Below are 81,951 nucleotides of genomic sequence, written 5' to 3' on the forward strand. Positions count from 1 at the left end.
AGGACTGGCGACGCGTCGCAACTCGATACGACAGGTGCCCGAAGGTGTTTCTGTCAGCCATCGCACTCGCCGCCACCGTGATCTATTGGCTGTGAGTCCTGACCCTAGGCTCGGTGTTGCTCACTGTGCCTTTTTGGCGACGTCGCGAGCGGCGGCGGCTCGGGCTGCTTTCACCAGTGGGTTTTCGTCGCGGGCCTTGCGCAGCGCTTCCATCTCCGGGCTGTCGGGGTCGACTGTTTCGGTCCAGTGTGGTGTGCGTGCGCGCTCTTCGGCCACGCGTTCGAGGTCAGCGCGGTCCCTGACCATGCGCGCGCTTTTGACAGCTTCGAAGTGCTTGGGCGTGTAGCCAGCGCGGGCGCAGATGGCATCGGCTTCTTCGGGCGTCAGCTTGGCGCGGCGGCGCTCGGCCTCCTGCTCTTCCAGCCGGGCCGCTTCCTTTTTGCGGTGGGCAATCTCGTCCTTGATCGGGCGCAAGGCACGCTCTGCCAAGATCACGATTTCAGCCGGGCTCGGGCGGCGCGGATGGGCGCGCATCCAATCGTGGAATGCGTTTTCCACGGCCCATGATGGCATATCCCGAAGGGCTAAGCGAAACTCGTTGTACATGTCGGCCCATTCTTCCTCCGTCCAATCTGGGATGAACCCGACGTTGCAGGCGACCTTTGCCAGCTTGAGGATCAATGTGTCGATTTCGGCCTTGTCAGTCTCCGAACGGACTGCGGCGGCCAGATCCAAGTTTGATCTCTCCCGATTCAATACGACGGAGTGTTTCTCGGAAAGCTGCGTCACTTCGGTGGTGCTGATCTCGTCTCGCATTTCGGCCTCCTGTGGGCGCTGGGGGTGTGTCGCTGGGCTGCAATGGGCCACGCGCCTTGAGCGCGGCGAACCGTTGCATCGGCTTGGTGAAGTATTTGAAAACTGTTGGTGGCTCGGCGCCGTTGCGGGATGCAGTGACCTCGGCAATGACGCCGATCACCTCGTCCCATGTCAGTCCAAGATCATCGCGCCATGCCCGGTACTCGGCCACGTCGGACATTCTGCCGAGCATCTGGCCGTTGGCGGTAATTGCGACGCCGCCCTCGGGCTTGAAGCCCATGGCCTCGAGTAGCATTTCGCGTTCGGTCAGATCGGTTTGCGGTGGTGGCGACCACGGCTCTGCCGGTGGTGTCGCGTCCGGTTTTTCGTCCATCCCATCGGCGGGATTTTCAGCCTCGCGTGCGTGCGCGCTACCACCACCACCCTCTTTACTTGGCCTCTTGGTTTCTTGGGTAGGATGTTCCGGGGTGGTATCCGCCGATGTATCCCCGGTTAAGGGTGGCTTCTTTTTTTTCAGTGGCTTATGGGAATTAACCTCCGATTCTATGTCGCCCGTTTGCGCGCCACCATGGCGCGTGAAAGCCTCGTTTTTTTTGATCAGGCCCGGCCCGCCGGTCACTTTGGGCCTTCAAAAACTTCTCCGTCTTGACGGCCTCACGACGCAATCTGACGCTCATCCATATCCCGCCTTCGATCACGAAGAAGGCTGCAAGTGACGGTCGCACACGGCGCCTCCACGTCTGTGGCGTCACGCGGGCGACGCGAGCCAGCTTCGGCGTCACGCGGGCGACGCGAGCCAGCTTCCTGTCGTCGTCTGGCAGATCGCAGGATTCGCGCGACCACATGGCCCACAAGAGCAGGTTAAAGGCCCCGACTTCATCGGCTGACAGGTCCAAGGTGTCGCGGACGAAGGCATCCCCCCACAACGGCAGCGCATATTTGGTTCGCGCTTTCGCGGCGTTGAATGTCATATCAGCACTCCCTGCCCTGCGCTGGCCCCGGCCTCGCGGTAGAGGCGACGCAGCACGGTTTCGCCCTGCCACTCGCGGTCCCAGACCAGCCAGGCGTTGCGCTGGGGCGGCGATCCACCCCCACGAAAGTCGATCTTCCATGTGCAGACGTAGGCGCGGCTGACCGGGAAGCGTTCGTGAATGGCGTCCATCCCGTTGATGCGGGCGGCGATCCAATCCCAATTCAGCAGCATCGCGGCATAGGTGATGCCCAAGGCCTCAATATGCTTGAGCCAGCGGCCATGCCCGGCGTGGGTCCTGGCCTCATTGTAGGGCTGGTTTTCCCTCATCTTGCGGAGCCACACCGCATCCACGGCTGCACCGACTCGCGGAAAAGTGCTGCGACGACAGTGATAGAGCGCTCCCACACAATCTTGATTCATGCTGGGGGAGGTTTTCACGGCTCGACGCCCTCGGCGGCTTGAACCGGCTCCGCACTGACCGTCTCTGTCCAGATGCTCAGTGGTACTCCGGCGCCGGTGCTAGACTCGATCCGCATCATCACGGCAAGCGACGGGATCCGGTTCTCGACAACAAGCTGATTGAAGAAGGTGCGGCTGATGCCAAACTCATCCACCCAAGGTTGCTGTGAACCTCTCGTCTGATGTTCAACATTTTCGGTCAGCCTCATTTTTAAGCCCCCGTTGCTTCGGTGGTACTTTGTTAGCTACCTGTTGCACGACCCGTCAACACAAAAAAGGCATTCTTTTCGTTCACAATGGCGATCTGCGGTGATATAGAGTTGCTCTAAGTAGCAAGGGGGCCACCATGCGCGTTCGCATAAAAGAGATCCGGCTTGAAAAAGGTATCAGTCAAAAAGAGCTCGCAGAAAGACTTCAAATAGCCCGCCCATATCTATCGCAACTGGAGCGCGGGGATCGGTCGCTGAACAGCGCCATCAAAGAGCGGATAGCCGACGCACTGGGTGTTGATCCTGATGAACTGATAGATCATGGCGCTCATGGGCTCAGCTCCGAAGAGACTTTAATTGAAGCATTTCGATCCATGAACGTCAGCCAACAGGACGTCTGGATGGATATGGCTCGGGCTGCATTGCGCCGCAGATAGCGCCCAACCCCTTAGGCTTACATTTCAAACCAAGACTTTAACCGCCTCTGAAGGCGGCCTTTCTACATATCACGCGCGACATTTAGCTACCTATTGCAATATATTTCACTTTGCAAAAGGTAGCTATATTGAGCAAGGATCTGTGTGTTTCCTGTTAAAGGAGTCAAAATGGCCAAGACATCAGCCACTTGGTTAAGAAGGCCAGCGCCCGAGGCTGATCCCACATCAAAGGCAAGGTGCGTTGCCCATCATGCGAAGAGGGCTCGAAAGCCATGAACACTACCACCGCGACGAAGCAAGAGCCCGCGCAGAAGAAATGCGAAGGCACCCGCGAGCCCACACGCGCGCAGCGCCGTGAAATCTCGCCGCGCTCGAATCTGTCTATGACGTGGATAACGAGCGCTACAGCGGCAACTATACCGATCGCGTGGTGGCCGAGGAAATCGGCGGCGGTGTCATGCCCGGCTGGGTCGCCAAGATCCGCGACGATGCCGACAGGCCCGCAGGCCGCAACGAGGAAACCGGCGCGCTCATGGACCAGCTCTCCAAGTTCAGCACCCAGGTCGATGTGGTGCTGAAAGGCGCAAAGGCGCAGATGCAGTCCGAGGTTGCCCGCGCGATCAAGGAGTACGAGCAGACCGTCGAGAAGAAGATGGCCGAGGTTTCGGCCCTGCGCGCCCGCATCGAGCGTGTCGAACAGACCTATGACATGAGGATGAAGTGATGGCCCGCTCGAAAATCTACGTTCGCATAGCCGAGATTCCGGCGCTCTACAGCATAGGGCGCGCGAAGGTCTATCGTCTGGCCAAGGCCTGGCGGCTGACAATCCACCGCCTGGACGGCGCGTCGCTGGTAAAGGCGGCTGACCTCGAAGCGCTGATCGAGGGGCGCGCATAGCGACGCCACACTTGGGGGGCTAATTGGGGGGCTACGAAAGCGGCCTCCTTTTTCGCGCCATTTAAATATGGCGTTTTAAGTTGGTTTGTGGTGCGGGTGAAGGGACTCGAACCCCCACGCCAAAGGCGCCAGAACCTAAATCTGGTGCGTCTACCAGTTCCGCCACACCCGCACAGGCGCCAAGCCCTCGAAAGGCGCAGCGCCAACCCCGTCTAGCGCAGCGCGCGGGGCGGCGCGAGGGGGAAAATCGCCACGCCGCGATAGTAGGCACAAAAAAGAGGACATTTACCGGATCTTGAGATATGCTGTGCGTAATAATGAGCAGATAAAAACACGGACATACGCCATGACGCCGAAAACGGCCGGGCGCGATCACGGGCAAATGACCCTTGAGGCCCCTTTGGAGCCTGCTGGAGTGCTATCCGGCAGTATAATTCTGACACTCGACGGGGAAATCCCGGTCGAGCATCTTTTGCCGGGTGACCGGATCATCACAAGGGACAGCGGCACGGCGGTGCTGACATCCGTGCACCGGCATGTGATGCGGGTGCGCGCCGTGCGGATCATGGCCGGATCGCTGGGCGACACGCGCCCTGACCGCGACGTGGTGCTGCCCGAGGGCCAGCAGGTGCTTGTGCGCGATTGGCGGGCGCAGGCTCTCTTTGGCCTGCGGCAGGCGGTGGCGCCGGCTCGTGCGCTGATCGACGGTGAGTTCATTGTCTCGGAGGGCCTCCAGACCATGACGCTGTTCGAACTGCGCTTCGACACACCCCATGTCTTTTACGCCGATGGGCTGGAATTGGCCTCACCTGCGATCACGTCGCGCCAGGACGCAAAGGCGCAGGGCGCGGCCTGAGCCGGGCCATGCGGTCAGACATCCAGCGCCGACAGGACCCCCGGCAGCGCATCGGGCAGATCCTCGGCAATCAGGCCGGGGCCGATCCGGCGCGCCGCCTCGACGTGCAGCCAAGCGGCCGTTTCGGCTGCGGCAAGCGGGCTCTGTCCTCGCGCCATCAGCCCCGTAATCAACCCGGCCAGCACATCGCCCGCCCCTGCGGTGGCAAGCCATGGCGCGGCCCGCGCACCGGTTGCCGTGTGGATGCTGCAACCGCCATCGGGCGCGGCGATCAGCGTCTCGGCCCCCTTGAGCAAGACGGTGCACCCCGCCCGCGCGGCCGCCGCGCGGACCATCGCGGCACGCGCCGACACATCGCCATGCGCCTGCAAACCCTCTGCCAGATCCGGGAACACACGGGCAAACTCGCCCATATGCGGCGTCAGTATGCAGCCGCCATGCAACCCACTCATCAGCGCAGGATCCTCGGCAAGGGCGGTCAGAGCATCCGCATCCAGCACCACCCCCTTTGCGGGCGCGCCCAAGGCCGCCCGCAAATGCGCCCCGGCCCGCGCCACGCCGAATCCGGGGCCAAGGCACAACGTGGTGAGCCTGGCATCTCGCAGCGCCGCCTCCAGCGCCTCGGCATCAGGGATACGCTTCAGCATGACCGCCGTTTCATGCGCCGCCACCTCAAGCTGCGCGGCCGGGGGCACACCCAGCGTGACCAGCCCCGCACCGATTCTAAGCGCGGCCCGCGCAGCCAGTCGGGCAGCGCCCGTGGCACCGGGCCCGCCCGACAGAACAAGCGCATGACCATAATCGTATTTGTGCGCGGCGCCTGACTTGCGCAGGCTTTGCACGCGCGCAGGGCTCATCGTGATGGTGCGGGGCGTGCGCTCCATTGGCAGTCTCCAGACGTAGGCGGGCGCACTCAGGGTGCCGTGCGCAACCAGTTCGTGCAAGCGATGCTGGCGACTCAATTCTGCCCACTAATTAGACATACCGCCTAATATTTCAGCAATCCATCAAAGATTTCTCACCCGCAATCCCCAGCCATAGCCCGCCCATTGAGCCCCCCGGCGCCACGTGGTTTCTCTGCACGGAACTTGCGACTTTGGAAGGAGCCGGGTGATGAAAAAGATCGAAGCGATCATCAAGCCGTTCAAGCTGGACGAAGTGAAGGAAGCCCTGCAAGACGCGGGCATCCAAGGCCTGAGTGTGATCGAGGTCAAGGGCTTCGGTCGCCAGAAAGGCCATACCGAGCTCTATCGCGGCGCAGAATATGTCGTCGATTTCCTGCCCAAGGTCAAAATCGACGTGGTGCTGGATGATGACCAGGTCGACGCCGCCATCGAGGCGATCATCGAGGCGGCCAAGACTGACAAGATTGGCGACGGCAAGATCTTTGTCAGCCCCGTCGAGCAAGCCGTTCGCATCCGCACCGGCGAAACAGGCTCGGACGCACTCTGAGCGCGAGCCAGCAAGCATACCCAAATGGAGGATCAAAACATGAGCGCATCTGATCTGCTCAAGACCATCAAGGACGAGGACGTCGAATATGTCGACATCCGCTTTACCGACACGCGCGGCCGCCTGCAGCACGTGACCATCGTTGCCGATCTGGTCGACGAGGATTTCATCGAAGAGGGCTTCATGTTCGATGGCTCGTCCATCGCGGGCTGGAAATCGATCGAAGCGTCGGACATGAAACTGATGATGGATACCGACACGGCCTACATCGACCCGTTCTACGCGGAAAAGACGATCTGCGTGCATTGCTCGATCGTCGAGCCTGACACGGGTGAGCCTTATGACCGCGACCCGCGCGGCACCGCCGAAAAGGCCGAGGCCTATCTGAAGTCGTCCGGCATCGGCGATTCTGCCTTCATGGGGCCCGAGGCCGAGTTTTTCCTCTTTGACAACGTGCGTTACTCGAACACCGTCAACAAGGTGTCCTATGAGGTCGACGCGCAGGACGGGTCGTGGAACACCGACACCGAATACGAGATGGGCAACATGGGCCACCGTCCGGGGCTGAAGGGCGGGTATTTCCCGACCAACCCGACCGATGACGCGCATGACATCCGCGCCGAAATGCTGAGCACGATGAAGCGTCTCGGCATGAAGGTGGACAAGCATCACCACGAAGTCGCGTCCTGCCAGCACGAGCTGGGCCTGATCTTTGGCACGCTGACCACGCAGGCCGACGAGTTGCAGAAATACAAATACGTGATCCACAACGTCGCGCAGGCCTATGGCAAGTCGGCAACCTTCATGCCCAAGCCGATCTATGGCGACAACGGCAGCGGCATGCACGTCAACATGTCGATCTGGAAGGACGGAAAGCCGCTGTTCGCAGGCGACAAATACGCAGATCTCAGCCAGGAAGCGCTGTGGTACATCGGCGGCATCCTCAAGCATGCCAAATCGCTCAACGCGTTCACAAACCCGACGACCAACAGCTACAAGCGTCTGGTGCCCGGCTTCGAGGCACCCGTGCTGCGCGCCTATTCCGCGCGCAACCGCTCGGGCTGCGTTCGTATCCCCTGGACCGAAAGCCCCAAGGCCAAGCGCGTCGAGGCTCGCTTTCCCGATCCGGCGGCGAACCCTTATCTGGCGTTTGCAGCCTTGCTCATGGCCGGTCTCGACGGGATCAAGAACAAGATCGACCCCGGCGAGGCGATGGACAAGAACCTCTACGATCTGCCCGCCGAAGAGCTGGAAGGCATCCCCACCGTCTGCGGCAGCCTGCGCGAAGCAGTGACCGAGTTGCAGGGTGATATGGACTACCTGCTCGCCGGTGACGTGTTTACCAAAGACCAGATCGAGGGTTACATCGAACTGAAGATGGAGGAAGTCCTGAAGTACGAAATGACGCCTCACCCGGTCGAATTTGGCCTGTATTACAGCTGCTAAGCCCTAATTCGGGTAGCAATCGGCGGCAGCGGCGCAGGAATGCGTCGCTGCCGTTTTCGTTTCAAACCTGCATACCTTTATTTTGACACAATCTCTCCACATTACCCTCTAGGTTGCACCGTCCTCTGGTGGCTGAAACAACAACAGGAACAGGTGTAACCATGCCAACGCGCCACTCTGGAACTGCGATCGTTTTGGAATTCTCCAGCCGCCCCGCGCTTGATTTTGGACAGATCGTGCGGGCCTTCGACACTACGATGCATCCATGCGGACCCGGCCCAAGGCAGATCACATGGGATGGCAATGATCTTGCCATCCTTTACAGGGGGCCTTTGCGGATCGCTCTTGGTTGGGTGAAACCATGCGATCGCAAGCCGTGCTGGTATCTGGTCATCGCAGCTGGCTCCTCGAAGGATGGCGACACCATGGAAACCGAGAGCGCCGCGTGGGATGCACTCGGGGACCGTATCGTCGCGCAGGTCGAGCGCATCATGCGGTTCGACAATGTGTTTCGCGGCCAGATCAGCCAGCCGATAGATGCCGACCTGATCGACCTGCTTACCGAACTCGTCCTGAGCACTCCGGCAGAAGATACCGCTGCCAAGCCCACCGATATCGACGAGGATGATCCCCAGTCATACGCATTCTGGTCTGCCCATGCCCTGCGGTCTCGCGCCGCGCCCGAGGTCAATGCCCCGCTCGACGGCACATGCGCCGAGCAGGATCGCATCCGTCAACTGCGCGAGATCATGGTTGCGCCGGACGACGAGGCGATCGGTATGTCGACGCATCTGATCATCTACTCGCTCTGCCTCGCATTGTTCCTGCAAGTGCCCAAAATCGGCGACGGGCTCTCCTTGAATGGCGTTTTCCAGAGCATGATGAGCGTGATCTGATCCCCGCGCCAGCTTCGGACTGCATGGGCGCCCCCGCCTCTTTTGCTGCCGAACTGTGGCGCAACCCTGTCTATCCGTGTTGGCTATAGGCACAGTGGTGCGCCGCCGTTAGACTGGTGGCATCTTTCAGTCACCTCCGGGATCATCATGCGCCTCATCGCCCTATCGTTTTTCGCAGCCCTCATCGCCGCCCCAGCGGCCAGCCAGTGCATCACATCCAAGGGTGCATTTGCGCAGTACAAACAGTCGTTGGCACAAACGGCGGCGGCGCAGGGCGTGGGACAGCGTGGGCAGCAGGCCCTGGCGCAAGCGGGGCTATCCAGCATCACCTGGCGATTCGAATCGCAGCCCTCCAGCCAGACGGGAACGTTGCAGGGCGATCCGGCGCAGTTTCTGGCCAAGCGGTCAGGCACCTCTGCCGCTGATTTCATCGCGCGCGTTCAGAACCGCATTGCGCGCAACCCCAATACATTTTCCGCGATCGAGCAGCGTTATGGGGTGCCGGCCAGTATTCTGGCCACGATCTGGGGCCTCGAAACCAGCTGGGGCGGCTATATGGGGAGCACCCCGATTGTCAGCGGCGCCGTGACACTAGCGTCCTATTGCCGCCGTTATCCGCGCTTTGTGCCGCATGCAGTTGCAGCGCTGCAACTGGTGGACAGAGGGGTCATCACGTCCAGCACCGGTGGTGGCCCGTCGGGCGAGCTGGGCCATATGCAATTCCTCGCGGGCAACTGGGCGCAATATGCGGTGGATGCAGATGGCAATGGCCGCGCTGATCCTTACGCGGCTGCCGATGCGCTTGCGACGGCCGCCAATATGCTGCGCGCGAACGGCTGGCGCGCCGGGCAACCCTTCGGCGAGGGCACTGCCAATTTCCGCGTCCTCGCGGCATGGAACGATTCCGGCAATTATCAACGCGCCATCGCCTACGCCGCCGAGCGTGTCCGCCGCTGATTGGGCGCGTGTTTGGAGCGACTTCACAGCAAGCCCCAAGCGCAAGGCTGGAACGGCGATGACCCGTCCCATGTCGCAGGGATTGGCTGGAGCGCTCCCTTTTAGCGTGTATACCGCATCATAGACACAATTTGATCCAAATCCCGTCCTGATTGCGCAGTTAACTGATTCCGTGGACAATCAACCGGATCAGGAAACATTATGCGCACGCTCTACTCAGGCACTGCTGCCGCCTTGCAGTTCTCTATCCCATTGCAGACAGGTTTCGACGACATCGTATGCGCTTTTCGCACAAGGCTTGCGGGCGGAGGGTGCGGACAGGTGCATATCACGCACGATTGCGAGGATGTCGCGATCCTCGATTGTGGTCCCATCCGTGTTGCTCTTGGTTGGGTCGAGCCCGGCCCGCGCCAGAGTGATTGGTATCTCGTGATCGCGGTAAGCCGCTCGCTTGGCGGCTACGGTTACATTGATGATCCTGCGCTAACCTCAATCGCCGAGAGCATCATCGACCAAGCCGGGGAGCACCTCGGAGCTGACAATGTGTTCAGGTGCAAGGTCGATCGCAAGGTCGATACCGATTTCATCGACTTCGTGACCGAGATGGTCCTCAACACAAGAGACGAGAGCGCCAAGCCGTCGTCAAATCATGATGAGGATCTGTCAAAACATCATGCCAGCTGGTCGCCCTATCTGTTGCAGGGCCACAGCATCGAGAAAGAACCGCCGCAACCGGCAGTCGAGGAAGAAGACACCGAGGAAGGCCGGCTGAAGCAGTTGCGCAAGGTGCTGACGGAAGTCGATCAGGAAAAGGCCATCAGCCTGCCCATGCATCTGACTCTCTACACCTTCAGCCTGTCGATGATGTTGCAGGTCCCCAGCGTCGGCGCCGCCCTTCTGGTCTATAATATCCTGAGGGAGGATTCCCTTCCCTTCCTGTGATGTCCACTCTTCCGGTAGGAATGACTGGCGGGGAAGGCCCCGCCCACTGTCGGTAGATCTAGCGACGAACCCGTAAAGGCGTGGGCAAGCCAAGCGGCAGGGCCGCCAAGCCAGCCAACGCAGCCTTTACACGGCCATGGCGCCCGTATGCCTGATCTCACCTTGCCGTGACAAGTGATCGGTTGGGGGTGCAAGCGGGGCCGCTGATGGCTACTCTCTAGGCAACACGCCAAGAGGATCCGCGCCGATGCCGACGACACGCCTTACATTTACCGGCCACGATGGCGCCGATTTGTCCGCACGGCTGGACCTGCCCGAGGGGCCGCATCTGGCCACGGCGCTCTTTGCGCATTGCTTTACCTGCTCCAAGGATATTCTCGCTGCGCGCCGCATCGCCGCGCGGCTGGCTGGCGCGGGCATTGGCGTGCTGCGTTTTGATTTCACCGGGCTGGGCCATTCGGAAGGCGAGTTCGAGAACACCACATTCACCTCCAACGTCGATGATCTGGTCTTGGCTGCCGGCGCGCTGGAGGCGCGCGGGATGGCGCCCAGCCTGTTGATCGGGCACTCCTTGGGCGGGGCGGCCGTGCTGCGGGTCGCGCGGCGCCTGCCCTCGGTCAAGGCGGTCACGACCATCGGCGCGCCCTTCGATCCGGGCCATGTCACCCATAATTTCGCAGGCGCACTCGACCGGATCGCCGCCGACGGCAGCGCCGAGGTGGACCTTGGCGGGCGCCCCATCCGCATTGGACACGCCTTTGTCGAGGATGTCAGCGCCGCCGCGCTTGCTCCCGATATTGCCCAGCTGGGCAAGGCCCTGTTGATCCTGCACGCCCCTCTTGATGCGGTGGTCGGCATCGACAACGCCGCCGAGATTTTCCGCGCCGCGCGCCATCCCAAGAGCTTTGTGACCCTTGGCACGGCCGATCACCTGATCACCGGCCCCAAGGATGCCGAATACGCCGCCGGGGTGATCGCCGCCTGGAGCGCGCGCTATCTCGACCTGCGGGCACCGGCCCCGCCGCCCGGCGCGCCCGAGGGGATCGTGCGCGTCAGCGAGGCGGACAGGGAAGGGTTTTTGCAAGACATCAATTCCGGCCCGCATCATCACGCCGTCGCGGACGAACCGCTGGCCTATGGTGGCACCGACCGGGGCATGTCGCCCTACGGCTTCTTGTCCGCGGGCCTTGGCGCCTGCACTTCGATGACGATCCGCATGTATGCGCGGCGCAAGGAATGGCCGCTGGCCCATGTGCGCGTCGATGTCAGCCACGAGAAGGTCCATGCGCAGGATGCGGGCGGCGTCACACCCGAGAAGATCGACCGCTTTATCCGCACCGTCTTCCTTGAAGGCGATCTGGACGCCGAGCAGCGCGCGCGCCTGCTGGAGATTGCCGATAAATGCCCGGTGCACCGGACCCTTGAGGCAACATCGCAGATCGTGACGCAGGCGGGGTAGGCCCCTGCCCTGCCTTGGCATCGAGGCGCGCGCGGGCTAAACCCCGCGCAACCGCCACCCAAACCCGAGGCCTGCCCCATGATTCCCCGCTATTCCCGCCCCGAAATGGTCGCCATCTGGTCGCCCGAGACGAAATTCCGCATCTGGTACGAGATCGAGGCGCATGCCTGCGACGCGATGGCCGATCTGGGCGTCATCCCCCGCGCCAATGCCGAGGCGGTATGGAAAGCCAAGGACGTGGAATTCGACGTGGCCCGCATCGATGAGATCGAGGCCGTGACCAAGCATGACGTCATCGCCTTTCTGACGCATCTGGCAGAGCATGTGGGCAGTGACGAGGCGCGCTTTGTCCATCAGGGCATGACGTCCTCGGACGTTCTGGACACCTGCTTCAACGTGCAGCTGGTGCGCGCCAGCGACATTCTGATCGATGATATGAAGGCGCTTCTGGCCGCGCTCAAGCGCCGCGCCCACGAGCATAAGGACACCGTCCGCATCGGCCGCAGCCACGGCATCCATGCCGAGCCGACAACCATGGGCCTGACCTTCGCGCGCTTTTACGCCGAGATGGACCGCAACCTGAACCGGCTGGAAAAGGCCCGCTCCGAAATCGCCACCGGCGCGATTTCCGGTGCTGTCGGCACCTTCGCCAACATCGACCCCGCCGTTGAAGAGCATGTCTGCAAGCAGTTGGGCCTCGAGCCCGAGCCGATCAGCACGCAGGTCATCCCGCGCGACCGTCACGCCGCGTTCTTTGCCGCGCTGGGTGTGGTCGCCAGCAGCATCGAGAACATCGCGATCGAGATCCGCCACATGCAACGTACCGAGGTTCTGGAGGCCGAGGAGTTCTTCAGCGCCGGCCAAAAAGGCAGCAGCGCGATGCCGCACAAGCGCAACCCGGTGCTGAGCGAAAACCTGACTGGCCTTGCCCGCCTCGTCCGCATGGCAGTCGTGCCAGCGATGGAGAACGTGGCACTCTGGCACGAGCGCGACATCTCGCACTCCTCGGTCGAGCGCAACATCGGCCCCGACGCCACGATCACGCTCGATTTCGCGCTGGCGCGCCTGACTGGACTGGTCGACAAGCTGGTGATCTATCCCGACAACATGCTGGCCAACATGCATAAATTCCGCGGCCTCGTGATGTCGCAGCGCGTTCTTCTGGCCCTGACGCAGGTCGGCGTCAGCCGCGAGGACGCCTACAAGCTGGTCCAGCGCAACGCCATGAAGGTCTGGGAAGAAGGCAAGGATTTCAAGACCGAGCTTTTGGGCGACGCCGATGTGCTCAAGGTGCTGACCGCCGCGCAGATCGAAGAGAAATTCGATCTGGACTACCATACCAAGCATGTCGACACGATCTTTGCGCGCGTTTTCAAGGACTGAAACCCGAAAGACCTGAGACCAAGCGCCGCACCTGCGAAAAAGTGATTAGGTGGCGTGGGGGAATTGCAGTTACCCTTACGTCATTCATTAAACAGGAGGCACTTGATATGAAGACTTTCGGAGTAGCACTTGTTCTGACACTGGCACCCACGTTGTCGATGGCCATGGATTGCAAACACAGCAAGAGCACGCAGGCCATGTCATGCGCCGAAGGCAGCACCTATGACGCAGATGCCAAGGCATGCCTGCCCGTCAGCAGCTGATCCACTGATCTTGCGGCTCGCCCGGCAGGGCGGGCCGTGGTCAGACGCATTGGGCCGGTATTTCCGGTTCCGTTTTTATGCGCTGTAGCGTTTGCGTTTTAGACATTTCTTCACTCTTGGCAGTCTAGCATCGTGTCAATGCCCGCATGGGCCCGCACGAGGACCGACATGAGCCAACCCACCCCGCTTGCCCGCATCGCGCCACCATCCCAGCCGCGCGCGGTTACCGCTGCGCGTCTGACACGGCGTCAGAAGGCGGCTATCATTGTGCGTTTTCTGCTCAATGAGGGGGCAGATGTGCGGCTTTCGGACTTGCCCGACGCATTGCAAGGCACGCTGACCGCGCAGATGGGATCCATGCGCTACGTCGACCGCACGACGCTCATTTCAGTCGTGACCGAATTCGCGGCCGAGCTTGAGGCGATGGGCCTCACCTTTCCCCACGGCATGGCCGGTGCGCTGACGGCGCTTGATGGGCGCATCAGCCCGCAAACGGCGGCGCGCCTGCGCAAGGAGGCGGGCGTGCGCCAGTTCGGTGACCCATGGGAGCAGGTGCGCGCCGCCGATGTCGATGATCTGGTGCCCATCGTGCAGGCCGAAGGAACCGATGGTCTGTCGCATGGCGTTGCATGGCGTCCAAACTTTGCACTACAACTCAACGCAGTAAGGGGAGAGCTGTCGCATGGTGCCACATGCTGCCCCTGGGAAGCGCACCCCCGCCTGGGGGAGCAGCTGGGGGAGCAGGATGAAGCTGACTGCGGTAGGGATACGGAAGGCGCCAGACGGCAAGCTCGAGGATGGGGCCGGTTTGAGGCTCGTCAAGCGCGGCGCCGGCGGGTATTGGGTTTATCGCTTCTCGATCTTCGGGAGGCGCAAGGAAATGGGCCTCGGCGCCTGGCCAGCCGTCAGCCTGGCCGATGCGCGCAAGGCCCGCGACCAATGGGCAGCCGAAGTGCGCGCGGGACGCGATCCGCTCCAGGTGCGCGAGGAACAAGCCAAAGCCGCAGCGATAAATGCCCAGCGCGTCGATCCGACCTTTGCGGATATGGTGGCTGCGGTATTCGAGGCGCGAAAAGCGACGCTGCGCGGCGACGGGACGCGCGGCCGGTGGCTCAGCCCGCTCGCTACGCACATCATCCCCAAGATCGGCGCCAAGCCAATCTCCAAGATCACGATCCGCGACGTCCAGGAAGCGATGGCACCGATCTGGCACACCAAACCGGCCGTCGCAGAAAAGGCCTATTCTCGCACGCGCCTGGTGTTCACCAAAGCCCGGCTCATGGGATACGACTGCGAGCCCTTCACAGTGGAAGCGGCGAAGGAACTGCTCGGCGAGGTGGATTATACGCCGACGCCCCTGGCCGCGACCCCTTGGCAGGAAATCCCAGCCCTTTACGAGCGCCTCAATACGAGAGGCGACGTGGCGCAATGCCTGCGCTGGATCATTCTGACGCTGGTGCGATCGGACAGCGCGTGCGGCGCCAGGTTCAGCGAAGTGGACGGAGCCGTGTGGACCGTGCCGAAGGAACGCATCAAGGGGATGCGCCGAAAGGTTACGGAGTTTCGCGTGCCCCTATCGGAACCGGCGATCGCGTTGCTAGAACAGCAAGCGCAGATCCGCGACGATCTGATCTTTGCCGCGAGGCGCGGCAACTCCGTCACTTCGCGCGGGTTGGAGAAACACCTCGATGCGCTGGGCGAGATTGGGCGGCCGCATGGTTTCCGGACCAGCTTTCGCACATGGGTGCAGGACACCGATGCCTGCAGCTACGAGGTGGCCGAAACGGTGCTGAACCACACGATCCACTCCAAGGTGGCCAAATCCTACGCCCGATCGGACCTCCTCGATCGCAGAGCGATCGTCATGGAGAAATGGGCCCGGTTTGTCACCGGCCAGGCATCCGCCACAGTGACCAAGCTCCACAAGTAGGCCCAGCGCACGGATCGGCCCTCCAGAACAGGAGCGCCGCATGAAACGCAAGACGCTGCACCTCCCGGTCAAAGCCGAATACTTCTATCAGATCCAGAGTGGCGCCAAGACCGAGGAATTCCGTCTGGTCACGCCCTACTGGACCAAGCGCATCGAAGGCAAAGACTTTGACCAGATCGAGATCATTCTCGGCTATCCGGCCAAGGCCGACACCGAACGCCGGATGAAACGGCCCTGGCGGGGCTATCGCAGGACCACAATCACGCATCCCGAATTCGGACCCGAGCTCGTCGAGGTCTACGCGATCCGCATAGACCAGGGGGAGCCGCAATGAACACGCTGGACAAGCTCTCCACCTATCTCGAGGCGATCGCGCGAGCCGAGACGCTCGAGGACGCCCAGCGCGACGCGCGTATGGCGCTGCAAGTTTACAAGAAGTCACCGGAAGCCAACAGAAAGGTATTGATCAGGAAATGACCCAGACGCCCAGGAAATCGGGCCACACTGTCGAAGGCAAGTGGTCCGTTGACGAAGATGACGAGCTCACACGCCGTTATTTTGCCGGCGAGAAATGGCAGGAAATCGCGGGTGCGATGAATAGAACCATCTCCTCATGCCTCGGCAGGGCGACGACCCTGAGCCTCGCCAGAAAAAAACGCTCCATGCACAGAAGAAAGGTAAGATCAGAATGAACCAGCCGCCCATTCACCAGATGCGCCCGCCGAAAAACCCGCGCGACCGCAAGGCGAATATCTCGCGCATTGTCGGATACACAAATACGGCCCGCAAAGGCACAGTGCCGCTGACACTGCCGCCCCCCCCTTGGGAAAAACCGCAAGGTACGTCCGACAACTAAGACTGGAAGAAGGATACCACAGGTGATGATGCAGGCCAGCTTCTTCCCCGCCTTCGATTCTCACCCTCAGCGCCCGCTAAAGGTGCTGATCGGCTGCGAGCAATCTGGCGTCGTCCGCGATGCCTTCAACGGCCTCGGCCACAACGCATGGTCCTGCGATCTTCTGCCCGCTGAGCGACCGAGCAACCGCCATATCGTCGGTGATGTGCGCGACGTGATGATGATGGACGATTGGGATATTCTCGCCGTCATGCACCCGCCCTGCACGCGCCTGTGCAACAGTGGCGTCCGCTGGCTGGACAAGCCCGCAAAAAACCCTATCGCTGACCTGAGCGCCGCTGAACGGCTGGAATGGCCCGGCATGAGCGACGCGGAAAAGCTGGCCCTGACATGGAAAAAGCTGGAGGCAGGCGTCGCGCTCTTCTCGGACGTGTGGAACGTCGAGCATATCCCCATGGTCGCCGTCGAAAACCCTGTCATGCACCGCCACGCGAAAGAGCGAATCACCAACTTTCAGCCCCATGCGCAGACCGTGCAGCCTTGGCATTTCGGGACTGACGAGGATGGACCAGACAATGAACGCAAGCGCACATGCCTGTGGCTGCGCAATTTACCGACCCTGACGCGCACCGGCACGCTTGACGGCACCACAGCGCGCGACAGCGTTCACAAAGCCAGCCCCAGCCCTAACCGCTGGAAAGAGCGCAGCCGGTTCTTTCCCGGCCTGGCTCAGGCAATGGCCTTGCAATGGGGTGGTGCGGCGCAAGCCCGCCAGATAGCCGCCTAATCCGCGACAACGCCGCCGCACCGGCAGAATGGTGCGCTGAAGGGGGTGACTTACGCTCTGCTTGTTGAAAAGGTTTCTAGATATTAGAATCAGTGAGAAAAGGTGAACGTCGCCAACAAACAGTCCCGAGGGAAGTTTTTAGCGGCGTTTATAATGGCATGTCTTCACGCTATTGGATCATCACAGTTGCGCTTGGATTGACACTTAATGCCGGATCAGGTTACGCCCAAGAGCAGACAGGCAGCTCCGATGGCCAACCTGACCAACAGCAAGCTCCAATGTATCCGGACATTCCTTCACCTTTCCTTGTTGAGATCGTCGAGGATGAGACCACCGCTGATGCCCTCAAGCGTAGCGCAGAAGAAGCTCGCCAAAGAGAAATAGAAGGCCTCGCGGCCCAGAAAGCAATGAATGTTGCCACTCAATCCATTGAGGAGGCGACTGTTGATATGAGAAACTACGCGCTGGCCTCAACAATCTCTGTGTGGATTGGTACTTTCCTGCTGATCGTCACTCTTATTCTTACTTGGATGGCGAACCGTGCTGCTCAAGCAGCTGTAAGGGTAACTCGGGAAACCGGAAGAGATCAGGCTAGGGCCTATGTAGAAGTGGACGCTGTAAAGTTCTACTGGGGGACGAAAGCTGGACAAAAGCCCGAGTTCAAAATATCTCTTCGAAATCACGGCGCGACTCCCGCTAAGTGGCTCCAAGTTAGACAAGACTATAGGCTCTACACGCATAAAGAAAACGAAAGCGTTCCCACTAATTTTCAAAATCTTCGATTACCTACCGAATACGATGAAAGATGGAACGGCTTAGCATCAAGTGAAAACGAGCAGCTTACTTCCGGCCCGCCAATTAGAGACGCTCAAGAAATGGCTAAATGCCGCTATGATCTACCTCGGGCTGGATACACACCCGCTCTCAATACTCATGGAGTAATTGTGTTTGGCGAAGTTAGATACTGCACAATTTTTAACGAAATTTATACATCACAGTTTTATTTTGGAGCAGCATCGCTAGAGGCGTTTCAAGCCAACGAACCTGAAATAATAGATAAACGGCAAGGACAAAACGAAATCGAGTTGGTTAGACTGATCCGTGAGATACCTCAGTCACTTTCTAGGTTTCCTGTCAAATTAGATTTGTACCAAAAGCATGACACTAAATAAAGAAGCCATCTGAAAGGTTTTAAATAATCCGTCCGCCAGCTACGGGCGGACGGTGCCAGAGGAAGGTGTATCAAAAAAAAAGTATAGATAGCTGGTAGTGCGCGTTGCTTTAATCGCCTTGCACTAGCCCTCCCAAGCGCGATGCCCGTTAACAGCCTGAAGGCACTCGCTGTAAGTGTCGAGCAACCATTTTCGGTCCACGTTTGCGCGGGCAAGGTTCATGTCCTTACCTTCTGCTACTGCAATTATCGTGGTCAGCCTGAAAGCCACCTGCTCGGGCGAGTTTTCGCCGATGTGAACTACAGAATTATCAGCCATTTTCTAAACTCCTTAAATTAGGTTCCGAGCCTGTCGCCAAGACTACAGTTTGTCAAATGCCGAATTATTAAATTATTCGGGAGGCTCCGCGACCACCGCGCAGCGATAGCCCGAGCCGTCTATCGAATGCTCAACGCGCGTCACAAGCCATGCGCCGTCCAAGTAGGACCGAAAGCCAGATAGATTAACCAAGCCCTCGGCAACTAGGTCTGGATTTCCCGTCAAAGTGACCGATACCGCGCGGCCGGCGCGCGACGCCCGAGCGAACTCCGCGTCCGCCGCGCGCTGTGCGGCCTCCCGAGTAGGGTAACGGTCCTTCAGGCGCATTACCGGCTTGCCAGACCCTGCAACGCACTCGACAGGCACGCCAGCGCCCAGATCATGCCAAATGGCGACCACCTGCCCGACCGTTTCCCGCAGCGACCGGCTCGAGCGCCAAGATGACACGTCGCCCAGCGCGATCGGGACCGTAGGCATGGCCTCGCCAGCGACCGAAAGGCTCTCGCCGCGCTTTGCCATGATCAGCTTGCCGTCGCCCGGCTTGGCGATCGCGTCCAGATCCCGCGCCAGGCGCGAAAGCAGGTTGATGTCGCTCTCGTCCACCTGATCGATATGGGGCAAGGCGATATCGGCCAGCGACGTCGAAACAGCACCCTCCATGCCGTTGTCGCGCGCAACCCGCTGGACCAGATCGCCAAGCCGCGTCCCGACCGGCCACGACCGCGACCGCTGCTCCGTGATCGCGGTTTTGCCCGTAGGCGTTTCACCGTGAGGCGAGGCGACCGCCTCGATGTTCATGACGTCCGGTGGCCCCGAGATTTCGACCCGATCAGCAATGAACAGTCCCATGTATTTGAGGCGCACGCCATACCCGAGCCAGACCTTGATCTCGGCGCCGACGCTGGGCTCCTTGAGCCGATCGAACAGCGAGGCGTCCGAAAGCCCGATCGACAGGCGATCCGACTGGACGCCGGCGGCATCCGACACCCGCAAAGAGATCAGCCGCTTGACCAGAATGCCGGTGATGTCCTCGCCGTCCACCTCAACGCGAAACGCCGGTTTAAAATCCATCAACCCCAAAGCCGAACCGCCTCCTCGGCTTTGGGCTGCGCCTCCACCGGCAGGTTAACCCGCGTGCCAAGCGGCAGTATCGGCCCCAGAGCCGCAACCCCTCGATTAGCCTCGAGAACGCGCTGAACCAGCCCGGCGTCCTGCCGACCGTAATGCTTCCACACCACCCGATCGACAGTGTCGCCATCCTCAGAAAGGTAGAAGGGAACGGAGCCCGCCATCGTAACGCCTCATTTTTATGTCGAACTCTTGCCGAAGCGGAGCGCCGCCCCGCTCGAAAATGCGCTGGCCCTCGCGAACCGCCTCCACAACCCAGATCCCGATCACCCGGCCGCCCATCGAAACCAGAGGCAACGGGATGCCGAGCGACGCCTGGGCGCGCATCTTGGTCAGCTGGTCCAGGCCGCCCCGGTAGTGGGGATAGATCACCCCGCGCAGCTCGAGCGTTTCCCCAGGCGTGCCGGTGAACTGCAGCGCGTCGTTTGTGCCGACACGCTGCTGCGCAGCCCAGCGATACTCGGCGCCGCGCGACAATTCGTCGTAGGCGGCCGTCGAGATCGAGAACTGGTAGACGCCCAGCTGCAGCATCGGCTCGCTCATGAGACACCCCCATACTGGCCGTAGCCACGCGCGCCATCGTAGAGCGCGCCAGCGTTCGCGTTTGCCAGGCGCCGCTCGAGCTCGTCCAGGATCGCCGAAGCCGACATCCCGGCCGCGTTGATCTGAATGTGATTGGTCACCGGCCCAGAGCCGCCGCCAGACATGCCTGCAACGGCCGCCGCGACATTGGAGCGCGCGCTCGATGCCAGCGCCGCGATCCGCTCCGTCGCGCGATTGTTGGCGATGAAACCGGAGCGGTTTTCAAAGCGAAGCTCGCGACCGCCCTCACCGACAAGCAATGGCCCGGCGCGGAACGAACCGCCCGTCGCGCGCGCCTGCGGTTTGTGCATGGGATGGCCGGGAGGGTATGGATTGTCAGCAGACCCCGGCGCCGGACCCGAGGGACCGCCGATGCCCAGCGCGCCCATCGCGTCGCCGGCCTTACTGCCCACCCACCGCAACGCGTCGACCACCGGCTTGATCTTCTCGAGAACCCAATCGAACTTCGCCCCGATCCACTCGAGGATGCCACCAAGCGTCTCTTTCAAAGAGCGCCAGCCGGCCTCGATGTTTTCTGTCACGCCCATCGCGTCCGTCACCGGCTTGATGACATTGTTATAGGTCCACCGCGCCCCGTCGCCCATCGCTTCGAAAAGGCCCGTATACCAGCCAACCACGCCGCCCCATGCCGTTTTGAGCCCATCGACTGCGCGGCCCATGTCTCCGGTGAACACGCCACCCACCAGATCACTCAGCCCGGTGAACACGTCGCCAACATTGCCGAGCCGCTCCTTAAACCAGGGGCCCACGTCCTCCCAATTTTTATAGATCAGGTAGGCGCCGCCAGCGATGGCCGCGACCGCCAGGCCGATGGGGTTCGCCACCAACGCGGCACCGATCGCCTTAACCCCGCCCGCGACCAGGGGCATCGCAGGAACCAGCGACCACATGGCCCAGCCCAGGCGTCCGACACTCCACGCAAACGAGCCGATCGAGGCAATGGCCTTGCTGGTCAAAACGGCCCCGAGGATCACGCCTAAGTTGTCCCAGCCGCCCACCATATCGGCGACCTTAGCCGCAACACGGCCGACCGTGCCCGCGACCTCGCCCATACCGGACGCCACCGAGCCCACGATCGGGATCACACGCTCAAGGCTCAGGACCGCTTGCTCCGCGAATGACTTGATGTCCTCGCGATTGGTCTTTGCCCAGGCGGTGAAGGTTTCCATTGAGCGCTGCACGACCGGCATGAACTCAGAGCCGATTACGTTCTTAAGACCTTTGACGGTCAGCTGCGCATCGAGCAGACGATCCTGGAAAGTTTCAGCGGCCTTTGTGGTTTCTTCGGAAAGCATATAACCCGTGTCTCGAGCCGCCTGAAACAGCTCCTCAAGGCCTTCTTTGCCTCCCATCAGCATATTGATCATGCCAAGGCCTGCACGCGAGAACAGATCGGATGCGATCGCTGCGCGCTCCGCCGGGTTTTTCACGTCCTTCATTTTACCGGCGACTTCGGCCAGTGCATCCTCTGGTTTCATTTTCAACAAATCGCCGACGTTGAGCCCAAGCTCCGCGAGCGCATCGGCGGCCGGGCCGGTGCCGCCTTTCGCTTCGCCCAGCCGCTTGACGAATGCCGCCATTGAAGAGTCGAAAGTGGAAACTTCGATCCCCGACCGCTCCGCCGCGTACCGCAGCTCCTGAAACGCCTCGACACCAATGCCCAGCTTCCTAGCCTGCTTCGCGACATCGTCGCCCAGCTTGGCGGTCGAACTTGCGAGCCCGAAGATCGCCGTGCCGACCAGGCCAACCGCGACCGAAGCGTTCCGCGCGACCCGCGAGATGTTGCCTGTCATACGGCGAAAGTCATGGCCAACCCGCTGCGATGCCTGCGCCGCGCGCGTCCACCGTTCCTGCTTTCGCTTTAGCGTGTCCAGCTGGCGCCCGAGCTGCTCATATTCCCGATCGAGATCAGCGACCGAGCGGCCCTGCTTTTCCAGAACCTTGCGCTGTTTGGAAAGCTCCTTTTGGCGGCCGGTGATCGTTTTGATTTCGTCGCCAACGCCCTCAAGACCCGAGCGAATGATGCCGATGTTTTTCTTAACCGACCGCTCCAGGACCGAGCCGATCTGGACGGTGGCGTTAAGCCGTTGGTTTGCCATCGCTCAGACCCTCAATCCACCAATTGAACCGCGATGTAGGCATCGCCATGATTTCCGCATGGCCCCATCCGGTATGTGATGCGAGAGCCAAGACGCCCTGCCGGATCACGCTCGCCTCAAGGCTCAATCGTAAAAAAAACCCAGCGCCTCCTGCAGCCGGATGAAATCGCGCATCTTGACCCCGCGCAGCTCCTCCGGAGCCACCTCGGCCAGGTTAGCGATCAGCGCCACCTCGGCCTCGGCATTGTTGCCGATCTTTTGCGACACCAGCTGGTCGTCAAGAGAAGGCTCGCGCAGCTTTATGCTGGTCACGTGAGCCCCCGCGATGTCCACGCCGCGCGAGAGCTCGACAGTCAGGGAGCAGTCAGCCCCCTCTTTGATATACGCCGGATAACCCGGCGCCTTGTTGTCCGACATGGAATGCCCCCCCCCCCTTAAATTCCGAGCGCAGCGCGACGCGCCGCCAGCTGATCAACGCCGTTGATCACGCGCTTCATGTTCGGTACGTCGATCTCATGGATCATCCGGCCGTCGAGCTCCTCGGAGAAGAAATCGAGGCGCAACGTGAAAGTAAGCGGAGCCTGCTGCCCAGGCGTCCAGGTGCCGCGCTCGACCCGCGTGATTTTGCCGCGAAGGCGATGAATGGAAGGCTTGACCGACCCATCATAACTCTCGAGCGCGCCGCGCGCCGTGAGATTGATGTTTTCGCGCTCGATCACCCCGTAGAGCTCCAGCACATCGCTATCGTAGGCCGAAAGCACGAAGGTGGCCTCGAGCGCCTCCATCCCCATGTCGAGCGCGATCGGAGCGTCCATGCCCCCCGCCCGAAAATCCTCGGTCTGGACCGCCAGAGCGGGAGGCGAATATTCGGAGACGTTGCCGGCATAGCCGCGACCGTCCACGAACAGGTTAAAATTGCGAAGAATATCACGAGCAGCCATTACGACAGCACCTCCGAAATATAGGTATCAACCAGGTGGGAGCGGAACGTGATGTGCTCCGCAGGATAAGGAGGCGTGAACTCCAGATTAAAATACACCTTGCCATCCGCAATGGAAGCCGGCGTGTTCAGATCCGGATCAGGGAAACACCGGCCGCCCAGAAGCGCGCCCTCCGCGACAAGACCAGCGATAAAGCCGTTCACGCTGTCAGCGACGTCCTCGAGATAAGTCTTGGTGATGTTTCGATCGACCGCCCAGAGATGCGCGCGCTGCAGGCTTTCGTGCAGGATATCCGCCGTGCGCCGCACCGAAATGAATTGCCATTTTGGATCAGCGGTGGGCACCCGATTTCCCCAGAGGCGAAAGCCGTCCTGCCGGATGATGGTGGCCACGTTGTTCTCGTTCAAAAGGTTCGCGCGGGACGCGGCATCGCCCAGCTTGAAATCCACCGGCCGCGCCGTGCCGATGATGCCAAAAATGCCCTTGTTCGAAGGCGACCACCAGAAGCCCCGATCGTTATCGGTGCGCGCGATGACACCCGCGACCCGAGCCGATGCAGGCTTCACCGCGACGTCGCCATTTGCATCAAAGACCTTCACCCACGGATCGATCACATAGACCCGGCCCGAGGTGCCCCAATCGGCCGCGTAAGTCTGCGCATCCGCGTCGGTGGTGTTCGGCCCGTCCGCGACGATGACCGCGCGCAGGCGATCGGCGATGCCTTCCATTTCAGATACGACAGGATTTGCAGTCGGAGGATTGATGCCATCATCGATGCGCTGGTGCGTCCAGCCTGGCGCGCAAAGGATGCGCGGCGTGAAGCCGACAACCGGCTCAGCCGCCGCCAACGCATGCACGCCCTCATAAGCGCCGGTGCCCGCATCGACCCCGCCGATCACATTCGCCAACGTCGCGTCCTCATCGATGCCCTCATCGACCCGAACCACAATCACCACTGCGCCGATCTGGTCGAAGATCCCATCGAGCGCCGCAGGCAAGGAGCCAAGGCCGGTGCCGATCGTGTCCAGCTTGGCAGCCTCTAGGCGATTTCCCGCAACCAAAACCGGAGTATTAAGGGGAAACGCCAGCGGATCAGCATCAGGCGCCGTGCCCACGATGCCAATAACACCCGATCGCACCGTGCGGATCGGCCGAGCGCCGGTGTCCACCTCGATGACTTCAACGCCGTGTAGAAATGCCATTTGATCCGCCTCGATGATTGCCGCTGTTCGGCACAATCATCGGGGCGAGGCAGCCTGCTTTCCTCTGGCGGTTTCCCCGCCTACTGAAAGCGCCAGAGCGCAACCGCGCCGAACATGGCCAAACGCGCCCAGCGCCCGACCCCATCAGCGCGCAAAGCCTCGTGGAATTCAGCGGCAGCGGTGACACGAGCCCAGCCCGTCATCAGCATTTCATCATGGAGAGCGGCAGCTTTCAGGAAACGCGGATCATGCGGATCGAAGATCCAGCGCAGCGCACGAGGGATAGAGACGTCGAATACCCGCCCAGCAGGGACTACGAACACAAAGCCCGAGCGCGGATGGCCAACCGCCCATTTCAGGTCGCGCCTCGACCGATACCGGATGCCGCCAATGGGCTCGCACCAGCCAACGATCGAGGTGTAGTCACTCACCGCCCAGCGCCCAAGCTTACTGCATGGTGCCCGAGAGGATTTCAGCGATACGCGTATCGGCATCCGCCGAAGCGACGGTGCCCGCCGTCACCAACTCCTGCACCGCATAGCCCACGCCCTGCTGCGTCGAGCTTAGAGACAGGCGGATTTGCGTCGCGCGCGGATCGTCCACGATTGACCAGAAGTCATCAAGGATCGGATCGGTCGCGCGCAACTCTTTCAGCTTCACACGCTCCGCACTGGTAAAGAGCAACTTGAATTCGACTGGCGAAACGGCTGGGCGCTCCGGCTCAGGCTCGGTGGGAACAGGGTCGGCGGGCGCAAACCATGTGCCGTCCGCCGCGCGGAGCCAGCCACGTTTGACCCCTTCGGGAACCTTGACAAACTCAGCCGCCAGATCGGGGTGAAATTGCGAAGCAGGATCGGTTGAAATATCAACCGCCTGATCGTTTACAATTCGAGCATAATTCATTTTCTTACCACTCCACTATTACGAGACCGTCGCCGCCGTCGCCGGCTTGGCATCCACCAGTACCGCCACCGGCACCACCGCCAGCCCCCAAGCCTCCGGAACCAGCGGTAGAACCGCTGGTATTGTTAAGGGAAGCACCTCCGCCGCCGCCGATACCGCCGTCTCCGCCGCGATTTCCAGAACCGTAACCTCCTCCTCCTCCGGGGCCTCCAGTTGGATAGTTGGAGCTGCTTTGCGCTCCACTTCCTGTAAAACCATCAAAAGGAAAACGGATAACCGCGTTCAATCGGTTAACAAAACCTTGTTCGTTGCTGGCTTGAATTCCGGCAAGGCAATCCTCGCCCGTTTGTGAAAAAGCGGACGCACCCCCATTACCGCTCGCTCCGTTCGCAATACCCGAACCACCTTTGGCATTAAGCTCACCGGTGCCCCCGCTGCCAAGCTGAGACCCTGCGCCCCCGCCCCCCGTGCTGGCCACACTATTGGTAGGCCCTCCGCGACCACCACTGGCCTGAAAATCTCCACCTGTTCCTTGACCGGGGTCGCCCCCGAGGTTGGTTGCTGCCCCCGATGTTATACCCCCTGAACCCCCCGTCGCGCTGATAAGCGACCCGAATGAGGTCGAACCACCTGCGGTTCCGCTGTTAGGCCCCGAGACTCCGCCTGCACCGCCTGCGCCAACAGTAATTGCGTAAGAAGTTCCGGGGGTGACCGTAAACTCCCCGTGTGCGTATCCCCCTCCACTCCCGCCGGTTGCTTTAGTGCTGCCACCCGAAGTCCAAGTCGTCGCGCCACCTCCGCCAGCCCCCACGACCCGCACACGGATTTTCTCCACACCGGCGGGAATGGTAAAGCTGTTCGATCCCGGAAGGGAAAATGCTTTCCATGCTCCGTTTCCGAATTGGCCAAGATAGCCCGGCGGAACAACTCTAGTTGCAGTGATTCCACCGCCTGCCTCTACCTCTGCCACCGCCGCGCTTACGCTCAAAGTCCTGCCCATTTAAACCTCCTGCTCAAAACCGTGAACGCGCGCCGTCACATCGCCAGTGCTCGCGCGCACAAAAACCTTCTCGCCTGCGCCGAGAACCAGCGCAGACCGTTCCAAGACCCCATTGGGGGGCAAGGTCACATCATATTCGATGAAATCCGCCGAGACAGGCGCCGCCGCCTGCGTGCTGATCGCCACGCGGATCAACGCCTCCGCCGCCGCTCGATTGCATAACGAAACAACCACCGTCGCGACTTTCGAAGCCGGAACCGTGTAAAGGATCGCGTCCGTATCAGCGGTCAGATCGACTGCCCCAAGTGTTCCGCTCATTTTCTCACCTCACTGCCTACAATTGCGCCATGAAAAATGCGCGCGCATCGTGGTTTGTGTTAACTTTGACCTCTAGCACCGCGACGCCCGTTTCCAGCGTATCCAGCCGCGCCTCAAAATCATTGCCGAGCAGCGCGTCCACTTCCAACTGCGCCGCAGCAACGTCAGCCCGGATGGCGTCCAACTCAGGAGTGATGCTTTCGCCAATGACTGTCAGCGTCCGCGCGTTCAGACCGTTGATCGCCGCGTCAGCTTCAGCGATTACGTCGCGGTAGGGCTGGAGCGCCTGCCACATGCCGCCAAGGATTGCGTTCAGATTGGCGAGCGATAGCGGGTAATCTATCGTGGCGACATAGCCGTTACTCGGGTTCGGCAGATCGGACATTTGCGCCCCCTTCCAAAAGTTTTGTCAGGACCGCGCCAGTGATACGATGCCGATGGCGCGGCATGAGCTGAACATCAGTGCCAGGGATGGCAACCGGGCCGCCAAACCGCACCAGATAAACCGCCTTCGCCTCGTATTTTTCATCCATGATAGAGCTCCTTAAAACGCGAACATTGCGACGTTTTCCGCGAAACATTGATCGATGATCGACGTGCTCGCGATTTCCAGGCGATACCTTGCGGTCGTGGTCGCAGGCACGGTGAAGCTCGCGCGCAGCTTGACCCGCTCGGGCTCCGGATAATCGTCGTCAATCTCGGTGACCGTATCGGCCGCATATTCCGTAGCGCCCACGATCAGCTTGGGCACCGGCGTCTGCACCAGCGGATCATAATCATCGAGAACGGTCTCGGTGATGATGGTGGTGGTGGACAACCCGAAATCATGCGGTTCGCTGATCGCGACCAGCGAGGCGCCGCGCTTGAACGCCCGGTGCCGCGCCGAACTATCCAGGACGATCGCAGGCATCAGATCAGTCGTGCCCTCGAACACCGCGCGGATGCGGCAAGTCTCGGGCACATCGCGCAGCGGCGAATTATCGTCCGTCGAAAACGGATGCCACACATCCGGCAGACCAACCCGCTTCGGCGCATATTCCCAAGGCAGGCGCGTGCCGCCCGGCTCCCAACCGCCGTAGGTAAACCGAAACTCCGTCATGCCACCGCTCAGAGACAGAGGCGCGAACTCGACCACAAGGCGCGTCGTGGAAAACTTGGCCACATTCAAACGGAACGCAAAATCTTCGGTCGGGCTGCCTTGCGACCAGATCCCGTCCGTCGACCAGAAAAGCGAGCCCTGGGCAAACTTATTGCCGGTCACGGTGCGCAGCGCATGGTTGCCGGTGGTGACCGTAAACCAGGCGTAGCGCTTGCCCGACACCAGCAGTGTCGGCCGGAATTCGCATTTCACCCAGCCGGTCGACAGCGACGCATAAGGTACCAGACCCTTGACAATCGAGGTGTCGAAGTCCGGCGTGCCGCTTTCATTGACCTCGCAGAGAAAAACATGGATGTCGCCATCGCTGCCGACGCGCGACACATCGAACTCCAGGGAGGTGGCGATCCGCTCCTGCGAGTTGAGGAAGGTCTGGCCATAGACCGATCCGTTGACGCCATAGTTGGTGATTTTGGTGCTGGTATAGGTTTGATCCCATGTCCGCTTGATCACCTGGCGCGCGCGGAACTCGGAGTGCCCGATAGCCTCCTCCTTGTCGTTCCAAGGGTTATCTGTTTTCCCGAGAGACTGGAACGTCTCACCAGCATCCGTCCGGAAATTTTCGAGATAGGCCGCGCCCGCGACGTTCGCATACTCCTTGGTGTTTTCGCAGATTTTGACCGTCGGGCCATATTCAATACTCGAGCGCGAGATGGTGCGCGTCTGGCTGGTGCGAACCGTATGCACCTGCTGCGAGATATCCTTAGTGGCGCCAGAACCCGAGACGTCGATCAGACGCTCCTCGGTCCACGCTGGAAGCAACACCCCATCCTTGATGCGGATAGCCGGGCTGGCATCATCCAAAAGCGCCATCTGGTTGTCGGTAGTGGCAACCTTGGGGAATTTGACGCCCTCGCCAATTTCCGCCGACCAGCCGGCGTAGCTTTCGTCCCACGCCTCGGTGGTCAGCGCCGGATCGAAAAACCGGGAAACATAATTGACCGGAGCGCCGAGCAGCTGCTCGACCCGCGCCAACCCGCCCTGCAGCTGGATGATGATCTCGGGCCGGATGATGCGCGGGATCGCGCCGCGCAGCACGGCAACATCCGTCTCCAGACCCGCAACGCGCTGAAAGAGCGCGTCGACACGCACCTCGAGTGCCATCAGTCGCCCATCAACATCGTAGAGGGATTTCACCTTATCAGAGACGGCCGGCTCGATAGCTTGCGCGCCGGCACCCGAGAGCAGAATGAACACCACCGCACAAGAGCTCTCCGGAACGGTGGGCTTCACCGCACTCCCCGGCGCCGCCTGCGTCCCCTGCTGCACGACAAATTCGACCAGCCGCACCTCTTCGCCGACCACGTCCTGCTGCGCAGGCTGCGGGTTTTCCGGATCAGTGCCGGTGCGAACTTTCGCCGAGCGATTGCGCGTCGACTGCACGGCAGGCTGCGCCAGGATCGCGATCCATTTCTCGTTTCCCACCGGAGGCAGGTAATCGAGGATGCCGATATCAACCGCTTCCTCGAGGGAATAGATCGCATCGCTTTTCCAGAGCTCGCCCGGCGCGATGGTGATCGATTGGCCGCCTCCAGCGATCGTCACCGTGAACCGCGACCAGTGCGAAGGGAAGGCGATCGCCCCGCCCGTCAACGCGTCCGCGTGTTCCCGCGCAGCCCGGCCGATGCCCGAAAACACGGCGCCTGTTGCATACTCTTTGTCAGCGATTAGGACGTTGCGCGTCATGCCGAAAGCTCCAATCTGTCTATAAATTGCCCGGTGGACAGGACATCCGCCGTCGACGGCGCATCCCCCGTTGTGACTGGTCGCCGCGCATCGAAGTGGCAAGCAACCGCGATCGCCGGCCCTTTTGCGGCACGCGCCGACGCTAAAGCTCGATCTATTGGCTCGGGATCGGGCGGCGCCACGGCCGCGTCACCAATCGCGTCGCCGCCAACCGCCATCGCCTCGGCATTTTCGACCAGCACGACCAGCGTGAGATAGTCGGCCGTGAACGCGTGTTGATTTACCCGGCGCGATCCAGCCGCCGTATCGCCCACGATGAACGGCGCTGGATAGGCCAGCGCATGCACCAGCGAGGCGTCGACATAGGAAAGATACCGCTCCAGCCCGAGCCGCGTGCCGACAAGGTCCCCGAGCCGCTCGCCAGGATAAACAGGATGCAACCCGGCATGGTGCGCGATGATTGCGCGCTTGCGCGTCTCGGCCCAATCATCGAACCAGAGCCGCACCCCATGATGCGCCGCCAGCCAAGGCAAAACATCGGCAGCCGCCGAATAGGGATCACGCTGAACGCGAAGCGGAACACCAGGCTGCCGCGAGAGCACATCCGCAAGAGCGCGCTCAAAATCCGATGCGTTGGGAGGCAGGAGATCAGCCGCGCTCATTTTACGCGACCTCCACAGTCAGCGTGCGCAGGATCGGCGCCGAGTAGGGCTCGGCAGCAAGCGCCACCGGAGCCAGATCCTCGACCGAAACAATCGAAACACCATCGCCATAAGCCGCGCCCTGAAGGAGCGCAGGCGGAACCGCCGCACCGATGCGCTGTCGCGCGACGCAGACCGATCGGACCCGCCGCTCGGCCTCGATGCGCGCCAGCTCGCGCGATGGCCCATCCGTCGCCGCAGGCGTCACACGAAGATGCACGTCATACTCGACCCGATCGGCCCGCACGACAAAACCGCCAAGCCCGTCAGGATACGCGCCGCCACCAAAAGCAGCGTCGCGGATCGCGTCGATCGCTGCGCCCAGCGCGTCCTCATAGCCCGCGCCCAAAACGACAAGATCGACGTCGCCATCCCGGCCGTGAACGCTTGGCCCGATCACTGCGGCATCCGTCAAATCCGGCGCGGCCGAATAGGCCCAGAAAGCCAGCGCGCCCCGGCTTCCTGCGCTATAGCGCGAGAACGACAGAAGATAGCGATTGAGCAGCTGCGCATCCGTCTCCAGCACAGCCGGATCGACGCCCTGCGCCGCCTTCACGACCGCGCGCACGATACCCTGCCCTGCCGCCAGCGCGTCCAGATCGGAACCGACAGCCGTCGATGCAAAAAGCGCCTGGGCGCTATCATTCACCCGCTGACGCAGCAGGAGCTCGCGATAAGCGACCGCCTCCATCAGCTTGAGAACCGGCTCGCTCTCCAAGGCGGCCGAGAAATCCGGATAGCGAGCCTGGAAATCCGCTTGGATGGCAGCCAAGATCACCTCGTAGTCGAGGCTCTCAACAACGCCAGGCACCGGCAGACCAGCGACATCCGCCGTCAGCCGCTTGTCGAAAAAGGCCGCAGGATTGGTCATCAGATCACAATTCCCTCTAGCGAGATCACCCGACCATCCGGAACATAGAAAGCGCGCAGAAGCAGCTCCAAGCGGCCCGGCTCCGCGCTGGTGATTTCCACCTGCTCGAGCTGAACGCGAGGTTCCCACCGATCGAGCGCCTCGGCCGTCGCGGTATAAACCTCCAGGACCGTCGAGCGATTGATCGGATCGTCAACCAGATCATACAGCCGACTGCCATAGTCGCGCCGCATCACCCGACTGCCAATCGGAGTGGTCAGAATGTCGGTGATGGACTGGCGCAGATGGCCAAGCCCGTCCAGCACCGTCCCGTTTGATGCGTTCATGCCAATCATGGCCCGATCATCGGCGCGCGCCCGGCTGCTTTCCTCTGGCGGTTTCCCCCGCCGAGCCTTAGATGGGCTCGCCGGTGTTGCCGCCCCCAGGCTGCACGCCAGAATGCAGATGATCGTCGCCGATATTGCTCTGATTATGGGTAACCGACCCGCCCTCAACAGACAGACCAGACGCGGAGACTGTCACCGACACGCCCCCAACGCGCAGAACGATGCTCTCAGGCTCAATGATGAAGCTGGCCTCGCCAAGATGCACCTCGACCGCCTCCCCTGCCCCAGAAGGCGCCGGAATGTCGTCCTGAAACGCAGCACCAAGGATCACGCCCTGCGCGGTCTCGCCGCTCTCGGCCAGAACCCAAACCTGCTCGCCAACAGTAGGCGGCGCCCAGATCCGCGCAGCGCCAGCGCGCATCGCCATAAATGGCAAATCCGCGCTTTCCGTTTCGGCCCCGAATGTGACCTTTGCCCGCGCAGCGCCAGGATCGACAGAAACGATCCGGCCCACGCGAACCATGCTGGCCGAGCGCCGCGCGCTTTCCCCCGCCTGAAAACTCACGGATCGACCTCGGGCGCAACTTGAGAATACTCGCCCACATTTTCCGGCCCAGTCTCAGGCTCCCACCCGAGATAGACGGTGGTCGGCACCGACAAGGGACAATCCCAGACGGACGGCCCGAGATGCACAACCTGCTCCCACTCGACCACCCAGACCTCATACTGATCAAGGTCCGGATCGAACGGATCAGGCCCGATGATCGTCACGCGCGACGGGCCCACCGGCATCCCCCATCGATTGAGATGCACCAGGTGGCCCAACTGCCCAGCGCCCTTGCGAACTTGCCGGTGAACATCCGCTGATCGAAAGCCGAGTATCAGCCGCGCGCGCCAACGCGTGAGAACCGCCAACTGCTCGGTGCCAGGGTCGCGCTCCGAAGCCGCCTCCATGTCCTCCAGGTCCACCAGGATCGCAGGCAGATCGAGCGCCGTCCGCTCAACGGGATACGCCTGCACCGAAGCGACGGCAGGCATGCCGGCGGCGATGCCAGCGATCACCGCATCATGCAGAGCGTCCAGATCAATCTCGGTTTGCGCGTTCATGCCCCACCCACATCATAGATCGTCCGCGCGCGGATTTCGGCGCGGAAATTGCGGAAAAAGACGTCCTCGATTTCATCAAAGACCTCGTCCTCGATAAAAGTCTGGGCTTCATCCTCGATATCGAGCCGCGCCTCCGCGATCGGGTAGCGCGACTTTCCGACCCGGCGCATCACGGTGCGCTGGCCCTTTGTGTTCTTGGCGACAAAACCGCCAGACACCGATCGGCCCGCGACAGTGGCCCCTTTGGCCGTCTCGCGCGGCCGCCCCTTGAATGCCGAGGCCCGCAGATCGTTAAGACCGAACCACATCCGGACCCCGCCCAGATCGGACCCGCTGCCGCGCTTGAACTTGAAGCCCTCCATGCGCTTTCTGAGCTCCGATGCCGAGCGCAACCCCAGACGAGTGCGCAGCCCCTTGCGCGCCTGGGTTTTCATGTTGGACGCTGTGCGGCGAAGAGCCCGAGAATACGCGTAGCGCAGCTGCTTTTCCGTCGCGCCAAATTCGTCGGCGATCCGCTGCATTTCAGAGCCGTCGAAATCAAAATGCAGCACCGCCCGCCTCCTGCTTCACCAGCTCGAGAGTAGCCATGCCCGTGCCGTCCGACTTTGGCCCGCCCAGCGCGATATACTCGACACCATCGATCGTGACGCCGTCGCCCCGCTTGATGCCCGAAAGCGCCTGCTCAGTGGATTGGAAGCGCGGCGCAGAGGTGTCCAAGCGATATTCGCCCAGCTGCGCGTCGAGGAACGGATCATCGAAGATCCCGACGATCGAACGCGAAACGCCCTCCGCAGGAGTGACGATCGCGGTAACCGCAAATTCATCAAGCTGCAGGAAGGCGTCCAGGTTTTCCCAGGATGGCGACGGCACGGCCGTCAGCCCTTCGCGGTTTTCGCGTCAGCTGCCTCTTTCGCCTTGGCGTCGGCTTCCGCTTTCGCCTTGGCGTCAGCTTCGGCCTTGATTTCGGCTTTCGACTTCTGGTCGTCGGCAGGGTCCTCCTTCGACAACACAACCTTGCCCGCCTCAAGAAGCGGTTTTGCCTCAGCTTCAGAAAGAGTGAGCGACTTGCCAGGCACGCGAATTTTGCCGCCGTGGACAAACGCCTTCGTGACTTTACACACGTGAGTTTTAGCCATTTTTCAGGTCTCCAGTTTCCGGATTTAAGCGCCCGGCCGCCCGAAGGCGACCAGGCTACCCCAGGGAGGTGGGATTAGGTGGCGTCCGAGCCGTAGCAGAAGCTCTCGACACGGCGCAGGAGGATATCAACGTCCTGCATGGTGACGATCCGCAGACGGCCCTTCTTCGAATTCGAGTAAGGATCGACGGTGATGTCGAGACCGCCCCACATGCCGACAATCACGTCCGACCAGTTACCGAAGAACAGATCACCAGGCACAATCTGGTTCGTGACCTCGGCGCCGTAGCCGTTGACCGTGTTGCCCTGCTCCCAGATCGGCGCACCGTTGGAACCGCCAAACTTCTCGGTAGTTTTCATATGGCCGCGCATGGCAGAACCCATCGCGTATTTCATCGAATTAACGTCCGCGTTGTCGGCGGAAATCGCGCTCTCCATCGCGACCACCTCAGCATAGGTGGGCAGGCTATTGCCTGGTCCACCCGCATCGGCGGCGCCAGCGCCACCAAAGTCGACAGCGTTGATGCCGGAGTAGTTTGTGATACCCTTGGGCTGATCGCCAGTGCCGCTGCCATAGAAACCTGCGGTATCGATGGTCAGCGCCAGAGCGGTAGCAAGATCGCGACGAACCAAGCTCTCCATGTCCATCGACGCCTGCTTAAGCAGCTTGCGTGTGATCTCGGAAAACGCAGCAACGGTTTTCGGCGACATGGAAAGCTGGCCGAGCTCGAGGTTATCCTCTGGCGCATCAGCATCCTCACCGATCCAGTAGCCCGAGGCACCCGACGCCTGAAGCGGGATATCCACATTGCCGACCAGACCGTTAAGCGGAGTGGCCAAGCGCATGAGGATCGCCTTATTGCGCAGCATTTCGATAAACGACTGCGAAAGCAGATTGGTGGCGATCGCGTTCCCGCCGGTATCACCAGCCGCCACGCCGCCAGTGCCGGTATTGACCGCACGCGTCAGCACATCAGGCGGAACCATGATGCCCTCGGCCGACCGGCCCATCGCCTTTGCAGCAGCCTCGGAGGCTTCGAATTCAAAGGCCGCGGCTTCCTGCGCGCGGCGATTGGTGGGATCGGACAGCGCGCGGATAGCGCGGATGAACGAAAACTGGTCCTTTTCCTGATCGGTCAGGCCAATGTTGCCCTCGTCACCGAGCGGCCCCTTGGACCTCTTACCGCCATCGATGTGATCGAGCAGCGCACGCTGGAACTCGTCTGCGCCTTTACCCTCCTTCACAAAATCCCGCGCCAGATCATCGGCGCCATATTTCTCGCCCATTTCCATGATTGTGCGAACACGCGTGCGCTCGGCCGTCGAACCGGTGGCGTGCGCCTGGCGCGTGCCCTCTCCCGCCTCCTCGATGGTTTCCAGAACCTCGGTGATTTTGCCATCACCATCCACCATTGCGCGGACGAGATTGCCCGCGCTGTCCCGCAAAATCTTTTCCATAGCTTCACTCCGTTTTTGAGACTGCGCGGCACCAGCGCCGCTCGCTTTTGTGGCCTCAGTATCCGAGCCAAGATCGGCCGCATCCTCTGGCGGTTTCCCCTCGTCCATTTCGCGGCCGACCCCGACCGAGGGGTCAGCAGCAACAGCGACGATCGAAACCTCGAAAGGCTCCCAATCCTTGACGGTGACCAGATCGGCCTGCCCCGCGCGCTCCTCGACCTCGATCTTGTGGACCAGATACCCGACCGACACATGCCGCCGGATGCCGTCGATCACGTCGCGGAAGATTTCCTCAGCGCGAACCCCGCGCCCGAATTTCACCAAGGCCCGGCCGCGCTTGTCAGCATCGATGCGCGCGCTCTCGACAACGCCGATCTGGTCGTCCCAATCATGGTTGACCAAGAGCGCCGCGCCACCCTCCATCCGCGCCATACGAACCGAAGCCGGATCGTGCGAAAGCACCTCAATACCGAAGAACCGCTCGACCTCGATCTCCGAGGAAAAGGCGAGCTCGACGGTGCGCGCGTCCTCGTCAATCTCCCGCACCTCGGCCAGCCGCGACAGACCGCGCCGCCCGCTTTCGCCCGCCGCGTTGATCTGTTCGACGGTAACCGCCCGAGTGAGAGAGCGCCCGATCAGATCAGCTGCCGTCCGCACCCGAGCCCCCGTCGCCTTGATTTCCGGCACCTTGACCGGCTGCGTTTCCTGAGCCATTGGACCCCTCCGAATTTTGAAGCACGACCGTGTTGATGATGTCCTCGGGAATGCCGGCCGCGCGCATGTCCGCGATATCCCGAGCGATGTCGCGCCAGACCGTTTGCGGATCTTGGCCGCGATCACGGATGATCTGAGACGGCGACATCAAAAGGTTATTTTTCGCCAGGACGGCCGCTTTCACGTCCGCATTGGGATCGATCCAATCCCAGCGCCGAGGCTGCCAGGTGACCTCCGAGAACTTGTCGACCTTGGCGGCCGGCAGAGGCGAGCCGTTCGCCTTGATCTGACCGGCCGCAAGCGACCGCTTGATCCAGCGCGCGAAGATCTCCGAAAGCAGGCTTTCGACCACCCACTCCTGGAGATCCTTCCAATGCTCGCGTTCATCGAGCGTGCCCTGGCGGATCGAGGAATAATTCACACCCTCAAGATCGCTGGCCAGATTGTTGTAGGCGACCCCGAGCCCGGCAGAGATGCCGCGCAGCTGGTGTTTGGAAAAGCCCGCGAACTCACCCGAGGGATAGTTGGGATCGTGCGACTTGAACCGCGCGCCCGCCGGCAGCTCATGATAGACACCGGCCTCGCTTTCGATTTCGAGCTCTACCGCGTTGCCTTCATCATCAACGGCATCGGGCCCGTAGCCTTCCTCCCATTCGAAAAAACCGGTCTTGTTCGCGCCCTCGCGCGCATTGACCAGCGCCGCGTTTTCAAGCTGGTTTAGCTGCTGCATGCGCCAGAGCGCCGTGGCCGTCCAAGGCAAGCCACGCTTCTGGCCGACCAGGTCCGTGATAAACGAATGGATGATCTCGCCGGCAGGCACGCGCACGAACGAGCGGCCGCCGTATGTGTAATCGCTCTCCTCCGCTTTCAGCGTCGAAAAGTAATAGCCCGTAGGCCGGCCGAACTTATTAAACTCGATCCCGTGCCGGATAAATCGCCCATTCGGCAGGCTGACCTCGTCCATATCGACAGGGCACCGCTGCGGATCAATCACATTCAGCGCGAAACCCCAGGGACCAGCATCCCGGCCGGTAACGATCTGCACAAAGAACTCGCCGTCACGCGCCGCCGTGACAACCGCCAAACCTTGGATTTGCCGCAAAGGCAGGCGCCCGGTCACGTCGCAATTTGCCGCTTTCGACCATTCAGCCCAGGCGCGCTCTATTGCATCGTTCGCAGAGCGATCGAGCGTGCCGCTTGGGTCTTTCGCCTGCGCCTGCAGCTGCACACCGCGCGGCCCGATGATATTCTGCCGGGCCATGCGAAGGAACGCCTTGGCATGGTCGTTATTCGCCGCCTGCTCGCGCGACCGCGCTACCAAAACGCGCTGATTGCGGCGCACCACATCGTCGGCGGTCAAAGGTGTTGTCGACCAATTGCCAGTCAGACGATCCGAAGCGCCGGCATCAAAAAGCCGCTTAGCCGTCCCGCCGCTACGCCCGAGCTTCCCGCCGCTCTTTTTCGTGACCTTCGGCACGCTGCTCTCGACCAAGACCGGCTCCGAGCGCGTCTGCGCTTTGCGTTTTCCGAACAAACCCATCAGCTGAACCTCACGCGATGGATGCGGCCCAGGATTTTACCCGCCCTCGCCGCAGCCGCAGAATTGACCTCGGCCCGATACCGATCGCGCAATTTCAATAGGTCCGCGATAGGCGTCCGCGAGAGCGAGCGATTGTTGATCGAATAGCTTTCTTGATCGACCGAAGCCCGGCCCTCGATCACCGCCTCGATAGCCTCGAGCACCCGCTGCGCGTGCGACCGGCCGTCATAGGCGCCCGTGACCGCCGCGATATCCGCCAGGATTTTTGTTTGACCCTCGCCCAGGAGCACAACATCACCCCCGCCGCTGGCGCGGATTTGCCACCAATAGGAACCAGGCGCCCAAGCGCCTGTCGCTGCGGCCTGCGCCAGAAAGGTATGATCATCACCCACGCCCGTGGCGATCAGATCGATCACAGTCGGCCCGCGCAGCACCAAAGACAGCTCCCAATCCGGAGCCGGATATTCGGCGAAAGACAAAGGCACGCGGAACGTGATGCCCGCCGCGATTTCAGATGGTATCAAACCGACCACAGCCCACCGTTTCCCTATTTACGGCGGCGCTTCTTCGATTTGCCACGCCAGACCCGCTTTGCACCAGCATCGGTGTCAGCCGCGTCGGCTTCCTCTGGCGGTTTCCCCGCGAACCGCACGGATGCGGCATCCTCAACCGGATCGCCCCCGGCCTCCTCGTCCTTTGGCACCAGCCCGCGCACCAGGCGCGGCACGTTGGGATTGATCAATTTCAGGGCCGCATAGGCATAGACCCGGCAATCGAGCGCCTCGTTACGATCCCGCGTCTTGTGCCATTCCCGCACCTGGAAGCCCCGCGACAGCCGCGTGCGCAGCGCCTCGGCCGTGGCCTGCGCGAACCATTCCGGCGCGCGACTGTCAGGCACATGGCAAAAGCCCGGCCCAGGCTCGGCGATGCCGAACCGGCGCGCGACGATCAGCTTTGCCTCGTCCACACCCACCGAGAACAGCTGGATCATGCGCGCGCGGCGCGATCGGACCCGGCTGGGCGCGGAAACAACCGGACGGCCCCAGCCGCCTACACCTTTCACGGCAAAGAGGCGCCGCCCCGTCTTGCCCCGCGCGTATTCATACGCCGACTGCGTCAGACCCTCGCCACCGCCCGTGTCGAGGCAAGCCCCGGCGATCGACAACTGCGCGCCCGAGGCGTGCTCGAAAGTTTCCCCGAGCACCGCGTCGAGCTCCTCCCAGACTTCCGGCCGCATCGGATCGCCATAGATCACGCGATAATCGACAGACCAGCTTTCCTCCCCGAGCCCCCAGCCGACCACCTCGATCTCCAGGCGATCCTGCTGCATGTCGATACCGGCCGTCAGCACGCCAACGCCGAGAGGCACCGGCGCGGCGAAGGGATGCGACCGCGCGATCAGGTCCGCGCTTTCAACCTGGTCGCCTTCTTCCTCCCAGGTTTCGGCGAGCGACACGTTCACGAAAGTCTGCAGATCCCCGGCCGCCTTCTTTTCGAGGAAAGACTGCACCACGTCCTCGAGGCGCCGAAAGCACGAATACAGCTCATTGAGATGAAAAGAGGCATGCCCGCGAAATGGCTTTTCAGCGATCCAGCCGGCGCCAAGGCTCTCAGCTGCACGGATCGCGGCAACCCGCTCGCCATCCGTCCAGACCACCCCGCACCCCTCACAGACATATCCCGCCGTTTCCGGCAGGTGATCGCCCTCGTCCGACTTCGACCATGTCACTTGAGCCCATTTCAGGTGCTGCAGCGCCTCGCAATGAGGACAGACGACATGGAAGCGGCGCATATCGCCCGCCTCGAATGCGCCCTCGATGTATGACGCGCCCTTGACCGTAGGCGTCGAGATTTCGAGCAGGAGGCGCTGATCGCCGAAGGTGGCCGCGCGCTGCCAGAGCAGAGACACCGGATGCCCCTCATGCGTCCGATCGTAGCCGTCCGTTTCATCGCAGACGATAAACGGCGCCGATCGGCCCCGCATTGTCTTAGGCGAGCCCGACCAGGAGAACATCAGGAAGCCGCCTGGGTAGCTTTTCATGCTCTGATTGTTGACGCCATCGCGGCCGCGCGGTTTGGCAAGGCGGTTTTGCAGCGCCTCGTTCGCCTCGACCATCGGGTTAAACTTCGTCTCGAGCCAAGTGTGCAGATCACCTTGCGAAGGCTGCAGCATGATCTGGCTCATCGGGTTTTCAGCGATCCGGAACGCCTGTGCGCAGAGCGCAGTCTGCGTTTTGCCCACCTGAGCACCCCACATCAGCGAGATCCGCGACACCAAAGGATCGACAGTCAGATCGAGCGGCAACCGCTGATATGGCGCGTTATCAAACCGCATCATGCCAGGAATTGCGTTGCCCACCGGGATATAGATCGCCCGCTCGGCCCAGACCGATGGCGCAACATCCGGAGGCGGCGCAAATGTCAGCAACGCCTCAGAGGCAATCCGCGTAGCGACGGCACCGATCGGCACAGGATCACTCACCAGAAAACAGCTCCTCGACATCAGTCTGCGCCGCCGCCGTCATGGCCAGCGCGATCTCGTCACGGATCACCCGTTTGATCGCCGCCTCGTCCGTCAGCCCGTTGATCCGCGACGCGATCCGCGCCGGTGTGTTGCCCAGAAGATTTGCGCGAACTTCGCCCAGGATCAGCTGCCATGCCCGCTTGACCTCGGACGCGTCGATCGCGTCGCCTGCGCGCTTCGCCGCCTCCATTTCAGCGATATCCGCCTCGGCTTTGGTCTTGCGCGCCTTTTCGACATGGTAATCGATCGAACCGCTGTCCGCAGGATTGCCCGCCGCTCGCGCCTGCAGATACCGGATATACCCCTGCACGGCCGCCGCCAGCTCATACCGGCCGCGCTCAGCCTTGGGCACGACGCCCTCCTTCGCCAGCTGCTGGACCCGCCGCTCGGTCAGCATCAACAGCTTGGCGATGATTTTCGCCGGATATGTGGGACTACCCGCCGAGCTCATGTGCCAGGCACCCCATCATCATCATCGATCAAAACCGGATCAAGAAAAAGACCGGACAAATCATCATCCGTATCAACAGCTTGGCGCCGGGAGCGAGGCTCCACAGGTGGCAAAGCCAAGAACCGATCAAAAACCGCCTGAATTATGGCCTGGTTATCGCGCGTGCGACCGCTTTCCTCCCAGAGCGCATCGAACCACTCGATGAAGAACGCACCGATCTCGGGCCCGACATCGATATCGAACTGCTCCGTGCGCAGGTTTTTGTTCAGGTTCATGGACGAGCGCATAACGGCCGTGCCGCGCTCGCCCTCCACGATGATGACCTTCGCGTGAACCGACAGGCACCGAAACGCATCCACGCCCAGAACCTGAATGAGCGGCCCGGCGAACTTTGGCGATTTTTCAAACGTGCCCCGATCGAGCAGAACCCGGCAATCCGTGATCCGGCCATCCATCTCGATTTCGCGCGCCCGCTCGACATCGTAGATCCCGGTGGTCCAGGTGGACAGCCGCACCCGCGCCGGCCCGAGCTCGTTAACCATGTGCTCCATCGCGTCGATCGCAGAGAACTGCCCAGCCGTCAGCCCGGTGACAGCGACGCCATCCGACAACGGCCCGATCGTATCGGCCGCCGTGCCAGTGCGATGGGCGACAAAGCGCACCTTGCGCGACGAAGTGCGCAGCGCGCGAGGCGGCCCTTTCTTCCGCTTTGGGTTTTTGTCAGTCACAGCCGCCCCACCAATTGAACAACCGGCGCAGGCAATAAGACCGGATCACACTGATAAGGGAAAACACCGCACCGATCGCGGCATGCTGGCCGAGGCTAGGGTAAAAGCCGAACAGAGGGAGCACGATCGCGTTTGCAGCGACCGCGAGCGAATAGCCAACCGCCAGGTTGACCAGAGCCTCGAGGAACGAACCGCGCCGCGACTGCACTAGGCATCCTCCACAACTTTCTGCCGCTTCGCCGCAACCGCGTCGAACAACTCGCCTGTTTCGGCCAGCTTGGCCTTCAGCCCAGAGAACTCCTGCCACCGGCGCACGATCACGTCCGCATATTTCGGATCGAACTCCATCAACCGCGCGCGGCGCCCGACTTTCTGGCAGGCAATGAGCGTCGAGCCCGATCCGCCAAACAGATCCAGAACCGTATCGCCGCGCCGGCTGCTGTTTTTCAGCATGCCCAGGATCAAGCCAACCGGCTTCATGGTGGGATGCTCGGCGGATTTCTTAGGCTTCTCGGCGCGGATCACCGAACCGACAAGCTCCTCCACATGCAGATCGGCCCCCGAGATGCGCAGCGTGCTCTCGCCAATCTCGATCTGGACGGCCGCGCCGTCACCTTCGACCAGGAAAGGCATGTCCTCGGCATCGACCACCGTCGTGTTTTTCCGCCCGCCATGCCACGAATGCGCAGCGCCCTCTTTCCACCCGTAGAGGATCGGCTCGTGCCGCCACTGGTAGTCAGATCGGCCCAAGACAAGCGCCGGCTTGACCCAGATCAAACAGCCCGAGAGTTTGAACCCCGCCTCGAGGAACGCCCCGCGAAAGTTGAAGCCCTCGGTGTCCGCATGCGCCACGTAGATCGGAGCACCCGCCCGCATGACAGCGAACGCCGAGACAAAGGCGTCGCGCAGGAACTCACGAAACGCGCCGTCGCCCATGTGGTCGTTCTGGATTTTCCCGGCCTTGCTCTCATAATTCACGTTATAAGGCGGATCGGTCCAGCAGCAGTCCACCGGGTCGTCACCGCACAGCTTCTCGACATGGGACAGCAAGGTGCTATCCCCGCACATCACACGGTGATCGCCAAGCACCCAAACATCGCCGAGCTGCGAGACAAACGAACCGCCGAGCCCCGGCGCATCATCATCGCCGGTCAAGCCCTCCTCCTCGAGGTTTTCCTCGTCCAGGAACAACGCGTCGATTTCCGAGGCATCGAAGCCGGTCAGGCGCAGATCGAAACCGCCGTCGCGCAGCTCGCCGAGCTCCAGCTTTAGCAGCTCCTCGTCCCAACCGGCATTCAGCGCCAGCTTGTTGTCGGCTATGATATAGGCACGGCGCTGCTCATCCGACAGGTGCGCCAGACGAAAGCAAGGCACCGTTGCCATGCCCATCGCTTTAGCCGCCATCACCCGGCCGTGCCCGGCGATGATGGTGTTATCGGCCGCGATCAGCACCGGATTTGTGAACCCGAACTCCTCGATCGATTGCGAAATCTGAGCGATTTGGGTTTCGCTATGCGTGCGCGCGTTCGCGGCATACGGGATCAGATCGGAAACCGCGATAAATTCCAACTGGTTAGGCATATCGGCCGCCTTGGAAGACTTAGGCATCACGACCCCCAAACGAAACGAAATGGCTTTTCAGAGCCACCCACAAATAAATTTTCGCGCGTAAACACACCCTCACTAGGCACCCCCCGCAGAAGGACCCAAAGTTTCTGGAGGCGCGAGCCGGAAGGTGATCGCGTAGCCAGGGCAGGCCGCCTCGAACAAAGCATAGGCCGCACCGATCTCCGCACGCGTGCGATCCGTGTCCGACCGCGACCGCGACGGCAGAGCCGCTCCCCATTCCTCGCACAAGGCTCGCTCAGTCTCGGTAGCCTCGCTCGTCGGATTGCGCGTCGCGCAGGCTGCCGCGAGCAACATCAACCCGCCTGCGCAGATCCGCAGCGCGGCCCTCGTCATATTCACGCCCATCGTCCTCGGCCTCCCTTTGCCCCGCTTTGCGGCCGCGCCCAAAGGCACGCGCCAAAGCAGCGACCAGGGCAAGAGCCCCAGCCGCCGCCGCCAATAGCCATAGCTTGACCCGGCCAATCATTCCGCACGCGTCCGCAGCATGCGCCAAAGGACGATGCCCAAGCCCAAAACCGCCAAAGCCGTAAAGCCGTAGGTAACGAGGTAGTCAGGAAGGACAGGCGCCGCCTCGTTGACGACCCTCTCTGCCGCGACCGCGATCGCCGCGACCGACGTGCCCTCCTTGGCCGCCTGGGTCTTGCGCGCAGGCTCGGGCTCGGGCGCAAATCGCGTCTCCCGAAGCGGGAACTTCTTCCCCCAAGACCGCGCCGGGCCGGTGTCGATATGCATAAAGCCCAAATGCGGATAATAGCCAAAGCCAGTGAAGCCGACCTCGCGCGCCGCTTCTTCGAACTCGGCGGGATCATGATTGTCCATGCGAATATCAAACGCCTGGCCGCGCATGTGATAGCTGCCCTTGGCGCCGCCAACGGATCGATTGTGCGCCGGATCGCGGTACGCCGAAGTGACCAGCATGGGCGCGTCAAGTTTAACCCGAAGCCGCTCGAGACGCTCGATCGCGTCGACCTCCAATTTAAGGCTGCCGTTGCCTTTCGAGGCGAGCTCGGCAGGCGTGAAATGCGCGTAAGGCCAATCCGTGGCCTCGCTCCAATGCGACAGTTTGATCATTTGTTTAGACATTGCGCCCTCCTTGGCTGCGGCGCCCTTTGCGCCCTCTAGGCTTTCGGCGCAGGAAACCGACTATGCCCGAGAAAATGTTGTGATCTGGATAAAAGGCAGCCGACCAAACCGACCAATCGCCGCGCTCCCGCAACGGGATCAGCAGCCACAGCAAGACCAGAAAATGATAAAGCCCGCGCAGGAACACCAAGCTGAAAAGCACATTCACGGCCGTGCCCGTCCAGCCAAACCAAAGCGGCCAAAGCCCAGGGAAAAAGCCGCGCATGACAGAAGGCGTGATCTCCCAATAGAACGATCGCGCCAGGTAAGCGATCACGACCAGAGTGATCCCGGCCGACAGCCGAAAGGTGGTGCTTTGCCCGCGCTCGACGGAATGAGGAGTAAAACCGCGCACAACCATCAATCCGCCAACGAGCGACGCCAAGAACAAAAACCACAAAATCACAACAGCGCCATCACTCCACATCCGCTCGATCCCGCTCCCGCTTCAAGTCCTCGATCAACGCCTCAAGGCGCGACGCGCGAACCTTTACCTCGTTGACACGCGCGCGGCGCTGGACCGCCAGCACATGCACTGTTTCATCCCTGGCATTAGGGGCAGGCGTTCGCCCGGTTAGCATTGCCCAGACTTCAGAGATCACGGCCGGACCCCCGCTCCAAAATTCGAGTGAGCGCGTCGATCGACTGATTGGCCGCGTCCGCGACCTCCCTGATTTCCTTGGAGCTGGCCTGCGCGTCGTCCACGCGCCGGTTTTGCACATCGACATAGGCCCTCCACAGATGCACCACCGCGAAAGACAGCCCCAAGATCACCGCACCAGGGATGCCATAGGTCTCGATGAACGCCGCTGTGTCCATTTTCGTCGCCCGCCGTAGGTTTTCCGAACCGCATCACGCGACCCTTCTGGTTGAATTTACCTTTTCACCGCGCCGGCGGGCCTCTGGCGGTTTCCCCCGCAGGATTTCGCGAACCCGGTAGACGGATAACCCTTCAAACTCCGCAATCTCGGGCACATCCATCCGAGCGACAGCCTCGTTAAGCAAAAACCCGAGCGACCGATTTCGCCAATCGCGCTCGATCGTTCGCAAATTGGATGTCTGCAGGATTTCCCCGCCGAACGCCTTGGACAAGAGCCGCGCCTTGTGCCACCCGAGAATGTCTACAAGATCGTGATCCATCGGCAGCGCCTTGGGCACATAGAAACAAACGCGCCAAGACCGACCGGTGGTACCGCGCATATTATTGATCAACCGGATCACAGCCCTTCGACCGATCACCTCCTCGAGCTCGCCCGCGACACCCGGTAAAGGCGGCAAGGGCTCCTCGCACATTTCCGAGGTTTGCAATTCAGCCAAGCGGCACCTCCTCCATTTTCAGGAGGATCGCGCCCTCGGCAGCGATAATCGCCTGGCGCATATGTGGATGATGATTGGCGGTGTAGAAGCGTAGCCCAGCCTGCAGATCATCGAGACCGGCATAGTTGGCTACCACCTCGCCGGTTTCGCTGTGCCAGATTTCCACATTTGCCAGCAGGACATCGCAGCGCATCGTCACGCTTTGGAACACCTGCTCGAAAAAATCGCAGCCGTCGCGCATCACACCGAAATCCCCCGCGCCCGAAGCTGGTCCGGAGTGACCAAGCCCAGCTCGACCATCCGCGTCGCGATTGCGGCAGGGAAACAACCCGGCGAAACGAACTTGCCCTCGTTGATCGAGCTCGCCCAGAATTTAGCCCGTTCATCGATCGAAGCCGGGCCCGGCCGTTCCGGATAAGCACTGGCCTCGCGCCAAGCGCCGTCTCTCAGCCAATTCTGTGCCTTTTTCGGGAAACCGCGTTGAACCTCTGGCGATGCCGCGTAGCGATTGGCCAGGACCACAAGCCGCGCCGGATTGGCCCCGAGCGCCAGCGCTTCGTGCCATTCCCGCCAGATGACATCACGTTCCACCGCGTGAGGATGCCCCTTGCAAAACAAATCGAATTTTTCATCAACACCCAGCGCCGGTGCGCTTTCGCGCGCCTGCGCCTTACTGGTTCTTCTTAAAGGTTCTCTTACAAGGTTAGTCTCCAAATTTTGGAGACTGCTTTGCCCGTTTTTTGGAGACGGCTTTTCGTCAGATTTGGAGACAGCCCCGTCTCCAATTTTTGGAGACAGCTTTTCTTCATCTGGTGAAAAGCCATCCTCAAACCCCAAAATGTAGAAGGTGGACATTTGCCGCTTTTTGCCATCATCGAAGCGCCGCTCGCGACGGATCAGCCCAGCGCCCTCCAGATTTTTAAGCTGGTTGTTCAGCGACGACACCGAGATATTGGCATCCGCCGCCAGCCGATCCTGCGATGGCCAGCAGCCGCCGCGATCAGGGTTGTGTCGATCCGCCAGACAGAGAAGGACCAGCTTCTCGGCAGGCTTTAACCCGCGCTGGGCGAAAGCCCAATTCGTCGCGACATGGCTCATAGGGACCACCCCTTTATGAGAGTTTTGAAACCGTGCTTCGCCAGCGCGCGCAGCGCATCATCGAGCGAGCGCACCAGCTCGTAGACAAAGCCCTGCGCCTCGACCGCCGCCTGAAAGGCGCGTTGATCGTCCGACTGGCGGCCGGTTTGAGATTTTACCTCGAGGAACAAAACGCGGCCCTCGGAGATCAACAGCAGATCCGAGAAACCGGGCCAAACGCCCATGCCGCGCAGGATCGACTGAGTGCGACGGGCTGCCTCGCCTCCGGCCGTGACCTCGTTGGCAGAATGGTGCAGCACCGCGCCAGCCGGCAGGATTGCGCGCAGACCGTTGACAATCTGCCGCTGGATATCCGCCTCGGGATGGCCGCGCCGCTTCATGTTAGTCTCCCGCGCGAAGGTTCTCGGCCGAAGCAGCCGCTGTGTTCACGCACTGCCGTGTTTCCATAGGGCCAACCCGAAGCCCCGGACGGGCCACGACCCGCATACGTAATTGGACTTTTACGGTAGACCCACGATAGCCAGCCTAAGAAATGCCCGCCCAATGAAAGCAGCGCCGGAGCGCCGCCGACTTCAATAACCGGACTTATCCAACGCCGCGCAAATCTGCTGCTGTGCAGCATGGCATAGGGTGTAAGTCCGGGTGCAAATCCGGGTTTAAGTCCCGAACTGGCAAAAAAAAGGGAGAAGCACACCACCTAACTGGCCTCCCCGAACAGCATCTGAAACGCCCGGTCACCATGCTCGCGCATTGCCACGGCCACATAGCCGCCGTTAGGCCCAAATTGGCCATTCCACCAGTTTCTGGCGGTTCTTTCAGAGACTTGGAACACACGCGCCACGTGGGCGATGTTGCGATAGTTTCCGGTGATGTAGGTGCACCAGCGCTCGCGGAACTCGCGGTGAACTTGGTAGGCATCATAGCCCACAGACGGCACGGAGGTAGGTCCGGTCGCCTCGACCGCGCTGATCGTGACAGGATCACCGCATGACGAGCCATTCACATAGATCACAACTGGAGAGCCGGGAGGGAGAGCGTTCATGCGGCAGCTCTGCGCTTTCGGTTCTTGTAGTTTTCGGGAGGGCCTTCAGCCATGTGAGCGCGAACCCGATCGACCACAGCCATGGTCGGGCTCGACTGGTTTGCTTTCCAAGCGGCCCACTGACCCCAGCCAGCCCCCACTGCATCGCGCAAGAGCTTTTGCGGCTTGATGCCCGCACTGGCGCAGTATGCCTCAATTTCCAAAATCAGTTTTTCCATGGCCCGTTTTATGGGAAAGTTTTCCGCTTTAGTAAAGGGATTTCTTTCCTATCGCCAACACCCCCGCCATGCGGCAGGAGATAGAGCATGGAAGATGACGCTTTTGTCATGGGTTTGCGGCGGGTTTTCGAAGAGAACCAGGACCGCCTAAAGCCAGCCAGGGTGTCCGCTGACGCCGGGCTGGACAAGTCCACGATTCGAAAGCTGCTGTCTGGTGGAGCTACTTCTCCGAAGACTTCGACAGCGTACCAGATTGCCCGCGCCCTAAATATGACGGTCGAGGAAATCATCGCTTATGGGTCAGGCAGCAAGCTGTCCTTTCCTACCGTCAGTATTGCCGGACGGGTAGGAGCAGGAGCACAAGTGCCTGTCTTCGATGCGTATGAAAAAGGGGATGGCCCCCAAGTTGTCTGCCCGCCGGGCCTAAGCCCGCATGACATTGTCGCCGTCGAGATCGAGGGTGAAAGCATGGAGCCGGTATATTCCGCTGGCGATGTGCTGTTCTACACCCGTCAGACACATGAAGGCGTCCCAGCGGAGGCTCTGGGCCGACGCTGCGTTTGCGAGGATGCGGACGGCGACGGATGGGTGAAGGTGGTTCGCGAAGGCCGCAATCCCGGCACTTTTGATCTGCATAGTTTCAACGACACGACCGCTCCGATGTACGGTGTGCACCTTAGGTGGGCCACGCCAGTGCGCTTACACTGGCCAGCGGATTTGGTGAGGCGGGTATGAATTTTCGGTTTATAGTAATAGGAGCTGCTTTGTGGTAGACAAAAAGAGACCTTCGAAGTCGTCAGACGTGAAAAAGCCGACGCCCCGTGATATTTCAAAAAATTCTGAGAAGGGCGGCGCCCGCAGCAATTCTTTTAACGTGTCGCCGACCAGACCAGCGCCGCGGCGCGTGACTGATAAAGGAGAGGAGTCCAGCGAGTGAATATCGAAGATCAGTGGCACGAGATATCGTGTCACCTGCAACGATCAGTTCGGTACCACCGCGCACGGGAGCGCTTTTTCGAGAGCTGGTCGAACGGCATCTCGGTTCTTTCGCTCCTTGCAGGATCTTCCGTTGTTGTCTCCATTCTTGCTGAATGTCCGCAATGGATTGCATTGGCCTCTGGGGGTATTGTTGCTGCGCTGCAAGCATTTGATCAAGTTTTCAGGCTTGGAGCGAAGGCGCGTGACCACAACAGTCTCGCAGGGGAATTTTTGGCGCTGGAGCGTATTCTAGTGATGAAAGACGCGCCAAGTCTTGATGACATCCGCGAGTTGCGCGCGGAGATTTTAACCATTGAAGCACGCGAACCACCTGTGCGTCGCTATCTGGATCTCATCTGCCATAATCAAGTAGCTCGTGCCATGGGCTCGGATGATATCGAGCAGCTTAGTTGGTCCCAGCGTACATTTGCACAGTTCCTTTCCGGAGATACGGCGTTGCAACATCGCTCCAAGACTTGATGCTCCAGCGCCTGAAGCTGTTAAATCTATTAGAACGTCGCCGCTTCTACATGCCGCGCGCAACTGCAGTCTAGCACTGTGATTCTATTTGATCACCTCAAATAAAGGAAAACTTTCCCTTTACGCTTGACGTAGGAATGTTTTCCCCCAATAGTCACTCCATCAACACGCGATGGAGGCAGTCATGGCCACACAATCGATCTCTTATGGATCTGGCGGAAAACAATCGCCGCTTACGACCTATCAGGCCACTCTGGGCTTAGCTAAGTCGCGAGATCGCCACAGCGCCAACAATGGCGAGGACGAGAAAGACTGTCAGTCCAGGATTGCTGTAGAGGATGGTGAGCATCAACCGCACCTCCTTAAAAGGTTTCATTCCGCATTTTCCTTGTTCTTGCGGGATGAACTAGGTGGCGGTGTTTACAGCGCCGTCACCTTCCCCGCGGGCAAATTGTGCATGCACAGTTGCTCGTGGGGTCAAAGACTTCCTCTGGCGGTTTCCCCCACCAGTCGTACCGCTGATGCGCGCCATGTGCCGATCAGCAGAGCAATCGACAAGAGGCCGCTGACCACCTACCAGGCAGCCGCCGCCCAGCGCGACGCCCGGCCAGGGCGCATCCGCCGCGCCCTGCTGATCGCCGCTGCCATCGCGGCCACCATCCCTGCCGCTCAGATGGTCGAGCACGTCGCGCGCAAGACATCAGCGACGGTCGAGCTTGCCGAGCGCTGCCGAGGCATTCCGGCGTGTAACCCGCTCGAGATGGTAGCGCGCCATGACTGACCTCCGCGAATTGAAAAGGGAGCATGAGCGAGCGCACCGGATCATCGATGTAGTGACGATCGCCGGCATAGCCATTGGCATTGTGCTCGGCCTCGCGCTGGGCATGGGCGCCGTTCACATGATCGAAACTGCGCCCAGCGCCCAATCGGAGCGAAAGCAATGAATGCAAGGCACCGGACCGAGTGGCTACAGCAACCCGATCGATGACGAAATCCCCTTCTAGCGAATTGGAGAACCAAGTGAGCGAAGCCGAAGAAGCGACATACCGCGTGACCGCCGATGAACTGCGCCAGTTTGTCGAGCGCATCGAGCGCCTCGATGCCGAGAAAAAAGACCTCGCCGAGCAGCAGAAGGAAGTCATGGCCTTGGCCAAGGCTCGCGGATACGACACCAAAGTCCTGCGCAAGGTGATCACGATGCGCAAGCGCGACAAGGATGACATCGCCGAAGAAGAAGCCGTGCTGGAGATGTATCGCGAAGCGCTGGGAATGTGAGCATGCACGATACCACAAACCAGACACAGCGCATCCTGGCGCACCTGAAGGCGGGCAAGTCCATCGATCCGATGGAGGCGCTGCGCGAATTCGGATGCTTCCGCCTCGGCGCGAGGATCTACTATTTGAAGCAAGACGGGCACCGGATCGAGAGCGAACGCGTGCCCACCGATAGTGGCAAGCTGGTCGCGCAATATCGGTTGATCAAACAAGCGGAGGCACGCCCCAAATGAGCAACCTGAAAACAGCCAATCCCGAACGCCTCCGCGCCCTCGGCCTTTTCCGCCTTCTCGGCGAACGGCCCATGCCGGCGCCAGGCGTCGAAACAATGGCAGGCGCCCCAATCCCCATCGACGCCCGACTGACGATGCCAGACGGCACGACACTGACGCGCATCTTTGCAATCTCGCCCAGAACGGCCGCGTGCGACATCCGCAGCCAAGTGCGCGCCGCCATGAACCTGGACCCTGACATGCAGCGCGCCCGCATCGACAGGATCACCATCAGGCCACCGCGCAATGGCTGACAAGTTTCTGCACGGCAACGGGATCGAATGCCCGTCATGCGCGCCGCGCTGCGGCAAAGTCCACTGCCGCTGGTGCCAAAGCACCGGCCGAGTGCCCATCGATCCGGAGCAGATAATCGCGAACACGATCCGCGAGGCCCAACGCGACGGCCATACTTCAAACAGGAGCGTCTAGCATGACCGATCGCCCCATCATTTTTAGCGCGCCGATGATCCGCGCGCTTATCGACGGTCGCAAAACGCAGACGCGCAGACTGATCAAGGATCGTGGCTTCCCGCCCGAATACTGCGGTGGCCGCTACGATGACAGGAACGATCCAGAAGCATGGGGCTGGGAAGATCACGACCGGGGCGAGTGGATCACCCTTGATAAATTCCGCCACTATCGCTTTGTGCCCTACGCCCCCGGCGACCGCCTCTGGGTGCGCGAGGCGTTCTGGGAATGTGACGACTGCTCACACATAAACCATGTCGAGGGCGCTAATAGCGCTGGCATCGGTGACAGGAAGTGCTGCGCGTCTTGCGATGCGATGCTGCCGAAACCCAAGAAAAGCCCGATCCACATGCCACGCCGCGTCTCGCGCCTGACGCTTACCGTCACGGACGTGCGCGTGCAGCGGGTGCAGGACATTAGCCGTGGCGATGCGATGGATGAAGGCTGCCCATTCGCCAACATGGCCGATGGCCCAAGCCCGCGTGATTGGTTTCGCCACCTCTGGAACAGCATCCACGGACCCGACGCATGGGACCGCAACGATTGGGTTGCCGCCTACACCTTCACCGTTCACCGCCAGAACATCGACCAGATGGGCGGCGACGCGCCCGAGCCAATCCAATGAATGACGCCGACCGCGAAAACCAACGCGTGCTGCGCGCAGCCAAGGAGATCGTAGAGGATCGCGATCCGCGCGCGGATCTCGGCGAAGTGATGGTCACGCTGGAAGGCACAATCGCCTGCGTCCTTTTGGTAGTGATGGACGCCGATCACGAAAAGGCAGCCGGAATGCTGAACTTGGGCCTGGTCGAAGGCGTCGAAGCCCGGCTCGCACACCACGCCGAAAAATTGAACCACCGAAAGGCAGATAAATGAGCACCCCGACCGCAAAACAGTATGCCGAAGCCCTGACGCCCAGCGCAGAGACAAAAGCCGCCTATATGGGCGAATTCACCATGCCCTTCCCGATGGTCGAGGATGACGGCGAAGAATACGTCCGCATGGTCAACGTGCCGTGGACGACGATCAAAAAGATTATGGCGGAGATAAAGACACGCGCCGAAACCCACCCCCAAGGCGATCCCGTTGAAGAGGCGGCGAAAGTGCTGCTCGAGTGCTGGGATGCCGCAATGGCGGGAGAAAGACCGGACGCCCACATCAATCTAGCGATAGGCGCCGCATTCGGAGCGGCAGCGTATGACCACGCCGACAATCACGATCAGGGAGCCGCCGCCATGATCCGCGCGCTTCTGCTGGGCATCACTGACCCATTCCACTCCGATCTGGACTACCTGCGAGCCAATGCCATCACCGCGATCAGCAAACCGTAACCCAAGGAGAACACCGTGAGCACAACCCACCCAGATCCCATCATGGTCCGCGTCTCCAACGCAAAAGCCGCCTTCGGTGTTCACCGCGCGACGCTTTATCGCTGGGCCGCCGACAATCACATCACGATCCACAAGCGCGGCACGATGTCCTTTGTGGACCCGGTCCAGGTGAGAAACTTTATCATGGGCCTGGGGGAGCGAATGGGGGAGCAGAAAACCCTTCGCCCGAAATGAGCAGCAAAATAAGGAGAAATTGGTGCTGGCCGAAAGCACCGAAGTCGCCGCCGTCATGCTGTCCAAGCTGGACGTGACGCGCGCCGCCGATCTGCTTAGCCGCCTGCCCGGCGACGTTGCGCGCCGCGTGACCTTCGCGGTATCGCAGACCGACGCGGTGACACCCGGCGCGGTGGATCGGATCGGCCTTGCACTGGCTGCGCAGCTCAATGACATGCCCGAAACAGCGTTCAACGAGGGCCCGGCCAGCCGCATTGGCGCCATCCTCAATTCCACCTCCTCGACGCTGCGCGACGACGTGCTGACTGGCCTCGACGCCGAGGATCAGGCATTCGCCGAGCAGGTCAGGCGCGCGATCTTCACCTTTGCCAACATTCCGGCGCGCGTCGCGGCCACGGATATGCCCAAGGTGACGCGCGAGGTGGATCAATCGGTGCTCGTCGTGGCCCTTTCCGCCGCCTCGGCGGGCGATCTCGCCGAGGTCGCGGAATATATCCTCAGCAACATTTCGCGCCGCCTCGCCGACGCCATTCGCGAGGAAATGGAGGAAATGGGCCGCGTCAAGACCAAGGAGGGGGAGGAGGCGATGACGCAGGTCGTCAACGCCGTTCGCCGCCTACAGGCAGCGGGCGAGATCACGTTGGTGCAAGCCGACAGTGAGGAGGAGTGAGACCCTCATACACCGTGCATGGCCGAGCGCCTTGTGCCTGCGCCTTGTGATCATGCGGGGGGCGCTTTATGTCTGCCGGACCCGATCCCAGCGGCGAGGCCCCTGATGAGCACTGACAAAGATCCCGCCAAAGACCCGCTGATGCAGCGCGCAAGCGAGTATACCGTCAATCTGGCGCTGCGTGCGCTGATCGGGCTGGCTGGCCTCATGCCTTATCGCTGGCGAATTCCGGCGCTGGGGTGGATGACATCACGGCTGGTCGCACCGCTGGCCGGCTACACGGACCGCGTGCGCGAAAATCTGGCGCTCGCCATGCCCGACTTGCCGCAGGACGATGTACGCCGCCTGATGCGCAGCGTGCCCGACAACGCGGGCCGCAACATGATGGAGATGTTTTCGGCTGCCGAATTCTCGGGCCGGGCGCGTCACTCCCCCGTCACCGGCCCCGGCCTGCCCGCGATTCAGGCCGCCCGCGCCGAAGGCCGTCCCGTGATTTTCGTCACCGGGCATCTGGGCAGCTTCAACGCCGCACGCGTTGCCATGGTTCAGCAAGGCTTCGAGATGGGTGTTTTCTACCGTCCGATGAAGAACCGCTATTTCAACGTGCATTATACTCACGCAATGGGCTCTCTCAGCCAGCCGATGTTCGAACAGGGACGGCGCGGCATGGTGCAGATGACCAAGCATCTGCGCAGTGGCGGTGTATTGGCCATTCTGAACGATCTCAACGCCCATGGCGGCGTGCCGCTCGATTTCTTTGGCCAGCCCGCGCTGACATCACTTGTCACCGCCGAGCTTGCGTTGAAATTCGACGCGCCACTGGTGCCTGTCTGGGGAATACGGCGCGAAAATGGTCTGGATTTCGACATCCACGTCGAAGAGCCCATCGCCCCCGGCGATCCCGTCGAGATGACGCGCGAGTTCAATGCGCGGCTGGAGCGGCAGGTGCGCGCGCACATGGACCAATGGTTCTGGATCCACCGCCGCTGGAAGGACGGGACAGGCGACATGGCCGATCGCGGTGCGGCGCGCATGGCCGAGATGCAGGGCGGCGCCGACCTACCGCAGTAGGGCGGCCGCCTCGACCTTGCCATGGCCGGGACGCTGCAAGATCACGGCCAGATGCGCGTCCTCGGCCGCGCGTACCTTCATCGACAAAGGCTCCGCCGGATCCCAACGTCCCAGCTCGGTTAGATCGGTCACGATGTTGATGTAGGAAAAGGTGTGGCCCGCGTTCTCGCCCCGGTCAATGGAAACGGTCTGCTGCGGAATATAGTGTGCCACCTGCACGATCAGCGGCGCATCAAAGCCGTCATCCGCAGTGGCCGAGATCGTCATCTGCCCGTCCTCGCGCGTCAGTTTCAGCGCGACGGCTGCCGGCGCAGCAAGATGCTTGTCGATCAGCGCGTCCACATCCTTTGACCGGTTGCCGACCACATCATGCACACCATTGATGATCATCTGGGGGGTGTAGACCGTGTCGCGCCCCCCGGCGACGGCATAGCCATACTGCCGCTTGGTATGGGCCGCCTTGCCGAAGAGGTCGTCAAAGAGATAATCCCAGTAATCCACATGAAGCGCCAATGCGATCACGTTATCACGGGCGGCCAGATCATGAAGGAACGCGTCCGCGGGCGGACAGGACGAGCAACCTTGAGATGTATAGAGTTCCACCAGAACCGGCCGGTCAGCGGCGCTGGCGGCGAACCCCGGCAAGACCGAAATTGCGGCAACCATTAGATAAGAGGTGATTTTCCGCATCCTGCCCCCGCGGTAGCGACCTGTCGGTCAGATGCCCGAAGCTAAGCGCAGCGCACCTGAAACACCAATCAAGGTTTCGTCAGAGTCGTGACAATGATTCAAGTTGCAAACATTCGACGTGCGCTTTGGTGTGCAATAGTATACAAAACTTGCAATGTTCACTTGATCGCCGTTTTCAAATGCGCGAGAACCTTGAACAGTCGCACTTCCGCGCCTGCACCGCAGGCGCTACTGAGGCCCGAATGCAACGAAATGGCCGCTTCTGGCGTTTTGTTTTACTGGCCCAGTGGCGCCGCCTGCTTTCGCTGACGTGCAGAACGCAGCCATTTTCGCACGGCGCATTCCGCGACGTGCCGCCACCGTTTCGATGACCCGAAAGGATAGCCCAATGCCAATCAATGTGGGACATGATTCCGCCAAGACGCGCAAAACCCTGAAATCCGGCGACCAGAGCGTCGCCTACTACTCGATCAAGGCCGCCGAAGAGGCTGGGCTGGGCGATTTTACCCGCCTGCCCGCCGCGCTGAAGGTCGTTCTGGAGAACATGCTGCGTTTCGAAGACGGCAAGACCGTCACGCAGGATGACATCAAGGCATTCTCGGAATGGGCCGAAAAAGGGGGCAAGAACCCCCGCGAGATCGCCTACCGCCCTGCCCGCGTCCTGATGCAGGATTTCACCGGGGTGCCTGCGGTCGTTGACCTTGCCGCGATGCGCGACGGTATCGTCGCCCTCGGCGGCAAGGCTCAGCAGATCAATCCGCTGAACCCCGTCGATCTGGTGATCGACCACTCGGTGATGATCGACGAATTCGGCAATCCGCGCGCCTTTCAGATGAATGTCGACCGCGAGTATGAGCGGAACATGGAACGCTACCAGTTCCTGAAATGGGGTCAGGGGGCCTTCAACAACTTCCGCGTCGTGCCCCCCGGCACCGGCATCTGCCACCAGGTCAACCTTGAGTATCTGGCCCAGACCGTCTGGACCGACACCGACCAGAACGGCGACGAAGTGGCCTATCCCGATACGCTCGTCGGCACCGACAGCCACACCACGATGGTCAATGGCGCGGCCGTTCTGGGCTGGGGCGTTGGCGGGATCGAGGCCGAGGCGGCCATGTTGGGCCAGCCCATCTCGATGCTGATCCCCGAGGTCATCGGTTTTGAGCTGACCGGCAAGATGACCGAGGGCACGACGGGCACCGACCTGGTGCTGAAGGTCGTCGAGATGCTGCGCGAAAAGGGCGTGGTCAGCAAGTTCGTCGAATTCTATGGCAAGGGCCTCGACAATCTGCCGCTGGCGGATCGTGCGACCATCGCCAACATGGCACCGGAATATGGCGCGACCTGCGGCTTCTTTCCGATCGACGACGAGACGCTGCGCTACCTCACGAACACGGGCCGCGACAAGGACCGCATCGCCCTGGTCGAAGCCTATGCCAAGGAGAACGGCATGTGGCGTGATGCGGATTACGCGCCCATCTATACCGACACCCTGCATCTGGACATGGGCGAAATCGTGCCCGCGATTTCCGGCCCCAAGCGTCCGCAGGACTACATCGCGCTCGACCGCGCGGCGACTGAATTTCACAAGTACATCAAGGGCCAGCGCAAGGCCAAGGATGGCAGCAAAAGCGCCGAAGGCCGGTGGGAAGCTGAGGGCGGGCACGTCGAGCCACAAGACATTCCCGGCGACGAGGGAACGCACAAGCGCGGCTATGTGACCGGCGACGAGGCGTATCAGATGCATGACGGCTCGATCGTGATCGCGTCGATCACCTCGTGCACCAACACGTCGAACCCTTACGTGATGATCGGCGCGGGCCTTGTCGCGCGCAAGGCGGCCGAGCGTGGCCTGAACCGCAAGCCTTGGGTGAAAACTTCGCTCGCGCCCGGCTCTCAGGTGGTGTCCCACTATCTTGAGGCGGCTGGCCTGCAAGAGGATCTGGACAAGATCGGCTTCAATCTGGTCGGCTACGGCTGCACAACCTGCATCGGCAACTCGGGTCCACTGGACCCGAAGATCAGCAAATGCATCACGGACAATGACCTGATCGGCGTGTCCGTGCTGTCGGGCAACCGCAACTTCGAAGGCCGCATCAGCCCCGATGTGCGCGCCAACTACCTGGCCTCGCCGCCGCTGGTCGTGGCCTATGCGCTGGTCGGCGACATGAATGTCGACATCACCACAGCGCCCTTGGGGCAAGACCACGATGGCAACGATGTCTATCTCAAGGACATCTGGCCGACCCAGGCCGAGATCGCCGAACTGGTCGAGGCAACTGTGACGCGCGAGGCGTTCCAGTCGAAATACGCCGATGTGTTCAAGGGCGACGACAAGTGGCAGGAGGTCGAAACCTCCGAGGGCGAGACCTATGACTGGCCCGCCCAATCGACCTACGTGCAGAACCCGCCCTACTTTCAGGGCATGTCCAAGGATCCGGGCACGATCTCGAACATCGAGAATGCCAGCGTTCTGGCTGTCCTTGGCGATATGGTCACAACCGACCACATCAGCCCGGCCGGCAGCTTCAAGGAAACGACGCCAGCGGGCGAATACCTGCGCGAGCGGCAGGTGCCTGTGCGCGAGTTCAACTCCTACGGCAGCCGCCGTGGCAACCACGAGGTGATGATGCGCGGCACCTTCGCCAACATCCGCATCCGCAACGAGATGCTGGATGATGTCGAGGGCGGCTATACGCTTGGGCCGGATGGCAGCCAGATGTCGATCTTTGACGCGGCCATGGCCTATGCCGAAAAAGACACCCCGCTGGTGATCTTTGGCGGTGAACAATATGGCGCAGGCTCCAGCCGTGACTGGGCTGCCAAGGGCACGGCCCTTCTGGGGGTAAAGGCAGTCATCGCAGAGAATTTCGAGCGTATCCACCGCTCGAACCTCGTCGGGATGGGGGTCATTCCCTTCGAGTTCATGAACGGCGACACGCGCAAATCGCTGGGCCTGACCGGCAAGGAAAGCGTTTCGATCAAGGGGCTCGACACGCTCAAGCCGCAAGACGAAGTGCCTTGCACGATCACGATGGAGGACGGCAGCGAGAAAGAGATCACGCTGAAGTGCCGGATCGATACGGCCATCGAGATCGAATATGTCGAAAATGGCGGCGTGCTGAACTATGTGCTGCGCGATCTGGCGAAATCCGCCTGATACCCGCCTGAGCCAAGACATGAAAACGCCCGCGGCCATCTGGCCAGCGGGCGTTTTTTATTGCGCGTTATCTTCCAGCGCCTTGTCCAGCGCGGGCCTGAAGCGCTGCTCGTAGTCGCTGCCGATCAGCGGGCCGGCATAGCGAAAGAGAACCGTGCCATCGCCCGCGACGATGAACGTCTCGGGCGGCGCGGTGACTCCCCAGTCGATAGCCGTCGCGCCCTTGNCAGCGGGCCGGCATAGCGAAAGAGAACCGTGCCATCGCCCGCGACGATGAACGTCTCGGGCGGCGCGGTGACTCCCCAGTCGATAGCCGTCGCGCCCTTGGGATCGAACGCATTGGCAAAGAACGGATCGCCGTCGTCGTTCAGATATTTCTGTGCCTGCGCCTCGCCATCCTTGAAGTTGATGCCCGCAACACGCAGCCCCTCGGCGGTCAGCTCCTTGAGCTTGGGGTGTTCGGCCCGGCAGGGTGGGCACCAGCTGGCCCAGAAATTGACGATCGTCACATCGCCGCTGCGAAGATCCGCGTCGGTCAAAAGCGCCCGGCCATCCAGCCCCTGTTCCGGAACAGGCGGCGCGGGCTTGCCAATGAAAACCGACGGCAGCGCATCGGGATCGCCCCGCTGCATACCCACGAAGAAAAGCCCCGCGAGGCACGCAAAGAGGACCGGCGGCGCGATCATCAGCGGAGATATCCTAGCCATTGCCACGCATCCTTTGCTCGAGCGATTCAAGTTGGCGGCGCACACGCCGTGCCCGCGCCATACTGAGCGCGCCAAGGAAACCCAAGAGGGCCAGCGTCACCCCGTATGAGCCCAGCACCGCAAACGCATATTTTCCAAGTTCGGGCATCATCATCCCATCCTTTCGCGGGCCAGCAACGCGCGCATCCGGCGCGCCCGGATTTCGGTTTGCGTGCGTATCAGAATCAGCGCGATGCACAGCAGGACAAACCCCGCGATGCACACCAAAAGCGGCAGGTAGAATACGTCTGCCACGTTCTCTTCCTTATCGAGGCTGAGAGATGCGCCCTGATGCAGGCCCTGATTCCAGAACAGCACCGCATAGCGGCTGAGCAGCGCAAAGACCGATCCGACGAGGCAAAGAACCGATGTGAGATCGGCCGCCGTGTCGTCATTCTCGATCGCGGACCAGAGCGCGATATAGCCAAGGTAAAAGAGAAAGAGGATCAGGAAGGATGTCAGGCGCGGATCCCACACCCACCATGTCCCCCAGATCGGCTGCCCCCAGAGCGCGCCGGTGACTAGCGCGATCACCGTCATCACGGCGCCCACCGGGGCAGCGGCGCGGGCGGCCAGAGCACTTACATGATGGCGCCGCACGATCCAGATCAGCGAGGCGACCAGCATCATCAGCCACGCGTTGATCGCCATCAGCGCCGAGGGCACGTGCAGGTAGATAATCTTGACGCTGGCGCCCTGCCGGTAATCCTCGGGTGTAAAGAAAAAGCCCCAGACCAGACCGACAACCAGCGAAACCAGCGCCAAAATCCCGATCCACGGCAAAACGCGGTCCGAGGTGGCAATGAATTTGCGTGGATTCGCGTATTCCCAGAGCGAGGCCATTCATGCGTCCTGTATCAGCGCCTTAGCGCAAGTTGACCCTTACTACCGCAGCAGAGGCGAAGGGCAAGAGGGCTATGGTGCCGCAGGTGATCCCCGCCAGCATCGTCAGCGGCATGGCGTAATCCAGCCCCTCGGCGCCGCGCCGCGCGGCCTCGGCACCAAAGATCAATGTAGGCACGTAAAGCGGCAGCACCAAGAGCGACAGCAGAAGTCCCCCCCTGCGGATCCCCACCGTCAGCGCCGCACCGAAGGTGCCGATCACGCTGAGCGCTGGCGTGCCCAGCGCGAGCGACAGGACCAGCGGCAGGTACCCGCTTGGCGGCAGGCTGAGCAGCACGGCAAGGACGGGCGCGGCCAGAACCAGAGGCAGGCCCGTGGTCAGCCAATGGGCCAGCGCCTTGATCGCTGTCAGCGCCTCCAGCGGCAACGGCGCGGTGGCCAGAAGGTCAAGCGAGCCATCCTCGTGATCGAGCGCAAAGATCCGGTCAAGCGACAGAAGGCACGCCAGCAGCGCCCCCAGCCACAGCACGCCGGGCGCGATGACGCTGTGCAGATCACCACGCGGGCCGACCGCAAAGGGCACCAGCGTGACGACGATCAAAAAGAACGCAAGGCCAAGGCCAAAGCCGCCCCCTGCCCGCACCGCAAGCCGCAGATCACGCATCAAAAGCGCAATCACAGGAACGCCTCGTCAAAATCATCCAGCGCCGTCGCGCGCGCCTTGTAGGGGCCCACGTCCAGCGTCTCGGCCTCGTCCAGACCCAGATCGATATGGGTGGCGACGATGGCCGCGCCGCCGCCGGCCAGATGCGCGCGCACAGCGGCGACGAACATGGCGGTGGCATCGCGGTCCAGCGAAACCGTCGGCTCGTCCAGCAGCCACACGTCGCGGCGCGCCACGATCAGCCGGGCAAGGCCGAGGCGGCGCTTCTGCCCTGCCGAAAGCGCGGCAGCGGGCCGATCCGCCAGCGGCGCCAGCGCATAGGCTTCCAGCGCCGCATCCACATCGCCGCCGGCGAAGATGGCCGCCCAGAAGGCAAGGTTTTCGCGCACGCTCAGCGCGCCCTTGATCCCGTCCGCATGGCCCGCATAGACCAGACTGCCCTCTGTGCTGTGCACATCACCCCTAAAGGGGGGCTGCAAACCTGACAATGTGCGCAAGAGCGTCGTCTTGCCCGCACCATTCGGGCCGCGCAGGATCAGCGCGCGGCCCGGCGCAAGGGCCAGAGACACCCCCTCCAGCACGGCGATGCCGCCGCGTGATACGCTGAGATTTTCGGCTATAAGCAACATGTGCAAACGCTTAGCGCAAAGCACGGATCAGGGGAAGCGGGCGGAGGCAAAGGCCAGAGAAAACGCCAGACCAGACGCCAGCGCGCGGCCGCGCCACAAGTTCAGACCGGCAGGACAGCAGCAGCAACGCGGCGTCCCTCGGAGAGCAGCACGTTGTAGGTGCGGCAGGCGGCGGGCGAACTCATCGTCTCGACGCCGATGCCCGCATCCTCCAGCTGGCTGCGCAGCGCGCCCGGAATATGCGCGATTTCCGCGCCGGTGCCAATGAAAACGACGTCGACGTCACCGACCAGATCCAACAGGGGCTGCGCATCTTCCAGCCCGCCCCATCTGCGCGCGCCTGTCTCGGTCACGAGGGCCGCACCGCGCATGACGTTGCCGCCAACACGGAAAAAGCCGGGGCCGTAGCCATCGATCGGCGTGGCCTCGGAAAAGGTGACTTCGTTCAGTTGCATCTTGGCACTCCTCAGGTCCAGATCGGCAGGCCGGTCAGCACGGCCAGCGCAATCACGGTCAGCGCGGCACGGCGATAGAGCCGCTCATGGGACGGATCAAACAGCGCCTGCCCCGTCACCATGCCTATGAAATAGGGCACCGAGAGCGCCCCCGCCAGCCATAGCACCGAAATATCGGCAAATCCGCGAACCAGCAGGTTGGCCACGATCACCAAATCCATCAGCCCGAGAAAGAGGATCGTATTGGCCCGCACCGTTCGCGCCATGCGTCCGCCCGCAAGGTAAAAGAGCACGACAACCGGCCCAGTCAGCCCCGTCATCCCGCCCAAAAGGCCCGCGACCGCCCCGATGGCGAGGATCACGGGCAAGGTCACCGCGCGGGTGTAGTGCCAGCCCGAAATCAGCGCGATCAGGGTGCCGCCCGCGAGAACCGCGACGATCCAGCGCACGATCGTGGCGTCGAGCGCGTCCATCACCATCAGGCCCAGCGGCACAGTGGGCAAGGCGGCCAGCACCAGCAGGCCCACCTGCGTGCGATCCGCATGTGCCCAGGCGCGCGGCACCAGCGCCCCGATGCTGGCAATCTCGACCAGCGCGATGATGGCGATGACCTGCACGGGCGGCAAAAAGGTGCCCGCGACAGGCACGAATATCAGGGCCGAGCCGAACCCGGTAAAGCCCCGGACGATCCCGGCGGCGGCCAGCGTGACCGCCAGCCACCAGAAGCCCGGATGCGTCAGCGCGCCTGCCAGCCCGCCTGCAATTGCAGCCAGTAGGGTGTCAGGCGTCCACATTGGCGAACTGGTTGCCGGAATTCGCATCCGGCTTGGTCCAGTCGCGCTTGACGCCCAGCCACATCAGGATCACCGCCGCAACGAAGATCGAGCTGTATGTGCCGATGACAATGCCCCACATCATCGCAAAGACGAAGCCGCGGATGACGTCGCCGCCAAGGAAGTAGAGCGACAAGAGGGCCAGCATCGTCGTGAAGGAGGTCACGATTGTCCGGCTGAGCGTCTCGTTTATCGAAAGGTTCAGCACTTCGAGAAGCGGCTTGGTCTTGTATTTGCGCAAGTTCTCGCGAACGCGGTCAAAGACGATCACCGTGTCGTTCAGAGAATAGCCCACGATGGTCAAAAGCGCAGCAATGGTCGCCAGATCGAATTGCAGCTGCAATTCGGAAAAGACCCCGATGGTCAGCACCACGTCATGCACCAGCGCAACGACGGCGCCCACGGCGAACTGCCACTCGAACCTAAGCCAGATGTAGATCAGCACCGCCCCAATGGCCAAGAGCACCGCGATGGCCGCCGTCTGGATCAGCTCGCCCGACACTTTCGGACCGACGCTCTCGACGGAGGTGAAGGTAATATCCGGCACGGCCTCTTGCAGGGCGCCTTCGACGGCGGCGATGGTTTCGGGCGTCACCGACTCGGCATCGTCCTGCGCCTGAATGCGGATCATCGACACATTCTCATCCGGGCCAAAGGTGGGGTCAAAGACTTCGGAAATACTGATATCGCCCAGCTCAAGCGTCTGCATCGCGGCGCGATACTGCGCGATATCGACGGACTGCTCGCTCTGGGTGCGGATGGTCGTGCCACCCTTGAAATCAATGCCGAAGTTCAGCCCTTGCAGCGCGAAAGATCCGGCTGCGACGATGATGAGAAGCGCAGAAATTCCCAGCGACATCCTCCAGCGTCCAAGGAAATTCAGGCTGGTGTCGGATTTGACCAGCCGCAGGGCACGGCCATGCAGCACCGTCTTGGGGCGCTTGCGCTCGAACCACATGACGGCGATGAGGCGCGTCACAAAGATCGCGGTAAAGACAGACGTGATGATGCCAAGGCCAAGCGTGATGGCAAAGCCGCGCACCGGCCCCGAGCCCATCGCAAAGAGGATCGTGGCGGTGATGAGGGTGGTGATATTGGCGTCGATGATGGCGCTCAGCGCCTTTTCATAGCCCAGCTCGATGGCGCGCGCAGCCCCCTTGGCCGTCTTCATCTCCTCGCGAATCCGCTCAAAGATCAGCACGTTGGCGTCGACCGCCATGCCGATGGTCAGCACGATACCCGCGATCCCCGGCAAGGTCAGCGTCGCGCCGATCAGGCTGAGCAGGCCAAAGAGAAGCCCGATATTGATGATGAGCGCGATGTTGGCGAAGAGACCGAAAAGACCGTAGCTGGCGAACATGAACGCCAGCACCAGCACAAAGCCGACAATGCAGGCGATCTTGCCCGCCTCGATGCTGTCGGCGCCCAGCTCGGGGCCGATCGTGCGCTCTTCGAGGAATTCCAGTTCGGCAGGCAGGGCACCCGCACGCAACAGAACGGCCAGATTGGTGCTTTCCTCGACACTGAAGTTGCCGGTGATGATGCCCGATCCGCCGGGAATATGGCTCTGGATGACGGGGGCGCTGATGACCTCATCGTCCAGCACGATGGCAAACGGGCTGCCGATATTAGCGGCGGTATAGTCGCCAAAGGCGCGCGCGCCAGTCGGGTTGAAGCGGAATGACACCGCTGGCCGCCCGTTCTGATCAAAGTCAGGCTGCGCATCGACAAGCTCGTCACCGCTGACAACGGGCGCGCGCTCCAGCTCATAGAAAACGCCCTCTTCATCCAGCGAGGGGACCACTTCGTTGCCAGCACCCGCGCGCTCGTTGGCGGATGAGGCCCGGCCCACCACGGGCTGGAAGGTGAGTTGCGCGGTGGTGCCGATGATTTCCTTCAGCTCGCTCGCGCTGCCGATGCCGGGCACCTGAATCAGGATGCGGTCAGTGCCCTGACGCTGGATTGTCGGCTCTCGCGTGCCGACCTCGTCGATGCGGCGGCGGATGATCTCGAGCGAGGTGCGCAGCGTGCGCTCGTCCGTTGCGCGCTGCTCGGCCTCGGACAGGCGCACGACGATGGCGCCGTCGCGTGTGGTCACCTCGATATCGCTGGAGCCGGCAGCGGTCAGGTCAGTAACAGGTGTGGCAAGGGTGCGCACGAGGGCCGCGGCACGCTCGGCCTGCTCGGGGCGCTCGTTCAGGCGCACGACCAGTTCTGGGCCATCCGTCGGATCCAGCCGGATGGTGCCGATCTCGTCGCGCCGCTCCCGCAGGATATCGCGCACAGCGGGCCACATGCCCTCGATGCGCGACTGATAGACATCCTCGACCTTGACCTCGGCCAGCAGATGCGCGCCGCCGCGCAGATCAAGGCCCAGATTGACCAGACCGCTGGGCATCCAGTCGGGCCATGCCTCCAGCGCGTCTTCGACCTGCGCGGGGTCGGTGCCCCGCTCGACCGCCTGAACCGCATCGTTATGCGCCTCGACACGGCCGTAGAACCCGTTTGGCACCGCCATAAAGATACCGAGGGCGACGAGACCCCAGATGCAAATACGTTTCCACAGGTCGATCTGAAGCATGTCGGCGCCTTTGTATCAGGAGCGGTCGTTGGGTCGTCTCAAGGAGGGTGCGGGACTGGAGACCGCGCGCCTACGATCAGTCCTTGGACGCATCGCCCGCAGGTTCGGTCTTGGACACGACCTGCGCGATGGTCGATTTGACCACGCGCACCTTGACGTTCGTGGCCAATTCGACCTCGACCTCGTCGTCATCCTTTACCTTGGAGACCTTGCCGATCAGCCCACCCTGGGTGACGACCTGATCACCGCGGCGCAGCGCCTCGACCATCGCGCGATGCGCCTTCAGCTTTTTCTGCTGCGGACGGATCAAGAGAAAATACATGATCGCAAAGATCAGAATCAGGGGAATGAACTGCGCGAACGCGGAACCGCCTTCCATGGGGATACTCCTAAATGAAAGCGGGGCCGCCCCCGCAGAATTGGCCGGAACCTATGGGCGCGCGGCCCTCTTTGCAAGGCGCGAAAACGCGCGGGGGCACGCGGCCGCCGAAAGCGTTTCGCGAGAAACCTGAATCGCAGAGTTTCCCGAAACGCAGAGCAACATATAGACGTTGCACGCGTTTCGACTTTTGCTGATGTCTCACGTTAAAAGGCGAAACGCTTTAGCTGCTCGGAAAATCCTCGGGCATGTCGGCAAAGACGGCGATGAGGCACCCCGATCTGGTGGTCGAATGATGCTCGGTTCCGTCGCGCAGCCAGACCAGATCACCGGGGCCATATTCCGTGCCGTCGTTATCGGTCAGATCCCCTTCGATGATCAGGAACTCCTCGTCGCCCTTGTGACGGTGGGCGATCGTCGTGTGCCCCGGCGCCATGCGATAGACGTAGAATCCCGCGCCAAGGGGCCGCGCGTCGTTGAGTTGCAGCACCTCGCCATCGGGTTTGCCGTCTGTCTCGATGGGTGTGAATTCGGCGGTGTGGATGTTGGCCACGCGCCGGTCTGTCTTGTTAATCGGGTCCATGTTTCTCTCCCTCGATAGGCCGATGTTCAGCTTGTCATACCAGACCTTGGCGTGCCGCGTCCTCAAGATATGGATTGGCGTCGCGCGACGCAGCATATGCCGCCGGATCGACATCCGCATAGATCAGCGCATCGCCCGTCTCGCCTGCGGCCGCCAGAACGGCGCCGTCCGGTGCGGCAATGGACGACAGACCCTGATAGGTAAAACCTTCGTCGCTGTCGGCGTTATCGGCATAGGCGATGAACACCTGACTCTCGAACGCGCGGGCGCGGATGGTGTGCCGCGCGATGAATTCGCTGGGCGTATCCTTGGGCAGCGCGGTGGGCACGGCAATCAGGTCAGCACATGCAACGGCGAGGCGGCGCACGTTTTCGGGAAACTCGACATCATAGCAGATCAGGCAGCCGACATTCAGGCCCTCAAGCCGAACAATGACAGTCGACGGCCCCGCAGCGGTAAAGAGGCTCCGCTCATACGCGCCATAGAGGCACCCCTTGCGGTAGATCTGCGGCGCGTGGGGCGCGGCGCGGTCGATGATGAGGGCGCTGATATGGCACACGCCGCCCGCATCCTCGGGGAAGCCTGCGATGACGCTGATATCATGCTCGGCGGCGGCGGCGCCGAGGGTCTGCGCCCACGCGCCATCGGCCTGCTCGCAGACGCGGGTCAGCACCTCGCCCCGGCCATAGCCCGAAAGGGCAAGCTCCGGCGCGATCAACAGGCGCGCACCGCCGGCGGCGGCCTCTTTCATCGCGTCGATGATGCGCCTGGGGCGCGCTTCGGCGTCAATGGCGGCGGACATCTGAAAAATGGCAATGCGTGTCACATCAGCCTCCTTTATCGTGCAAAATCAATACAAAGGCGACCTTTGACATCGCCAGACTTGAGGCGATTCAGCGCCACGTCCACCTCCTCGAACGACACCGCCTCGACATCCACCCCCAAGGGGTGCGTGGCGGCAAAGGCCAGGAAATCGGCCATCTCCTGACGCGTGCCCACGGACGAGCCAAACACGCGGTGCCCCCCGTCGATCAGCCACATCATCGACAGCGGCATCGGGTCATGCACCATGGCGATGGCGACGATATCGGCCATCGGATTGACCGCCGCCTCGACGGTATCCCAAATCGCCGCGCTGGGGGCAAAGTTCAGCACAGCATCCGCGCCGCCCGCCGCCTTGACCTGCGCGCCTGCGGTCTCGCCCGCCTCGAAGGTCGCGTCGGCACCCAGCCGCTTTGCGGTCTCCAGTTTGGCCGGGTCACGGTCGACCACCATGACCCGCGCGCCCCGCGCCTTGGCGATGAGGATGCCATATTGCCCAAGACCCCCTGCCCCGATGATGAGCACATTCGTGCCCGCCTCGATGCGCGCCTTGCGCAGGGCTGACCATGCCGTGAGACCCGCACAGAGCAGCGGCGCGCCCTTGAGCGGGTCGATCGCCTCGGGGATTTCGATGGCGAAATTCGCAGGGCAAAGCGCGTATTCGGCAAACGCGCCGTGTTTTTGCACGCCGCGCGCGGTGTTTTCGGGGCAAAGCGTCTCATGCCCGGTCATGCAGGGCTTGCACGCAAGGCAGGTGTCAAAGATCCAAGGCAGACCGATGCGCGTGCCGATGGCCGGAGCGCCCCGCGTATTCGGCCCATGCCCCACGACACGCCCGATGCCCTCATGCCCGAGGATCAGGGGGTAAAAGCTGTCCGGCAGATCCTCCTGCCCGTCGCGCAGATGCAGGTCGGAATGGCAGACGCCGCAGGTCTCGAGGCGCACCAGAACCTCGCCCTGCGCCGGTGTCGGCACCGGCACCTGGCGCATTTCCAGCGGCGCGCCGGGGGCCGGGCAGATCGCGGCCTTCATGGTGCGGGGCAGATCATCCGTCGCGGCATCGGACATGGCACATCTCCTTGGAACAATTCGTTTGGGGCGCACCCTAGGGGCAGGTCTCGCGGACTGGAATACACTCTTGCAAAGCGATACATTTCCGTATCTCAATGCGTTATGCAGATCACCGGCTCGGACATCCATTTGCTCAGCGTGTTTGACGCCGTTGTGCGCAGCGGCGGATTTTCCGCCGCGCAGGTCGAACTGGGGCTGAGCCAGCCAACCATTTCCAACCATATCACCGCGCTTGAGCAGCGCTTGGGCGTGACGCTCTGCCAGCGGGGGCGGCGCGGCTTTCTGGTGACGGAAAAGGGGCTGATGGTGCATGAGATCGCCAAGACGCTGCTGGGCACGCTGGACATGCATTCGGGCCATCTGGCCGCGCTCAAGGGTAATCTGGTGGGCCGACTGAAGATCGCGGTGCTCGACAGCGTCTGCACCGATCCGAATTTTCGCCTGCCAGAAGCGATTGCGCGCTTTACCGAGGCCGCGCCCGCCGTCCAGATCGACCTCGGCATAGCGCGCCCTCAGGATATCCTGAACGGGGTTCTGGATGGTGCGATCCACATCGGCATCGGAAGCTTTGACAATGTTCTTAGCGGCTTGCGCGTCACGGACCTATACCGCGAGGATCACGCCCTATATTGCGCGGCAGCCCACCCTTTCTTTGAGCGCGCGGACGCGGACATCCCGGACGCCGAGGTGACCGCCGCCCCATGGGTCCATCGCGGCTATTGGAGCCGCCAGCGCCGCAAGGCCGTCAATCCCACTGATCGGGATCGCTTTGCCGACGAGATCGAGGCGCAGCTCATCTTTATCCTCAGCGGTGCCTACCTGGGCCTTTTGCCGGTGCATATGGCCGAGGGGCATGTCGCCGCCGGGCGATTGCGGCGCCTTGCCTATACCGCCGAGGACTACGACTGCCCAATGCAGATGCTGACCCGGTCAGGTCAGGTGCCGCAGGTCAATACGCTGTTCCTGCAAATCATGCGGGATTGCTACGGCTGAGCCATACATTTGCGTCACTCAATCCAGCCTTTTGCGCTATGATATTTTTCGAGGGGCACCGCACGCCGTAGCGTTTCAGGTCACAACAGCCATCACGGCAAAAGGGAATCACCGATGAGCGATAGCGCCAAACCGCAGTTCAACCAGCCGCTGGGCGGCAATGACATGCCCCGTTTTGCCGGCGCGACGACCATGATGCGCCTGCCCTCTCAGGATACGGCCGAGGGGCTGGATGCCTGCTTTGTCGGGATCCCGATGGATATCGGCACCTCCAACCGCACCGGCACGCGCCACGGCCCCCGCGCCATCCGCGCCGAGAGCGGCATGATGCGCCCCTACAACATGGCCACCGGCGCCGGACCTTTTGCCAAGATGCAGGTGGCCGATATCGGGGACGTGGCCATCAACACGTTTGACTTGAAAAAAACGGTCGATATCATCACCAGCGCCTATGACGACATCCTCGCGCATGATGTCGTGCCACTGACGCTGGGCGGGGATCACACGCTCAGCTACCCGGTCCTGCGCTCGATAGCCAAGAAGCACGGGCCCGTTGCGCTGATTCAGGTGGATGCGCACGCCGATACGAACGACCTGATGTTCGGCGAGAAGATCGCCCACGGCACGCCCTTTCGCCGCGCGGTCGAGGACGGGCTCTTGCAGCAGGACAAGGTGTTTCAGATCGGTCTGCGCGGCACCGGGTATGAACCAAGCGATTTCGACTGGGGCCGCCAGCAAGGATTTACGGTGGTCCCCGCCGAGGATTGCTGGCACAAATCTCTGGCCCCTCTGATGGAGGATATCCGCGCGAAGATCGGCAACGCGCCCTGCTATCTGACCTTCGACATCGACGGGCTCGACCCTTCGGTCGCGCCCGGCACCGGCACGATGGAGTACGGCGGGCTGACCGCCATTCAGGGGCTTGAGATCGTGCGCGGGTGCAAGGGGCTAAACCTTGTCGGCGGTGATCTGGTCGAGGTATCTCCGCAATACGACACGACCGGCGGAACCGCGATGATCGGCGCCAACCTGCTTTACGAAATGCTGTGCGTCCTGCCCAAGACCTGGGCCTGACATAGCTAAAAACAACGAAACCACGGGAGATCATATCATGAAGACGACATACACACGCCGCCGCTTTCTGGGCACGGCAGCCGCAACCGGCGCCGCCACTCTGGCCGCGCCTTCCCTGCTCAGTGCCCAAGGCGCGCCGTTGCGCGTCGGCACCTACGGCGGTTTCTTCGAGGACAGCTTCAAGGCCCACATCTTTCCGGGCTTCACCGAGGAAACGGGCATCGAGGTGGAATCCATCGCCGTGCCCACCGGCGAGACTTGGCTCGTCCAGATCAAGAACGCCGCCCGCGCCCGGACTGCGCCTGCGGATGTGTCGCTGATGGCCGGCACGCCGCGCGCCGAAGGGGCCAAGCAGAAGGTCTTCAAGGCGATTGACGCCTCCAAGATCCCGAACCTTTCGAACCTGCCGGACAGCTTCAAGGAAAGCTATGACGACGGCGGTCTCTATGGTGTCGGCGGCGTGTCGTGGTACATCACCCTTTGCACCAACTCCGAGGTGATCCCCGAGGCGCCCACCAGCTGGTCGGCGCTGTGGGACAGCCAGTATGAGGGCCAGATCGGCCTTCTGGGCCTCGCCACCAACTCCTTCATGCTGGAAGTCACGGCAACCACCTATTTCGATGGCACCGATATCCTGTCGACCAAGGAAGGCATCGAGGAGGTGTTCGCGAAACTGTCCGAGGTCGTGCCGAACGTGCGCCTTTGGTACAAGGACGAGGGCAGCTTCCAGCAGGCGCTTCAGCAGGGCGAGATCCCGATGGGGCAGTATTACCACGACGTCGCGGGCCTTGCCGCCGCCGACGGCTTCCCCGTGGTGTCGACCTTCCCCGAAGAGGGCGGTATTCTGGACAGCGGCTATTGGGTCGTGCCCGAGTATTCGGAGGCCGATGAAAACATCGCGGCATTCATCAACTACATGTCCAAGCCCGAAACGCAGGCCACTCTGGCGCGCAACGTGGGCACTGCGCCCGTCATCGACCCGTCGCTGACCGACCTCAGCGACGATGAGTTGGCCGCCGTCAGCAGCACGGGTGATCCCATCATCCCGCGCTATGACATCTACGGCGAGCATGGCGCCTTCATCTCGGATCGCTGGAGCCAGATGATCGCGGGCTAAAGCATCGCAACCCCGATCCCGGCCCGCCCCTCAAATCAAGGGGCGGGCCTTGCCTCACAAGGATACACGCATGACCGGCCTCACCATCAGCGGCGTCACCAAGAAATTCGGCAGCCTCACTGCGGTTAGGGACGTGAATCTGACGTTCAAGGAGGGCGAGATGGTCTGCTTTCTCGGCCCTTCGGGCTGTGGCAAGACGACCCTTCTACGCATGATTGCGGGGCTGGAAGAGCCGACCGAGGGCAGCATCACCATGGGCGGGCGCGACATGACGCATGTTCCGGTGCATCAGCGCGAGATCGGCATGGTCTTTCAGTCCTTTGCGCTTTTCCCTCACCTGACCGTGGGCGAGAACATCACCTATTCCATGCGCATCCGGGGCCATTCGCGGTCCGAGCGAGAGGACCGCGCGCGTGAACTTCTGGACATGATGCACCTGCCCGGTCTGTCGGATCGGCGTATCAGCCAGCTTTCGGGGGGCCAGCGCCAACGCGTCGCGATTGCGCGGGCCCTCGCGCTGAACCCGCAGGTTTTCCTGCTGGACGAGCCGATGTCGGCCCTCGACGCGAACCTGCGCGAGGCCATGCAGATCGAGCTGCGCAAGCTGCAACAGGAGTTGGGCATCACCACCGTCGTCGTCACCCACGACCAGACAGAGGCGATGACCATGGCCGACACGATCGTCGTCATGGGCGAGGCCCGCGTGCTGCAATCGGGCACCCCGATGGAGATCTACAAATCCCCCGTCGACCGGTTTGTCGCGAATTTCATCGGCAGCTCCAACCTGCTGCCCGCCCGCATGACCGGCGCCGAGACGGCCGAGGTCGGCGGCACCGCGCTGAGCATCGGCACCAATGCCCAAGGGTTCACCAAGGGCGACGAGGTGGTCCTGATGACCCGCCCCGAAGAGATCTTTGTCCGCCCCGCCAGCACGCCTGCACCCGAAAACGCAGTGACAGGTCGCGTCACCTTCGTGCGCGACATCGGCGCCACCATCGAGATCCTGTGCGATTGCGACGGGCATGAGGTAATCTCGGTGCTGACACCCAAGGATTGGCCCGAGGTCGAGATCGGCCAGGAGGTGCATATCGAAATGCCCAAGGACGCATGCAGCGTTCTGGCACCATGATTGCTGGCACCATGACCCTGCGCGCCACCAACGCGAGAACGCCACGCAAGAGGATACTCAGATGAGCAAGCCCGGCATCGCGCGCTACGTCGCCCTCCTCCCGTCATCGGTGATGATCGGGCTGTTTTTTGCCGTGCCTTTCGCGCTGATTCTGGCGGTCAGCGTCGCCAGCCCCTCGGATGAGGCCGATTTCGCCCTCGGGTTCGATCTGCAACATTTCGAGCGGTTCGCAACGTGGTTCTATATCGAACGCGCGCTCTTCTCCGCCGGCCTTTGCGCATTGATTGCCACCATCAGCATGGCCGTCGCGTTTCCCTTCACCTACTTTCTGACGACGTTCAAACGCCGCGCGCAGGAACTGTGGCTGATCTACATCCTCGCGCAGCTCTCGCTATCGGAGGTTCTGATCGCCTTCAGCTGGCAGATCCTTCTGTCGCGCACATCAGGCATCGGCAATATCCTCGAATGGATCGGCATCGTCGAGCAGAGCTTCTCCATGACGCCCTCTGCCGGGGCGGTCGTGGCCGGGCTGGTCTATCTGACCATCCCCTTTTCGGTGCTCCTGCTTTTTCCCGCGCTCAGCCGCATGGATCCCAGCCTGCTGGAAGCGGCCCGCACCTTGGGCGCATCGCCCGTGCGCACGTTCTTTACCGTGGTGATCCCGGTGACGCGGCAGGCCATCATTTCGGGTGCCGTGACGGTGTTCGTTCTGACGCTGGGCGCGATTATCGTCCCGCAGGTCCTTGGCAGTCCGCAGCATTGGACGCTGTCGGTGCTGATCACCGATCAGGCGATCTTCAACTTCAACATGCCCTTCGCTTCGGCGCTGGCCGTGGTCCTGCTGGTGCTGAGCGCCAGCGTGATCGCCGCAGTGTCGTGGCTGGGCCGCGGGAAGGATGCTTAGATGGGCCTTGTCATGACCGCACTTCGCCGCCTCTACATGGCGCTTTTCGCGCTCTTTCTGATCGGACCGATCATCGTCATCACGGCGGTTTCGTTCAACGCGCAGAAGTTCCTTGCCTTTCCGCCGCGCGGCTTTTCCCTGCGTTGGTATGGGGCGATTTTCGGGGAATCCGACTGGTTCGGCGCACTGGTCAATTCGCTGATGATCGCTGCGCTCTCGGCACTTCTTGCGACCGCCATCGCCCTGCCCGTCGCCTATATGGCGTGGCGCTATGGCCTGCGCTACGCCCGCGCGCTTTTCGCCCTCGGGATTGCGCCCTTTATCCTGCCACCAGTCATCATGGCACTCGCATTCCTGATTTTCTTCTCCAGCGCCGGGGTCAACGGGCTGATGATCAACGTCATCATCGGGCATGCGATCTTCCTGTTGGCCCTGCCGCTTGTCACCATATCGCTGGGCCTTGAAAGCATCGACAAGGCGCTGATCGAAGCAAGCCAGACCATGGGCGCCTCGGGCTGGACGGTGTTCCGCACGGTGATCGCGCCCATCGCCGCGCCCTTCGCGCTGGCCGGCTTCGCCTTCTGCTTCGTGCTGAGCCTGAACGAGTATATCATTGCCCTGATGACCGTCGGCTTTACCGTCGAAACCTTGCCGGTCAAGATTTTCAACGCGCTGCGCTATGGCTACACGCCGGTCATCGCCTCGATTGCGGTGCTGTTTCTGATTGTGAACATGGCGGTTTTTTCGCTGATCGCGCGCTTCAGCAATCTGGCGCGCATCCTGGGGGCGATGGACTAAGCGCCACCAGGAGCGCCATCGGCACAGCGCGCCCGAGCGCGCGCGTCTTGCACGCGCCACCCTCATTTCAGACCGCAGCACCTGCGAATGTCACTGTTCGCGGAAGGCACGTCCCATGCTGTCGGTCACGGGCTTCATCAGGTATTCGATGAACGTCCGCTCTTCGGTCTGGATCATGATCTGCGCGGGCATTCCGGGCGTCGGAGTGAACCCGCGCACGCGGGCCAGCTCGCTTGGCGGCACGGACACGCGGGCCACGAAGACTTCCTGCGGCACCTCCTGAACACGGTCCATGATCGCATCCGCCGATACGTAGAACACCTTGCCCATCAGAACCGGTGTTGTGCGCGCGTTCAGCCCGGTGAGGCGCACCGTCGCCTCCTGCCCCTCGCGCACGACGTTGATCTCGGTCCGGGGCACCGAGACCTCGATGATCAGGGGCTCGCCCGAGGGCAGGATTTCGGCGATAGGCTTGCCACTTTCGATGACGCCGCCCGACGTATGGTAATGCAGCCGAACGACGGTGCCCGATACAGGGGCCAGCACTTCGGCACGGCTAAGGACATTCTCGGCGCGGCGCATCTGTTCGCGCACGCTCTCCAGCTCGGATTGCACCGTCTGCAATTCATCCAGCGCGACTTTCTGCCGCTCGCTTTTGGTCTGGGCGATCTGAGCCTCGTAGCGGCGCGTGACCTCGACGATCTCGGCGATCTCGGCGGACAGGCGTCCGATCTGGCCGCCCGCCTCTGCGATGGCGCGGCGCAGGGTGTTGACCTCGGCCTTGCGCACCAGCCCCTTGTCCAGCAGTGACTGCTTGGCCTCAAGGTCTTCGTGCAGGATCTCCATCTGGGTGCGCGCTGCGGTCAGTTGCTCCTCATACCCTGCCGAGCGAACACGCAGCGCCTCGATGCTCTGGGTGAGCAGTGCGAGGTCGTTGCGCAGTTGCTGGGAGGACGCATCAAAGGTGATTCGCTGCGCATCCAGCATCGATGCGATGTCGAAATCACTGCGCAATACCTCGATGCGCGGCGCAAAGGACAAGGTGCTGGCACCGCTGTGCTGCGCCAGCAAGCGGGCCTCCATCGCCTCAAGACGGATCATGCGCAAAAAAAGTTCACGCTCGGTCGCCAGCGCTGATGTCTCGTCCAGCAACACGAGGGGCTGACCGATGACCACCCGGTCACCCTCGGCCACAAGGATCTTCTTGATGATCCCGCCCTCCAGGTGCTGCACGATCTTGTTGCGGCCCGTGGCCACAAAGCTGCCTTGCGTGATGACCGCCGCGGCCAACGGCGCGCGGAACGCCCAGAGGCCAAAGCCCCCGAAGGCCAGCACGAAGAGTAGAAGGCCGAATGTGATAAGCTTGGAGACCGAACGGGGCACATCTTCATACCACTCGGCGCGGGCAGTATAGAGGGTAAGGTCAGACATGCGATTGCCCTCCGGCCTGGGCTTGGCCCGGCAGCGAACTGCCCCCCTCATTCGCGCGCCTCTTGGCCAGTTGCTCCAGCACCTGCGCACGGTGCCCGAAGAGGGCGAGGTTGCCATCGGCCAACAGCATGATCTTGTCGACGACGCTCAGCAGCGATGGCTTTTGAGTGATGACGACCACGGTGATGCCATGCTCGCCAGCATGGCGGATGGCATTGGCCAGCGCCTTGTCCCCCGCCGCATCGAGGTTGGAGTTGGGCTCGTCCAGCACCAGAAAGCGGGGATTGCCGTAGAATGCGCGTGCAAGGGCGATGCGCTGCTTTTGTCCGCCCGACAGGGGCGAGCCATCGGCAGAGACCTGGGTCTCATAGCCGTGCGGCAGCATCGCAATCATGTCATGCACATCCGCCAAAAGCGCGGCGCGGTGAATATCCTCGTCGCGTGCATCGAGCCGCATCCGGGCGATGTTGTCCTTGATCGTGCCGGGAAACAGCTGAACGTCCTGCGGCAGATAGCCGATATTCTCACCCAGCTGGCGTGTGTCCCAGTTGCGCAGGTCCATCAGGTCCAGGCGCACGTTGCCCGATGTAGGCAGGATCGACCCCACCAGCATCTTGCCCAGAGTGGTCTTGCCCGCGCCGGAATTACCGATGATGGCCAGTGAATCGCCGGGATTGAGGCTGAAGGTCAGCCCATTGAGGATCACCTGCTTGGTGCCGCCGGGCACATACAAAAGCCGCTCGACATTGAGCCGCCCCTCCGGATTTGGCAGCCGCAGCTTTTCAAAACGCTGGACGGAGTTGTGCATCAGGGACTTGATCCGCCCAAAGGCCGAGCGCGACAGGGAAAAGCCGTTCCACCCCTCGATCGCGCCTTCGATCGGCGCGAGGGCGCGGCCCGCGATGATCGACGCGGCGATGACCATGCCTCCCGTAATTTCGCCCTGAATGGCCAGATACGCGCCCCAGCCCAGCATCGCGACCTGCGTCAAGAGGCGCGCCGCCCGCGAGACAGCCGCCCAGATGATGTTGCGATCCTGCGCGCAGACCTGCGAGGTCAGCGAGCTGGCGGTATCACGCCCCCAGAGCGCGACGGCCTCGGGCACCATGGCCAGCGCGTTGATGATCTGGCTGTTGCGCGACATGGAATCCAGATGCATGTTTGCGCGGCTCTGAGCGACATTCGCCTCGGCAAAGGGCTTGGCCGTGACCTTCTGGTTGATGAGCGCGATCACCATCAGAAGGATGGCCGTGACAATGACGATCGTTCCCAAATGCGGATGCACCATGAAAATGGCAAAGATAAAGAGCGGCGCAAACGGCACATCAAGAAACGAGATCAACGTGCCCGACGTCAGGAAGCCCCTCAACTGCTGCAAATCGCCAAGCGTCTGATATTGACGCCCATTGTCGTAAAGGGAGGCATGTGCCGCCGCGCTCAGCACGGGCGACCCCAGTCGCACAGCGACCTCGACCGCAGTGCGCATCAGGATAAAGCGGCGCACAGCATCAAAGATGGCCTGAAAGATGACCGCCCCGACGATCACCGCCGTCAGCATGATGAGCGTATCCAGCGACCGGCTGGTCAGCACCCGGTCCGATATCTGAAAAAGATAGATGGGGATCGCCAGCACCAGAAGGTTCGTGGCGAAGGTCAGCACCATCACAAAGGCAAGATTGCGACGAACGACGCTGACACCCTTGTTCAATTGCTGGACGAACTGGTCCGGTCCTGCGCGTTTGTGAAAGCCGGACGCCCTACCGCCGTTTCCGCCACCATTTCCGCCGCCGCCAGCCTTGCGAGGCGGTTTGCCATCGCCGGAGACCGCCATGATGGGGCCGGTGTCCCCTTCGATCTGCGCGCCGCCCAGCCCCTTTGCGGGCCGGTCCTTGTGAACGGTGCCGTCCGCCGTGTCGTCGATGCGGGGGCCCAGTATTAGCGGTGGCAGTTTTTCAAGATGCGGATCCGCACCTCGCGCCTGCGCATCGCCTTTGCCGCGCGAGGTGGACGACGCGTCTGCGTCCAAAGATGCGTCGCCGTTCAGGCTGGCCGCGCATCTGGCTTTGATATCGTCAAGGCTCATAGTGGTCATTCTTTCTTAAGCAAGCATGGTCTGCATGACGTCGGGCGTTGCGTAGCCTTCGCCGCATGTTGGGGTGATCGGGTCGTCCATCGGGCCAATGTCCGGCTCGAGCATCCCGTCGGCCAGAAACGCCACGGCAGATGGCTCGAGGGGGGGCATCATCGTGCCCAGCGGATCGGCGTCGGTATCAATCAACTCGGCCTGGTAGAGCAGCGCGTCATCATAAAAATCCCCCCCCACCATGACGGTCGAGTCGGTGCCGTATTGCGTGACGCTGGCCAGATTCATCAACGCGTTCGAGCCGGTGATGATCTCGGCGCCCACGCCCGCTGCACTCTCGATCTGGTGCTGTGCCAGGTGCACCTGATCCGAATCGCCCAGGATATTGGTCTGCTCCAGCCAGTTCACCGAAACCAGATCCCCTTCGATGAAGAGCGCGCGCAGCGTCTCGATGCCGTTGAACAGCGCATCTTGCGCCACTTCGGCGCCCAGCGCGCTTGCTCCTGCGGCCATGCTCTCGGCGGCGGCCGCGAAATTCGCCTGCATTTCGGCGTAGCTGTCGACCCCGATCTCGTTGATCTGCGCCGCGTTGAACACAAGATTGCCGCCGACCTGCACACCCGCCTGCCCCCCCATCTGAAACCCGTCGAAAGACGAATTCGAATAGGTGATCGCGTCATTGTCGATCAGCACATTCATCTGTTTGATCCAGTTGACCGAAATCATCGCCCCGCCGACAAAGATCAGGTCATACCCAAACCCGAGTTGCGCCAGATCGGTGAGGTTGACGATGGTGTTGTCGCCCAGCCCAACGAAGAGGTCGGAACTGCCGAATGTGATTTCGGCACGGTCATGATCGGTCTGGAAACTGTACTGATGGACGTGGTTGACGGCGATCAGATCACCCTCGATCCGGGTCACGGCCCAGTTGGACGGCAGCACCAGCGGGCCGCTGTCCTCCGCCGCGTCTTCCTCTGTTTCATCCGCCGCGTTGGACGACGCGAGGGAGAAGGCTGCACTGTTGATCGCGCTGTTTGGCAGGGCGCTGCCGGCGCTGCCCGTCGCGTGTTGCACGATCATGTTCGTCTGGATCACCGCGTTCAGGTGAAAGACGTCGCCCATGACCGCGATCACCGGCGCGTCCAGCCAGGCAGAGGAAATGGCGACCTGATTGATCATCGTGTTGCCGCCCGCGACCATCAGGTTCTGGCTGTCGATATCGGGCCTGTATGGCAGGGAGCCATCGTCGCCGGAAAGCCCGGCAAACGGATCAGGTGCCTCTATGGCCGCGTCGTCATCGGTGTCTGTCTCTTCGCCCCCGTCATCTGTGCGACCGGCCTTGGCGACGAGGTAGGCAGGCATCACGTCGTCCAGATCGACCTGCTCCGAAGCCTCCTCGCCGTTCTGGAAGAGGCCGAAAGTCGATTGCCCATGCGCAACGTATTCGGACACAACACTGACATCACTGCCTTGAAATGCGCCAATCATTGCATGAAGCGACTCAGCCTCATCCTGGGCATCGGGACCGGGCATAAGGGCGCTGGCATCCAGCGCGCCTGTCAGGCTGGCGGCAATGTTCTGGTAGCCCACAAGATGCGCCAGATGGACGGCGGGGTCGACAAACTGCGCCGTGCCATCGCCCATCAAGAGCAGATCGTCATCATAGAGCCATGCAAACTGGGACGTAATGACCGCCACGCTTCCCGGCGGCTCCAGCCGCAGCGCTCCGGTGCTGATACTGAAGCTTCCGGTTGAGACGGGGATGATGCCAATCACCTGCAATTCAGCGCCGCGCCCGCCACTGATATCGACGTAATCGCCGAACGGCATGAACTTCGGCAGCAGCGGATCAAGCGTGGCGCCCGGAGGCGGCACATCCGAGTAGCTGAGGCGGGGTGCGAAGCCGCCCAAATCATGGCTTGCCTTGAAGGTAACCGAGAGGCTGGAAATCGGGTCCGTATCCGGTTCGTCAGCCAACAGGGCCTTGAACGCGCCATATTCGTCGCGCATCCGCTGGTTTTCAGTCTCGAGGTGAAAAATCCCGATCATGTGCGCGACCATTTCGGTCACTTTATCCATCGTCATAGCAGCCTCGCTAAAAAATGTGGCTGCCTGCCCCAAGTCGTCAGATTATTGTTTTTCTTGCGCAATCGGTGCGATCTCGCCGGCGCTCATCCCCAAGGGGGAAAAATCCCGGGCCCGGCTTGCGCCGGACCCGGGGGAATTGCACGTCAGCGCTTAGATGGTTTCGCTGTCGTCACCGACGTAGTTGGAGCTGAACGAGCCGCCGACGACAGTCATGTCGACGGTATTGCCCAGAACGTTCGCGCCCAAGACGATGGTCTGATTGAACGCGCTGGTGTCGATCTGCGACGCTGCCGAAGAGAAGGATTCGCCAGTGACATATCCGTCGTCACCGTTGTTCGACCCCCACATCCCGGCATTGCCACCAGCACCGCCACCGCCTGCGAAGGCATCAGCGCCATCACCGCCGTGGCCGCCACCTGCGTAGGCCGGACCCACGTAGGCCTGACCACCGAAGGCATCACCGGACCCGCCGCCCTTCGCATAGCCGTAGCCACCTTGGCCGCCGTCTCCGCCGTAGGCGGTGTTAATGCCGCCATTGCCGCCGGAGGTGTTCAGGGCACCCGAATGGGCACCTGCACCGCCACCTGCACCGCCGGTAGCGTCACCGGCTCCAGCCAGGCCGACGCCCAAGCCAGATGCGCCCGAAAGTGCACCGGCATCGCCGCCGTCACCGCTTGCGCCAAAGCCCATGCCCTTACCAGCAGCCAAGGCATCCGCGTCTGAATTGCCAGTCGCGCCATTCTGCGCTCCGGCCAGACCCAGGTTCAGAAGGCCCAGACCCGCGCCCAGCGCACCGGCATCGCCAGTGTTCGAGCTGTCGGCTCCGGCTCCTGCCGCTCCGACACCGGCGCCGATGCCACCGGCATCGCCCGAGTCGCCGCCGCCTGCGGCCGCACCGGACAGGCCCGCGCCACCACCAAGACCTGCAGCGATCGATCCGGCGTCACCGCCGTCACCACCGTCAGCGTCTGCGCCAGATGCCGCACCGCCGAGGCCAAGGCCGACACCGACCGATGTCGCAGCCGCGCCATTGCCGCCTGCGCCGCCGGTCACTCCAGCAGTTCCTCCTTGGCCACTTGCGCCGCCAAGAGCGCCCGCTGCGCCGCCAATGCCCAGGCCACCATAGGAGCCGCCACCCGTCGAGTTGGCCGTGCCGGCACCATTGCCACCATCAGAACCGGCAGAAATCCCTTCTCCGGCTTTCGCAAAACCGCCAGATGAGGTGTTGGTCTGGGTCATGGTGCCACTGTTCGAGACATGATCGAGGTGATCATTGTCGACCAGCTTGTTGGTCTGGGTGTTGACCGTCGCCGAATCGTTGCCTGAGCCGTTGAGGGCATCATTCAGGATGTCGTCGAGGTTCAGGTCATCGCCCGGATCATAGTCGATATCGCCCTTGGCCATGATGAAATCACCGGCCGTCGATCCGTGCATGTCGATATCTGCGAAATCGTCGTCGGTCGGCTCCCACCCTGTCATGCCAATATCAACGCCCACATGGACATCGGTATGCGAGGTGTTCTGGTTATGGTTGCCGTTCAGGTTCCCGTTGGCGTTGAGGTTTCCATTGCCATTCAGATTACCGTTGGCATTGGAGGTGGCATTGGCGTTTCCGTTATGGTTGCCGTTGCCGTTGGCATTTCCGTTGCCGTTCAGGTTCCCATTGCCATTGCCGTTGCCGTTCAGGTTGCCGTTGCCGTTGCCATTCCCGTTGTGGTTCCCATTGTCGTTGTCATTGTCGCTATGGGACTTCTGGAATTGGCCCTGACCCTGAAGCTGGGCCTGAAGCGCGGCTTGGGCCTGCAGCTGATCCTGTTCCTGGTCCTGGGACTGTTCTTGGTCGGGGTGGTCATGCCCGCCCCAGAAGTTGAGGCTGTTCCATGAATGCTTATTGCTCATCAGAGTATCTCCTAAAAATACATCTGCTGGACCGCCAGTCTATCAAAAGCGGTCATCGATCAGATGAAGTTTCTGTTTTTGATGGAAGTCTTGTCAGGCTGCGCGCCAATGGGTCGTGGATCGGAGAGAACCGATTTGGCGCCCGGAGGTCGCACCTGTGGCGTTGTTTTCGTGATGGAATCCCCCCCTGATATCTCACACCTCGACCGGGCCCTGCGAAACATGGCAAAATTGGCAGTCACTCGTGAACGATGAGGACCTGTTCGGATGTGATGGTTTGACCTGCGCCGCAGCAGACTTTAGCGGCCAGACAATCGTCGGCCATCATGCCTCGCCGCGATAGCTGCACAAAAGCGCTAGACCGTTCAGCGCCACAAATACGCCACAAAGCCTTGTAAACAAAGGGACAGTCCAGATGGACCATCAAAAGGACTAGTCACAAGCATTTATTTGCGGCGGGCGAAGTTAGTGTCAGGATCAGGAACGTCAAAGCAGAATCACCAATGCCATCAAAATTGGACAGACAATTTGGTGTAAATATGCTAAACTTTTACTCAGTTGATTAGTTCTGGTCCCTTCTCGTTCCGTGTGGGTAGTCGGGCGCACCGGTGCTTGAGCCGCTCCCATATTTCGTGCCTTCGGTAGGCGCGTCCGACGCGGAGACCTCAGCCATCG

Annotated in this window: 105 protein-coding genes, 1 tRNA gene and 2 pseudogenes; 42 read left to right on the plus strand and 66 right to left on the minus strand. The window is 61.7% G+C overall.

Annotation, left to right across the window (positions count from 1 at the left end; all coding sequences use genetic code 11):
• Positions 1-95: pseudogene (locus V8352_RS13325) on the plus strand (IS5/IS1182 family transposase); the annotation flags it as partial.
• A gap of 25 nt (positions 96-120) precedes the next feature.
• Here the strand turns inward: V8352_RS13325 and V8352_RS13330 are convergent.
• The 5 genes from V8352_RS13330 to V8352_RS13350 all read right to left on the minus strand — a co-directional run bounded on the left by V8352_RS13330 (position 121) and on the right by V8352_RS13350 (position 2,457).
• Positions 121-735 (minus strand): hypothetical protein, encoded by a 615-nt coding sequence (locus V8352_RS13330; RefSeq protein WP_336424788.1) that lies wholly within the window; start codon positions 733-735, stop codon positions 121-123.
• Positions 701-1,189 carry a hypothetical protein gene (locus V8352_RS13335; protein ID WP_336424789.1) on the minus strand — a complete coding sequence of 163 codons (489 nt, stop codon included), beginning with the start codon at positions 1,187-1,189 and terminating at the stop codon, positions 701-703. The genes V8352_RS13330 and V8352_RS13335 overlap by 35 nt, the downstream gene beginning before the upstream one ends.
• A gap of 157 nt (positions 1,190-1,346) precedes the next feature.
• Positions 1,347-1,787 (minus strand): DUF1376 domain-containing protein, encoded by a 441-nt coding sequence (locus V8352_RS13340; RefSeq protein ID WP_336424790.1) that lies wholly within the window; start codon positions 1,785-1,787, stop codon positions 1,347-1,349.
• Positions 1,784-2,116, minus strand: a complete 333-nt coding sequence (locus tag V8352_RS13345; protein WP_336424791.1) for a hypothetical protein — start codon at positions 2,114-2,116, stop codon at positions 1,784-1,786. Before V8352_RS13345 ends, V8352_RS13340 begins: the two co-directional genes overlap by 4 nt.
• Positions 2,117-2,223: 107 nt before the next feature.
• Positions 2,224-2,457, minus strand: coding sequence for a hypothetical protein (locus V8352_RS13350; protein WP_336424792.1), 234 nt, complete (start codon positions 2,455-2,457; stop codon positions 2,224-2,226).
• A gap of 137 nt (positions 2,458-2,594) precedes the next feature.
• Between V8352_RS13350 and V8352_RS13355 the strand changes: the two genes are divergently transcribed.
• The 3 genes from V8352_RS13355 (at position 2,595) to V8352_RS13365 (ending at position 3,791) form a co-directional block, all read left to right on the plus strand.
• Positions 2,595-2,894: a helix-turn-helix domain-containing protein gene (locus V8352_RS13355; protein ID WP_336424793.1), complete on the plus strand. Its 300-nt coding sequence runs from the start codon at positions 2,595-2,597 to the stop codon at positions 2,892-2,894.
• A 388-nt stretch (positions 2,895-3,282) separates the two neighbouring features.
• Complete coding sequence (locus V8352_RS13360) at positions 3,283-3,618, plus strand: hypothetical protein (RefSeq protein ID WP_336424794.1); 336 nt, start codon at positions 3,283-3,285, stop codon at positions 3,616-3,618.
• Entirely contained in the window at positions 3,618-3,791 is a 174-nt protein-coding gene (locus V8352_RS13365; RefSeq protein ID WP_336424795.1) for a hypothetical protein, read from the plus strand. Before V8352_RS13360 ends, V8352_RS13365 begins: the two co-directional genes overlap by 1 nt.
• 88 nt (positions 3,792-3,879) lie before the next feature.
• On the opposite strand, the gene V8352_RS13370 is transcribed toward V8352_RS13365, so the two are convergent.
• Positions 3,880-3,963 (minus strand) — tRNA-Leu (locus V8352_RS13370).
• Between the two features lie 174 nt (positions 3,964-4,137).
• Here V8352_RS13370 and V8352_RS13375 point away from each other — a divergent pair.
• Complete coding sequence (locus V8352_RS13375; protein WP_336424796.1) at positions 4,138-4,647, plus strand: Hint domain-containing protein; 510 nt, start codon at positions 4,138-4,140, stop codon at positions 4,645-4,647.
• A 14-nt stretch (positions 4,648-4,661) separates the two neighbouring features.
• On the opposite strand, the gene V8352_RS13380 is transcribed toward V8352_RS13375, so the two are convergent.
• Positions 4,662-5,531 (minus strand): NAD(P)H-hydrate dehydratase, encoded by an 870-nt coding sequence (locus tag V8352_RS13380; protein ID WP_442971031.1) that lies wholly within the window; start codon positions 5,529-5,531, stop codon positions 4,662-4,664.
• 229 nt (positions 5,532-5,760) lie between these two features.
• On the opposite strand from V8352_RS13380, the gene V8352_RS13385 reads away from it, so the two are divergent.
• The 9 genes and pseudogenes from V8352_RS13385 to V8352_RS13425 all read left to right on the plus strand — a co-directional run.
• Positions 5,761-6,099: a P-II family nitrogen regulator gene (locus V8352_RS13385; protein ID WP_336424797.1), complete on the plus strand. Its 339-nt coding sequence runs from the start codon at positions 5,761-5,763 to the stop codon at positions 6,097-6,099.
• A gap of 39 nt (positions 6,100-6,138) precedes the next feature.
• Positions 6,139-7,545 carry a type I glutamate--ammonia ligase gene (glnA, locus tag V8352_RS13390; RefSeq protein WP_336424798.1) on the plus strand — a complete coding sequence of 469 codons (1,407 nt, stop codon included), beginning with the start codon at positions 6,139-6,141 and terminating at the stop codon, positions 7,543-7,545.
• A gap of 161 nt (positions 7,546-7,706) precedes the next feature.
• Positions 7,707-8,441 (plus strand): hypothetical protein, encoded by a 735-nt coding sequence (locus V8352_RS13395; RefSeq protein ID WP_336424799.1) that lies wholly within the window; start codon positions 7,707-7,709, stop codon positions 8,439-8,441.
• Between the two features lie 147 nt (positions 8,442-8,588).
• Positions 8,589-9,398, plus strand: a complete 810-nt coding sequence (locus V8352_RS13400; protein ID WP_336424800.1) for a lytic murein transglycosylase — start codon at positions 8,589-8,591, stop codon at positions 9,396-9,398.
• Positions 9,399-9,719: 321 nt separating this feature from the next.
• Complete coding sequence (locus V8352_RS13405) at positions 9,720-10,340, plus strand: hypothetical protein (protein ID WP_336424801.1); 621 nt, start codon at positions 9,720-9,722, stop codon at positions 10,338-10,340.
• Positions 10,341-10,587: 247 nt separating this feature from the next.
• A complete protein-coding gene (locus tag V8352_RS13410; RefSeq protein ID WP_336424802.1) occupies positions 10,588-11,799 on the plus strand; it encodes a bifunctional alpha/beta hydrolase/OsmC family protein in 1,212 nt (403 codons plus the stop codon).
• Positions 11,800-11,877: 78 nt separating this feature from the next.
• Positions 11,878-13,182, plus strand: a complete 1,305-nt coding sequence (gene purB / locus V8352_RS13415; protein WP_336424803.1) for an adenylosuccinate lyase — start codon at positions 11,878-11,880, stop codon at positions 13,180-13,182.
• A 107-nt stretch (positions 13,183-13,289) separates the two neighbouring features.
• On the plus strand, positions 13,290-13,445 hold the full coding sequence (locus tag V8352_RS13420) for a hypothetical protein (RefSeq protein ID WP_336424804.1): 156 nt from the start codon (positions 13,290-13,292) through the stop codon (positions 13,443-13,445).
• A 168-nt stretch (positions 13,446-13,613) separates the two neighbouring features.
• Positions 13,614-13,931 (plus strand): annotated as a pseudogene (locus tag V8352_RS13425) (flagellar motor switch protein FliG); the annotation flags it as partial.
• Here the strand turns inward: V8352_RS13425 and V8352_RS21965 are convergent.
• On the minus strand, positions 13,833-14,066 hold the full coding sequence (locus V8352_RS21965; protein WP_442971032.1) for a hypothetical protein: 234 nt from the start codon (positions 14,064-14,066) through the stop codon (positions 13,833-13,835). The pseudogene V8352_RS13425 and the gene V8352_RS21965 sit on opposite strands and share 99 nt — an antisense overlap.
• A 124-nt stretch (positions 14,067-14,190) precedes the next feature.
• On the opposite strand from V8352_RS21965, the gene V8352_RS13430 reads away from it, so the two are divergent.
• From V8352_RS13430 to V8352_RS13465, 8 genes are all read left to right on the plus strand, one after another.
• On the plus strand, positions 14,191-15,375 hold the full coding sequence (locus V8352_RS13430) for a tyrosine-type recombinase/integrase (RefSeq protein ID WP_336424805.1): 1,185 nt from the start codon (positions 14,191-14,193) through the stop codon (positions 15,373-15,375).
• Positions 15,376-15,415: 40 nt separating this feature from the next.
• Positions 15,416-15,709, plus strand: a complete 294-nt coding sequence (locus V8352_RS13435; RefSeq protein ID WP_336424806.1) for an ASCH domain-containing protein — start codon at positions 15,416-15,418, stop codon at positions 15,707-15,709.
• Positions 15,706-15,852 (plus strand): hypothetical protein, encoded by a 147-nt coding sequence (locus tag V8352_RS13440; protein WP_336424807.1) that lies wholly within the window; start codon positions 15,706-15,708, stop codon positions 15,850-15,852. Before V8352_RS13435 ends, V8352_RS13440 begins: the two co-directional genes overlap by 4 nt.
• Positions 15,849-16,067, plus strand: a complete 219-nt coding sequence (locus V8352_RS13445; RefSeq protein WP_336424808.1) for a hypothetical protein — start codon at positions 15,849-15,851, stop codon at positions 16,065-16,067. Before V8352_RS13440 ends, V8352_RS13445 begins: the two co-directional genes overlap by 4 nt.
• Positions 16,064-16,231 carry a hypothetical protein gene (locus tag V8352_RS13450; RefSeq protein ID WP_336424809.1) on the plus strand — a complete coding sequence of 56 codons (168 nt, stop codon included), beginning with the start codon at positions 16,064-16,066 and terminating at the stop codon, positions 16,229-16,231. The genes V8352_RS13445 and V8352_RS13450 overlap by 4 nt, the downstream gene beginning before the upstream one ends.
• Positions 16,232-16,256: 25 nt before the next feature.
• Complete coding sequence (locus V8352_RS13455) at positions 16,257-17,018, plus strand: hypothetical protein (RefSeq protein WP_336424889.1); 762 nt, start codon at positions 16,257-16,259, stop codon at positions 17,016-17,018.
• A gap of 102 nt (positions 17,019-17,120) precedes the next feature.
• On the plus strand, positions 17,121-17,219 hold the full coding sequence (locus tag V8352_RS13460; RefSeq protein WP_336424810.1) for a DUF6471 domain-containing protein: 99 nt from the start codon (positions 17,121-17,123) through the stop codon (positions 17,217-17,219).
• The gene (locus V8352_RS13465) at positions 17,177-18,190 is read left to right on the plus strand and encodes a hypothetical protein (RefSeq protein ID WP_336424890.1); all 1,014 of its coding nucleotides are present in this window, start codon (positions 17,177-17,179) and stop codon (positions 18,188-18,190) included. The genes V8352_RS13460 and V8352_RS13465 overlap by 43 nt, the downstream gene beginning before the upstream one ends.
• Positions 18,191-18,313: 123 nt before the next feature.
• Here V8352_RS13465 and V8352_RS13470 read toward each other — a convergent pair whose 3' ends face one another.
• From V8352_RS13470 to V8352_RS13670, 41 genes are all read right to left on the minus strand, one after another.
• Complete coding sequence (locus V8352_RS13470) at positions 18,314-18,508, minus strand: hypothetical protein (RefSeq protein ID WP_336424811.1); 195 nt, start codon at positions 18,506-18,508, stop codon at positions 18,314-18,316.
• 72 nt (positions 18,509-18,580) lie between these two features.
• Positions 18,581-19,579 (minus strand): contractile injection system protein, VgrG/Pvc8 family, encoded by a 999-nt coding sequence (locus V8352_RS13475; RefSeq protein ID WP_336424812.1) that lies wholly within the window; start codon positions 19,577-19,579, stop codon positions 18,581-18,583.
• A complete protein-coding gene (locus V8352_RS13480; protein WP_336424813.1) occupies positions 19,579-19,800 on the minus strand; it encodes a tail protein X in 222 nt (73 codons plus the stop codon). The genes V8352_RS13475 and V8352_RS13480 overlap by 1 nt, the downstream gene beginning before the upstream one ends.
• Positions 19,769-20,179 (minus strand): phage tail protein, encoded by a 411-nt coding sequence (locus tag V8352_RS13485; RefSeq protein ID WP_336424814.1) that lies wholly within the window; start codon positions 20,177-20,179, stop codon positions 19,769-19,771. Before V8352_RS13485 ends, V8352_RS13480 begins: the two co-directional genes overlap by 32 nt.
• Positions 20,176-22,338, minus strand: coding sequence for a phage tail tape measure protein (locus V8352_RS13490; RefSeq protein ID WP_336424815.1), 2,163 nt, complete (start codon positions 22,336-22,338; stop codon positions 20,176-20,178). The genes V8352_RS13485 and V8352_RS13490 overlap by 4 nt, the downstream gene beginning before the upstream one ends.
• Before the next feature lie 123 nt (positions 22,339-22,461).
• Positions 22,462-22,755, minus strand: a complete 294-nt coding sequence (locus V8352_RS13495; protein ID WP_336424816.1) for a phage tail assembly protein — start codon at positions 22,753-22,755, stop codon at positions 22,462-22,464.
• Positions 22,756-22,772: 17 nt separating this feature from the next.
• Positions 22,773-23,279: a phage major tail tube protein gene (locus V8352_RS13500; protein WP_336424817.1), complete on the minus strand. Its 507-nt coding sequence runs from the start codon at positions 23,277-23,279 to the stop codon at positions 22,773-22,775.
• On the minus strand, positions 23,279-24,481 hold the full coding sequence (locus tag V8352_RS13505) for a phage tail sheath subtilisin-like domain-containing protein (RefSeq protein ID WP_336424818.1): 1,203 nt from the start codon (positions 24,479-24,481) through the stop codon (positions 23,279-23,281). Before V8352_RS13505 ends, V8352_RS13500 begins: the two co-directional genes overlap by 1 nt.
• An 80-nt stretch (positions 24,482-24,561) precedes the next feature.
• Positions 24,562-24,912 (minus strand): DUF1353 domain-containing protein, encoded by a 351-nt coding sequence (locus tag V8352_RS13510; protein ID WP_336424819.1) that lies wholly within the window; start codon positions 24,910-24,912, stop codon positions 24,562-24,564.
• Positions 24,913-24,928: 16 nt separating this feature from the next.
• A complete protein-coding gene (locus V8352_RS13515) occupies positions 24,929-25,384 on the minus strand; it encodes a hypothetical protein (RefSeq protein WP_336424820.1) in 456 nt (151 codons plus the stop codon).
• Between the two features lie 4 nt (positions 25,385-25,388).
• Positions 25,389-26,384, minus strand: coding sequence for a glycine-rich domain-containing protein (locus V8352_RS21970; RefSeq protein ID WP_442971033.1), 996 nt, complete (start codon positions 26,382-26,384; stop codon positions 25,389-25,391).
• Positions 26,385-26,702: a hypothetical protein gene (locus V8352_RS13525; RefSeq protein WP_336424822.1), complete on the minus strand. Its 318-nt coding sequence runs from the start codon at positions 26,700-26,702 to the stop codon at positions 26,385-26,387.
• A 16-nt stretch (positions 26,703-26,718) separates the two neighbouring features.
• Positions 26,719-27,087, minus strand: a complete 369-nt coding sequence (locus tag V8352_RS13530; protein ID WP_336424823.1) for a hypothetical protein — start codon at positions 27,085-27,087, stop codon at positions 26,719-26,721.
• Positions 27,062-27,235 (minus strand): hypothetical protein, encoded by a 174-nt coding sequence (locus V8352_RS13535; RefSeq protein WP_336424824.1) that lies wholly within the window; start codon positions 27,233-27,235, stop codon positions 27,062-27,064. The genes V8352_RS13530 and V8352_RS13535 overlap by 26 nt, the downstream gene beginning before the upstream one ends.
• An 11-nt stretch (positions 27,236-27,246) precedes the next feature.
• Positions 27,247-29,544: a hypothetical protein gene (locus V8352_RS13540; RefSeq protein ID WP_336424825.1), complete on the minus strand. Its 2,298-nt coding sequence runs from the start codon at positions 29,542-29,544 to the stop codon at positions 27,247-27,249.
• Entirely contained in the window at positions 29,541-30,206 is a 666-nt protein-coding gene (locus V8352_RS13545; RefSeq protein ID WP_336424826.1) for a phage tail protein I, read from the minus strand. Before V8352_RS13545 ends, V8352_RS13540 begins: the two co-directional genes overlap by 4 nt.
• 1 nt (position 30,207) lies before the next feature.
• The gene (locus V8352_RS13550) at positions 30,208-31,116 is read right to left on the minus strand and encodes a baseplate J/gp47 family protein (RefSeq protein ID WP_336424827.1); all 909 of its coding nucleotides are present in this window, start codon (positions 31,114-31,116) and stop codon (positions 30,208-30,210) included.
• Positions 31,116-31,442 (minus strand): GPW/gp25 family protein, encoded by a 327-nt coding sequence (locus V8352_RS13555; RefSeq protein ID WP_336424828.1) that lies wholly within the window; start codon positions 31,440-31,442, stop codon positions 31,116-31,118. Before V8352_RS13555 ends, V8352_RS13550 begins: the two co-directional genes overlap by 1 nt.
• A 67-nt stretch (positions 31,443-31,509) precedes the next feature.
• Positions 31,510-32,007, minus strand: coding sequence for a phage baseplate assembly protein V (locus tag V8352_RS13560; protein ID WP_336424829.1), 498 nt, complete (start codon positions 32,005-32,007; stop codon positions 31,510-31,512).
• Positions 32,004-32,549 (minus strand): hypothetical protein, encoded by a 546-nt coding sequence (locus tag V8352_RS13565; protein WP_336424830.1) that lies wholly within the window; start codon positions 32,547-32,549, stop codon positions 32,004-32,006. The genes V8352_RS13560 and V8352_RS13565 overlap by 4 nt, the downstream gene beginning before the upstream one ends.
• A complete protein-coding gene (locus tag V8352_RS13570; protein WP_336424831.1) occupies positions 32,546-33,100 on the minus strand; it encodes a phage tail protein in 555 nt (184 codons plus the stop codon). Before V8352_RS13570 ends, V8352_RS13565 begins: the two co-directional genes overlap by 4 nt.
• Positions 33,087-33,419 carry a head-tail joining protein gene (locus V8352_RS13575; protein ID WP_336424832.1) on the minus strand — a complete coding sequence of 111 codons (333 nt, stop codon included), beginning with the start codon at positions 33,417-33,419 and terminating at the stop codon, positions 33,087-33,089. The genes V8352_RS13570 and V8352_RS13575 overlap by 14 nt, the downstream gene beginning before the upstream one ends.
• Before the next feature lie 5 nt (positions 33,420-33,424).
• A complete protein-coding gene (locus tag V8352_RS13580) occupies positions 33,425-33,685 on the minus strand; it encodes a DUF7210 family protein (protein ID WP_336424833.1) in 261 nt (86 codons plus the stop codon).
• Between the two features lie 74 nt (positions 33,686-33,759).
• Entirely contained in the window at positions 33,760-35,856 is a 2,097-nt protein-coding gene (locus tag V8352_RS13585; RefSeq protein WP_336424834.1) for a phage major capsid protein, read from the minus strand.
• Positions 35,783-37,396, minus strand: coding sequence for a phage portal protein (locus tag V8352_RS13590; RefSeq protein WP_336424835.1), 1,614 nt, complete (start codon positions 37,394-37,396; stop codon positions 35,783-35,785). The genes V8352_RS13585 and V8352_RS13590 overlap by 74 nt, the downstream gene beginning before the upstream one ends.
• Entirely contained in the window at positions 37,396-37,920 is a 525-nt protein-coding gene (locus V8352_RS13595; RefSeq protein ID WP_336424836.1) for a hypothetical protein, read from the minus strand. The genes V8352_RS13590 and V8352_RS13595 overlap by 1 nt, the downstream gene beginning before the upstream one ends.
• Positions 37,921-37,943: 23 nt before the next feature.
• The gene (locus tag V8352_RS13600) at positions 37,944-39,878 is read right to left on the minus strand and encodes a phage terminase large subunit family protein (protein WP_336424837.1); all 1,935 of its coding nucleotides are present in this window, start codon (positions 39,876-39,878) and stop codon (positions 37,944-37,946) included.
• On the minus strand, positions 39,871-40,371 hold the full coding sequence (locus V8352_RS13605; protein ID WP_336424838.1) for a terminase small subunit: 501 nt from the start codon (positions 40,369-40,371) through the stop codon (positions 39,871-39,873). The genes V8352_RS13600 and V8352_RS13605 overlap by 8 nt, the downstream gene beginning before the upstream one ends.
• Positions 40,368-41,099, minus strand: coding sequence for a hypothetical protein (locus V8352_RS13610; RefSeq protein WP_336424839.1), 732 nt, complete (start codon positions 41,097-41,099; stop codon positions 40,368-40,370). The genes V8352_RS13605 and V8352_RS13610 overlap by 4 nt, the downstream gene beginning before the upstream one ends.
• Positions 41,092-41,307: a DUF7220 family protein gene (locus V8352_RS13615; RefSeq protein WP_336424840.1), complete on the minus strand. Its 216-nt coding sequence runs from the start codon at positions 41,305-41,307 to the stop codon at positions 41,092-41,094. The genes V8352_RS13610 and V8352_RS13615 overlap by 8 nt, the downstream gene beginning before the upstream one ends.
• A complete protein-coding gene (locus V8352_RS13620; protein WP_336424841.1) occupies positions 41,307-42,680 on the minus strand; it encodes a site-specific DNA-methyltransferase in 1,374 nt (457 codons plus the stop codon). The genes V8352_RS13615 and V8352_RS13620 overlap by 1 nt, the downstream gene beginning before the upstream one ends.
• A gap of 283 nt (positions 42,681-42,963) precedes the next feature.
• On the minus strand, positions 42,964-43,194 hold the full coding sequence (locus V8352_RS13625) for a hypothetical protein (protein WP_336424842.1): 231 nt from the start codon (positions 43,192-43,194) through the stop codon (positions 42,964-42,966).
• Positions 43,191-43,811: a YcbK family protein gene (locus V8352_RS13630; protein ID WP_336424843.1), complete on the minus strand. Its 621-nt coding sequence runs from the start codon at positions 43,809-43,811 to the stop codon at positions 43,191-43,193. Before V8352_RS13630 ends, V8352_RS13625 begins: the two co-directional genes overlap by 4 nt.
• Positions 43,804-44,235, minus strand: coding sequence for a hypothetical protein (locus V8352_RS13635; RefSeq protein WP_336424844.1), 432 nt, complete (start codon positions 44,233-44,235; stop codon positions 43,804-43,806). The genes V8352_RS13630 and V8352_RS13635 overlap by 8 nt, the downstream gene beginning before the upstream one ends.
• Positions 44,236-44,441: 206 nt before the next feature.
• On the minus strand, positions 44,442-44,669 hold the full coding sequence (locus V8352_RS13640) for a hypothetical protein (protein ID WP_336424845.1): 228 nt from the start codon (positions 44,667-44,669) through the stop codon (positions 44,442-44,444).
• Between the two features lie 33 nt (positions 44,670-44,702).
• A complete protein-coding gene (locus tag V8352_RS13645; protein ID WP_336424846.1) occupies positions 44,703-45,167 on the minus strand; it encodes a hypothetical protein in 465 nt (154 codons plus the stop codon).
• Positions 45,160-45,411 (minus strand): hypothetical protein, encoded by a 252-nt coding sequence (locus tag V8352_RS13650; RefSeq protein ID WP_336424847.1) that lies wholly within the window; start codon positions 45,409-45,411, stop codon positions 45,160-45,162. The genes V8352_RS13645 and V8352_RS13650 overlap by 8 nt, the downstream gene beginning before the upstream one ends.
• Positions 45,408-46,265 (minus strand): helix-turn-helix domain-containing protein, encoded by an 858-nt coding sequence (locus tag V8352_RS13655; RefSeq protein ID WP_336424848.1) that lies wholly within the window; start codon positions 46,263-46,265, stop codon positions 45,408-45,410. Before V8352_RS13655 ends, V8352_RS13650 begins: the two co-directional genes overlap by 4 nt.
• The gene (locus tag V8352_RS13660; protein ID WP_336424849.1) at positions 46,262-46,645 is read right to left on the minus strand and encodes a VRR-NUC domain-containing protein; all 384 of its coding nucleotides are present in this window, start codon (positions 46,643-46,645) and stop codon (positions 46,262-46,264) included. Before V8352_RS13660 ends, V8352_RS13655 begins: the two co-directional genes overlap by 4 nt.
• 317 nt (positions 46,646-46,962) lie before the next feature.
• Positions 46,963-47,307: a hypothetical protein gene (locus tag V8352_RS13665; protein ID WP_336424850.1), complete on the minus strand. Its 345-nt coding sequence runs from the start codon at positions 47,305-47,307 to the stop codon at positions 46,963-46,965.
• On the minus strand, positions 47,304-47,525 hold the full coding sequence (locus tag V8352_RS13670) for a hypothetical protein (protein WP_336424851.1): 222 nt from the start codon (positions 47,523-47,525) through the stop codon (positions 47,304-47,306). Before V8352_RS13670 ends, V8352_RS13665 begins: the two co-directional genes overlap by 4 nt.
• Before the next feature lie 87 nt (positions 47,526-47,612).
• On the opposite strand from V8352_RS13670, the gene V8352_RS13675 reads away from it, so the two are divergent.
• The 13 genes from V8352_RS13675 (at position 47,613) to V8352_RS13735 (ending at position 54,304) form a co-directional block, all read left to right on the plus strand.
• Positions 47,613-48,260, plus strand: coding sequence for a helix-turn-helix domain-containing protein (locus V8352_RS13675; protein WP_336424852.1), 648 nt, complete (start codon positions 47,613-47,615; stop codon positions 48,258-48,260).
• A 198-nt stretch (positions 48,261-48,458) separates the two neighbouring features.
• On the plus strand, positions 48,459-48,983 hold the full coding sequence (locus tag V8352_RS13680) for a hypothetical protein (RefSeq protein WP_336424853.1): 525 nt from the start codon (positions 48,459-48,461) through the stop codon (positions 48,981-48,983).
• Positions 48,984-49,167: 184 nt separating this feature from the next.
• On the plus strand, positions 49,168-49,764 hold the full coding sequence (locus V8352_RS13685; RefSeq protein ID WP_336424854.1) for a hypothetical protein: 597 nt from the start codon (positions 49,168-49,170) through the stop codon (positions 49,762-49,764).
• Entirely contained in the window at positions 49,757-49,927 is a 171-nt protein-coding gene (locus tag V8352_RS13690) for a hypothetical protein (RefSeq protein WP_336424855.1), read from the plus strand. Before V8352_RS13685 ends, V8352_RS13690 begins: the two co-directional genes overlap by 8 nt.
• A 40-nt stretch (positions 49,928-49,967) precedes the next feature.
• Entirely contained in the window at positions 49,968-50,258 is a 291-nt protein-coding gene (locus V8352_RS13695; protein ID WP_336424856.1) for a DUF2312 domain-containing protein, read from the plus strand.
• A gap of 2 nt (positions 50,259-50,260) precedes the next feature.
• Positions 50,261-50,491 carry a helix-turn-helix domain-containing protein gene (locus tag V8352_RS13700; protein ID WP_336424857.1) on the plus strand — a complete coding sequence of 77 codons (231 nt, stop codon included), beginning with the start codon at positions 50,261-50,263 and terminating at the stop codon, positions 50,489-50,491.
• Entirely contained in the window at positions 50,488-50,784 is a 297-nt protein-coding gene (locus tag V8352_RS13705) for a hypothetical protein (RefSeq protein WP_336424858.1), read from the plus strand. The genes V8352_RS13700 and V8352_RS13705 overlap by 4 nt, the downstream gene beginning before the upstream one ends.
• A 176-nt stretch (positions 50,785-50,960) precedes the next feature.
• Entirely contained in the window at positions 50,961-51,623 is a 663-nt protein-coding gene (locus V8352_RS13710; protein ID WP_336424859.1) for a hypothetical protein, read from the plus strand.
• Positions 51,620-51,874 carry a hypothetical protein gene (locus V8352_RS13715; RefSeq protein ID WP_336424860.1) on the plus strand — a complete coding sequence of 85 codons (255 nt, stop codon included), beginning with the start codon at positions 51,620-51,622 and terminating at the stop codon, positions 51,872-51,874. Before V8352_RS13710 ends, V8352_RS13715 begins: the two co-directional genes overlap by 4 nt.
• Positions 51,871-52,329, plus strand: coding sequence for a hypothetical protein (locus tag V8352_RS13720; RefSeq protein WP_336424861.1), 459 nt, complete (start codon positions 51,871-51,873; stop codon positions 52,327-52,329). Before V8352_RS13715 ends, V8352_RS13720 begins: the two co-directional genes overlap by 4 nt.
• A 15-nt stretch (positions 52,330-52,344) precedes the next feature.
• Complete coding sequence (locus tag V8352_RS13725) at positions 52,345-52,563, plus strand: DNA-binding protein (RefSeq protein ID WP_336424862.1); 219 nt, start codon at positions 52,345-52,347, stop codon at positions 52,561-52,563.
• 22 nt (positions 52,564-52,585) lie between these two features.
• The gene (locus tag V8352_RS13730) at positions 52,586-53,233 is read left to right on the plus strand and encodes a FliG C-terminal domain-containing protein (RefSeq protein ID WP_336424863.1); all 648 of its coding nucleotides are present in this window, start codon (positions 52,586-52,588) and stop codon (positions 53,231-53,233) included.
• A gap of 105 nt (positions 53,234-53,338) precedes the next feature.
• On the plus strand, positions 53,339-54,304 hold the full coding sequence (locus V8352_RS13735; protein WP_336424864.1) for a lysophospholipid acyltransferase family protein: 966 nt from the start codon (positions 53,339-53,341) through the stop codon (positions 54,302-54,304).
• On the opposite strand, the gene V8352_RS13740 is transcribed toward V8352_RS13735, so the two are convergent.
• Complete coding sequence (locus V8352_RS13740) at positions 54,293-54,970, minus strand: DUF1223 domain-containing protein (protein WP_336424865.1); 678 nt, start codon at positions 54,968-54,970, stop codon at positions 54,293-54,295. The genes V8352_RS13735 and V8352_RS13740 overlap by 12 nt on opposite strands.
• Positions 54,971-55,382: 412 nt before the next feature.
• Between V8352_RS13740 and acnA the strand changes: the two genes are divergently transcribed.
• Positions 55,383-58,154: an aconitate hydratase AcnA gene (gene acnA / locus V8352_RS13745; protein WP_336424866.1), complete on the plus strand. Its 2,772-nt coding sequence runs from the start codon at positions 55,383-55,385 to the stop codon at positions 58,152-58,154.
• Between the two features lie 125 nt (positions 58,155-58,279).
• Here acnA and V8352_RS13750 read toward each other — a convergent pair whose 3' ends face one another.
• The 12 genes from V8352_RS13750 to V8352_RS13805 form a co-directional block, all read right to left on the minus strand.
• Positions 58,280-58,861: a DsbE family thiol:disulfide interchange protein gene (locus V8352_RS13750; protein ID WP_336424867.1), complete on the minus strand. Its 582-nt coding sequence runs from the start codon at positions 58,859-58,861 to the stop codon at positions 58,280-58,282.
• The gene (ccmD, locus tag V8352_RS13755) at positions 58,854-59,012 is read right to left on the minus strand and encodes a heme exporter protein CcmD (RefSeq protein ID WP_336424868.1); all 159 of its coding nucleotides are present in this window, start codon (positions 59,010-59,012) and stop codon (positions 58,854-58,856) included. The genes V8352_RS13750 and ccmD overlap by 8 nt, the downstream gene beginning before the upstream one ends.
• Positions 59,012-59,743 carry a heme ABC transporter permease gene (locus V8352_RS13760; protein WP_336424869.1) on the minus strand — a complete coding sequence of 244 codons (732 nt, stop codon included), beginning with the start codon at positions 59,741-59,743 and terminating at the stop codon, positions 59,012-59,014. Before V8352_RS13760 ends, ccmD begins: the two co-directional genes overlap by 1 nt.
• A 22-nt stretch (positions 59,744-59,765) precedes the next feature.
• On the minus strand, positions 59,766-60,422 hold the full coding sequence (gene ccmB / locus V8352_RS13765; RefSeq protein ID WP_336424870.1) for a heme exporter protein CcmB: 657 nt from the start codon (positions 60,420-60,422) through the stop codon (positions 59,766-59,768).
• Positions 60,419-61,036: a heme ABC exporter ATP-binding protein CcmA gene (ccmA, locus tag V8352_RS13770; protein WP_336424871.1), complete on the minus strand. Its 618-nt coding sequence runs from the start codon at positions 61,034-61,036 to the stop codon at positions 60,419-60,421. Before ccmA ends, ccmB begins: the two co-directional genes overlap by 4 nt.
• 101 nt (positions 61,037-61,137) lie before the next feature.
• Positions 61,138-61,491: an Mth938-like domain-containing protein gene (locus tag V8352_RS13775; RefSeq protein ID WP_336424872.1), complete on the minus strand. Its 354-nt coding sequence runs from the start codon at positions 61,489-61,491 to the stop codon at positions 61,138-61,140.
• Positions 61,492-61,502: 11 nt separating this feature from the next.
• Positions 61,503-62,285: a sulfite exporter TauE/SafE family protein gene (locus V8352_RS13780; RefSeq protein ID WP_336424873.1), complete on the minus strand. Its 783-nt coding sequence runs from the start codon at positions 62,283-62,285 to the stop codon at positions 61,503-61,505.
• Positions 62,272-64,905: a protein translocase subunit SecD gene (secD, locus tag V8352_RS13785; RefSeq protein ID WP_336424874.1), complete on the minus strand. Its 2,634-nt coding sequence runs from the start codon at positions 64,903-64,905 to the stop codon at positions 62,272-62,274. The genes V8352_RS13780 and secD overlap by 14 nt, the downstream gene beginning before the upstream one ends.
• 76 nt (positions 64,906-64,981) lie before the next feature.
• Positions 64,982-65,284: a preprotein translocase subunit YajC gene (yajC, locus tag V8352_RS13790; protein ID WP_336424875.1), complete on the minus strand. Its 303-nt coding sequence runs from the start codon at positions 65,282-65,284 to the stop codon at positions 64,982-64,984.
• Between the two features lie 223 nt (positions 65,285-65,507).
• Positions 65,508-65,867 (minus strand): cupin domain-containing protein, encoded by a 360-nt coding sequence (locus V8352_RS13795; RefSeq protein WP_336424876.1) that lies wholly within the window; start codon positions 65,865-65,867, stop codon positions 65,508-65,510.
• Positions 65,868-65,901: 34 nt separating this feature from the next.
• The gene (locus tag V8352_RS13800; protein WP_336424877.1) at positions 65,902-66,693 is read right to left on the minus strand and encodes a carbon-nitrogen hydrolase family protein; all 792 of its coding nucleotides are present in this window, start codon (positions 66,691-66,693) and stop codon (positions 65,902-65,904) included.
• Positions 66,694-66,704: 11 nt separating this feature from the next.
• Positions 66,705-67,757 (minus strand): alcohol dehydrogenase catalytic domain-containing protein, encoded by a 1,053-nt coding sequence (locus tag V8352_RS13805; RefSeq protein WP_336424878.1) that lies wholly within the window; start codon positions 67,755-67,757, stop codon positions 66,705-66,707.
• Positions 67,758-67,862: 105 nt separating this feature from the next.
• Between V8352_RS13805 and V8352_RS13810 the strand changes: the two genes are divergently transcribed.
• The 6 genes from V8352_RS13810 to V8352_RS13835 all read left to right on the plus strand — a co-directional run bounded on the left by V8352_RS13810 (position 67,863) and on the right by V8352_RS13835 (position 73,775).
• Positions 67,863-68,753 carry a LysR family transcriptional regulator gene (locus V8352_RS13810; RefSeq protein WP_336424879.1) on the plus strand — a complete coding sequence of 297 codons (891 nt, stop codon included), beginning with the start codon at positions 67,863-67,865 and terminating at the stop codon, positions 68,751-68,753.
• Between the two features lie 114 nt (positions 68,754-68,867).
• On the plus strand, positions 68,868-69,827 hold the full coding sequence (speB, locus tag V8352_RS13815) for an agmatinase (RefSeq protein WP_336424880.1): 960 nt from the start codon (positions 68,868-68,870) through the stop codon (positions 69,825-69,827).
• Between the two features lie 37 nt (positions 69,828-69,864).
• Entirely contained in the window at positions 69,865-70,944 is a 1,080-nt protein-coding gene (locus V8352_RS13820) for an ABC transporter substrate-binding protein (RefSeq protein WP_336424881.1), read from the plus strand.
• Between the two features lie 70 nt (positions 70,945-71,014).
• Complete coding sequence (locus V8352_RS13825; RefSeq protein WP_336424882.1) at positions 71,015-72,073, plus strand: ABC transporter ATP-binding protein; 1,059 nt, start codon at positions 71,015-71,017, stop codon at positions 72,071-72,073.
• 61 nt (positions 72,074-72,134) lie between these two features.
• Positions 72,135-72,977 carry an ABC transporter permease gene (locus V8352_RS13830; RefSeq protein ID WP_336424883.1) on the plus strand — a complete coding sequence of 281 codons (843 nt, stop codon included), beginning with the start codon at positions 72,135-72,137 and terminating at the stop codon, positions 72,975-72,977.
• Positions 72,978-73,775 (plus strand): ABC transporter permease, encoded by a 798-nt coding sequence (locus V8352_RS13835; protein WP_336424884.1) that lies wholly within the window; start codon positions 72,978-72,980, stop codon positions 73,773-73,775.
• A gap of 90 nt (positions 73,776-73,865) precedes the next feature.
• Here the strand turns inward: V8352_RS13835 and V8352_RS13840 are convergent, their stop codons facing one another.
• From V8352_RS13840 to V8352_RS13855, 4 genes are all read right to left on the minus strand, one after another.
• Positions 73,866-75,206: an HlyD family type I secretion periplasmic adaptor subunit gene (locus V8352_RS13840; protein ID WP_336424885.1), complete on the minus strand. Its 1,341-nt coding sequence runs from the start codon at positions 75,204-75,206 to the stop codon at positions 73,866-73,868.
• On the minus strand, positions 75,199-77,289 hold the full coding sequence (locus V8352_RS13845) for a type I secretion system permease/ATPase (RefSeq protein WP_336424886.1): 2,091 nt from the start codon (positions 77,287-77,289) through the stop codon (positions 75,199-75,201). The genes V8352_RS13840 and V8352_RS13845 overlap by 8 nt, the downstream gene beginning before the upstream one ends.
• Positions 77,290-77,304: 15 nt before the next feature.
• Positions 77,305-79,374, minus strand: coding sequence for a type I secretion protein ATPase (locus tag V8352_RS13850; protein ID WP_336424887.1), 2,070 nt, complete (start codon positions 79,372-79,374; stop codon positions 77,305-77,307).
• A gap of 153 nt (positions 79,375-79,527) precedes the next feature.
• Positions 79,528-81,276, minus strand: a complete 1,749-nt coding sequence (locus V8352_RS13855) for a hypothetical protein (protein ID WP_336424888.1) — start codon at positions 81,274-81,276, stop codon at positions 79,528-79,530.
• Positions 81,277-81,951 lie beyond the last annotated feature (675 nt).

The sequence above is a fragment of the Roseovarius sp. D0-M9 genome (assembly GCF_037083805.1).
In the GTDB taxonomy this organism is placed as follows: Bacteria; Pseudomonadota; Alphaproteobacteria; order Rhodobacterales; family Rhodobacteraceae; genus Roseovarius.

What these genes read in the sequence shown, in the direction of transcription:
- V8352_RS13385 (WP_336424797.1), top strand. Translation starts at nt 5,761, where the DNA reads ATGAAAAAGATCGAAGCGATCATCAAGCCGTTCAAGCTGGACGAAGTG.
- V8352_RS13775 (WP_336424872.1), bottom strand. Translation starts at nt 61,491, where the DNA reads ATGCAACTGAACGAAGTCACCTTTTCCGAGGCCACGCCGATCGATGGC.
- V8352_RS13810 (WP_336424879.1), top strand. Translation starts at nt 67,863, where the DNA reads ATGCAGATCACCGGCTCGGACATCCATTTGCTCAGCGTGTTTGACGCC.
- V8352_RS13355 (WP_336424793.1), top strand. Translation starts at nt 2,595, where the DNA reads ATGCGCGTTCGCATAAAAGAGATCCGGCTTGAAAAAGGTATCAGTCAA.
- V8352_RS13430 (WP_336424805.1), top strand. Translation starts at nt 14,191, where the DNA reads ATGAAGCTGACTGCGGTAGGGATACGGAAGGCGCCAGACGGCAAGCTC.
- acnA (WP_336424866.1), top strand. Translation starts at nt 55,383, where the DNA reads ATGCCAATCAATGTGGGACATGATTCCGCCAAGACGCGCAAAACCCTG.
- V8352_RS13495 (WP_336424816.1), bottom strand. Translation starts at nt 22,755, where the DNA reads ATGTCGGACAACAAGGCGCCGGGTTATCCGGCGTATATCAAAGAGGGG.
- yajC (WP_336424875.1), bottom strand. Translation starts at nt 65,284, where the DNA reads ATGGAAGGCGGTTCCGCGTTCGCGCAGTTCATTCCCCTGATTCTGATC.
- V8352_RS13840 (WP_336424885.1), bottom strand. Translation starts at nt 75,206, where the DNA reads ATGTCTGACCTTACCCTCTATACTGCCCGCGCCGAGTGGTATGAAGAT.
- V8352_RS13835 (WP_336424884.1), top strand. Translation starts at nt 72,978, where the DNA reads ATGGGCCTTGTCATGACCGCACTTCGCCGCCTCTACATGGCGCTTTTC.
- V8352_RS13670 (WP_336424851.1), bottom strand. Translation starts at nt 47,525, where the DNA reads ATGGAAAAACTGATTTTGGAAATTGAGGCATACTGCGCCAGTGCGGGC.
- V8352_RS13805 (WP_336424878.1), bottom strand. Translation starts at nt 67,757, where the DNA reads ATGTCCGATGCCGCGACGGATGATCTGCCCCGCACCATGAAGGCCGCG.
- V8352_RS13350 (WP_336424792.1), bottom strand. Translation starts at nt 2,457, where the DNA reads ATGAGGCTGACCGAAAATGTTGAACATCAGACGAGAGGTTCACAGCAA.
- V8352_RS13545 (WP_336424826.1), bottom strand. Translation starts at nt 30,206, where the DNA reads ATGAGCGCGGCTGATCTCCTGCCTCCCAACGCATCGGATTTTGAGCGC.
- V8352_RS13580 (WP_336424833.1), bottom strand. Translation starts at nt 33,685, where the DNA reads ATGGCTAAAACTCACGTGTGTAAAGTCACGAAGGCGTTTGTCCACGGC.
- V8352_RS13690 (WP_336424855.1), top strand. Translation starts at nt 49,757, where the DNA reads ATGACTGACCTCCGCGAATTGAAAAGGGAGCATGAGCGAGCGCACCGG.
- V8352_RS21965 (WP_442971032.1), bottom strand. Translation starts at nt 14,066, where the DNA reads ATGCGACAGACCATCGGTTCCTTCGGCCTGCACGATGGGCACCAGATC.
- V8352_RS13715 (WP_336424860.1), top strand. Translation starts at nt 51,620, where the DNA reads ATGAATGACGCCGACCGCGAAAACCAACGCGTGCTGCGCGCAGCCAAG.
- V8352_RS13685 (WP_336424854.1), top strand. Translation starts at nt 49,168, where the DNA reads ATGGCCACACAATCGATCTCTTATGGATCTGGCGGAAAACAATCGCCG.
- V8352_RS13375 (WP_336424796.1), top strand. Translation starts at nt 4,138, where the DNA reads ATGACGCCGAAAACGGCCGGGCGCGATCACGGGCAAATGACCCTTGAG.
- V8352_RS13440 (WP_336424807.1), top strand. Translation starts at nt 15,706, where the DNA reads ATGAACACGCTGGACAAGCTCTCCACCTATCTCGAGGCGATCGCGCGA.
- V8352_RS13740 (WP_336424865.1), bottom strand. Translation starts at nt 54,970, where the DNA reads ATGGTTGCCGCAATTTCGGTCTTGCCGGGGTTCGCCGCCAGCGCCGCT.
- V8352_RS13695 (WP_336424856.1), top strand. Translation starts at nt 49,968, where the DNA reads ATGACGAAATCCCCTTCTAGCGAATTGGAGAACCAAGTGAGCGAAGCC.
- V8352_RS13605 (WP_336424838.1), bottom strand. Translation starts at nt 40,371, where the DNA reads ATGAGCTCGGCGGGTAGTCCCACATATCCGGCGAAAATCATCGCCAAG.
- V8352_RS13540 (WP_336424825.1), bottom strand. Translation starts at nt 29,544, where the DNA reads ATGACGCGCAACGTCCTAATCGCTGACAAAGAGTATGCAACAGGCGCC.
- purB (WP_336424803.1), top strand. Translation starts at nt 11,878, where the DNA reads ATGATTCCCCGCTATTCCCGCCCCGAAATGGTCGCCATCTGGTCGCCC.
- V8352_RS13820 (WP_336424881.1), top strand. Translation starts at nt 69,865, where the DNA reads ATGAAGACGACATACACACGCCGCCGCTTTCTGGGCACGGCAGCCGCA.
- V8352_RS13450 (WP_336424809.1), top strand. Translation starts at nt 16,064, where the DNA reads ATGAACCAGCCGCCCATTCACCAGATGCGCCCGCCGAAAAACCCGCGC.
- V8352_RS13700 (WP_336424857.1), top strand. Translation starts at nt 50,261, where the DNA reads ATGCACGATACCACAAACCAGACACAGCGCATCCTGGCGCACCTGAAG.
- glnA (WP_336424798.1), top strand. Translation starts at nt 6,139, where the DNA reads ATGAGCGCATCTGATCTGCTCAAGACCATCAAGGACGAGGACGTCGAA.
- V8352_RS13400 (WP_336424800.1), top strand. Translation starts at nt 8,589, where the DNA reads ATGCGCCTCATCGCCCTATCGTTTTTCGCAGCCCTCATCGCCGCCCCA.
- V8352_RS13760 (WP_336424869.1), bottom strand. Translation starts at nt 59,743, where the DNA reads ATGGCCTCGCTCTGGGAATACGCGAATCCACGCAAATTCATTGCCACC.
- V8352_RS13445 (WP_336424808.1), top strand. Translation starts at nt 15,849, where the DNA reads ATGACCCAGACGCCCAGGAAATCGGGCCACACTGTCGAAGGCAAGTGG.
- V8352_RS13480 (WP_336424813.1), bottom strand. Translation starts at nt 19,800, where the DNA reads ATGGCGGGCTCCGTTCCCTTCTACCTTTCTGAGGATGGCGACACTGTC.
- V8352_RS13850 (WP_336424887.1), bottom strand. Translation starts at nt 79,374, where the DNA reads ATGACGATGGATAAAGTGACCGAAATGGTCGCGCACATGATCGGGATT.
- V8352_RS13830 (WP_336424883.1), top strand. Translation starts at nt 72,135, where the DNA reads ATGAGCAAGCCCGGCATCGCGCGCTACGTCGCCCTCCTCCCGTCATCG.
- V8352_RS13855 (WP_336424888.1), bottom strand. Translation starts at nt 81,276, where the DNA reads ATGAGCAATAAGCATTCATGGAACAGCCTCAACTTCTGGGGCGGGCAT.
- V8352_RS13335 (WP_336424789.1), bottom strand. Translation starts at nt 1,189, where the DNA reads ATGGACGAAAAACCGGACGCGACACCACCGGCAGAGCCGTGGTCGCCA.
- V8352_RS13395 (WP_336424799.1), top strand. Translation starts at nt 7,707, where the DNA reads ATGCCAACGCGCCACTCTGGAACTGCGATCGTTTTGGAATTCTCCAGC.
- V8352_RS13735 (WP_336424864.1), top strand. Translation starts at nt 53,339, where the DNA reads ATGAGCACTGACAAAGATCCCGCCAAAGACCCGCTGATGCAGCGCGCA.
- V8352_RS13435 (WP_336424806.1), top strand. Translation starts at nt 15,416, where the DNA reads ATGAAACGCAAGACGCTGCACCTCCCGGTCAAAGCCGAATACTTCTAT.
- V8352_RS13455 (WP_336424889.1), top strand. Translation starts at nt 16,257, where the DNA reads ATGATGCAGGCCAGCTTCTTCCCCGCCTTCGATTCTCACCCTCAGCGC.
- V8352_RS13780 (WP_336424873.1), bottom strand. Translation starts at nt 62,285, where the DNA reads ATGTGGACGCCTGACACCCTACTGGCTGCAATTGCAGGCGGGCTGGCA.
- V8352_RS13490 (WP_336424815.1), bottom strand. Translation starts at nt 22,338, where the DNA reads ATGGCAAACCAACGGCTTAACGCCACCGTCCAGATCGGCTCGGTCCTG.
- V8352_RS13720 (WP_336424861.1), top strand. Translation starts at nt 51,871, where the DNA reads ATGAGCACCCCGACCGCAAAACAGTATGCCGAAGCCCTGACGCCCAGC.
- V8352_RS13485 (WP_336424814.1), bottom strand. Translation starts at nt 20,179, where the DNA reads ATGAGCGAGCCGATGCTGCAGCTGGGCGTCTACCAGTTCTCGATCTCG.
- V8352_RS13620 (WP_336424841.1), bottom strand. Translation starts at nt 42,680, where the DNA reads ATGCCTAACCAGTTGGAATTTATCGCGGTTTCCGATCTGATCCCGTAT.
- V8352_RS13500 (WP_336424817.1), bottom strand. Translation starts at nt 23,279, where the DNA reads ATGGCTGCTCGTGATATTCTTCGCAATTTTAACCTGTTCGTGGACGGT.
- V8352_RS13515 (WP_336424820.1), bottom strand. Translation starts at nt 25,384, where the DNA reads ATGAATTATGCTCGAATTGTAAACGATCAGGCGGTTGATATTTCAACC.
- V8352_RS13410 (WP_336424802.1), top strand. Translation starts at nt 10,588, where the DNA reads ATGCCGACGACACGCCTTACATTTACCGGCCACGATGGCGCCGATTTG.
- V8352_RS13585 (WP_336424834.1), bottom strand. Translation starts at nt 35,856, where the DNA reads ATGGCTCAGGAAACGCAGCCGGTCAAGGTGCCGGAAATCAAGGCGACG.
- V8352_RS13555 (WP_336424828.1), bottom strand. Translation starts at nt 31,442, where the DNA reads ATGAACGCATCAAACGGGACGGTGCTGGACGGGCTTGGCCATCTGCGC.
- V8352_RS13660 (WP_336424849.1), bottom strand. Translation starts at nt 46,645, where the DNA reads ATGAAGCGGCGCGGCCATCCCGAGGCGGATATCCAGCGGCAGATTGTC.
- V8352_RS13530 (WP_336424823.1), bottom strand. Translation starts at nt 27,087, where the DNA reads ATGTCCGATCTGCCGAACCCGAGTAACGGCTATGTCGCCACGATAGAT.
- V8352_RS13365 (WP_336424795.1), top strand. Translation starts at nt 3,618, where the DNA reads ATGGCCCGCTCGAAAATCTACGTTCGCATAGCCGAGATTCCGGCGCTC.
- V8352_RS13655 (WP_336424848.1), bottom strand. Translation starts at nt 46,265, where the DNA reads ATGAGCCATGTCGCGACGAATTGGGCTTTCGCCCAGCGCGGGTTAAAG.
- V8352_RS13705 (WP_336424858.1), top strand. Translation starts at nt 50,488, where the DNA reads ATGAGCAACCTGAAAACAGCCAATCCCGAACGCCTCCGCGCCCTCGGC.
- secD (WP_336424874.1), bottom strand. Translation starts at nt 64,905, where the DNA reads ATGCTTCAGATCGACCTGTGGAAACGTATTTGCATCTGGGGTCTCGTC.
- ccmD (WP_336424868.1), bottom strand. Translation starts at nt 59,012, where the DNA reads ATGATGCCCGAACTTGGAAAATATGCGTTTGCGGTGCTGGGCTCATAC.
- V8352_RS13525 (WP_336424822.1), bottom strand. Translation starts at nt 26,702, where the DNA reads ATGAGCGGAACACTTGGGGCAGTCGATCTGACCGCTGATACGGACGCG.
- V8352_RS13380 (WP_442971031.1), bottom strand. Translation starts at nt 5,531, where the DNA reads ATGGAGCGCACGCCCCGCACCATCACGATGAGCCCTGCGCGCGTGCAA.
- V8352_RS13640 (WP_336424845.1), bottom strand. Translation starts at nt 44,669, where the DNA reads ATGGACACAGCGGCGTTCATCGAGACCTATGGCATCCCTGGTGCGGTG.
- V8352_RS13590 (WP_336424835.1), bottom strand. Translation starts at nt 37,396, where the DNA reads ATGGGTTTGTTCGGAAAACGCAAAGCGCAGACGCGCTCGGAGCCGGTC.
- V8352_RS13340 (WP_336424790.1), bottom strand. Translation starts at nt 1,787, where the DNA reads ATGACATTCAACGCCGCGAAAGCGCGAACCAAATATGCGCTGCCGTTG.
- speB (WP_336424880.1), top strand. Translation starts at nt 68,868, where the DNA reads ATGAGCGATAGCGCCAAACCGCAGTTCAACCAGCCGCTGGGCGGCAAT.
- ccmA (WP_336424871.1), bottom strand. Translation starts at nt 61,036, where the DNA reads ATGTTGCTTATAGCCGAAAATCTCAGCGTATCACGCGGCGGCATCGCC.
- V8352_RS13795 (WP_336424876.1), bottom strand. Translation starts at nt 65,867, where the DNA reads ATGGACCCGATTAACAAGACAGACCGGCGCGTGGCCAACATCCACACC.
- V8352_RS13565 (WP_336424830.1), bottom strand. Translation starts at nt 32,549, where the DNA reads ATGAACGCGCAAACCGAGATTGATCTGGACGCTCTGCATGATGCGGTG.
- V8352_RS13535 (WP_336424824.1), bottom strand. Translation starts at nt 27,235, where the DNA reads ATGGATGAAAAATACGAGGCGAAGGCGGTTTATCTGGTGCGGTTTGGC.
- V8352_RS13630 (WP_336424843.1), bottom strand. Translation starts at nt 43,811, where the DNA reads ATGTCTAAACAAATGATCAAACTGTCGCATTGGAGCGAGGCCACGGAT.
- V8352_RS13675 (WP_336424852.1), top strand. Translation starts at nt 47,613, where the DNA reads ATGGAAGATGACGCTTTTGTCATGGGTTTGCGGCGGGTTTTCGAAGAG.
- V8352_RS13550 (WP_336424827.1), bottom strand. Translation starts at nt 31,116, where the DNA reads ATGACCAATCCTGCGGCCTTTTTCGACAAGCGGCTGACGGCGGATGTC.
- V8352_RS13505 (WP_336424818.1), bottom strand. Translation starts at nt 24,481, where the DNA reads ATGGCATTTCTACACGGCGTTGAAGTCATCGAGGTGGACACCGGCGCT.
- V8352_RS13475 (WP_336424812.1), bottom strand. Translation starts at nt 19,579, where the DNA reads ATGGATTTTAAACCGGCGTTTCGCGTTGAGGTGGACGGCGAGGACATC.
- V8352_RS13345 (WP_336424791.1), bottom strand. Translation starts at nt 2,116, where the DNA reads ATGAGGGAAAACCAGCCCTACAATGAGGCCAGGACCCACGCCGGGCAT.
- V8352_RS13470 (WP_336424811.1), bottom strand. Translation starts at nt 18,508, where the DNA reads ATGGCTGATAATTCTGTAGTTCACATCGGCGAAAACTCGCCCGAGCAG.
- V8352_RS13465 (WP_336424890.1), top strand. Translation starts at nt 17,177, where the DNA reads ATGTCTTCACGCTATTGGATCATCACAGTTGCGCTTGGATTGACACTT.
- V8352_RS13665 (WP_336424850.1), bottom strand. Translation starts at nt 47,307, where the DNA reads ATGAACGCTCTCCCTCCCGGCTCTCCAGTTGTGATCTATGTGAATGGC.
- V8352_RS13710 (WP_336424859.1), top strand. Translation starts at nt 50,961, where the DNA reads ATGACCGATCGCCCCATCATTTTTAGCGCGCCGATGATCCGCGCGCTT.
- V8352_RS13625 (WP_336424842.1), bottom strand. Translation starts at nt 43,194, where the DNA reads ATGATTGGCCGGGTCAAGCTATGGCTATTGGCGGCGGCGGCTGGGGCT.
- V8352_RS21970 (WP_442971033.1), bottom strand. Translation starts at nt 26,384, where the DNA reads ATGGGCAGGACTTTGAGCGTAAGCGCGGCGGTGGCAGAGGTAGAGGCA.
- V8352_RS13420 (WP_336424804.1), top strand. Translation starts at nt 13,290, where the DNA reads ATGAAGACTTTCGGAGTAGCACTTGTTCTGACACTGGCACCCACGTTG.
- V8352_RS13845 (WP_336424886.1), bottom strand. Translation starts at nt 77,289, where the DNA reads ATGAGCCTTGACGATATCAAAGCCAGATGCGCGGCCAGCCTGAACGGC.
- V8352_RS13825 (WP_336424882.1), top strand. Translation starts at nt 71,015, where the DNA reads ATGACCGGCCTCACCATCAGCGGCGTCACCAAGAAATTCGGCAGCCTC.